The following is a 115,343-nucleotide window of genomic DNA, read 5'->3' on the forward strand; positions in this document are numbered from 1 at the left end:
GCACGTGCTGAACCACCGTAGGTTTTCGCCAATACCGTGGTGATCGCAGCGGTCAGAGTAGTTTTACCGTGGTCAACGTGGCCGATTGTACCTACGTTAACGTGCGGTTTGGAACGTTCAAATTTTTCTTTTGCCATGACAGCCTCTTTTTGGACAACGTACGGTGGTTAAACACCAACAATTGAAAATCATTAACCGACAATTATGCCGAATTTAGCGAGACAAGGGAAGAGTTGGACCGGATAAGTGGTGCTGATAGGCGGATTTGAACCGCCGACCTCACCCTTACCAAGGGTGCGCTCTACCAACTGAGCTATATCAGCACGAATACAGATTATTGGAGCGGGTAGTGGGAATCGAACCCACATCATCAGCTTGGAAGGCTGAGGTAATAGCCATTATACGATACCCGCATGCCTTGAATCGGGCCACCTCAAACCATTCTGGACTCACCGCATTCTACAGATAATGCAAAAATGGTGGAGGGGGCAGGATTCGAACCTGCGAAGGCTGAGCCGTCAGATTTACAGTCTGATCCCTTTGACCGCTCGGGAACCCCTCCATAACCATATTTTGAGTTGGTGCCGGCACCAAGAGTCGAACTCGGGACCTACTGATTACAAGTCAGTTGCTCTACCAACTGAGCTATGCCGGCACCCCGGTTAGGTGGAGCGCATTCTATTGTATCGATTTTGATGATGCAATAGTAAATACCAATTTTTTTAGGTTTCTTGGTCCGTTTGGTTAATTTGCGAACGGATGACGCAAAATAATGGTTTCGCCACGGTCCGGACCTGTCGAAATAATGTCCACAGGAACGCCAGTTAAAACTTCGATTCGCTTGATATAAGCCATCGCTGCAGTTGGCAAATCTTTATGCTCAGTGATACCCACTGTGCTGTCTTGCCAACCTGGCATTGACTCATAAATTGGCTCTACTGTGTCGTAGTCTTCGGCAGCCATTGGTGGGTAGTTGACCACGTCACCATTTGGCAGTTTGTAGCCCACGCAAATCTTAAGTTCATCTAAACCATCTAATACATCTAGTTTAGTCAAACAAAAGCCACTGACAGAGTTAATCTGCACTGCACGACGCGCAGCAACTGCATCAAACCAACCAGTACGGCGCTTACGCCCAGTAGTGGCTCCAAATTCATGCCCTTTAACACCCAGATGTTGGCCAACTTCGCATTCCAGTTCAGTTGGGAACGGGCCACTGCCAACGCGCGTGGTGTAAGCTTTGACGATACCCAGTACATAGTCAATATAACGTGGCCCGAAACCAGCGCCTGTGGACACGCCACCGGCAGTAGTATTCGACGAAGTCACATAAGGATAGGTACCGTGATCGATGTCTAATAAGGTGCCTTGTGCGCCCTCAAACATGATGTGTTGGCCAGCTTTACGGGCATCATCAAGTAAGGTTGGAATGTCGGCAATCATGTCTTTTAACTGGCCAGCAATTTCACGGCAGTAATTTAAAACGTCTTCAACATTTACCGCTTCAACTTTGTAATAATTAACCAAAGTAAAGTTGTGGAACTCAACCACTTCACGCAGTTTTTCTTCAAATCGCGCGAAGTTAAATAAGTCACCCACACGTAAGCCACGGCGTGCCACTTTGTCTTCATAAGCTGGGCCAATGCCACGCCCCGTAGTACCGATAGCTTTAGCACCTCGAGCAATCTCGCGTGCCTGGTCAAGTGCAATGTGGTAAGGCAAGATCAGTGGGCAGGCTTCGCTAATAAGCAAACGCTCGCGTACCGGAACGCCACGCTTTTCTAGCATAGCCATTTCTTCCATTAACGCTTCTGGAGACAGCACCACGCCATTACCGATAACGCATTTCACGTTGTCACGTAAAATACCTGATGGGATAAGGTGTAATACGGTTTTCTCACCGTCAATCACTAAGGTGTGACCTGCGTTGTGCCCGCCTTGATAGCGAACCACAAGTGACGCTTTATCTGTCAGCAAATCAACGATTTTGCCTTTACCTTCGTCACCCCATTGTGTGCCTAGAATTACTACATTTTTACCCATGATCTCGTTACCAGCGGTTACTGTTGAAAAAACAGGCGGCGATTTTAACAGGTATTTGGCACCGGCGGTAGCCCGATCAGTCGCCACTCAATGCATTTTTTAGGCGTTGGTAGTCCACCGTGTCGTGATAAATTGCAAATCCAAAACGCAATCGTTCACCTCGATAATCAGTCTCAACACCCACTGCACGCAACCGCCCTGCCAACTCCTCCACAATTTCAGCGTTTTTCAGTTTGAACGTAAGAAAGTGGCCATGATGATCAAGGTTGTCGACCAATAAATGCGTTCGATTAATCTGTGGGTGGCCAAGCTCATCCAACACCGTAAGAAATTCAGCTTGTAACTGTTGCACGTAGCTATGCATGCCAGCCACCGACAGCGCATCCCGCTGCCACCATAACAAAACACTCTCGAGCCGATACAGCGCTGAAAAATCCATTGTCGCGCCAGCAAAGCGCATTCCGTCATCCGCGTAACCAACAGTTCCAGTTTGTGGCTTTGCTAGGTTTGCAAAATCAGCAAACCATCCGGTGTATTCTGGGCGCAGTTGGCAGCCTTTAGGAACCGCCATAAAACAACAACCCTCCCCGGCCTGAAGGTATTTATAGGCGCCAGCTACATAAAAAATACGGTTGGCATAAGGGCTTAAATCGGTCGGTATTGCGCCGCACCCGTGGTAGCCATCAACAATGATTTGCGTGGCAACAGGTACTTGGTGAATCCAGGTGCTCAAGTCAGGCGCTACCACGCCAGAATTGTAGAAAACCTGGCTGGTAAATATTAGGTCAAATGTGCCCTGTTGAGTTGCTGCCAACCAACGTTGCTCAAACGTATCGTAAGGTTCAGTTGGCACCGTTGTTAACTCAACATTTTTGCGCTCTTGCAGCCGCTTTATCTGGCGCGCAAAACTATGAAACTCGCTGTCGGTGCTCAGCACGCGCAGCGGCTGCGTTGGGTCAAAGCTGGTAATCACCCGATATAGCAATTCATGTGTATTACTCGCAAATACAAATTGCTCTGGATGAGGGTGATTCAGTAATTTCGCTAACAGCTGCTGCACCGACGGCACACGTTCGCCGAAAATGATGTCCCATTTGTGATCCACGCCGCGGGCACTGTCGTCCCAATAGTGCAACTGAGCATCGCGCGTTACATCAGGCCAATAGTGGTGGCTGTGCGGCGCACAATGCAATGTGTTTGGGTGTTGAGCTAGATAGCGGCTGTAGTGTTTTTTGTAAGACATCTGTTCGTTACTCGTTGGACTTTTTTAGAAGACTATATACAAAAAACCCGCGGCACAACCGCGGGTTTTTATTCGCAATCAATAACGAGCTTGTTAGTTGGTTGCTGTTGAGTTCTTCAAGTATTTAAAGAAATCACTTTCCGGTTCAAGCACCAGCACATCGTTGCCAGTGGCAAAGCTTTTTTCATAAGCTTGTAAACTACGAATGAATGAGAAAAACTCAGGGTCTTTGCTATATGCGTCAGCATAAATTCCTGCTGCTGCTGCATCACCTTGACCGCGTAATTCACGTGACTCACGCTCGGCGTCCGCAAGCATAACCGTTACACGGGCATCAACATCAGCACGAATAAATTCAGCTTGCTCACGACCTTCAGAACGGTGCTCCATGGCAACCGCTTGACGCTCAGCACGCATCCGCTGGAATATCGATTGGCTGACTTCGGTTGGCAAGTTGATTTGCATCACCCGTACGTCAATCACTTCGATACCCAATTCTTGAGCACTATCGGCACCACGAATTAGCGCTTCACGCATTAAGTTGTCACGCTCACCAGAAACAATTTCTTTGATGGTACGGCTACCAAATTCGGCACGCAAACCACTGCTGACACGACGTGTTAACAAGGCTTCTGCTTGCGCTTGGTTACCGCCATTGGTCGACAAATAGTACGTTGCAAAATCAGAAATTCGCCACTTCACGTACGTATCAACGATCAAGTCTTTTTTCTCGCTGGTTACGAAACGGTCTGGATTACCATCAAGTGTTTTAAAACGTGCATCAAGGCGCTTAACGTCTTCAATGAACGGTAGCTTGAAGTGCAAGCCTGGCGTATAAACTGTCGCTTCACCGGTGTCGGCATCACGCAATACTTTACCAAACTGAACCACAATGGCGCGTTGGCCTTCCTTCACAACAAAAATTGAGGAGAAGCCGAGCACCACAGCGACGATAACTAATACTGCTATAAAGTTTTTCATCGTTTACCCCCGGCCATCATTAAAGCGATCGCTGGTGCGAACACTTGTGTCATTCGAATTACTGCGCGACGAATTGCCATTTGGAATGTTACCTGAGCTTTGGGTCGGACGTGAGTTAGTACTCGACGCTTCGCTACGCTCAGGCTCTACCGAACCACGCTGCTTCTCAAGAATTTTATCCAGCGGCAAATACATCATGTTGTTGCTACCCTCTACATCCACCATAATTTTGGCGGTGTTGCTGTAGAGTTTTTCCAATGTCTCAATGTATAAACGCTCACGCGTCACAACAGGTGCAGCTTGGTATTGTGGCAACAGCTCTTTAAAGCGAGCAACCTCACCTTGAGCTTTCAACACTACTTGCTCACGATACGCTTGGGCTTCCTGCAGAACACGGCGAACCTGACCACGAGCCAACGGTTCAACTTGTCGTGCATAGGCTTCTGCTTCGCGAATGAAGCGTTGCTCATCCTCTTGCGCCGAAATAGCGTCATCAAAAGCATCTTTTACAGCTTCAGGTGGGCGCGCTGGCAACAAGTTAATGTCCACCACTTGAATACCTAATTGGTAAGGTGCGATGACATTTTCCAATAATTCAAGCGTGTTTTGACGAACAGTTTCACGGCCTACGGTTAAAACTTCATCCATGGTCGTGTGGCCAACAACGTAACGCAATGCGCTATCGGTTGCCTGCGCTAAACTACGATCTGCATTTTCTACCGCGAACAAATAATCGCGCGGATTCACGATACGGTACTGAACGTCAAGCTCAACGTGCACTACGTTTTCGTCTTGGGTTAGCATGAAACCTTCAGACTGGAACTGTTGTACGTTGCTCACGTCGACTGTTTCGACAGAATCGACAAAAAATGGACGCCAATGCAGGCCAGACTCGACCAAATTGTGGTATTGACCGAAACGCAATACAACGCCGCGCTCGGCTTCTTTAACGGTATAGAAACCAGCAATAAACCAGATAACTACGATTAAAATAGCGATAACGCCAAAACCACGTGATGGGAACCCACCACTGCTTTTTTTACCGTCACCGCCTTTGCCTTTGTTTCCGCCAAGACCTAACTTGCCAAGCAAGTTACGAATCGCTTCATCGAGATCGGGCGGGCCTTGATCGCGGCCGCCTTGGTTTTTCCATGGATCACGGTCATTGTTATTGCCGTTTCCCGGTTGATTCCAGGCCATTGATTACTCCAACTCTGGGTGGTTTATAAATACATTATTGTTAATTTGTTACAGCTATTCTACAAATCCTTGCAAGGTATCGCCATACTCTTTGGCGACATGTTTGCTTAAGCGTTGCCAGTCAACAGCTGACATTCGTACTTTCAATGCAAGCTGCCCGTCTTCACGGGTTTCTTCTGCTGTAACACTCTTCATGGCGTAAAGCTTACCACGTAACTTACCCATTGAGGGTGGAATTCGTAAGGATACGTCAACCATCTGTGGGCGCAAGCGTTGCACTAACGCTTGTTGTAACAAATCTATTCCGGCTCCTGACTGCGCTGATAGCCACACACGAATCGGCATCCCTTGGTCATCAGTATCTATACGCGCAAGCCCGTCATCCAGTTTATCTATCTTATTACAAATAAGCAGTTGCGGTACTTCGTCGGCGCCAATTTCATGCAAAACCTCTTGCACTTGATGCATGTTTTCTGCTTGGCGCTCATCCGCCACATCAATAACATGCAACAGTAAATCTGCTTCTTGCGTTTCCTGCAACGTGGCTTTAAAAGCTGCAACAAGTTCATGCGGTAAGTGCCGAATAAAGCCAACGGTGTCAGCCAAAATAATTGACCCTACATCAGCTAGCTCCAGCTTCCGCAATGTTGGGTCAAGTGTCGCAAACAGCTGATCGGCAGCATACACATGGGATTCAGTGATCTTGTTGAACAAAGTTGATTTACCGGCGTTGGTATAGCCAACCAATGATACTGTTGGAATTTCAGCGCGCTGGCGCGCGCGGCGCCCTTGTTCGCGCTGCTTCTGCACCTTTTCCAAACGCCCAAGAATGTTTTTAATACGACCCCGAATAAGCCGTCGGTCAGTTTCAAGCTGGGTTTCACCCGGGCCTCGTAAACCAATACCACCTTTTTGGCGCTCTAAGTGGGTCCAACCACGCACTAAGCGTGTAGAAATATGCCGTAACTGGGCCAGTTCTACCTGCAACTTACCTTCGTGGGTACGTGCGCGCTGCGCAAAAATATCAAGAATCAAACCGGTACGGTCAAGCACACGGCATTGGCATAACTTTTCTAAGTTACGTTCCTGCGTTGGGCTTAAGCTGTGATTAAAAATAACAATATTGGCGTCTAGTAATTTAACGTGATCAGCAATTTCTTCTGCTTTGCCTGAGCCAACAAAATATCTGGAACTTGGGGTGCTACGCGATGCTGTCACCACACCGAGGGTTTCAACCCCGGCGGATGACACGAGAAGTTTTAACTCAGAGAGATCTTCACGATCGATTTCGGCTGGGAAATCAACGTGGACCAGGATAGCACGCTCACCACTTTCAAACCTATCAAACAAGCTATCACTGCTCCTTCATCATAATATTAGTCAATCGCCTCTTCGCTATTCTCTGCTATTGGCAGATAATTTTGCGGAATGCGCGCTGGAACAACAGTTGAGATGGCATGTTTATAGACCATCTGGCTTACTGTATTTTTAAGTAAAATAACAAACTGATCGAACGATTCGATCTGGCCTTGCAATTTAATTCCATTTACCAAATAAATCGACACCGGAACGCGCTCACGGCGCAGCGCATTCAAAAACGGGTCCTGTAATGTTTGCCCCTTTGCCATATTCTGTTTCCTTTTTTTGTTATTGTTCGTGTCTGGCGGCAACATACTCAACCGCTTTTACCAGTCACTTTAACTATAGTTTAAATGCCACCATTTCGCAGCTTTGTCTAATTTATTTCAGCTTATACTGAATATAAGGTGAATGTTTTAGTTTTCAAGGCTGCCCTGCGCAAATAACTGTGGCTGCTGCGCACATAGCTCGATGGCTTGCTCCAGTAAATTCGGTGACTCACTTTCTAACCACTGCACACCAGGCCACTTGCGCAACCAAGTGAGCTGACGCTTGGCTAACTGCCGCGTTGCAAAAATACCGCGGTCAATAAACTCCTCGTAATCATAGTCGCCATCCAGGTATTGCCATGCCTGACGGTAACCAACACAGCGTATAGCTGGTAAATCGACATGTAAATCAGACCGTTGTCGTAGTTGTTCGACCTCAATAAGAAGACCTTGTTCAACCATTTGACGAAATCTTAACTCAATACGTTGGTGTAAGGTGGCACGATCACGCGGTGCAACCGCAATTTGAATTAAGGGGTACGGCAAAGCACCATGGCGCGCAGCAGTTAAATCCGTTAATGTCTGGCCTGAAATACGATATACCTCAAGCGCACGCATTAACCGTTGGGGGTCATTCGGATGAATTCGCGCGGCACTTACGGGGTCAATTGCAGCGAGCTCGGAATGCAATTTGGCGCTACCGCCTTGCTCGAGCTCGCGGCCGAGTTGTTGACGAATACCTTCATCAGCTTCAGGCAGTTGCGACATCCCTTCTAACAAGGCTTTAAAGTACAACATGGTTCCGCCCACCAGCAGCGGAATACGACCTTGTGCAATGATGGCATCAATTTCACGGCGCGCATCGGCCGCAAACTGAGCAGCCGAGTAACTCTCGGCAGGGTCACAAATATCGATGAGCCGATGCGGAGCTTGCGCTAATTCTTCTGCAGTTGGCTTGGCTGTACCAATATCCATGCCCCGATATATCAGCGCCGAATCTACGGAAATAATGTCACAAGGAAGCTGCTGTGTAAGCGCGATAGCCAAGCCGGTTTTGCCCGCAGCAGTTGGTCCGTATAAACAGATAACGAAAGGTTCATTCATCGCAGCGGCTCCGGCATTTTTGGTAACGTAACCTCAGTTAACCATTGCGGATTCGACCGCAGTTGGTCTTGCCAGCAGCGCAGCCAATGCTCCGCTTGCGTCAGTGAATAGTCGGTTTGTACTTGATGAATTGCCAGCCAACTAAATACATCTTGATGGGTCTGAAGTCGTTTAACCAACGTCGCAATGCTCGTCGCGATATCTGTTTGGCGTAAAACTGACGGTACATCAAGTACCGTCACCGCACGCTTAGACTGTTCATAACGCACACCCAGTCGCGCCAGTTGTTTGGCATCAATGTCGCCCAGTGCGCGCAGCAGTGTTGCATCGGTCAATTTCACGGGTATCAGTAACGGCTGTCCTGCTAGCCCGACTTGCGCCTGTTGCTGCAGTTGCTGCTGCAAATAGGCATGTTGCACCCGTTGCAAATCAAGCAATGCCAATGGTTCTGAGGCAATAAGAGCGAAGCGCTGAGCCACCACCTGAAGCACAGAATGCGGTAACGATGGCTTTGGAGTCTGCAGTGTTGGCGCCGGCTCAGGAGCAGCCATTCGCGTTGGGAATATCTCCCGATGTTGTGGTTGCAGCTCACGAACTTGCTGGGTCAATGCTTCGCTGCTGGCTGTGTAGCCATGCTGCGTTTGTTCAGCTTCAGTTGCTGTGGCCGAAGGCGCCGAGCTAAGCGCTTGACGCGCGCAGTGCAACACGAAATCGTGAATTTGCCGGGCCTGATGAAAGCGCACTTCGTGTTTCGCCGGGTGCACATTCACGTCAACATCTTCGGCCGGTAATTCTAAGTACAAAACAAAGCTTGGCGTGCGTTCATCGTTTAATGTGTCGCCATAGGCTTGGCGTACCGCGTGCCCCAACAAACGGTCGCGCATCATCCGCCCGTTCACGTAAAAATACTGCACATCGGCTTGATGGCGGCAGGCGTGAGCAGGCGCTATCCATCCCCATAAGCGCACTGGACCTGTTTGTTCGTCGAAGCCTATTGCCGTGTCGGTAAAGCTACTACCGCACACCTGCGCAACACGTTTTATAGCGTGTTCAGGGTCTTGCACTGCATTGTATTGGCGTACAATTTTGTCATTGTGCGTTAAGTTAAAGCGCACCCCAAAGCGCGCCAGCGCAATACGCCGTAATACTTCATCTATATGCGCAAACTCGGTTTTGTCAGTGCGCAAAAATTTACGCCGCGCGGGCGTATTAAAGAACAAATCCTGCACATCAACGGTTGTGCCTTCAGGATGACTCGCCGGTGCTAATTCCGCCTGCATGTCACGCCCTTCAACCCACGCTTGCCATGCTTGGTCTTGGGTTGCAGTTTTCGAGGTTAGGGTTAAACGCGACACTGAGCTAATACTGGCTAAGGCTTCGCCCCGAAAACCGAGACTTTGAATTGCCTCCAAATCACTGAGCGAAGCAATTTTACTGGTGGCATGACGACTGAGCGCCAGTCCAAGTTCTTCTTTAACAATACCGCCACCGTTATCGCGCACACGAATACGACGCCGCCCACCTTGCTCAATGTCGACGCTAATTTGCGATGCACCGGCATCAAGGCAATTTTCAACCAGCTCTTTAACAACAGATGCGGGGCGTTCAATCACTTCCCCTGCTGCTATCTGGTTGGCCAGACTTATTGGCAGCAACTGAATCGGCATGTGTAAACCTAACTTAAGATGATGGAATTTCGAGCTTTTGCCCAACGTACAACACGTTGCTCGACAAATCATTGCGCTCTTTTAGCGCTTTTATCGATGTATTATAGCGTTGCGCAATCACTGACAGCGATTCCCCTGAGCGAACCACATGGGTGCTGCTACGGTTGGTCGCAAATAAGGTGCCATCAGGTGGACGGCGTTGGAAATAATTGCGAATACCCTGATAAATTGCACGCGCAAGTTGCTGTTGATGCTTGTTGCTAAGCAACTGCTTTTCTTCTTGGTGATTAGAGATAAAGCCGGTTTCAACCAACATGGATGGCACGTTGCCGGACGTTAATACAGCCAAACTGGCGTGCTGCGGTTCTGTTTGATGCATGTGCGCAACCCGTTTCATTTCGGCAATCACTTCGCGCGCCATTTCATAGCCGGTGCTCATGGCATGGCCCATTGTCATATCAATCAACGCTTTGTTGAGATAGCCATAAGTGTCATCTTCTTCAATGCGCATGTCGACACCACCGAGCACATCCGACAGGCGCTCTTTGTCCTCGAGCAAGCGACCCATTTCGTTATTCGCCCGCCGTGTCGATAGCACCCATACTGAGGCTCCGCGTGGCTGTGGACTGGTAAAGGCATCTGCGTGCACAGACACGAGTAAGTCAGCTTTGATTTCTTCAGCTTTGCGGGTGCGCGCTTTTAAGCCCACGTAGTAGTCATCGGAACGAATTAAGTACGCTTGCATAGCACTATCACGGTTAATGATATCTGCCAAAGCCTTGGAGATTTTCAGCACCACATGCTTTTCATAGGTACCGCTGGGCCCTATTGAGCCTGGGTCGTCACCACCATGTCCGGGATCGATAGCAATCGTGACTTTACGCTCCTCGAGCTGGTCAGCGCGCAGAGGTTCGTTTTTGCGCGCAATTGAACGCCCGGGCAAATCGATGACTAACCGCTCCCCGTAGCGATCATTAGCCGCTAATGGAAATACATTGGCATCAATTTTATCTGACAGCTCAATCACAATTCGAGTGGACTGTTTATTTTTGGGCGTACTGGTACGAATTTTTTTTATCAATAACGAATCGTTCTCCACCGTGTCTAGGTCAAGGCCCAATTGGGTACCATCAAAATCAATAACGAGTCGGTATGGCGTGGCTTGATAGAGGGTGAAGTAACTAAATTCCGGGCTGTCGCTAAGGTCAAATACTACACGTGTGTTGTCCGGTGCTGGCCACACCCGAACGTTCACAATCTCATTGGCATGAGCCGCGCCGCTGAAGAGCACGCACATGAACACCACTGCAGCATAGATATTTCGCATTACATTGTATCGAGCAATACTCGACCCCGTTCTGTTCGCGCATTTAAAGTGATTGATCGCGCAGTACCCGCATAATCAATCGTTATAATTATATCTGGCTGTGGAAGATACCCTTCACCGCGTTGGGGCCACTCCGCTAAAATAATTCTATGGGGTCCAAGGTAATCACGGATACCCATAAATTCAAGTTCTTCTGGGTCGGCCAAGCGATACAAATCAAAATGGTTGATTTGCCAAGGCGCCAGGTCGTAGCTTTCTACCAGTGTGTAGGTGGGGCTTTTAACATGCCCTTGGTGCCCTAGCGCTTGGATAAAACCACGGCTGAAGGTTGTTTTACCCGCCCCCAACTCACCTAATAAATACACGGTCAATGCACTATTGCATAGTTTTTTTTCTTGAGCTGACACTGCTTGAGCTAAGCGCGTTGATAACGCCAGTAATGCCGCTTCATTTTCCAAATAAAGAGTCTGACTTTGCATCAATGTTCCACTGTAAAAATCTTAGCTGCCAACGTTGGCTACCCAGGCTGCTGGGTCGGGTTTACCAGCGCACGCAACTGCATCAATAAATCGCTTGCTAGTGTACCACGTTCTCCGTTTTGCGCAGCATTCTCACCCGCAACAGCATGCAGCCACGCACTAACGGGCAATACGTATTCAGCATCAACGTGCTGCGCAATCATTGCCCCGACAACGCCGCTTAGCACATCGCCACTGCCCCCTGTAGCCAATGCCGGGCTGCCGCGGCGGCACACCCAGCGAGTGTCACTGCCGTAATTCTGTACTAATGTACCTGAACCTTTGAGTAACACATGTGCATGAAAGTTCTGACAAAGTTGCGTAAGGGCCTGCATACGGTCGGATTCAACCTGATCTACGCTACAATGCAGCAAGCGCCCAGCCTCGCCGGGATGCGGTGTAAAATACCAACTAGCACCGTCAGGTTTACGCATTGGCTGGGTGGCAACACTATTGAGCGCGTCGGCATCCCAAACTACTGGGCCCTCCCAACGTGCCACCTGCTCAACCAATTTTTGTGCCCAATCCGTTTGGCCAAGTCCAGGTCCAATGACGACCACCGATGCGAGCTTCAATAAACGACTTAGATCGTCATCAACATGATGCACCATGAGCTCGGGCTGGCTAACAGCCACCGCGAATTGGGATGACGCATGGGTCGCTACCGAAACTTTGCCTGCGCCACACCGCAGCGCTGCGCGTCCAGCGAGGGTTGCTGCGCCACTCATGCCAGGGGCACCACCTACAATCAGCACATGGCCGAACATGCCTTTGTGAGATGAAGGCTCTCGAGTTAGTAAGCACTCACGCACAATATCTTGGTTTATCGCTCTTAACGCCGGCTTCGCTGTATAAAATGCGGCAGCCACACCTAAATCCGCAAGCTCAATGGTTCCGCAGAAATTCGCAGCCTGACCGGTAACCAGCCCAACTTTAATTGCAACCATAGTTACTGTTTTGTTTGCTCGCACTGCTATCGGCTTGGGGCAACCAGTGTCACTGTCTAATCCAGTGGGCACATCAACGCTGAGCACCCAATAACTTCGGTTCTTGTCATTTAACAACGCAATCACGCGCTGATAGGCGGCGTCTAAATTACGGGAAAGGCCATTCCCAAGCAAGGCGTCGACAACGATGTTGACCCCCTCAAAATGCTTACTTTGCAAATCTGTGAGCGCAATCGACGAGCCACCATGATCGTGCCACGCTTGCGCGGCAGCCTTAGCCAGGTCAGAGCTTGGTTCCGCAGCAGCGACAGACACGCGATAGCCAGCTTGCTGGGCAAATCGCGCTAACACCCAACCATCACCGCCATTATTACCTGGCCCACAAAGTATCAGCAGCTGCGCGCCGATGGATTGCCGTTGCTTTATCGCTTGCAAGCATGCCTGCGCTGCGCGCTGCATTAACTGCGCCATGCTCACACCGTGCGCTGCAGCAGCCTTTGCCTCGCCGCTGCGAACTTGTTCGGTGGTATAAATCATCGCACTGAAATCTCTAAGCATCGGTGCATCCTCGTGTCTTTTTTGCTATGTTAGCGCTGCGCTCTATCCTAGAGGATAAATCGAATTGTATGGATTATCATCAACTCGCTGAAGATATTAAACGTTGGGGTACCGAACTTGGTTTTCAAAAAGTCGGTATCACTGATGTTGATTTAAGCACCGAACGCGAACATTTGCAGCGCTGGCTTGACCAAGGCATGCACGGCGACATGGAATGGATGGCGCGTCATGGTGACTTGCGTACGCGCCCCGATCAACTTCATTCAGGCGCTGTGCGCGCTATATCGGTGCGCATGAATTATTTACCGGCCGAAGCCGGTTTTGCTAAAACACTTAAAAACCCCCGCCTTGGCTACATCAGCCGCTACGCCTTAGGCCGCGACTACCATAAGCTTATGCGCAAACGCCTCAAACAGCTGGGCGATAAAATCCAGTCAGCTTGTGCCGACTTGGATTTTAGGCCCTTTGTTGACTCAGCGCCGATTATGGAAAAGCCGCTGGCGATAAAAGCCGGGCTCGGGTGGCGCGGTAAACACACATTGGTACTCGATGAAGGCAGTGGATCCTGGTTCTTTCTTGGCGAACTGCTGGTGAATCTGCCGCTACCTATGGATAGTGAAGTTGAGGAAAAGTGCGGCACGTGCAGCGCTTGTATTACCATCTGCCCCACGCAAGCCATTGTAGAACCGTATGTGCTTGATGCCAGACGCTGTATTTCCTATTTAACGATTGAATTGCGTGACAGCATTCCTGAACAATATCGACCGCTGATGGGTAATCGCATATACGGGTGTGATGACTGCCAGCTCATTTGCCCCTGGAATCGTTATGCCCAGCTGACCGGCGAGGACGACTTCGCGCCACGCAAAGATTTGCACGCGCCAGAATTACTGGAATTATGGCAATGGGATGAAGAACAGTTTCTGAAGCGCACCGAAGGCTCACCGATTCGGCGTATTGGCTATGAATGTTGGCAGCGTAATTTGGCTGTTGCTTTCGGAAATGCACCAACAGATACGGATATTATTGCGGCGCTAGAACAGCGATACCCGAACAGCACACCAATGGTTCAAGAGCACATCGACTGGGCCTTAGCTCGCCAGCGCTCAGGCGCGGTTAAAGTTGAAAAGCAGGTGATTCGACTTGTACGCGCGGTCGAGAAGGGGCTAACGCGTGATGCGTAGAGCCTTTATTTGATTGTTGAACGGTAGGAAGCTCCTTCACAAAGCTTTCTTGTTCCTGCGGGCTGCAGGCCACTAGAATCACCATGGTACTCATAATCAAACCCAGTAAAAACTTGTACATGATGCTGCTCCCCACAATCAACGTTACGGCCGCTATGGTAGCGAGCGGCACGATGCCGCTCAACAAGTTAAATGAAAGGATTTCGTAAAAGCTCTACATAGGGTGTGGAACGTTACAAGCGCCAGTTGAATAAACGGATACGCACTTGTTTTTCGGCTTCAACAGCCAGCAACAGCGCGACACCAATAGCAAGTATCAGTAGCCCATCGCGCCAACCAATTGCGGCTGTGCCCAACAACTTTTGTAGTGCGGGTACGTAAGTCACGGCCGCCTGTGCCAGCAAAATCAATATCACCGCAGTCCATAGTGGGCGGGTTCCGCGAAGTGAGCGCAGTGTCAGTGATGTACCATAGATATTGCGAATAAAAAACAGATGAAATATTTCTAATATTACCGCAGTGTTGAGCGTTAAACTGCGCGCCAGCTCGAGCGAGTAACCTTGCCCTAATGCGTATTGAAAGATGCCGAATATGCCCACCATAAATAGCACCGACACCAGCACAATGTGCCAAACCAAAGACGCACGTATTAAGGGTTCTGACCGTAGCCGCGGTGGCCGTTGCATGCTGTAAACTTCGGTAGGTTCGAATGCCAGCGTCAGCCCCAAAGTGATGGCGGTGACCAGGTTGACCCACAATAATTGAACGGGAGTTATGGGTAATGCCATGCTCATCAGTAAGGCAACAATGATGGTCATAGATTCCCCGACACTGGTGGGAATATCCCAGCTAATGACTTTCTTCAAATTATCGTACACCGTACGGCCCTGGCGAACTGCCGCCACAATGGATGCAAAGTTATCGTCCGTTAGCACCACGTCTGCCGCTTGTTTCGCCGCCTCACTGCCACGAATCCCCATTACAATACCCACATCGGCGCGCTTTAAAGCGGGCGCGTCATTTACGCCATCGCCTGTCATGGCAACAATATGCTGTTGCGCTTGCAAGGCTTTCACTAGCCGCAGTTTGTGCGCGGGGCTTGTTCGGGCAAACACATCGGTTGTCGCCAATGCTGCATTAAATTGCTCGTCAGTTAATTGATCCAAATCAGCCCCAGTGAGCACTTGATTCGTGTTGATCATGCCAACTTGCTGCGCAATTGCTCGGGCGGTACCTGGGTGATCACCGGTGATCATTTTCACGCCGATACCTGCTTGCTGGCATTCTTTTACGGCACGAACTGCTTCAGCGCGTGGCGGATCAACAATGCCGACCAGACCCAACAGCACTAAATTTTCAAGGCCATCTGAAGAACCCAGCAATTCAGTTTCTGGCTCTACACTTCGTTGGGCGAGGGCTAGCACTCGCAGGCCTTGTTGAGCCATACAGTCAGCTTGTTGTTGCCAATAATTTAGGTTTAAGGGGTGTATATCACTGAGAGTTTGCTGGTGCGTGCACATCGATAACACTTGTTCCGGCGCACCCTTTACGTGAATGAATCTCTGGTTATCTTGGCTATGGTTCAAGGTTGCCATGTAACGATACTCGGCATCAAACGGCCGCAAATCGTCACGTCGCCATTGCTGCCTTCCGTGTTCAGGCGGCGACCAGCCAATTTTTGCAGCCAATACCACCAAAGCGCCTTCCATTGGGTCGCCGCTTACGGCCCAGTCATGCTCTTTGTGCTGCAACTCGGCGTCATTACACAACAATGCAACCCGCCCTAGTTGCCATAGAACGGGATGATTTTCAGTTGCATTGCAGTTGCTGATTTCTCCGACGGGATTATAACCTTCACCACTAACGTCAAATTTTTCATCGGCAGTCACAACTGCCGTCACCATCATTTCGTTTCGGGTAAGCGTACCCGTTTTATCGGTACAAATAACCGAAACCGCGCCTAAAGTTTCAATGCTTGGCAAATGACGCACTATGGCGTTGCGCCGTGCCATGGCTTGCACCCCAACCGCCAGCGTAATCGTCATAACGGCCGGTAACCCCTCGGGAATAGCGGCTACCGCTAAACTTACCATTACCATGAACAGCTCGGCGAACGGCATAAGCTGCAACAGGCTCGCATAAGTGAGCAGTAATAAAGTCAACGCCAGTATGATCAGTGTTAACCATTTGGAAAATCGCGCTGTTTGCACCACCAACGGCGTAGTCAGCCGCGTCACTTCCGTTAGCATGACACCAATTTCGCCAAACTCAGTTGCTGTCCCTGTTGCAACCACAACGCCTTGCGCCTGTCCGGTGGTTACCCAGGTACCCAGATAAGCCATGCTGGCCCGGCTGCCCAACGGCGTATTCTTTGCAACAGGCTTCGTTTGTTTGCTGGCCGCCTCAGACTCGCCGGTAAGCACAGCCTCTTGTACTTGCAGGTTGTGGCAGCTCAGCAACCGCACATCCGCCGGAATTCTTGCGCCGGGTTCAAGTAAGACAATGTCGCCAACCACCAGGTTATCAGCAGGTACTTCAATTCGATTGCCGTCGCGTAAAACAACTGCTGTTGGTGCCAACATATGCCGCAAACTCGCAAGTGCTGACTCGGCTTTTCCTTCTTGGACGTAGCCGATAATGGCATTGATTAATACCACGGCGAAAATAACCACAGCGTCCACGTAGTGATGCAGCAACAAGGTAATGACAGTTGCGCCTAAAAGTACGTAGATGAGTACGTTATGGAACTGTCGCAAAAAGCGTTTTAGTGTGGAGGGTGGCGGTGGTTCAGGAAGTGCGTTTGGCCCATTTTTCGCAAGGCGAAGTGCTGCCTCAGCTTCGCTCAAGCCTATTTTTGACGAGTTAACAGCGCGCAAGGTTGCGGCTGGATCTTCGGCGTGCCAATTGGAAAGCATGAGGCCCCCAATAAACTTGGTTGTGCGCTAGCCGTTGCCGTTTAACGCCCTAATATTCGCTAAAATTTCTTCAAAAAAGGCTGCGCCCTTTTTGGTCGCAAACTCAATGTTTCGCTCAGGTATACGTTCTGGTTTAGCATAACTCGCTAAAGCTGCACTTAATCCGTCTTCACGCAACAAATGTAACATTGGGTACGGCGACCGATTGGTATAATTTGCTGCATCGTCGGCATCACTGCCAGCGAACTGATAGTTCGGATGAAAGGTCGCTAGTTGATAAACTCCCGTATAACCTTCCAGCTCGAGTAAACGCTCTGCGTAATCAACAAGTTCCAGATAGTCATGAAAATCGTCAACCCCCGAAGGTAATAGAAGCAGTGCGGTGGCGATGTCTTGGTTGGCATCAAGCTTTTTGCAAAGGTTTAATAAGCTTTGTAATTGATCTGCGGAAGCATCGCTTGGCTCAACCTGATAATCAATGGTTTGCCGCTCTACTTCTTGCCGTGCAAATGGGCACAGATTAAATCCAACGATGACTTGTTCTACCCACGCCGCAGTTTGCGCGATTAATTTTTCAGAGTTTTGATTCATAGTTTCGGGTTGTAAACCACTTCCCATAAATGTTGTTCGGGGTCCATAAAGTAACCGGCATAACCGCCCCAAGCGGTTGCTTTCGCCGGTTTAATCCACTGTGCACCTGCTGCCTGAGCTTCTTTCAGCACGGCATCAACTTCGGCTTCAGAAGCCACATTATGGGCTAGCAATACATGGGTTGGCGAGGCTGGAGTTACTGGTAGCCCAGCGTCGTTCGCTAAGCTATCACGCGGCCACAACGCGAACATTAGCCCACCGTCGAGTTTAAAAAAAGCCACGGCGCCATGTTCATATTCTTCACCAATGATTCCTTCTGTCGCCCAACCGAGCCCGTCGCGATAAAACGCGACGGCTCGCTCCAAATTACTTACTGTAAGTGTAATAAAGGAGATATGGGGACGCATGAGTTAGCCCTTAGGGTTCGGGCCAAAGCGGTTCTCGCCTGGTGTGCCGTCTAACACAAAGAATACTAGCAGTACGATGCCACCAATCAGCGGAATCAGGCTAATTAACAACCACCAACCTGACCGATCAGTATCATGCAACCGCCGAACACCAACTGCAATCGATGGAATTAAAACAGCTAAACCGTAGATAACACTCAGCAGACCAATTCCAGCTTCTGGATCACCGAGAGCCAAAAAGCCATCGATAAATCCTAAAACCAAAGAAATAATGACATTGAATAATACGAAGAACCAATATTCAGAGCGGCGCGCACGGCCAGTAAATACAGCATATTTCTTGAGTACGGCAATATACCAATTCATGTTATTTTCCTTTTTATAATGCCCTTGTTGTTATCGGCCTAGCGCATTGTTGGGCTCGATACGCTAGTACTGCATTCCGTTTGCAAAAATAACTTGTTTACTCTTCTACTTATGCTTACGCAGATAGTCTATAGCGCCTTTTACGGCGGCAACTTGTGCGTCAATACACTCTGCTGGCGAAGCGTTTTCGCTATCCGGATAAACTTCGGTTGTGCTGACATAGGGCGCATCGGTTAACCCCATGCATAACCCTAACTGCTTACCGGCGTAATGAATAACGCCTTCCTGCTCAATCGGTGCTCCAATCAATTTGCCATCTTCGTCTGCTGGCGCAATATGAGTAACTTTTCGCACAGAATCAATGATTGCTTTTTGGAAGTCAGGCGTCGGCTTTTCAGAGTTGCCTACGGTATAAAACCCATCAGGAATAGTCCAATTGGTGTTCACTGTACCGTCGCGCGCAGCTAAGGCAGGTCTAAATTCAGAGTTATCGGTGTCCGTTGTTTCATGCAAATCAATGTGCATTAAAAACTCGAAGTTGTGCCGCGCAAGGTAGTCCATAATGGCTGCGCACTCACCGGCGGGACTGTCTTGCTTAAACGAACGATTTGGATCGATAGCGAATGGATTCCAACGATTAATGGTTTCGTAGCCCCAAGGGCTGATGCACGGTGCAACGAGAATATTAAACCACTGGCTGTAATGTTCTGCCTGCTGTTTAATAAATGCCAATGCGCCATGAACACCTGAAGTTTCGTAACCGTGAACACCACCAGTGACCAAAATATTCGGTTTAGTGTTGTCCCATTGACGCGTTTTTACTAAAAACAACGGGAACGTGTTGTTGGAATAATCCAAGGCACCGTATTGCTCAACATCAAAACGGTCGTGCAATGTATTAATTTGGCTGACTACGTCTTCGAAGTAAGAACGTTTCACCTCTTGCGCGGCTAGCCACTGTTGCTTTTCTTCCGCTCCCCAAGGCTTTCCTGGAGTTCCAATTGGATACTGCTGGTCTGTCATGCATTTACCTTTTGCGTCACGCTGAATTTATTAAGCCACTAAATCAATGGCGATTTGCACCAATACAACAATGTTGGCTATTACACCAATAATAAAAAAATAACTGCGCGGGCTCGGGTTGCGCTCGGTCGCAATGCCGTAATACAACAACATGTGGACAATTCGTGCGAAGGCAAACGCCCATACCGATATGGCAAACCATTGTGAATCAACGCCAACGAAAACTGCTAAAAATGCTGCCGCAATAAAAAACGGAACGTTTTCCAGGCTGTTATGAAACGTGCGATGTGCACGAAAAACGAACGAACTGTGACCGAGAGTTTCATCAATTTTGCCGGGCACGGCGCCTGCTTGTTTTGCTTTTGCGCCACTGGCAATAATCCATTGCACCATTACCGTGGTTAAGATAACCCACAAACCACCATACACTAAATGACTCATAACTCGCCCTTACAGTGAATAAAGTTAACCTAACAGTAGCGGGTTAGCGAGTAAGGTGCAATATTAGCTACTCGGGTTTAAATATACCGATAAGCCCTTCTTGATTCACGGTGCTGGATGGCTTTTCTGCGTCGGCTTTAGGTGCCGCAGGAGGCTTGGCGCCACGCTCCGAAAACTCATGCCCACATTGCACACAACTCACCTGCTCTTGCTCACCTTGAATGGTTAACATGAGGGTGTCTTGCGCATGACACGCTGGGCATTCCGCGCCAGCGATAAAACGTTTACGAGCTTGAGTCATATTCACCTCTGTTGCTATCAGGTATAATTGTCGCAGAAACTTAGCAGAACACCAAGTCAGGGCTTTCTATGATAAACATTCGCGCGATGTCGTTAATGCGCGGCGGCAAGTTGTTGCTCGAAAATGCAGATATTACCATTTTCCCAGGCCATCATGTGGGCTTGGTTGGCCGTAATGGCACCGGTAAGTCGTCATTATTTGCATTACTTCGCCACGAATTGAGTGTTGAGCAGGGTGATTGTGACGTGCCCCGCGGTTGGCGTATTGCGAGCGTGAAACAAGAAACACCCGCGCTTGAGCGCTCGGCGCTTGAGTATGTGCTTGACGGTGACGAAGAGCTACGGAGTCTTGAAGCTCAACTGACACAAGCTGAGCAAAGCAACGACGGCCATGCCATTGGTGCGTTGCATGACAAACTTGCCACTATAGGTGGTTACGACGCACCGTCGCGCGCGGCAGCGCTACTGAATGGCCTTGGCTTTCAGCCCGAACAAATCTACCACCCTGTTAAAGCGTTTTCTGGGGGCTGGCGCATGCGCTTAAACCTTGCTCAGGCTTTGATCGCACGCGCTGATCTGTTGTTGTTGGATGAGCCCACCAACCATTTGGACGTAGATGCAATTTTCTGGTTAGAGGACTGGCTCCAGCGCTTTCCCGGAACGTTAATGGTCATTTCGCATGATCGGGATTTCCTCGACGCCGTTGCGCAGCAAATAATTCTCATTGAGCATCAAACCGCGACCACTTATAACGGTAATTACAGCAGCTTTGAGCGCCAGCAAGCGGAACACTTGGCCCAGCAAGAAGCACAGTTCGAAAAAGAACAGGCCCAGCGCAAGCATTTACAGACTTATATTGACCGGTTTCGTTACAAAGCCAGCAAAGCCAAACAAGCACAAAGCCGAATTAAAGCATTAGAACGGCTGCAGGCAAGTGCGCCATTGCGAGCAGCAAGTGGGTTCAATTTTAGTTTTCGTGCGCCCGAGCAGCTGCCAAATCCGCTGTTAACGCTCGAGAAAGTGCAAGCGGGTTATGGCGATACAGTTATTTTAAAAGGCATTAAGTTTAATTTAGTACCCGGCAGCCGTATCGGCTTGTTGGGCCGAAACGGCGCCGGTAAGTCCACCTTGGTTAAATTATTAGCGGGTGAATTGAAGGCGCAAGCTGGCGTGGTGGAACTCAACCCGGGCGTTAAGCTTGGCTACTTTGCCCAGCACCAGTTGGAAATGCTCGATATAAATGCCTCACCACTGATGCATGTTCAACGGCTTGATCCAACTGCAACGGAACAAACCTTGCGCGATTTTATTGGTGGTTTTGGCTTTTCGGGTGACGCCGCAACCGCGAAAGTTGCCCCCATGTCTGGCGGCGAAAAGGCACGCTTAGTATTGGCTTTAATTGTCTATCAAAAACCCAATCTATTGCTGTTGGATGAACCGACCAACCATTTGGACAGCACCATGCGCGAGGCGTTGGTTTATGCCCTGCAAGATTTCACCGGTGCAATGGTCATTGTGTCGCATGATCGCCACTTGCTGCGCACTACTGTCGACGAGTTTTATCTGGTGGCAAATCAGCATGTTGAACCCTTTGCCGGCGACCTAGACGCGTATCATGACTGGTTAAAGCAGCATACCCAAGCTGCCGCAATAGCTGACAACGCCAGCAGCGGGAAAGCCGATCGCAAAGCCGAAAAACGCCAAGCCGCCGAACAACGCCAGGCGTTGAAGCCGCTAAAAGACAAGGTTATCAAAGCAGAAAAGGCTATGGCTCAGCTCGAACAAAAATTGGCTGACTTGAACACGAAACTTGCGGACAACGGGCTTTACGACGACGCTCGCAAAAACGAACTGACCGATTTGCTCAAGCAACAGGCCACCACACAAAGCCTGTTAAATGCTGCAGAAGACGACTGGATGGCCGCTGAAGAAGCACTGCAAGAAGTACAGAACGAGGCAAGCAACTAATGGAAATTCCGTGGCAACAAGTAAATCCAGAAACATTAACCGGCATTATTGAAGCTTTTGTATTGCGCGAAGGCACCGATTACGGTGATCACGAAAAATCACTGCAGCAAAAAGTTGACGATGTTCGTGCACAATTAGAGCGTGGTGAGGCGGTATTAGTCTGGTCAGAACTTCATGAAACCGTGAATATACTTCCAGCTAATCATCGCTTCGATGATGAATGAAAACAGTCTGCCATGACACTGCAGGGTCACCTAAAATAATAAAATTTGGGTTGCCTAAATCAGCTTCTTGGTTGTAGGTAAGTGGCTTAAAGTTTTCATCAACAATGCGCCCCCCGGCTTCACCGACAATAACTTCTGCTGCGGCTGTATCCCATTCCCCTGTTGGCCCTACGCGCAAAAAACAGTCCGCCTTACCTTCAGCAATCATGCACGCTTTCAGTGAACAACTACCCGCAGGTAGCATGGCTAATTCGCGGTCCCCGGTCATGCGCTGCAGCACGCGTTCACGCGGCTGACGGCGGCTAATGGCCATATGAATCACATCTTGATCAGGGTCTGCCAGGCGCCGAATGTGAATTCGCTGCTTGCCGTGTACATCTTCGCGATACGCACCCTGCCCGCTTTGGGCCGTATAGAGCACATCGCCTGCTGGCCAATAAATCACACCCAGCACGGGCTGATTGTGCTCCACCAACGCAATAATCACGCCAAAATCCCCACTTCTGGCAATAAATTCCTGGGTACCGTCGATTGGGTCAATAATCCAGTAGCGCGGCCACTTCTTGCGTTCCTCAAACGTCAGGTGGGTGCCTTCTTCTGACAAAATGGGAATATCTGGCGTGAGCGCTGCAAGGCCATCAACAATCAATCGGTTGGCGGCAAAATCGGCACTGGTAACTGGTGAGTCATCTGCTTTTTCGTAGGTTTCGTAGGCTTGTTCTTCGTACAATTCAAGAATTAAATCGCCTGCCTTCAGTGCCACCTCCGCGGCTCCTGTTAACCATTGGTGCAACTGCTCAACGGAACTGTTGTCATTCATCGTTGCAATTCCCTTAAGGTCATCAGAAGCGCGGCGATACTGCGCGCTTCGGTAAAGTCTTCTTGCTCAAGCAGCGCATCCGCTTTACTAATCAACCATGGCACCGGCTCTAGCGGTTCAGGCTCATCACCGGGTAAGCTCTCTGGATACAAATCACGCGCTATAAAAATATGCATGGTGGCCGAAAAAAATTGCGGCGCCATCGTTACACTTTTCAGCGGTATCAATTGTTTCGCACCATAGCCAATCTCTTCTTTTAACTCGCGGTTTGCTGCTTCTTCAGGTGTTTCACCAGGGTCAATTAAGCCTTTGGGGAAGCCAAGTTGGTAGTTATGCAGGCCTGCCGCATATTCGCGGACCAACATTAATGTGTCGTTATCAACAAATGGAACAATCATCACAGCACCGCGGCCACTGCTGGCCATGCGCTCAAATTGCCGCTCAACGCCGTTACTAAAACGAAGATCGATCGCCTCAATACGCAACAGCCTGCTGGTTGCTACAATTTGTCGAGTCAAAATTTCTGGAATGGGTTTGTACGCCATGACGATTCCATTAAACTGGCTGAATACATCATCTTTCCGTTACTATAACGGCAAAGAAGCAAGCGGTACAACCAGAAGGAGCAGTTGATGAGCCCAACAGACCTGCAATTTGACGCAGTTGTTATTGGAAGTGGCCCCGGCGGCGAAGGTGCAGCAATGCAACTAGCTAAAAACGGGCGCAAAGTAGCAATGGTTGAAAAGCACAGTTCAATTGGTGGTGGTTGCACCCATTGGGGTACCATTCCTTCGAAAGCTTTACGCCACTCGGTCAGTCGCCTTATCGAATACAATGCCAACCCATTATTTGCAGCGGAGCGCATTCAGCGCGGGTTAACCTTTGCCGAAATACTCCGCCACGCGCAGGGTGTCATTCGTAAACAAGTGGGGTTACGCAGCAGTTTTTATGAACGTAACGGTGTTCACGTAATTCATGGTACTGCCGAGTTCGAAACACCGCACCGCTTGAAAATCACGCAAACTGACGGCACCACAGAATACATCACGACGAAACAGGTGGTCATCGCGACTGGCTCGCGCCCCTACCATCCACCTGATGTTGATTTCAGCCATGAACGCGTTTACGACTCGGATACCGTACTGAACTTAACCCACGAGCCGCGCAGTATTATTATTTACGGCGCTGGCGTAGTGGGTTGTGAGTACGCCAGTATATTTCGTGGTCTTGGCGTTAAAGTCGACTTAATTAACACACGCAGTCGCTTACTGAGTTTTTTGGATGCCGAGATTTCTGACGCTTTGAGTTATCACCTGCGTAATAGTGGTGTGGTGATTCGTCATAATGAAGAATACGAGCGCATCGAAGGCCACGAAGATGGCGTGACCTTATATACACAATCGGGTAAACGTATCGATGCCGATTGCTTGCTATTTGCTAACGGTCGCTCCGGCAATATTGAGCAGCTCAAGGTGGATAATGTGGGTTTGAAACCAAACCATCGCGGGCAACTTGAAGTGAATAAGCATTATCAAACCAAAGTCGACTCTATTTATGCCGTGGGCGATATTATTGGTTACCCTTCTTTGGCTAGCGCGGCCTACGATCAAGGCCGTATTTGTGCAACCGCGATGTTATTTGATGAATGTGATCAGCGGTTGATCAGTGATATTCCAACTGGGATTTATACCATTCCAGAAATCAGCTCCGTGGGTAAAACAGAAGAAGAACTGACAGAACAAAAAGTGCCGTATGAAGTGGGCCGTGCGCAGTTTAAACATTTAGCGCGCGCTCAAATTTCAAATATGGCCGTAGGTAACCTGAAAATTTTGTTTCATCGTGAAACCAAAGAAGTGTTGGGTATTCATTGTTTTGGTGAGCGCGCCTCTGAAATTATTCACATTGGCCAGGCCATCATGGAACAAAAAGGTGAAGGCAATACCATTGAGTATTTCATAAATACCACGTTTAACTACCCGACTATGGCTGAAGCCTACCGGGTAGCAGCATTGAATGGTCTGAATCGAGTGCGCGGTTAACGCGCACTTTCGGCTTTTATCTCTAGCGGCAATTCGACACGCACACACAAACCGCCAAGTCGCTGGCTGCTGCCAAACAGCACGCGACCGTGGTGCCGTTCCACAATGCGCTTCACAATCGCTAAACCAAGGCCAGAGCCCTTAGTGGATCGTGCCTTGTCACCTTGCGTAAAGGGTTGCAACACGTGCTCAATTTGATTTGCGGGAATGCCTGGCCCATCGTCACAAACTTTAAACCAAGCCATTTTCCGCTGGTTGTCATAGCCCGTTTCAACCAGCACTTTTTCGTGCCCATAGCGCTCGGCATTTTCCAACAAGTTAATCAAAACACGCTTGATTGAAATTTCTCGTACTGGAACGTCAGGCATCTCGTTATAGATAACTTCTATTTTGGAGTGCCACGAATCGGGAACATGAGCAACCACATCTTCAACCAAATAATTGAGGTTTTGTTGGTCGTTATCAGCCGAAGTGTCGCTGCGAATGTAATCAATAAACTGATCGATAATGGCGTTCATATCGTCAATATCGCTGATGATTCCTTCGGCCAAATAATCTTCATTCGGTGGCATCATCTCGGTCGCCAAGCGAATACGTGTCAGCGGAGTGCGTAGGTCATGCGAAACCCCAGCCATCAGCAGCGCCCGGTCTTGCTCAAGTTGCTTGACTCCCTGACTCATCTGATTAAACGCTCGCGTTACGGCAATTACCTCGCTGGAACCGCGTTCTGGCAACTGATCGGGATAGTCGCCTTGGCCAATCTGCTTGGCGGCGGCCTCGAGCGCTTTAAGTGGACGGTTTTGCCAATTCGTAAAAACCATGCCGCCGAAAACGCTCAGCGCACCAATCAGTACTAAATAAAACAGCAACGGCGAAAACCGTGCTTCATCGAAGCTATCGAGCTCAATGACCAACCAATAGCCAGGTAGGTTTTCGGTGCGCAGCCACACTTTATAGACCGCCCCTTGCGAAATTCGTACTTCGGTATTCGCTTGCAAAAGGTCAGATAATTGAGCAGAGAGGAAATTATAAGTCGTGGTGTCCGCCAACCCTTGCTGAACCGCATCATTAACACTGACACCCCGGATTCCCGTCGCCTCGGTGTAGCTTGTTACCAGTGTTTGTTGCTGTTCCGCGGTCAATTCGACCTGATCAATCCATTGGTCAAGCGCCAAAATACCCTGCACCTGTCGCGCAACCACGCTGCTAATTTGTTGCATGCTTGGTTTCACCACGTACAAACCGATCATAATGTACGACACAATTTGATTGATCAGTAATAACGCGGCAATTAACGCGACCGTACGGGCAAATGCCGAACGCGGAAATAAATGCATATTAGTTTGATTTACCTGCTGCCTGTTTACCGTCTGGAACAAACACGTAACCCAGCCCCCACACCGTTTGAATATAGCGTGGGTTGGCCGGATCAGTCTCAAGCATGCGGCGCAAGCGTGAAACTTGCACATCAATGCTACGTTCTAAAGCACTGTAGTCACGGCCGCGTGCTTGGTTCATCAGCTTGTCGCGTGACATTGGCTGACGCGGGTGTGTAACCAACGCCTTCAATACAGCAAACTCACCGCTGGTGAGTGGCATCGGTTGATCACCACGGAACATTTCCCGTGTGCCTAAATTAAGATGAAACTCACCAAAGGAAATTTCTTGGTCTTCTGCGCTTGGTGCGCCAGGAATTTCTTTGCCGCGACGGCGCAGCACCGCGCGGATGCGTGCCAGCAATTCGCGTGGGTTGAACGGCTTGGCCAAGTAATCGTCGGCACCAAGCTCAAGCCCAATAATACGGTCTACTTCATCTCCCTTCGCCGTTAGCATAACAATGGGAATGTCATTGTTTTGCTGACGCAAACGGCGACAAATCGACAAGCCATCTTCGCCCGGCAACATCAAGTCGAGAACCAGCAAATGAAAGTTTTCACGTTCCAGCAAACGATTCATCTGCTCGCCTTCGCCTGCGGAGCGCACGTAAAAGCCTTGTTCTTGCAAGTATCGATCAAGCAAACTGCGCAACCGCGCATCATCATCTACAACGAGAATTTTAAAGGTTTCTTGGCTCATAATTTTATGCTCAGTGAAGCTAACTTTTGCACTATATGCGATGCAAACTAGTTTGCCAACAAAGGCTTGTAACGAAAGGTTTCAGGCGTACTCAATCCGGTTACGACCATTGTGTTTGGCTTGATACAACGCTCGGTCTACCCGGCTTAAGATACGCTCTCGATCGTCGCCTTCCTTAAGCATGGTTACCCCGATACTCACGGTTACTTGGCCGTGTTTAAAGGTATGCGCTTGCACGCTATGACGAATTCTCTCTGCGGCGGTAAACGCGCCTTCACTACCAACATTTGGCATAATAACAGCAAACTCTTCGCCACCCACCCGTGCGGCTGTATCAATGTCACGTGTAAGGCCGCGCAATAATTTCCCGATACTTCTCAGCACCTCGTCGCCCTTGCTATGCCCATGACTATCATTAATTGCTTTAAAATGATCCACATCAAGCAGTAGTAAGCCCCCTGTGCTTGCGTTGCGTTTCACCAACGCCAAATGCTTTTCGAGTGAGGCTTCAAAACTTCGGCGGTTATCTAATTGGGTCATTTCATCTGTGGTGGCAAGTCGCTGTAGTTGTTCGTTCAGTGCAAGTAGCTGTTCTTGTTTCGCTTCTAAATCTGCTTGTGCTAATTCCAGAGCATCGGTGGCCTCGCGCTCCGCGGCGAACGCCTGCTCTGCTTCTTTACGGGCGCTGAGCAGTTGGTCTTCAAAAATGAATCGCCGCTGAATCGGCATCATCGCGAACATATAGACTAAGCTGCCATCCGTTTCAACCGCAGTGGCGTTCATTAGCACAGGAACTTCGTCGCCTTTTTTATCACGCAGCCGCAAATACATTTCTTCCACATTGCCATGGTGTTGCAATAAGGGAAAAACGTGTGTGAGAAAGAACAACTTACCCGAACGAGTAAATAGCGAATTAATGCTTTGCCCAATCAATTCGTTGCGTTGATACCCAAGCAAATTCAGCAGCATGTCGTTAATTTCAACAACATGATGATTATTGTGGATGGCCATTAGTCCAACCGGCGCGTGACCGATCCAATGCTCAGATTTGATCATAAATTTGCCAGTATCTCCTGACTAACGTTTTCCGGGGCGCTTAAATGCGGGTAATGCCCGATGGCATCGAGCCGAACTAGCTTTGCTTGTGGAATGTGTAGCGCCATGAAATGAATCACCTCAAGCGGCACAATAACATCAACGTCGCAGTACAGTAAGGTGATGGCCACAGGTATCTGGCTGAGTTTGTCACGGTTGTCCGACAAAAACACTGCCTCGGCAAACTTACGCGAAATAACCGGATCGGAATTCGCAAAGCTTTTTCTTAATTCGTCAGCAAATTCTGGTCGATGGCTGTTTTTCATTACTATTGGGGCCAAATAACCAGCCCACTCAAAATGATTGCGCTCCATCATGGATAACAACTCGAGAATATCTTCGCGCTCGAATCCGCCTTCGTAGTCACAATCATTGACGTATCGAGGCGAGGGCCCAATTGCGATAAGTTTTGAAAATAAATCAGGTCGCTTAATTGACGCCAGCATAGCCATCATACCGCCAACAGAATGCCCAACAAAGTCGATAGCACCGTAATTGAGGGCCTCAATGACTTCGATGAGATCATCAACATACCCGTCTAGATCACTGTATTTCTTGAGCGTATAAGCACTAAAATCCGAACGTCCGCACCCGACATGGTCGAACGTTATTGGCGCAATAGTAGCGGGCATGTAAGAGATGACCGGCTCCCAAATTAATTGGTCACACCCAAAGCCATGCCCAAATAGCACTGGGCGGCCCTGTTTGCGGTGCTCTATAATATGATTCCGTCGGCGTACATCGACTTTCGGCATGGTTTACTCCGCAGCTGCAATTGATTGAAAATAGGATCTTCGCACCTGTATTTCCAGTCTTTTCTTGCCACAATAGCGTTTGAACGTCACTCTAGTCTTCGATTTTTTTAGTAATAACGCTTAACTGAGCCAAAGAGCAACCAAATAACCGATGAAAACAAATCTAATTAGCCGTACGGGTTATCTTAAACTTCAACAAGAGTTGGACCACTTGTGGCGCGTAGAACGTCGTGAAACCACTGAAAAAGTAACTTGGGCAGCCAGCCTTGGCGATAGAAGTGAAAACGCGGATTACAAATACAATAAGCAGAAGTTGCGTCAAATTGATCGCCGCATTCGGTTCTTGCGCAAACGCCTTGAGCAACTAAAAATTGTCGACTACTCCCCGCAGCAAGAAGGCAAAGTGTTCTTCGGTGCCAGTGTTGTCGTTGAAGACGAGCATGGTGAACAACGTAGCTTTACGATAGCTGGCCCCGACGAAATTTATCAACGCGACGATGTTATTTCGATTGATGCCCCCATGGCACGTGCAGCACTTGGCAAGCAAGTTGACGATGAGTTTGTGGTGCAAACCCCCAACGGCCCCAAACTTTGGTTTGTGAACCAAATAACTTACCACTTTACGCGATAACAACACCTAAACGCACACAAGCCAGAATCAGCCTGATATACTTGGGCACATTTTTTGGTTCACAAGGACAACATGAGAGAAGCTATGAGCTCGATTACTCAGCAAATCGCGAACGAATTAGCGGTCAGTTCGCAGCAAGTACAGGCTGCTATCGCGCTACTTGACGACGGTGCTACGGTGCCTTTTATTGCCCGTTACAGAAAAGAAGCAACCGGCGGTTTAGATGACACGCAACTGCGTAATTTAGCCCAGCGATTAACGTACTTGCGTGAGCTGGATGACCGGCGCACCGTGATTTTAGCAAGCATACGTGAACAAGGTAAGCTGACGGCCGAACTCGAGCAGTCGATTTTATCAACTGAGTCAAAAACCGAGTTAGAAGATTTATATCTACCGTTTAAACCGAAACGTCGCACCAAAGGGCAAATTGCTATTGAAGCGGGTATCGAGCCACTTGCAGATGCTCTATTTGCTGACCCGAACTTAACGCCTGAAACGGAAGCGCAACAGTTCATTAATGCCGACGCTGGTTTTGCTGATGAAAAAGCCGTGCTTGATGGCGCCCGTTTTATACTGATGGAACGCTTTGCTGAAGACGCCGCGTTGCTGAAAAAAGTACGTGACTATTTATGGAATAATGCAGAAATCACCAGCACACTGGCCCCCGGCAAAGAAGCGGAAGGCGCAAAATACCGCGACTATTTCGAATTTCATGAAGCCGTTAAGAAAATACCTTCGCATCGCGCACTGGCGCTATTTCGCGGCCGTAACGAAAGCATCTTGCAACTCAAGTTAAACGCTGACCCACAACAAGAAGACCCGAAAGCACGTAGCCATGGCGAGCATATCATTGCTGCGCACATTGGCTGGCATGATCAAGGCCGCGCTGGCGATGCTTGGTTACAACAAACGGTTCAGTGGACATGGCGCATCAAAATTCTGCTGCACATGGAAACCGAATTATTCGGTTCGGTTCGTGAACGCGCCGAAGCCGATGCCATTCAAATTTTTGCCAACAACTTAAAAGACTTGTTGATGGCAGCACCGGCGGGCGACAAGGTGACCATGGGGTTAGACCCAGGTGTTCGCACCGGCATTAAAGTTGCGGTGGTGGACTCAACCGGTAAAGTGCTCGGCACCAATACGGTATTTCCATTCCAGCCGCAAAACCAGGTCGACAAGGCCATGCGTACCTTGGCCGGTATGTGTAAGCAACACAAAGTAAAACTCATTTCGATTGGCAATGGCACGCATTCCCGCGAGACAGACAAGCTGGTTGGCGAAATGCTAAAAGCCAACCCGGAAATAAAAGCAGCGAAAGTGATTGTTAACGAAGCGGGAGCGTCTGTTTATTCTGCGTCTGAACTTGCGGCCCAAGAATTTCCTGATTTGGATGTGTCGCTTCGTGGCGCGGTATCAATTGCTCGCCGGTTGCAAGACCCACTCGCTGAATTGGTGAAGATTGAGCCCAAATCAATTGGGGTCGGCCAGTATCAACACGATGTTAGCCAAGCGCAACTCGCACAAAGCCTCGATGCTGTCGTGGAAGATTGTGTGAATGCTGTCGGTGTGGATATCAACACCGCTTCAGTGGCTTTGCTGGCGCGCGTTGCGGGTTTAACCAAAACGCTTGCGCAGAACATTGTCGCGCATCGGGATAGTCATGGTCGCTTCACGGCGCGCAAACAACTGCTGAAAGTTGCCCGCATGGGACCTAAGTCGTTCGAGCAAGCGGCCGGCTTCTTGCGCATCATGAATGGTGAACAGCCATTGGACAGTTCAGCCGTTCACCCTGAGGCTTATCCTGTTGTTGAGCGCATTGCTGCTGCAAATGCACGCAAAGTGAACGACATCATTGGCGATTCAAGTTTCCTAAAAAGCTTAAACGCTGCCGATTATATCGATGACACATTCGGGCTTCCGACCATACAGGATATCTTGCGCGAGCTGGATAAACCGGGCCGCGATCCGCGCCCTGAGTTTAAAACAGCGAGCTTTAAAGAAGGTGTGGACGACATCAAAGATTTGAAACCTGGCATGACACTCGAGGGCGTTGTCAGTAATGTCGCTGCCTTTGGTGCTTTTGTGGACATTGGTGTTCATCAGGACGGTTTAGTACACGTATCGGCGTTGGCAGATAAGTTTGTCAGTGACCCACGCGAAATCGTTAAGGCGGGCGATATTGTGAAGGTCAAAGTGCTTGAAGTTGACGTACCACGCAAACGTATCAGCTTAACCATGCGCTTGCATGATGAGCCAATGGCTCAAGCACCCGCTGCGGCGAACACAAAAACCTCAGGAAAGCCTAAGCAGGCGGCCTCTGCCAAACCAAAGGGTAAACCTGCAGCGCCAGCTAACTCAGCTATGGGCTCAGCTTTTGCTGATGCCTTTGCCAAAGCAAAGAAATAGCACCCACAAAAAAGCCGACCGTAGCATTGTGACTGCGGTCGGCTTTCAATTCTTATTCATCAATTAAACGCTTTGTGTACCTTGCATATTGCCTTGAATTGTTCGTTGCAATAGTTGGTGGAACTCGCGTTTATGCGCGACGAATACCTCACGCATTGCATCCGCTTTAGCCTGCAGCTCTGCCAAGGTGGGCACATGCACGCTGTCTACCAATGCTTTCGTTTTAATGTCTAACAATTGCTTGCGTACCTGATAATATTCGCGCAACTTGGCAACCATAACGTCAAATTCATCATGCAGTTTGGCCATAGTCGTTTCACAAGATACCTCCGCTTGCGCGGTGGCCTTCTTAAACTGCATTTCTAAACGCGCTTTTTCAACTTGATAACCGTTAGTGCGTTTTAGGTTGCGCGTTAAGCCAACCCACGAGCACGCGCGAATCAACCACTTGGTTGGGTCAAAGTGCCACCAACGAATTCCATTCCGGTAATCGGCTGAAAAAATATGGTGGTAATTGTGATACCCCTCACCAAAGGTCAAAAATGCTAACACACCATTATCGCGGGCCGTGTTGCGGTCAGTGTAAGTTTGCTTACCCCAAATGTGCGCCAGCGAGTTAATAAAGAATGTTGTGTGGTGATTAATCACTAAGCGAGCAAACCCCACTAAAATTATTGCGCCCCATACATCACCAAGCATCAAACCTAGCGCGACAGGCCAACCGAAGGTGGTTAATAGCGTTAAGGTTAAATAATTGCGATGTTGCCACATTACAATTGGGTCTTTTTGAATGTCTTTCACGTTGTCGTAGTTGGTGTAACGTGACGCTTGATATTCACGCAGCATCCAACCGATGTGCGAATACCAAAACCCGCGTTTTGCCGAGTACGGGTCTTTGTCGTTGTCGTCAACATGCTTATGGTGTTCGCGGTGATCAGACGACCAATGCAATGCACTGTTCTGCACTGCAAGCGCGCCACCTAATGCGAATAGTATGCGCAATGACCAATGTGCATCATAAGTACGGTGCGCCCACAACCGATGGTAACCGGCAGTAATTGAAATACCAGCAAAGCCAATTGTCGCAATTAAGCCAACAATCAGGCCCGGAGAAAAACCATGGGTGAAGCCGTACCAAGGTACGCCGATAGCCGCGACTAAAAAAGTAATGGCAAAAACACTTAGGTTAAGCCAAAGAATTGGGGGTTTTTCAGCGGCTGCTGAATTTTGATGTGACGACATAAATATAAACCAACTTAACTACGTAAAAGAAATACACATTCATTTCAGTGAACACGTGTTCGCTCAATTTACCTATACCAGTCGCTCAACGCAAGCATTATCGCTCAAAAAACGATGAATTGCGTGAACACACGTTCACTGACATAATCACCTTTGACGACATTTAGAGCAGAGAGTTCCATCACTATGGCAGGCGTTCGAGCAGCCCAGAAAGAGAAAACCCGCCGCGCACTTATTCAAGCGGCCATGAACCAGTTAAGTGCGGAACATGGATATGCCAGCTTGAGTTTACGGGAAGTCACGCGTGAAGCCGGTATTGCACCAACTTCTTTTTACCGCCATTTTCAAAACATGGAAGAGCTCGGCTTAACGTTGGTCGACGAAGGTGGCCTAACCCTGCGCCAGCTATTACGCCAGTCACGCCAACAAATCGCCAAAGGTGGCTCAATCATACGTGCCTCAATAACCACCTTTATGGAATTCGTCACCAATAACACCGCTATTTTTCGTCTGCTTCTGCAAGAGAAATCTGGTAATTCACGGGAGTTCCGACTCGCGGTAACACGTGAAGTAGAACATTTCACCGCTGAGTTGGTCGATTATTTAGTGGATGAACAAAAATTTGAACGCTATCTTGCTGAGCTGCAAGCCGACGCGATTGTTCGAATTGTTTTTAGCGCAGGCGCCGACGCACTTGATGCCGACGCAAAAGAACGGCATCGGCTGGCTGAACAAACAATTGCGCAGTTACGCATTGTTGCACTTGGCGCAGAAGCTACCCGTACAGCGGCCAAAACCACAGAATAAGAGGCACGGTTGCAGCGGTTAAAACCACAGTCAGCGGTAACCCTAACTTCCAGTAATCGCCAAAAGCATACCCACCAGGGCCCATAACTAAGATATTCGACTGATGCCCAATGGGGGTAATAAATGGCAGCGCAGCACCAACCGCAACCGCCATTAGGAATGGATCTGGCGCAACACCCAAGCTTTCCGCCATGTTTAAACCGATTGGTGCCATCAGTACTGCGGCTGCGGCGTTATTTACAATATTCGACAAGCTAATGGTCACTACCAGTAGAATTGTCATGGCAACCGCCGCTGGTGCGTCACTACTCACAACCAACGCCCATTCCGCTAGCGTATGCGCCGCCCCACTTCGCTCTAAGGCTCCCCCCAACGGTATGGTCGCACCAAGTAACACAACGATTGGCCAATCGACATTTTCGTACAATTCGCGTAACGGAATAATGTTCGCTAACACCATAGCGCCTGCAGCGGCGGTAAAAGCTACCGGCACCGACAAATAGCCCAATGCGCTGGCTAGAATAGCAATCGCAAAAATGGCAAGCGGGGTAAACAGTTTTTTCACGCCACCAATACGCATACTGCGCTGCGCTAACGGGAAACATCCAAAACGACGAAACACATCCGTTAGAATTTCAGCGTCGCCCTGCAACAACAATACATCACCCGGCTTGAAGCGAATATTGGCTAAATTTGGTTTCACCGGCTGGCCTTGCCGCGCAACTGCAAGCACATTCACGCCAAAGCGGTGGCGCAAGCGCAAATCCGCAGCTGAACGCCCAATGAGTCTGGAGTCAGGGCCAACAACCCCTTCCACCACTTGTACTTCATCGGAAATCAAGAATCGATCGGCTAGTTCTTCATCGGCATTGAGCTCAAAACCGGTTGCATCAATTATTTGCTGTAACGTTTCGGTATCGGCTTCAATAATCAGCACATCTTCGGGTTTAATCCGGTAATAGCGTGGTGGTGCCGTTGTAACGGTTTTACCTTGCTTTACCGCAACAATGGCAAAGTTATCTTTAATTTTGCTTTCGAGCTCAAACAACGTTTGCCCAACAAAGTTGGCTTCTTCGGGAACCCATAATTCGGTTATATACGAACTCATGTCGTAAGGTGAGTTGGCTGCATCCCGGCTGGTGGTATTCGGCACCAGCCAGCGACTGGTAACCCACATAAATACCAAACCAATTGCAGCTAAACTCAAGCCGACGGGGGTAAAGTCAAAAATACCGAAGCTATTGCCCAGAGCGTCTCGACGAATGTCCGCAATGATAATGTTTGGCGGTGTACCTATCATGGTAATGGTACCGCCCAACAATGAACCAAAGGCCATTGGCATCAGTACTTTGGAAGCGTGACCCAGACCACTGCGCGATAACTGCAGTGCCACCGGAATCATAATGGCCATCGTACCTGTGTTACTTATAAAAGCAGAGCATATGGTGGTAATGGTGGTTAACGCGATCATTTGAATCCACGCCTTATCACCAACTCGCTTCATTAAGGATGCAAGCGCGTCAACTACGCCAGACCGCCACATGGCATGACTGATAACCAGTACCGCTGCAACCGTGATCACGGCTGCATTGCCAAACCCAGAGAATACATCTTGGGCAGGAACCAACCCCAATGCTGCTGCGATTAACAGCGCCAGCATGGCGACAATGTCATAGCGCCATTTATCCCAGACAAATAGCACCAGCGCTCCAATTAAAATCGCGCCTATCAATAGTTGGTCTAGCATGGGGTACCCAAAGCTTAAAATGTTGTTAACAGATTGGCGTTATTTCGTGGGAAGTCAATAATTTTACTGGTAGTATTAATAAAATAATACGAATAAATCTTGAACAACAAAGCAACGAGGAGTTCATTATGCTTCGCAGCATTGGCGCCATTTTAGTCGCTGCGGTATTAACCGTTCCCAGTTTCGCGCGTGATATCACGTTGCAAGAAACGGTTACCGTAAAATCAATTAATAGTGCGGCTCTTGCTGCCGACGGCCAGTTGGCAGCATTTACCCGCGTCGTTCCACGTACCCCGTATAAAGATGAAGACGGTGGTGCCTACATTGAGCTTCACACCGTGCATGGCGATGCAACCAGCGTGCCATTCATTACCGGTAAAGAGTCAGTGCGCTCGGTGAGCTTTAACGGCCAAACAATTTATTTTTTGGCTAAACGCGATGATGCGAAGCACACCAGCTTATACAAAATGGCAACCACCGGTGGCGAGGCGCAACTCGCCCTGAGCCATGACGCCGCCATTAACAGCTATGCGGTTAGCAATAACGGTCGCTACATTGCTTTTCGCGCTCGCTCTAAAGCCGATGAAACCAAGAGTAAACTTGCCGAAAAAGGCTTCAAAGCAGAAATTTATGAAGAACAAAACGAATTTACACACCTTTGGCTTTATGACACGCAAGCCGATGACGCGAAGCCTGTTCAGTTAACCACTGATACGCAAGTATTGTCCGTTGCCTTTCGCCCAGAGAACGATCAGCTGTTGGTTCGTGTCGCGCCTACAGCCCTGGTTGACGACAATTACATGAGCACACAATACCAACTGCTCGATTATGACGGCAAGCAAGTCAGTACGTTTGAATCAGTTGGTAAGCTCGGCAAAGCTGAGTTCTCGCCTGATGGCCGTTATTTGGCAGTGATTGGTGCTGCGGATTATAACGACCCAGCCTCTGGCCGGTTGTACGTGTATGACACCAGTAAAGAGAATGAAAGAACCAACGTGCTGCCCGATTATCAAGGCCATGTGCAAGATATCGCCTGGCGCCGCAATGATGAGCTTATTTGGTTAGGTCATCGTGGTACGCAAAGTGAAGTGCAAGCGTTGACCATGCAGTGGTTTGAAAGCCGCATACTCATGGAGCCAAGCAAACTGGTTGCGGTCGACATTGAAGTTGCACCCGGTAAAAGCGATGTTCTGGTTCGGGCACACAGCAGTGCACATCCAACAGAGTTATTTCGCATTAGTGGACAAACCATCACGCGCCTAACCAATTCCAACCCATGGTTAGAGGATGTCACCATGCCCCGCCAGGAAACCATCAGTTACAAGGCCAGTGACGGCCTAGAGCTTGAAGGTGTGGTGGTTTACCCAACGGATTATACCGAAGGCAAACGTTACCCACTTATCATGGTGGTGCACGGCGGACCAGAAGCCCATTACAGCAATGGTTGGCTTGATCGTTATGGCAGCCCGGTAAAATACGCTGCGCAACAAGGTTATGCGCTGTTTTTCCCAAATTATCGTGGCAGCACCGGTCGCGGCGTCGAGTTTTCCAAGCTCGGCCAAAATGACTATGCGGGTAAGGAATTTGACGACCTTGTTGATGGCAAAAACCACTTGGTAGAAATGGGCCTTGTCGACGAAACTAAAGTGGGTATCACCGGTGGCTCGTACGGCGGCTTTGCTTCAGCTTGGGGCGCAACTGCTCTGACGGAACATTTCGCAGCAAGTGTGATGTTCGTTGGTATCAGTGACAACATTTCAAAATTCGGTACCACCGATATTGCCAAAGAAATGCACGCGGTTCATGCACGCAGTTACCCGTGGGAAAAATGGCAATGGTACCTTGAGCGCAGCCCGATTTATCATGCTGAAAAAGCCCGTACACCTATTTTGATCATGCACGGCAAAGAAGACACGCGTGTGCACCCAAGCCAGTCCATGGAGCTATACCGTTATTTGAAAACCCACGGTAAGGTACCGGTGCGCTTGGTTTTATACCCAGGTGAAGGACATGGCAACCGCCGCGTTGCCGCACAGCTGGACTATTCCATGCGCCTGATGCGTTGGATGCAGCACTTCTTGGTTGAAGGCAACAAAGAAGCTCCAGCGCATGAGTTACCTCACGCTGAACAGCTATAGTTCAATCGGGTAATCACACATGAGCTGGCAAACTTTGCGTACGTTAGTTCAGAAAGGGTGGTGGGTTATCCACCACCCTTTTGAGCGTCAAGACCCACGCTACTGGCGTGTGCAATTAATGCAAAGCTTGCTGCTAATTTTGCAGGTCTACTCCGGCGCTTTTGTGGTGCTGAACCTGACGTTATTTGGCTATTTCGACATGGCGATAGCCAACTTGTGTGTGTTCACAGCTATTTTAGCCATACAAATCGACTTGCGTAAGAACCTAAACTTAGACCGCAGCGCCATGGCGCTTACCGGCACAATTGTGGTTTTTTTGGGCATCTATTTGGCCATTGCGCAAGGCCGCAACTATTCGTTTATTTGGTTAAGTTTAGTACCAACAATTTCGTTTTTCTTATTAGGCATTCGCCGCGGGCTATACGTAAGTGTGTTGTTTTTGACTGCAGCTATCGTTTTTATTGTCGTTTTTTCCCTAGACTGGCCCAGTTACGAACTGAATATTCCGAGTTACTTTAACATCGCGCTTTCGTTGTTCGCGTTACTGACTATTAGCCGTCATTACGAAAAATCCCGTACCGAAGCCTTCGCATTTTTGGCCAAACGTAATCAAGAACTGGAAATTTTAGCGGTTACCGACCCGCTCACTCAACTATTCAACCGTTCGCATCTTGACGCCATGCTCGAAATTGAACTGCAGCGCGCCAAGCGTGACAACGCCGATCTGTCTGTGCTGATTATTGACGCCGACCAATTCAAAACTCTCAATGACAGTTATGGACACCTGGTTGGTGATGAAGTGCTGGTTGAGCTGAGCAGCCTGCTGCAGAGTTGCACCCGCGCAACCGATGTCCTGGGTCGCTGGGGCGGTGAGGAGTTCCTGATTATTGCGCCGAATACCGATGAAGACGGAGCGGTGGAATTAGCAGAAAAAATTCGCGTGGCCGTTGGCCGACACCGTTTTACTAATGAAGATTTACATCTCACCTTAAGTATTGGTTCGGCAACACTTTCCCCAACCGACACACAAATATCCATTATACAACGCGCCGATGACGGCCTTTATCAAGCCAAGCATGATGGGCGCAACTGCACACGCCTTGGAAAATCTACGGCTTAACTCGCAGATACTTGTTGTTACATTACCTTTACATTAGTATATTCCAGTGTACGTAGTTCATGGAGTTCATCTATGAACTTTTTAGTCAGGTAATCGTCGTTTGCAGGCAGCCGCATGGATGTAGACAGAAATCGTTTCACGGAATCTCAGCCACTTGAGTACAGTCAGGGTTATTTACTTGAACGCGCTGTGCAGTCAAGCATCAACAGTATTGTCATTATTGATGCACTGGTTAGCGGGCGGCCTTTGGTTTATGCCAACGCCGCTTTTTACCGCACCACCGGCTATCACCCAACAGAAGTTCTTGGTAAGAGTCTTCATTTTCTGCAAGGGCCGAAATCTGACCCAGCAGCAGTCAATTCGGTAATTCATGCACTTGAGCACCATCAAGAGCTGAAAACGTCACTACTCAACTACCGAAAAGACGGCACCAGCTACTGGAACGAAGTGCATATTTCCCCCGTTCTCGATGCGACCAATAAAGTGACGCACTTTATTGGTGTGCTGTTAGACATTAGTGACAAACGCGCCATTGAAGAACAGCTCATTTACAATCAAACGCATGACCCCTTGACTGGCTGTTTGAATCGAAGTCACCTTGAAGAACGGGTTACGCATGATTTGGTGCTCGCAAAGCGGCAACGTCAAATGCTTGCGTTGTATTATATTGATCTGGATAAATTCAAAGCCATCAACGACGCTTTCGGCATCAACAGCGGCGACAACCTGCTCAAGCAAGTCGCTTCACGTATTCAGGAGCTGCTTGATCACGGTGACACCTTGGCACGGGTTAACGCCGACGAGTTTGTATTGCTGGTACCTGAGGTGGACGATGCCGATGAAGGGCATCGAATTGCGCAGCGGCTTCAGTCTGTATTCGCACAGCCATTTCAACTCGGCGAATACTCCATTACAGTTACCGCAAGTATTGGTATTGCGGCCTATGAGCCACAGCACAAAGTCAACGTGTTACCGGCGGCAGAGTCGCTGATTCAGCACGCGGACATGGCCATGTATCAGGCTAAGTTAGCCGGCCGTAATACGGTGCATTGGTTCTCTCAACAAATATCTTCGCAGCTCAGCGAAAAATTATTGCTGCGCCAGCAACTGCATGATGCGTTAACTCAAGAGCAGCTCGAACTTTACTATCAACCGATTCTTTGTTCCAACAAACAATCGGTGTGCGCACTTGAGTGTTTGTTGCGCTGGCACCACCCTGAACGCGGTATGGTTTCGCCCGCTGAATTCATTCCACTTGCTGAGGAATCAGGACAAATTGTGCCTATCGGCAATTGGGTTCTTGAGCAGGCCTGTCGTGACATCATGACGATAAACGAAGGCCGCGAGATACCGCTGTCGGTTGCGGTTAATATTTCGGCCGTGCAGTTTACTCAAATAACATTCCTGCAAACGGTTCGCGACATTATGACGCGCACGGGAATAAATCCGGAATGCCTTGAGTTAGAAATTACCGAAAGCGTATTAATGGCGGACGAAGAGCGCGCTATTGATACCATTCATACGCTCGATAGTATGGGAGTGCGGGTGTCGCTAGATGACTTTGGAACAGGGTATTCCAGCCTTGCGTACTTGCGTTTTCTACCCGTACATAAAATTAAAATCGACAGAAGTTTTGTGCGCGAAATTGCCCACAATAAGCGCGACAATGCGATTCTTTCAGGTATCGTTTCAATGGCGCACAAGTTGAATTTAATTGTGGTTGCCGAAGGTGTTGAAGACGAGTTGCAAGCGCAGCTGTTGCGCGAGTCAAACTGTGATTTACTGCAAGGGTTCTTGTATGCAAAGCCCCAGCCGCTCGCGCGGCTGGTTCTTAATTAACGTTCAGCGTTGGTTACAGCTGAGGGCCAGCAGCAACCAAAGATTTGCCTTCTTCGTTGTCCGTGAACTTTTCGAAGTTCGCAACGAAGCGATTAGCAAGATCTTGTGCTTTCACATCCCAATCACCCGCGTCTGCATAGGTGTTGCGTGGGTCCAAAATATGTTGTTCTTGAACGCCCGCAAGTGCCGTTGGCATGGCGAGATTAAAGTATGGCAACTGAACAAATTCAGCGTCTTCAATGCTGCCGTCCAGGATAGAGTCAATAATGGCGCGGGTTGCCTGAATAGAAATCCGCTTGCCCGTACCGTTCCAGCCAGTGTTGACCAAATAAGCTTCAGCGCCAGCAGCTTCCATACGCTTTACCAAAACTTCAGCGTACTGGGTTGGGTGCAAGGTCAAAAATGCCGCACCAAAACAGCTCGAGAAGGTTGGCGTTGGTTCAGTGATACCGCGCTCGGTGCCAGCTAGTTTTGCGGTAAAGCCTGACAGGAAATAGTACTCTGTTTGCTCTTTCGTCAACTTCGACACCGGCGGTAAAACACCAAATGCGTCAGCTGTTAAAAAGATAACCTTTTGTGCGTGACCCGCTTTAGAAACTGGCTTAACAATATTGTCGATATGATAAATCGGGTATGAAACACGGGTGTTTTCAGTTTTCGAGCCATCATCGAAGTCCACACTGCTATCTGCACGCACGGTGACGTTTTCAAGCAACGCATCGCGACGAATCGCATTGTAAATATCAGGTTCTGCTTCAGCGGATAGATTAATTGTTTTTGCGTAACAACCGCCTTCGAAGTTAAATACGCCGTCGTCGTCCCAACCGTGCTCGTCATCGCCAATGAGTTGGCGTTTTGGATCGGTTGAAAGTGTGGTTTTACCAGTACCTGATAAACCAAAGAAAATTGCCACGTCACCATCTTTACCAACGTTTGCAGAACAGTGCATGGATGCAATGCCTTGCAATGGCAGGTAGTAGTTCATGATGGAGAACATGCCCTTCTTCATCTCGCCGCCGTACCAGGTACCACCAATTAACTGAATGCGCTCAGTTAAGTTGAAAGCGACAAAGTTTTCAGAGTTTAGGCCGTGCTCTTGCCATTTATGGTTGATGCATTTTGCACCATTCATAACCACAAAATCTGGCGTGAAGTTTTCCAGCTCTTCTGCAGAAGGACGGATAAACATGTTTTTCACGAAATGCGCTTGCCATGCAACTTCGGTAATGAACCGAACGGCCAGGCGTGTATCTTCGTTTGCACCGCAATATGTATCCACAACAAATAAACGCTTGCCTGATAACTGGCCGGTAACTGTTTCTTTTAAATCAGCCCAGATTTCCGGGGTAATCGCTTTGTTATCATTTTTACCCTGATCAGCCCACCACAGCGTATCTTTTGTGGTGTCGTCACGCACAATGTATTTGTCCTTTGGCGAGCGACCGGTAAATATACCTGTATCCACTGCAACAGCACCTTGGTCAGTCACAACGCCTTTTTCATAGCCTTGCAAATCAGTGCGTGTTTCTTCTTCAAACAATTGTTCGTAAGAAGGATTATGGACAACTTCAGTGACGTCTGTGATGCCATAATGGCGTAGATCCAGATCAGTCATGTAACGGACTCCTGCGGGTCTGGTTTGAGCATAAAATTTGAAAAGTAAACTTGGGGCGCGATTCTAACTTGAAATCGTCAAAAATAATAGTCTTACGTACCCGTTAGAGGCTAGAATGGCGGCTTTTACCGCAAAAATAATGGCTTAATTATGCGCGATAGTTTTCATACACGACTCGGTTTTATCCTCGCTGCGGCAGGTTCTGCAATTGGGCTTGGCAATATTTGGGGCTTCCCAACTCAGGTTGCGAACCACGGCGGTGCGGCATTCTTGCTCGTGTATTTGGTGGTGATTGTGGTACTGGCTGTTCCCGCTCTGTACACCGAATTAAGTATCGGCCACGCCGCACAGGCAAACCCCGTTAAAGCCCTCACTATGCTGAGTCAAACCAGTCGGCCCATCACTGCCGCAAGCGGGAAAACCATTGGTTACCTCAATGTTATTGGCGCAGTGTTGATGCTTAGCTTCTATCACTTAGTGGCTGCCTGGATGGTGGCTGAAGGCTTAACTTCGCTGCTTACGGCGCTTAATTTAACAGCACTGACGCACTGGACCGATACGCCATCGACCCTACGAGACATAATCCTATTGTTGGTATTTGTCGCCTTTACCTTCGGAATTGTGATTAATGGCGTACAAAATGGTATCGAACGCTGGGCGCGCAGATTAATGCCGCTACTGGTTGTTTTGTTGCTTGGGTTAATTGCCTTTATTGGCACTTTACCGGGCGCAAGTGATGGCTTTCGCGCTTACCTGGTTCCAGATTTTAGCAGCATGTGGAGCGCTGATCTGATTGTATCAGCCATGGGGCAAGCATTTTTCTCGCTCTCTATCGGCTTGGGCGGCATGATGATTTATGGCAGCTATTTAAGCAAAGGTACGCGCTTAGGCCGACTCACGTGGAGTGTTGCGGCGCTTGATACCTTGGTCGCTTTTCTTGCCGGTCTACTTATCATTCCCGCCCTTTATGTTGCGATGGCGCAAGGTTTGTCAGTTACCGAAGGTGAACAACTGATTGGCGAGGGCCGCCTGATTTTCCAAGTACTACCCGACTTGTTCGAGCAACTCGGTGCAGCCGGCGCTTGGCTTGGCTTCGGTTTCTTTGCTCTGCTCAGTATCGCAGCATTAACATCAACCATTGCCACAGCAGAAGTGCCTATTGCCTATGCCATTGAAACGCACCAGATATCGCGCCGCAAGGCAGCAGGCATCATTGCCGGCTGTATCAGTTTGATTGGTTGTGCATTAGTGATTTGGTTTGAACCGCTGTTTAATTGGGTTGTGACCTATGTCACGCAATTCCAACTGCCGCTATCTGGGTTGTTCTACTTCATCGTTCTGGGTTGGTTTTGGCAGCGCAGCAATCGTGTGCGCGAACTGGCCAGCACGCAGTGGCGCTATCGCCTATTATTTTGGCACTTGCGCTTAGTGTGCCCGCTGCTGTTAGCTTGGGTTTTCGTTGACGTCGCGCTATGAGTTTTAGCTCATTCGCGCGACTTGATCTTGGCCTCTAACGCAGCGGCAACACGCGTGTCGGTAAATTGGCGTACGTCACCGTGGTGAATGGCAACCTCTTTAACCAGCGTGGATGAGATAAACGAATTTTCCTCGGCGGGCGTTAAAAACACGCTTTCCAGCACTGGGTATAAACGTCGATTCATATTGGCGAGCTGAAATTCGTACTCAAAATCCGATACCGCCCGTAAACCACGTATAAGCACCGTTGCACCTTGCTCCTTGGCAAAGTCCACCAGCAAGCCACTAAAACCAACCACCGTAACGTTGGGGAGGTTAGCTGTTACTTCGCGAACCAACTCAACGCGTTCATCCAAGGTAAACATTGGCTTTTTGCTTGGGCTATTGGCAACACCAACCACAACTTCACTAAATAAATTGGCAGCACGCTCAATTAAATCGGCATGTCCGTTCGTAATCGGGTCAAAAGTGCCCGGATAAATAGCGCGTTTATGCATGAAATTTCTCCAGCCGTAGAAATGAGGATGCGCAGCCCCCCGCTAATCAGGTAAACTATGCAGTATCTTAACGGCTTAAGTGCATGAGCTTAAGTCTACCCGTAGGGTCCGAAGCACGGAGAATTACATGAAGCAAGATTTTTATCAACAACTTGAAACGCAGCTAGACGAGCTTAAACACGAAGGTTTGTACAAAAATGAGCGCATCATTTTAGGCGACCAAGATGCCGAAATTGAAGTCGGTGACGGTGAGTCAGTACTTAACTTCTGTGCCAACAACTACCTCGGTTTGGCGAACAGTCCTGAACTTATCAAGGCAGCGAAGCAAGGGCTTGATGAGCATGGCTTCGGCACTGCATCAGTGCGCTTTATTTGTGGTACACAGAATATTCATAAAACGCTTGAAGCAAAACTGAGCGCGTTTTTAGGCACTGAAGATACTATTTTATATTCATCGTGTTTCGACGCAAACGGTGGCCTTTTTGAAACATTGATGGGCCCGGAAGACGCGATTATCAGCGATGAACTGAACCATGCGTCAATTATTGACGGCATTCGTTTAAGTAAAGCCAAGCGTTATCGTTACAAAAACAACGACATGGCTGACCTTGAAGCGCAACTCAAACAAGCCAAGCTTGACGGTGCCCGCAATATCCTGATTGCCACTGACGGTGTTTTCTCAATGGATGGCGTTATCGCAAACCTGAATGGCGTATGCGACTTAGCTGACGAATACGGTGCATTAGTCATGATGGATGATTGTCATGCCACCGGATTTTTAGGTGAACATGGGAAAGGTACCCACGAATACTGCAACGTACTGGGCCGCGTCGATATTATTACCGGCACATTAGGTAAAGCACTAGGTGGCGCGTCAGGTGGCTATACTTCAGGTAAAAAGCCGGTAATTGACTGGTTACGCCAGCGTTCACGTCCGTATTTATTCTCAAACTCGGTAGCGCCAGCAATCGTTCAGGCTTCTATTCGCGTATTAGAAATGCTGGAAAACGGTCACGAGTTACGCAAAAAGTTGTGGGACAACGCCAACCACTTCCGCACTGAAATGACCAAAGCGGGCTTTACCCTGAGTGGCGCAGACCATGCCATTATCCCGGTGATGATTGGTGATGCACGCTTGGCTTCAGAAATGGCTGAACGGATGCTCAAAGAAGGCATCTATGTGGTCGGCTTTTCATTCCCTGTGGTACCACGCGGTAAAGCGCGGATACGCACACAAATGTCAGCTGCGCACACACGCGAACAACTGGACCGGGCAATTGATGCGTTTATTCGCATTGGTAAAGACCTTGGAATTATTTAACGTCGTCTCTGAAGGTAACGAATCATGAAAGCACTCGCGAAATTACATGCAGAACCTGGTATTTGGATGACCGACGTTGAAAAACCTGAATACGGTTACAACGATCTGCTCATCCGCATTAAGAAAACCGCAATTTGCGGCACCGATGTGCACATCTATAAGTGGGATGAGTGGTCGCAAAAAACCATTCCGGTGCCTATGGTTGTTGGTCATGAATATGTGGGTGTTGTTGAAGCCATGGGCGAAGGCGTTCGCGGCTTTGAACAGGGTGATCGTGTTTCAGGTGAAGGCCACATTACCTGTGGCCATTGTCGTAACTGCCGCGCCGGCCGTCGACACTTGTGTCGCAACACGGTTGGTGTTGGTGTTAACCGCCCAGGTGCTTTTGCCGAATATTTGGTGATTCCTGCTGACAACGCATTCAAATTGCCAGACGACATCAGTGATGATTTAGCGGCTATTTTTGACCCGTTTGGCAATGCCGTGCACACCGCGTTAGCTTTTGATTTAGTGGGCGAAGACGTGCTTATTACAGGTGCTGGCCCTATCGGCATTATGGCCGCAGCGGTCGCTCGTCATGTTGGCGCACGCCATGTGGTGATCACCGATGTGAACCAATACCGTTTAGATCTAGCCAAGAAAATGGGCGCAACACGCGCTGTTGATGTTAGCAAAGAAAACTTGAAAGACGTGATGAATGAGCTTGGCATGAAAGAAGGCTTTGATGTGGGCCTCGAAATGTCTGGCGTACCTTCAGCTTTTGCACAAATGCTTGAGACCATGAATCATGGCGGCAAAATCGCAATGTTGGGTATTCCCCCGCAGAGTGTCGCAATTGACTGGAACCAAGTTATCTTTAAAGGGTTAGTAATTAAAGGCATATACGGTCGGGAAATGTTCGAAACCTGGTACAAAATGGCAAGCTTGTTGCAATCAGGGCTCGATTTAACCCCAATTTTGACGCACAGTATGCCTGTAGATGATTTTCAGAAAGGCTTTGATATTATGACTTCAGGCCAATCCGGCAAAGTGGTGTTGGACTGGAGCTAATACAGCTCGACAAGTAAGGACACAAAGAATGGCTGATTTTAAACGCATTAATGCAACGACCGCGCACACCGTGTGGCAACAAGGCAACGCGCGTTTTGTCGACATTCGTGACCAGCGTTCATTTGAAGCGGGCCATATCCCTGGCTCGCTGCGCTTAACCGATGCGAACGTGCAAGAGTTTTTAGCCAATCTAGAAGACAATGTTGAAGTGGTGGTGGTTTGTTACCATGGCAACAGCAGTCAAGGCGCTGCGGAGTATCTGGCCCATCAAGGGGTAGAGCCTGTAAGCAGTTTAGATGGCGGAATGACAGCGTGGGCACAGTCGTTCCCCGATGCGGTGGAGCGCGGCTAAATGCAAAAACTACTGACCACCCGTGATGCCGATATGATGGCAAGCCTTTATCGCTACTTACAGCAGAACGGGGTGCCTGTTACGGTCAGTGAACATGGTAATCAGTTGGAGTTATGGCTGACAGTTTCCAGCTACCATGCCCATGCAAAAGCACTTATTCAAACCTTCAAAGAAAACCCACACCTGGCTGAGTTAACGGTGCAGGAAAACGCACAGCACGAAGCCGAAACTGTAGCACCGCCAGTCAGTTTTATCCGCACGTTACTGCAGCAAGCAGGATGGTTTACTGCCGGTTATGCGGCAGCCGTAATTCTCGTATTTATTGGCTTAATGACGCCACTGGCTGAATCAATTCTGAGTATTCTGCTGTTTAATCCGAATAATTTCGAAGCCCTACCATGGACACAGCCGTGGCGATTTATCACACCTGCCCTGCTGCATTTTAGCGTTTTGCATATCGTGTTTAACGTTTTTTGGTGGTGGTATTTGGGCGGACGATTTGAACGTTACTATGGCAGCAAATGGCTTATTTTAGCCTTCCTGTTTTGCGCGGTTATGTCGAACACGTCGCAATTTATTGAAAGTGGCCCCTACTTTGGCGGCTTATCTGGCGTAGTGTACGGTTTGTTCGGTATCGCCACCGTGGTGGGCTGGAATAATCCACGGCACCCGTTGTTTTTGCCGATAGGGTTAATTATTTTTATGCTGGCATGGTTGGTGCTCGGCTACACCGGCCTGTTGTGGGTTAACATTGCCAATACCGCCCATACTGCGGGCTTAATTGCAGGCTTGCTGGTTGGTGCTGGCATTCGAACTTTAACTAAATACAGCCGATAGTACCGCCTTATGCGCTTTCCTGAATTAGCGAACTTCGAATTTCCAATCGTTAGCCAAGGTCAGCAAGCAGATTGGCGTCGCGCGAATGCTGATACCCTGCCCGATAATTCAATTATTCGGCACTGGTTGCTTGACCCGGATTCGCTCACAGCAAAACTCAAACGCCATTGCCAAACATTCAGTGTCGAAGTTCTGGGGCAACATCCCGGGGTTATTCGGCCTGATGAAGCACGTTGGTTAGGCAACGTCAGCGAGGCGACCATTCGTGAAGTTATCTTATGTTGTGATGGCCAACCGTGGGTATTTGCGCGCAGCGTATTTCCACAAAGCGCACTTGACGAACAGGCATTAAAATTGGGGCAATTAGGGAACCAGCCATTAGGGGCTCACCTTTTTTCTCAGCCCGACTTAGCCCGCAGCGACATTGAAGTTTCTGCCTTTACACCGCGGTCCCGCATTGGTCAGTTGCATCAGTGTTTGAATTATCCACCCCAAACGCTGTGGGGTCGTCGCAGTTGTTTTACTGCTGCTGGTCAGCGCGTACTGGTTGCTGAAGTCTTTATCGGTGAATCCGTACCGGCACAACTTACACGCCTTAAGGAACAACAGCTATGATACGAGCAGGTCAATTTATTAGCGCATGCTGGCGTTTAATGCGTGCTGATCGCCCCATCGGTAGCTTGCTTCTTGGCTGGCCGACTTTGGTTGCCTTATTGATTGCTGGTAACGGTAACCCACCGCTGCGCACTGTGGTGTTGTTTATGCTCGGGGTTTTTGTGATGCGTTCAGCCGGTTGCGTGATTAACGACTATGCCGATCGCAACATTGACGGGCATGTGGCACGTACTAAATTACGGCCATTGGCAACGGGCGAACTGAAGCCTTGGCATGCGCTAGCGCTATTTGCTGTGTTGTTGTTGCTGGCGTTTATAATTGTGCTGCAATTTAACCAAGCCACCATTTTATTGAGCTTCGCGGCAGCAGCTGTTGCTACCTTGTATCCGTTTAGTAAACGCTTTACGCAGTTACCGCAAGTAATACTCGGCATAGCGTTCAGTTTCGGTATTTTGATGCCCTTTACGGCGCTCGATCAAGGCTTGCCGCTGGTAGCTTGGGTGCTGTTTTTCGCCAATATTGCGTGGACTGTGGCTTATGACACTGAGTATGCAATGGCTGATCGCGCGGATGACTTGAAAATTGGGGTGAAGTCCACCGCCATTTTATTCGCAGGGCACGACACCTTCGCCATTGCGGTACTGCAATTGATTACGATTGCGCTGTTGGGTTGGCTTGGGTATTTGTTGCTATTTAGCTGGCCCTATTGGGCAGGATTGGGCGTTATTGTACTGTTATTCTTATGGCAGCATTACCTTATCTGGTATCGCGAACCACAGCGCTGCTTTCAAGCCTTTTTGCACAACAACAACGTAGGCTGGGTACTCACCCTTGCTGTTGCTGCGCATTATTGGTTTTAGCGCCCGGCTTGCCTTAACGCGCCGCACTCACTAATTGCTGAACCGACTGCCTAATGGTCTGCAGCACGGCTGGTTCCAGCAACAAATCAACCGCATCGCTGAGCTCACCAACGCGATGGTCTGCCACCATTTCACCCGAGTCAGACATGGTGAAGTACCCCTCGGATTTCAGCGTCCCTATGAGTGCGCTGAGCACTTTCTTATCAAAAAACTCAGGCGCATTCACGCCGTGAACCGCACTAAGGCGCTCTGCTAGCTGCACGGAATTTTGCTCAAGCTCACTACGAGAAATCGGTTGGGCTTTTTGCAGTAACTCTAAAACAATTGCATAACGCTGTGCCGTTTCACCCGCGCTTCGGGCTAATAAAACAAGCTGCGAGTATGCTTGCGAGTCTCGCTTAGCAACCATAAACTCGCCAGGTTCAGGCTCGCTAAGCAAGCCACATTGCACATACTGTTCCAACAATGCACTGACCCACAATTTCATATCCGCCTGAGAATGGCTGATGAATAACTCACTGCGCAACAGCGGGTGCAACTGGGCCAACAACTGGCTTGCCTGTTCACCGCTAAAACGCTTATGCCCCAACGCAAAGGCCGCCAAAAGCGCCGGCACAATAACCATGTGCATAATATTGTTACGGTAGTAGGTCATCGCAATCGCGTTGGTGCCATCAAGGCGAATCAGCTCACCGATACCGTCTGACTCGACGATGAATTTGTCATGTTTTTTAGCCAGCTGCCACAGTGCCTCGCCGTCTTCCTCGGGCACATATGCGTCTTTGCTATACGGCACTTCGCCTAAAATTTGAGTGTAAAGGTTTAGCTGACTGACCAGCTCTTCGCGTGTTAATGCATGCTGTTCAGAACTCAGAATAGCTAACGCAGTTAAGTTCACGCTGTTTAATGCCGCTGAATTATTGATTCGACACATAATTTCATCAGCCAATAAATTAACGGTTGGCGTTAACCATTTCGGGCGTTCTGGCTCTTCTGCGCCAGTAGTAATTGACTCACGCCAATTCGGCTGAAGTTTTTCCAGTGCTTCACCGAGGTTAATCGGCTCGCCAAAGCTCACATAGCCTTGGCCAAAGTTACGTAAGTGACGCAAGCTGCCTATCACCTTCCAGACCGACTCTTTTTCTTTTGATTTACCTTTTAGTTCTTTTAAGTAAGTACCCACTTCCATGACATGTTCGTAGCCAAGGTAAACCGGAACGAGCGACATCGGACGCTGCTGACCGCGCAACATTCCCTGAACGGTCATCGCAATCATACCGGTTTTGGGTGCCAACAAACGACCCGTTCGGCTACGCCCACCTTCAGTAAAGTATTCAACCGGGTAACCTTTTTGGAATAGCCGGTTAAGGTATTCGCGAAACACCGTGGAGTACAGTTTGTTGCCGCGAAAGCTGCGGCGAATGAAGAATGCGCCACCGCGTCGGAATAGGGGGCCGGCCGGGAAAAAGTCCAGATTCACACCCGCAGCAATATGCGGTGGAACCAGACCTTCTTTGTAAATTACATAACTTAATAGCAAGTAGTCCATGTGCGAACGGTGGCAGGGGACATAAACAATTTCGTGGCCCGTTTCAGCCAGCTCGCGGATACGTTCGCCACCTTCAACATGAATACCGTTATAAATGCGACTCCAGCACCATGACATGAACCGGTCCAGCAAACGAACCAAGGTATCGCTGTAACTCGCTGCAATCTCGTGCAGATACTTTTCCGCTACTTTGCGCGCCTGCTGCTCAGTTATTTTTTTACTGCGTGCTTCATCTGCAATGGCTTGCTGTAACGCGGGCGTGTCGAGCAGGTCTTGAATAACCACCGCACGTTCCGTCATTTTAGGCCCGGCAATTGCGTGCCTTAAGCGGACGAAATGCACCCGCGCAACGCGCGCTAACTTATGCGCAAGATCTTGCGTGGAGCCGCGTTGTTCAGCCATTTCTCGCAATTGCACAGGTAAACTGGCGCGCAGCAAAATATGCCGCCCGGAAAACATCACCAGCCAGAACTTGCGCCAATGGCCGGGGTTATCAATATCGGACACCATGGTATGCCCCTGGCGTGGCTCTTGTCCGGGCTTGCGCCCCCAAAATAACCCGATAGGTACAACCTTAATGTTCAACTGGCTGTCTTTTTGATGCGCTGCAATCAGCTTTTCAAAGTCTGCGATGGCCTTTCGGGCGGAACCGTGATCAGTCTGATCAAGAAACATGACGCGGGCTAACTGCTGACCATTAATAATTAGTTCATCAGTCGGGTCCGGTAATCCAGCTTGTTTCAACGCCCGCTGTGCCACCAACATGTCGGTGGTTGACGTGGAACGCATTACATACACAACATTGTTGTCACCGACCACTTGCTGGGCAGTGTCATCCAAAATAATTTCGAAACGCGTTAACCAACGCACTGGCCAGTACATAATCGCGCGCCAAAAGCCTCTTAGACTCATCGAATATCCCCACTAATTACAGACGTATAAAGCATACCACTAATGATAAAAATTGTCTGACTGAAAAATTTTTGAACAAAAAAGTTGCGAAACCAAAACACCTGTATATACTCACAGTATCACTGTATAGATAAACAGGTATTCAGATGCGTCCATTAACACCGAGACAGCAAGAAATTTTGACCCTTATCAAAGACAATATCGATGCGACTGGCATGCCGCCTACCCGCGCTGAAATTGCGCAGCGATTAGGCTTTAAGTCGGCTAATTCTGCCGAAGAGCATCTCAAAGCGCTCGCTAAAAAGGGTGTAATCGAAATGATGCCGGGCATGTCGCGCGGTCTCCGCTTAATTGGAGTAGACGTTGAAGAGCTACCAGAAGGGCTTCCTTTAATCGGCCGCGTTGCCGCCGGTGAGCCTATTTTGGCGCAGGAGCATATCGAAAGTCACTACCAAGTTGACCAAAATTTATTTAAGCCACATGCAGACTTTTTACTTCGCGTAAACGGCATGAGTATGAAAGATATCGGGATTCTTGACGGCGACCTGCTCGCAGTTCATAAAACTCAAGAAGCACGTAATGGCCAAATCATTGTAGCGCGCGTTGAAGATGACGTAACAGTTAAACGTTTTGAGCGACGCGGCAACATCATTTTATTGCACCCGGAGAACGAAGAGTTTTCCCCCATTCAAGTCGACCTTACCCATCAGTACTTCACCATCGAAGGTTTGGCTGTTGGCGTCATTCGAAATGGAGCATGGTTATGAGAAACGAATTCACGAAACAATTTAACGACATCGGTTTTGATGTATGGTCAGCCGTTCCTGCACTGGAAACAACCACCAATAATCTAGATGATATTTTGCCGCGGTTGCACGCCCTGTCATTGCGTACAAATCAGTGGATTACCGTGATTGGCGCGCGTCGTGACCTTATTGAACAATTGGTCAGTGCGGGTATTAGCCGTTCACGGATTCGCTGGGTTCACGGGCGCAGTCAAGATGAACGTGAATGGGCAACTGAACAAGCCCTTTTGGCCGGAACCAGTAGCCTTGTATTAAGTTGGCTCGGTGAATTATCACCGCGTATGCAACAACGATTAAAAATGGCTAGCAAGGTTAGCCAAACGCACAGTTTCGTGTTTAATGATTTACCTTCACTCACCCCTCTCCACTAAACCTGCTTGTGAAGGTTGTCAGTTAGGGCTGCAGTTGCAGCCCTTTTTTTATACTTAGATGTAAAAATTCTTCGAATAGGCGGTTTCTTTTTCACCAGAAAATGGTATTTTGAATGCGCATTAACTGCTAACACAATAAATAAAAATAAAATTTGATACATAACAACAAAGGGTTAGTGGGAAAAAGATTTTCATTTGAAAAGCTGTTCCTTTTTCTGCTCCCCTCGTTGTTCTTCAGGCTCGCACTTCGGTGTATTCGCGGCAGACCCGCGTCGGAAGAATGAGAGGAGATTTCGCGTGAGCATTAGACTCATCACTGCGCTAATAGCAAGTATTCCATTTGCTGCTAGTGCGCAATCGCAGTTGAACCTGACTCAAGGTGTTACCGAGATCAGTCAACGCGTTTACGACCTTCACATGACGATTTTTTATATTTGCTGTGTGATAGGTATTATCGTTTTCGGAGTCATGTTTGTTTCCATGATTGTCCACCGCAAGTCCAAAGGCCATAAGCCTGCGACGTTTCATGAAAGCGTTAAGGTAGAGATACTTTGGACCATTATCCCATTCCTGATTCTAGTCGGTATGGCGATTCCAGCGACCAAGACGCTATTTGCCATGGAGGACGCGTCCGAAGCTGAAGTCACTGTGCTGGTTACCGGGTCACAATGGAAATGGCACTACAAGTACTTCGAACATGACGTTGAGTTCTTTAGTCTACTGGCCACACGCCAAGACCAAATTAACAACCGTCTCGAAAAAGGTGAAAACTACCTGCTTGAAGTTGACCGTCCATTGGTTATTCCAACAGATACCAAAGTTCGTTTCTTGGTTACGTCAGATGATGTTATCCACTCATGGTGGGTTCCAGATTTCGCCGTGAAAAAAGATGCGAACCCAGGCTTCATCAACGAAGCTTGGACCAAGGTTGATGAGCCAGGAATTTATCGCGGCCAATGTGCTGAACTTTGCGGTAAAGACCACGGCTTCATGCCGGTTGTTGTTATCGCCAAAGAGCCAGCGGAATATCAAGCATGGATAAGCGAACAAGAAGCCATTGCAAAACAAGCAGCTGAAGAAGAACAACGCTTGCTGTCTATGTCGATGAGCAAAGACGAACTCATGGAGTTAGGCGAGCGCGTGTATTTGGGTAGCTGTGCTGCATGTCACCAACCTAGCGGTGAAGGTATTCCTGGCGTATTCCCAAGCTTGAAAGGCACCGAAATGGTCTTGAACGACCAGGCGGGCCACATTAATATCGTTGTCAACGGTAAAGCAGGTACAGCCATGCAAGCATTTAGCAATCAGCTAAGTTTGCGCGAGCTGGCGGCTGTTATTACCTATGAGCGTAATGCTTGGGGCAATGACACTGGCGACCTGATTCAGGCCGCTGATGTAAACGAATTTTTGAATCAGTAAGGGAGACCCGATATGAGCACAGTTGCTGGCGAGATGGATCATAACGACCATCACCACCACGCGCCATCGGGTATTACCCGTTGGTTATTCACGACAAACCACAAGGACATCGGTTCGATGTACCTTTGGTTTAGTTTTATTATGTTTTTGGTTGGCGGTTCAATGGCGATGGTTATTCGGGCCGAACTATTCCAACCAGGTTTGCAATTGGTTGAACCGCATTTCTTCAACCAAATGACCACTGTTCACGGCCTCATTATGGTATTCGGTGCAGTTATGCCAGCTTTCACCGGCTTGGCGAACTGGATGGTACCGATGATGATTGGTGCGCCAGATATGGCACTACCGCGGATGAATAACTGGAGCTTCTGGATTCTACCGTTTGCGTTTGCAATCCTACTGGCGTCGTTGTTCATGGAAGGTGGCGGCCCAGCGTTTGGCTGGACGTTCTATGCGCCACTTTCAACCACCTACAGTAGTGACTCCACGGCACTGTTCGTGTTCTCGGTTCACATCATGGGTATTTCGTCGATTATGGGCGCAATTAACGTGATTGTGACCATTATGAACATGCGTGCACCTGGCATGACCTACATGAAAATGCCGCTGTTTGTGTGGACATGGTTTATCACAGCCTTCCTGCTCATCGCTGTAATGCCTGTATTGGCCGGCGCCGTAACCATGGTGCTAACGGATAAATACTTCGGCACCAGCTTCTTTGACGCAGCAGGTGGTGGTGACCCCGTATTGTTCCAGCATATTTTCTGGTTCTTCGGGCACCCCGAAGTTTACATTATGATTTTGCCGTCCTTCGGTATCATCTCGGCGATTATTCCGGCGTTTTCCCGTAAACGGCTGTTTGGTTATTCGTCGATGGTTTACGCCACGGCGGCCATTGCTGGTTTAAGCTTTATCGTTTGGGCACACCACATGTTTACCACCGGTATGCCAGTGGCAGCAGAGATATTCTTTATGTATGCCACCATGCTGATCTCGGTGCCAACAGGGGTGAAAGTATTTAACTGGGTAGCCACCATGTGGCGCGGTTCAATTAGTTTTGAAACCCCTATGTTGTTTGCCTTGGCGTTCGTGATTTTGTTCACAATTGGCGGTTTTTCTGGGTTGATGCTTGCAATTACCCCAGTTGACTTCCAGTATCACGACACCTACTTCGTGGTCGCGCACTTCCATTATGTGCTCGTTACGGGTGCCATTTTCTCGATTATGGCAGCTGCGTACTATTGGCTACCGAAATGGACTGGCCACATGTACAACGAAACCTTAGCGAAATGGCACTTCTGGACCTCGCTGATCTCGGTCAACGTGTTGTTCTTCCCAATGCATTTTGCAGGCTTGGCCGGTATGCCACGTCGTATTCCGGACTACTCGCTGCAGTTCGCTGACATTAACCAAGTTGTTAGTATCGGTGGCTTTGCGTTCGGCTTATCACAGCTCATCTTCTTGGCGGTTGTGATCAAGTGTGTACGCGGTGGCGAAAAAGCATCTGCGAAACCATGGGAAGGTGCCGAAGGTTTAGAATGGACAGTACCGTCACCGGCACCGTACCACACCTTCGAAACACCGCCTGAGGTGAAATAGAAATGACTGGTAATAATCCGACACCTAACCCGCGCCCAAACAATGCGCGGGTCATTCGTCGCCTACTGTTTGTTGTTGTAGGCATGTTTGGTTTCGGGTTCGCATTGGTGCCATTGTACGAAGTGTTTTGCGACATTACTGGCTTTAACGGCCGCACAAAAAACGAACAGGCGGCCGTTAATACACGCCAAGTCGACACTTCGCGCACCATCAATGTACAGTTTATTACCCGGGTGAATACGGGGATGCCGTGGGGGTTCAAGCCGGAAGTAACATCCGTGCGCGTGCATCCCGGCGAAACCAAAGTAGTGAACTTTTTGGCGAATAATCCAACTGGTCAAAACATGGTGGCGCAAACTGTGCCTTCAGTTGCGCCAGGTGAAGCCGGTTTGTATTTGAATAAAACCGAATGTTTTTGCTTTAACCAGCAGCCCTTGGCGGCCGGTGCCAAAACAAAAATGCCAATGCAGTTCTACTTAGACCCGGATATTCCTAAACATATACATACGTTGACTTTGTCATACACGATGTACGATATGACAGCCAATGCTCAACCTGATGTTCTCGCAACCTTTGAAGCAACATCAGCAGACTGAGGATTAGTTTTATGGCACAACAACACGAAAAATATTACGTACCTGCTTCAAGTCCGTGGCCGATAATTGGCGCTATCGCGTTAGGCTTAATCGCTTTTGGTGCAGGCCACACGGTTATCGACATGAAGAACGAAGCCACTGACGGCTGGGGTGTCAATGTACTCCTGGGCGGCATTGCAGTGCTTCTGGTTATGTTATTTGGTTGGTTCCGCGACCAAATAAACGAGTCGATGGCCGGCATGTATAGCAATCAGTTGGGACATTCGTACCGTCAAGGTATGAGCTGGTTCATCTTTTCCGAGATCATGTTCTTTGCGGCGTTCTTTGGCGCATTGTTCTACGCCCGTGTGATTGCGGTTGAATGGCTCGGTGGTGGTGGCAACAACGCTATGACCAACGAGGTGTTATGGCCGGGTTTTGAGGCCCATTGGCCGCTCACGCAAACCCCAGGTGGCACGGAGTCTGGTGCAATGGGCTGGATGGGGCTACCGCTTTACAACACAATTATCCTGATTGTTTCAAGCGTTACCTGCCATTTTGCACATGTTGGGTTAGAAAAAAATAACCGTAAGCAGCTGACTGGTTGGCTGGCTGTTACCATTATTTTAGGCTGTACCTTTTTATACCTGCAGGTTGCGGAGTATATTCACGCCTATGAAGAGCTGGGGCTAACACTCGACTCGGGTATTTACGGAAATACGTTCTACCTGCTTACCGGCTTTCACGGTATGCACGTAACACTCGGTACCCTGATGTTAATCATCATGTTCCTGCGAGTTATCAAAGGTCACTTTACTCCAGAAAAGCATTTTGCTTTCCAGGCAACCAGCTGGTATTGGCACTTTGTTGATGTGGTTTGGGTGTGCTTGTTTATCTTCGTTTATATTCTTTAAAGCAGTTGCGGCCAGTTGCGGCCGTATTGAGGCTCCTTGTTAAGGGAACATCAATACGGTCGTGGATTTGGTGTCAACACCCCAGATGCCAGTAGTATCACGATCACCACAATGGCTATAGCGGAAAACAACACCCGTTGTCCCAGGTATTTGGTCATTGAAGGTTTGGTCGGGTCGTCTCGGAGCATGGCAAATAATGCTCGGAACAGGTTTACGACCATAAATAACATGAGTAGTACCAATATGATTTTTGCAGTAATAACCATCACAGATTCCTATCGAAAAGTTTCGTTCGGAGCTCGACATGCGTAAAGGCAAACTCCTTGCTACGCTGCTCACTGTGCTGGCAATTGCGATTTTGGTCAAGCTTGGATTGTGGCAACTTGATCGTGCCAATGAAAAAGAACAACTTTTTGCAGATTACGCAAACCGGTCTACCCCAACAATTTCGTTAAACACCCATCGCGCGCCCGCAACGGATATACCGCGTTTTGCAGACGTTTCGGTGCAAGGCGAACTGCTTCAAAATTATCTCTTACTCGATAATCAAATCATGGATGGCCAAGCGGGCTATCACGTTATTGGCTTACTCGAAGCGAACTTCGCCGATGCCACGCAGCATATTGTGATGATTAATATGGGCTGGGTACCCTGGGGCGAAACAAGGCAGCAACTGCCAAAACTTCAGTTACCCACAGGAAAAGTAACCATAAACGGTTACTTTTATGCGCCCAACATCAGTAAAATTTGGGGCATGGGTGATACCTTAGTTGAAAGCGACCAATGGCCTGTGCGCGTGCAGCAACTTGATGCCGATGCAATTCGCGCGGCAACTCAACTTCCCATTCAACCCTATGTGGTGCTACTCTCAGAATCTGCTGAACTGGGTTGGCCGCGCCAATGGCAACCGCAAGTTATGAAACCAACCAAGCACCGTGCTTATGCATTCCAATGGTTTTCTCTCGCCATCGCATGCTTGCTAGTTTTCTGGTTTGCCAGCCGTTCCAAAAAAATAAAAACAGAGGAATGACCATGTCCACTATCAAAAAATCGCGCGTTACTCTTGTTGGTGTTGTGCTCGCGTTTTTAATTCCAGTTATTGGCGCTAAATTAGTGCTGGACCAAAACTGGTATCAAGGTGCAGCAACCAACAAGGGCACCATGATGGTACCCCCAGTTGAGCTGCGCCAGCTTAGTGACAGCTTACCTGAAGGGTGGCGTGTAGCCTTGCGTGACGACGGCAATTGCGATCAAGCATGTGTGCAAGGCTTGTATGCGATTAATCAACTTGATGTTGCCCTTGGCAAAGAAACAGACCGCGTCAGCCCTATCCTGATTAGTGCCAGCGGTACTCAACTCGACTTGAATCAAGTGCCGCGGGTTAAGCATGTGCAAAACCTCGCGCTGGCTCAAGCCGTTGCAGACATTCCGGCACATCACTTATTTATTATTGATCCACTCGGTAACATCGTTCTTTATTATCCAACGTATGAAAATGAAGAAGCGATGCGCGCAGAAGCGAAGAATCTACTCTCTGACCTGCGCACTTTGTTAAAGCTTTCTAAGATAGGTTAGTCGCATGCGCACATTCGTTAAATTAACTGTTGTTTTAGCTTTTGTGGTGATTGTTCTCGGTGCATATACGCGCCTGACTGACGCTGGTTTAGGCTGCCCCGACTGGCCAGGTTGTTACGGCGAGTTAACCGTTCCGAAAGATTCTAACAAGGCCGCTGAGTTATTTCCTGATGCCCCATTGGAATCGCAAAAAGCCTGGAACGAAATGATTCATCGCTATGCGGCGGGCACACTTGGCCTGTTCATTTTAGCCCTTACTGTATGGGCATTTATTCGCAAGCGTAAACACCCCGAACAACCGGTATTATTGCCGGTTGCGTTGCTGTGCCTGGTGACCTTCCAGGCGGCCCTGGGTATGTGGACCGTAACCATGAACCTGCAGCCCCTAATTGTTATGGGGCATTTGCTGGGTGGTTTTACCACGATATCGTTGCTGTATTTATTATCACTTCGCCTTAAGCGCGTGCACATGCCGCTTGGCGATGCCAAAATGAGAACGCTGTCGGGCTTTGCCCTGTTTGCTTTACTTGTCGTGATAGGACAGATTGCCTTAGGTGGTTGGGTTGCTGCCAATTACGCGGCAATGGCATGTACCGACCTGCCATTTTGCGAGGGCAATTGGAGCGAACGCCTGGACATAGCAGGCGCGTTCTCTGTACCAGACGCAAACACGTATCAATATGGCGCCCACGACTACGCGGAACGCATGACCATGCACGTCGCGCACCGATTTGGCGCATATTTCACCGCTATTGTGGTGGGTTTGTTACTCTGGTTTGGATTTAGACGCACACAAACCAGCATAATTCGCAGCAGTTTGAACTGGGTTGCATTATTTTTAGTTATTCAACTGGCGCTAGGGTTCAGCAATGTTATTTTCATGCTGCCACTTGGCGTTGCAGTAGCGCACAATGCTGTGGGTGCGCTTTTGTTACTTAGTTTAGTTGGGTTAAATTACAAGATCGCCCGCAACGCGTAATGACGTATCACCGCGTGAAGTACATAATGACAACGGCGAGGTAAATTCGAATGTCAGAACAAGCTCAAATGTCAGGCGCCGATAAGGCGCTTGCTGAAACCTATAAAAAACATGCCAGCTGGCGTGACTACTTAACCCTGACCAAACCCAATGTGGTGCTGCTGTTGTTACTGACTGCATTGGTTGGAATGTGCCTCGCGACGCCTACTTGGGTGCCGTGGCAAATCATGGTTCCTGGTCTGATTGGGATTGGCTTAATGTCCGGCTCAGCGGCCGCTGTAAATCATCTGGTTGATCGCCACATTGACGCCCGCATGGCTCGTACGCTGCGTCGCCCGTTGCCGTCGGGGGCCTTGTCGCCTAAGCGGGTACTCACCTTTGCCGCGATTATCGGCGCGTTAGGGTTCGCGGTTCTGGCTCTTTGGGTCAATATGCTGACCGCTTGGCTGACGTTCGCCAGCTTGATCGGGTACGCCATGGTTTACACCATGTACTTAAAACGTGCCACGCCACAAAACATTGTTATTGGCGGCTTAGCCGGTGCTGCACCACCGCTGCTTGGGTGGACCGCTGTAACCAACGAAATTCATCCGTTTGCAATTTTATTGGTCATGATTGTGTTCACCTGGACACCACCTCATTTCTGGGCGCTTGCCGTTCACCGCGCCAAAGATTACGCCAAAGCTGAGATTCCAATGTTGCCGGTAACACATGGCATTGAGTTCACTAAAACCTGTATTTTGCTGTATACCGTGTTGCTCGGTATTATTTGTTTGCTGCCATACATTGTTGGCATGTCGGGCGTTATCTATTTAGTCGGCTCGAGTATTTTGAGTATTTGGTTTTTGGTTTATGCTTGGAAACTGAAGTTCGCCCCAACCAAACACACTGCGTTTAACATGTTCAAATTTTCAATCTGGCAGTTATTCGCGCTGTTTATTTTGTTGCTTGCAGATCACTACTTAGTCTCACCCGCATTTGTCGGGTTATAGCCACAGAAGGGAGTTCTACAATGCAAAAGCTGCTCGTTAGCATCGTCGCACTAGTTGCTTTGGTATTTGGTGTTGTAATCTACAACAACTTACCAAAGCCGGAACCGCAAGCACTGATATACGACCCGCCACGTACGTTGGAGTCGTTCACGCTGCAAAGCTCACTTGGCAACGACGTGACCAATAACAATTTGCAAGGTCAATGGACGCTATTGTTTACCGGCTACACCTTTTGCCCGGATATTTGCCCCACCACCATGGCGAACCTACGCAAAGCCATGCCTGACTTGCAGAAGCATGCTGAGCATCCGATAAACGTTTGGATGATTTCGGTAGACCCGCAACGCGACACCGTTCAACGAGTGACCGATTACGCAGGTTTTTTCGGCCCTGAATTTGTCGGCGTGCGTGCCGAGCATCCGCAGCTGTACCCGTTCGTAAATGGTTTAGGGTTGATGTACTCAATACCCGACGAAGGCGCTACTGATTATCTCGTGAACCATAGTGCAGCAATTGTTTTGGTGAACCCTGATGGGCAGCGCCAAGCTATTTTCAAAGCTGAGCACGTGATGGGTGAAATACCGTCGGTAAACATGACGCAATTGATCACCGACTTCGCGATCATTGCGTCACAGTTTGATTAAGGGCTAGTCTGGCCAACGTCCGCGTTCATCAGCGCGGACAAACGGGTGCGAATACCAATAAAACCGGCCTGCTTGCGATTTACTCGGCACCGTACAATTTACCCGCGACCGGCCAATCGGCACTGGCTGCTCAAGTTGCACCGTAAAGGTATTCCCGTCCCACTCAGGTCGCAGCACTTTACCCCCTGCAAAACAGGTCATTTGGCTCGGGTTAAAGTCGTCAGTTGTTGCAACGCTAACGCTGAAGCTTGGGGTCGTTTGCCCTTCGGGAACTAACATTTCTTCAGGCTCATAGTCAGTTATCGGTAAACCCAAACTCTTCATTTTTGTGCTAAGCGTTTCTAAATTCGCATACTGGGCCGATGCTGGAAATCGCGGAATTGCGGTGGCCGGGCTGTGCGAAGTCCACGGTCCCGAGTGCTGGCCAAATGCTATAAAATCACGCTGTTGCAGCAGTTCCTGCAGTGCCACATCGTATTCACCGTACGGATAAGCAAGATGACGGGGCTGCTCGCCGAGGTTTTCGTCAATCTCGCGCTGGGCATCAAGCACATCGGCGACCACCCGCTCACGCCACTGCTGTTCGGTTTCGTCTTCATAACGCCACGTCATGTGCCAGTGACTATTGGTATGGTTCGCAATCTGCGCACCATGTTTCTGCAGTTCGCGCAATTGTTCCCAACCCATATATTGGCTCGAGGCTTCCCGCATGAGTTTTGGGTTCACAAAAATGGTGAAGGGATAATTGTATTCTTTGAAAATCGCCAACCCTTCGCGGTAAACATTGCGCCAGCCATCATCGAACGTTATTGCCGCGGTGTATTCCGGCAACGATTCGCCAGCGGCAAATCGGCGTTGAATTTCAGCAATGGACAATACCGTAAAATCGTTCTCTTTTAACCACGCGAAGTGCGCCTCGAGCTCTTCGGCTGTCACTGAAGTCACACGCGGTGTATCATCCCCAATGTGGTGGTATTGCAACACAGCAACACTGCCGGGTGCAGCCCACGACACACAGCTCATTAACCCAAGAACAATAAGCATGAAACGCATAAACAAACTCCCGTTCAATTTTGGTAAGCGCGCTGATCACCGCACGATTTTTGCAATTGCTTTGCCCATGATCATATCAAATATTGCCGCACCTTTATTGGGTTTAGTGGATACCGCTATTATTGGGCACTTGCCCCAGTCGATTTATCTCAGTGCTGTTGCGCTTGGCGCCATGGTTGTCAGTTTTATTTATCTTTTAGCCATTTTTTTACGCATGACAACCACAGCCGAGATCGCGCATGCCTTTGGCGCTAAAAATCATGCCGCCGCGCAGCAAGTGGTGGTGCATGGCATGGTACTGGCAGTAAGTATCGGGCTGTTGCTGCTACTGGTGACACCGTGGATTATTGATTTTTCGTGGTGGGTCATCAATCCCAGCCCTGACTTGCAGCGCTACGCGTCACAATATATTGGTATCCGACTTTGGGCAGCGCCTGCTGCACTGATAAACTTGCTGGTACTGGGTACCTTACTCGGCCGCCAGCAAAGCCGCGCGGCAATGGCCTTGGTGATATTTACCAATGCCGTGAATGTTATTGCTGACGTTGTTTTAATTTTAGGCTTAGGAATGAATGTTGCCGGTGCTGCATGGGCATCGGTGCTGGCCGAAGTGTCCACCGCATTGCTAGGGCTTTGGCTGATTCGTGATGTGTTACCCGCACCGCACTTATGGCGCATTACACCCAGCTATCTAAAACGCTTTGCGGCAATGAACCGCGACGTGTTTATTCGCTCACTGTTGTTACAACTTTGTATGGCCACAATGACCGGTTATGCCGCGCGCTTTGGCACCGTGGTGGTGGCTGCCAATGCGGTGCTGATGCAGTTTTTACTGCTTATTTCACTGGGCTTAGACGGCATTGCCTATGCAGTAGAGGCACTGCTGGGGGCCGCGCGCGGACGTCAAGACACCGCTAAAATTCGTTACTGGATGCGTCTCACGCTGTTCTGGTCGATGCTGTTCGCACTAATGTATAGCCTGATATTTTTTGTGCTCGGCGATTGGATAATTCGCACACTGACCGATTTACCCGACGTAATTTCAGTTGCGCAGCGTTACTTGCCCTGGTTAATCGTACTACCTCTGCTGGGGCATTGGAGTTACTATTACGACGGCGTTTTTATTGGTTTGGGCCTCACGCATGCCATGCGCAATACCATGGCGGTAAGTGCCATTGGCGTGTTTGTGCCGGTTTGGTTACTCTCCCAGTGGTGGCTTCCAAATGAAAACGCCAACCACGGCTTGTGGTTGGCGTTAAGCTTATTTCTACTGGCCCGTGGTTGCAGCCAGTGGGTTTACTTACGTCAGCGCGGCCTTACATCGCTGGTGACAGCGCGAGACCAAGCTTAATTTTTAAACCATTTTAATAGTACGAATGTTCGCCAGCTTGGTGCTCTGTAACGTCTCGAACGCCATTAAGCTCACCTGGGAAACGTTGTACAAGTTCCTTTTCGATGCCCTCTTTCAGAGTCACATCGACCATACTGCACCCATTACAACCGCCACCGAACTGCAACACGGCAATACCGTCGTCGGTAATGTGGTTCACAGAAACCTTACCACCGTGGTTGGCCAACTGCGGATTGATGTCAGCTTGAATAACGTATTCAACACGCTCAATTAATGGCGCATCGTCAGCCACTTTTCGAGCTTTTGCGTTGGGTGCCTTCAGCGTGAGCTGCGAACCAAGATCTTGCTCTTCAAAATCAATCGCAGCGTCTATCAAGAATGGCGCGCTGCCAGAATCGACCACCGCATCAAACCCGCTAAATGGCAATACTTCATCGTCCGGCTCAATCGCGTCGGGCGGACAATATGAAACACCACATTCGGCCGACGGCGTACCCGGGTTCACCACGAACACGCGAATATTTGTGTTATCCGGTTGTTCGGCAAGCAACTTGCGAAAATGTGCTTGCGCACTTTCTGTAATACGAATCATGGGTTAACCACCTCACTGCTATACCTGAGTAATTTAGTAAGGTATATCTTATCGCAAATTTCACGCATTGCATAGTAATCAGCTTGGGCATTGTAGCTAAGTTTGCTAGCGTGGCAGCACTTAGTTTGGCTATGCAACACAGGATACCGTCATGGTTCGTATTATATCGATTGCCCTATTTTGGCTAATCACTTCAGCAGCGGCGCAAGCCTCCACGCTAGAAGACTATTTACCAAAAGATGTGACTTATAACCCAGATATTCCAACACCGAAAGAAGTACTTGGCTACGAAGTCGGTGAATGGCATGTGCGCCCGGAGCAGTTAGCCCAGTACATGGAAATTTTGGCGGAAAAATCTGACCGCTTCACGCTAGAGCGCACCGGTTACACGCATGAGCGTCGTCCGCTGTTGCTGGCAACGGTTACCACGCCAGAGAATCATAAAAATATAGATAGCCTGCGTGACCAACACCTTGCGCTTGCTGATCCAAACCGTGAAGGTGACCCTGAAAACGCACCTTTAGTGCTTTATATGGGCTACAGTATTCACGGCGATGAGCCGAGTGGCAGTAACTCTGCGCTGTTGTATGCCTATTACTTAGCAGCTGCAGAAGGTGACAAAATTGAACAGGTATTACGTGATTCAATCATCTTACTTGATCCAAGTTATAACCCTGACGGTTTAGCCCGGTTTGCCCAGTGGGCCAATCAGCATAAGAGCCAAAACCTCGTTGCCGATACCCAGCATCGCGAACATGTGCAGCCGATGCCACGCGGTCGTGTTAACCATTACTGGTTCGACTTAAACCGTGACTGGTTGTTATTGCAACACCCTGAGTCACGCGCGCGCATCGCGAATTTCCAAAAATGGAAGCCGAACGTTTTAACTGACTTCCACGAAATGGGTACTGACAGCACGTTTTTCTTTCAGCCGGGTATTCCGTCACGGAAAAACCCAAATACGCCTGACGAAAACGTTAAGCTAACCGAAACATTGGCTGAAGGCCATGCTGCGGCATTGGATGAACAAGGCCGTTTGTATTTTACCGAAGAAGCCTTTGATGACTTTTACGTCGGTAAAGGTTCAACCTATCCAGATGTGCAAGGTGCTATCGGCATTTTGTTTGAGCAAGCGTCTAGCCGCGGGCACGCGCAAGACTCAATTAACGGCTTGGTTGAATTCCCGTTCACCATTCAAAACCAGTTCACCACATCACTGACCAGTATGTACGGTGCACATGCGAACAAAAGCTGGTTCCTGGACTACCAGCAGCGGTTTTATGACAACGCATTGGCTGCCGCGAAAAAGGCCGGCTTTAAAGGCTATGTGATCAGTGACCCAACTGACCCTGGGCGTGTTCAGGAGATGCTAAACATTCTTGCCCAACACGGCATCAAGAGTTACGCATTGGAAGACTCTGTAAAGCTTGACGGCGTTACCTACCCTGCCAACGAAAGCTATTACGTACCGCTTGAACAAGAACAGTATGTTTTGATTCGCGCTATCTTTATGGACCAACAGAGCTTTAAAGATAACACCTTCTATGATGTCTCCGCGTGGACATTCCCGCATGCCTTCAACGTTAACTTTGCTAAGTTCGACGGTTGGAGTATCGACACCGCGAACGAAGCTTGGCAGGCGCCACAACCGAAGCAAATCAGCTTCGCTAAAGACGCCTATGCCTATGCGTTTGAATGGCACAATTACTTTTCGCCACGTACATTAAACCGCTTACTACAAGCTGGCATTCATGTGCGCCAAGCGAACCAAGAATTCACCGCGAAAACAACCAATGGCGAATACAAATTTAGCCCTGGCACCGTGGTTGTCACGCGCGCCTATCAAGATCATGACTGGGCAGACGTACAGGCGAAATTGTCTGAAATTGCCAACGTAAACCAGGTTGACGTGCACGCGATTACCTCAGGTCTTACCCCAAGCGGTATGGACTTAGGCAGCCGAAACTTGTCACCCGTTGAGCCAGTCAATGTCATGATGGTGGTTGGTACCGACGCCAATATGTACGAAGCGGGCGAAGCATGGTATTACCTTGACCGCCATGTCGGTATTCCCGTGTCGATGGTTGATACCGACCGTTTGAACTCAGCCGATTTGTCACGATATACGCACATTATTATGGTTGACGGCCGTTATTCGAAACTGAATAAACGCAGTGCCGAACGCCTGCGCAATTGGGTTAACCAGGGCGGCGTAATTATTGGTCAACAAGGCGGGTCAAAGTGGCTGAGCAACAACGACATTTTGGCAGCTAAATTCGTTGAAGACAAAACCTTCCGCGAAGCCTTCGAAAAAGAAGAGTTAACGTATGCCGACATGGATGATTTCTATGGTCAACGTCGTTTAGCCGGCGCAATTTTCGAGTTACAGCTGGATACCTCGCACCCGCTAACCTTCGGCTATCCGCGTGCCACACTGCCAGTATTTAAAGACAGCGTGAATGCGATGGTGGTACCCGAGCAGCCGTTCGTAACTGTTGCGACTTACAGCGAAAAAGAACCGCTGCTTGCCGGCTTTACCGCCGCCGCAAACCGCGAAGTATTGGCTGACAAAGCGGCAATTGTTGCGCATCGCCAAGGTCGTGGCCGGGTTATCGCGTTTACTGACGACATGAACTTCCGTGCGTTTTTCTGGGGCAGTGCCAAGCTCCTCAGTAATGCGATTTTCTTAGCGCAAGAAGTTCGTCCAACAATGAGCGATGAAGAAAACGTTGAAGCTGCAGCTGCCGAAGCAGCTGAAGCCGCTCACGCGCATTAATCGCTAACCACCGGTTGGTGCGGCTCGGCATACGCCAGCGTCCACGCATCAACCGCTCGTGCCCCACGGCGCAGCAACGCATCTGCAGCAGCAGATATTGATGCGCCCGTGGTCAGCACATCATCAATAATCGCTAACTTCAAACCGCTAACATCACGACTGCAATGCATGCTGCGGTACATATTTTGCCAGCGCTGCCCTGCTGCCGCATGGTGTTGCGCGCCGTCATCATCCCGAATACGACGCAACAAGCCGGTAGCCACTGGCAGTTGTACCAACTCAGCCACCTGATGGGTTAACAAACCAGCTTGGTTATAGCCACGCTGACACCAGCGCTTATACGTCATCGGCATTGCTACCAACATATCTGGCCAAGCGTCATCACGTTCACGGTAGCAATGGTGCACTTGTGCCGCCAAAAATGGCGCCAATATGCCCGCCAGTTCTGGGCAACGTTGAAACTTAAAGCGGTGAATAAGGTGTTGAATATCGGCCTGCCAGCGGAACGCCGCAAACCAATAGCGCCCTTGAGCCCGATCAGGGCGTTGGCAGCGCCAGCGCAAACACGAAGGTGGTAACCGCGGTAAATCATGTAAACACACGTGGCAGAGCCCACTTGATTCAGCGATTCGTAATGATTGATCACATAGCCAGCAATACCCTAACATAGACGCATCCTTTCGCAGTGATAGAGAATCTAAAATGGTAGCTTCGGTTTGGCGTGCCGTCAGGGGCACAGGGACGGATATTGTTGTACTCCATGGCTGGGGCTTGAATGCCAATATCTGGACCCCAGTCATTACGCCATTAGCGCAGCTTGGCACCTTGCACCGACTGGATTTGCCGGGTTATGGCGAGTCGCCGTGGCCGGATAATCAACCGGTCGACTTCAATACCCTGTGTGAGCTCACTCTGGCCGCCTTGCCTGAGCGCTGCCACTTAGTTGGCTGGTCGCTGGGCGGGTTGGTCGCAACTGAGTTGGCACTGCGCCAGCCCGAGCGCTTTCATAGCCTGACAACGGTCGCGTCATCGCCATTTTTTCCAGCGCAAGCAGACTGGCCCGGTATAGAACCCCATGTACTCAACACCTTTGCGAAGCAGCTCAGCAAAGACTTTAAGCGCACGGTTGAACGTTTTTTGGCGTTGCAGTCGCTGGGCTCACCGCACGCGCGCGACGACATAAAACAGATTAAAGAATGGTTATTTGCCAAACCGATGGCTTCCGTTGAGGTGTTGGATGCAGGGTTGGATATGCTCGCTACGGTTGATTTGCGCGAACGTTTAGCAGGGCTTGAAGTGCCGCTGTTACGCATTTACGGGAAGTTGGATGCGCTCGTGCCAACAACGGTCGCCGAGAAAGTCAGCGCGATTTTGCCGTCAAGCATCGCGCACATCGCACCCAAATGCAGTCATGCCCCCTTTATCAGCGACCCACAGGGCTTTATCGCAGCCATCACACCGTTTTTACGCCAGCACACGCCTTAGCGTTGGCAACTGGGGCAATAAACCGTGCTGCGTTGCCCCAGCCGTATTTCTTTCAAACGCCCTGAGCACTGCATGCACAACTTGCCGCCACGGCCGTAAACCATCAACTCTTGTTTAAAGTAACCCGGCTGACCGTCCGCTTGGGTGAAGTCTTGTAAGGTGGTGCCGCCTTGCTCAATCGCTTTGGCGAGCGTGGCTTTAATAATGGGCACCAATTGCTCATAACGGCGCTGACTTATCTTTCCGGCCGCACGTTTTGGATGAATACCGGCCTTAAACAGCGCTTCGTTGGCATAGATGTTACCCACCCCAACCACCACATGGTTATCCATAATAAAGGTCTTAATGGCTTGCTGACGGCCCCGTGACGCTTTGAACAAATAGGCCTCGTTAAACGCATCGGTTAACGGTTCAGGCCCCAACGCGCGCAATAGCGGATGGTTCTCGCTTGGGTGCTCTTTAGAATACAACCAGCAGCCAAACCGGCGCGGATCGTTAAAACGCAAGCACTTACCTGATTCCAGCACCAAATCGATGTGATCATGCTTTACCGCAGGTGTGTTGGCTGGCACCACGCGCAGCGCGCCTGACATACCAAGGTGAATAATCAAATGCCCCGCCGAAGTGTGCACAATTAAATATTTGGCGCGCCGCTCCACCTTGGTAATTAACGCGCCAACAACGCTATCAATCTCTTCAGGCACAGGCCAACGCAAGCGCCGATCGCGCACAATAATTTGGGTTATTTTTTGCTGCTGCAGGTGCGGTGCTATACCACGGCAACTGACTTCTACTTCTGGCAACTCAGGCATAAAATTTCACTCATTGGTTAAGGCTTGCGTGAACGAATAATTGTATGAAAATTAGTGCACGCGCACTACTTGTGTTTCACTGTAGCGTCATCTATATTCGCGCCACTTCGTACGAATTTGGCTTTTGGGGTTAAATACAGGCAATGCAGGCAGCTCCATCGACGCTTGATCATACAGTTTTTAAAACCTCAGCGATCGACTTTGAACAACTCGCTGAACGCGGCTATGTGGTCGTTTCTAACTTCCTCGCACCGCACTACTGCCAACGGCTCTTCGACTATGCCCAAAACTTAGCTGCCACCGACTGGCAACAGGCGGGAATTGGGCGTGCTGATCAATACACCACGAATACGGCGGTGCGCCAAGATAAGATCCGTTGGTTGCAGCGTGATTATGCGCCTGAGCGTGCCTACCTTGATATGATGGATGGCTTGCGGGTGCAAGTGAATCGCGAATTGTTTATGGGGCTATTCGATTATGAATGCCATCTTGCCCACTATCCGCCCGGCGCTTTTTATCGTAAGCACCTCGATGCCTTTAAAGGGCGCAGCAATCGCATTCTCACCACGGTATTTTATTTAAACCCACACTGGCAGGAAGCCGACGGCGGTCAACTGGTCATGTACGACGAGCGCGGGCGGGTGTTAGAAACCATTTTACCGCAAGCCGGCAAGTTGGTTATTTTTCTTAGCGATGTGTTTATGCATGAAGTGCTGGCAGGTAATCGCGATCGGTTTAGCATTACCGGTTGGTACCGTCATAACACCAGTATCAACGGCGTGATTGATCCCACGCGTTAACGATTTCAAATGATTCGGTACTACAGATACAAAAAAACCCAGCCAGGCTGGGTTTTTTGTGCTCAGAAGAAGCTTACTTAATTTTAGCTTCTTTGAAAACCACGTGCTTACGAACCACTGGATCGTATTTTTTGATTTCCATTTTTTCTGGCATGTTGCGCTTGTTCTTATCGGTAGTGTAGAAGTAACCAGTACCGGCAGAAGAAACTAGACGAATCTTATCACGCATGGTTCAGCTCCTTACACTTTTTCGCCACGAGCGCGCAAATCTGCGAGCACCGCGTCGATACCATTTTTATCAACAATACGCATACCTTTAGTAGAGATACGCAACTTAACCCAACGCTTTTCTGATTCTACCCAGAAGCGGTGAGATTGCAGGTTCGGCAGGAAACGACGCTTGGTCGCATTGCGCGCGTGTGAACGGTTGTTTCCGCTAACCGGACGCTTTCCTGTAACTTGACATACTTGTGACATCGTTTATTTACTCCAAAATTGCTTCAAGCTCGCCTGTCGCCCATCGCGGCCTTGCCTTGAATCCGAGGGCGCATTTTATACAGCAAATTGGCCCGGCAATCAAGTGATCGCTGATATTTTTTGATCATTATGATCCTGTAAACGGCGGCGCTACTTTACTACAAGAGCCCCCGTTCGGCAAATGAAACTGGTGTTCCCGAGCCAATAACGAAATGATCCAGTAGGGCAACGTCGATCATACCTAGGGCCCGTTTTAAGCGCTCTGTTACACGCTGATCTGCCTGACTGGGTTCAGCCACGCCAGAGGGGTGATTATGCGCTAAAATCACCGCCGCTGCATTATGTTGCATCACTAATTTTATTATTTCTCGCGGATATACCGGGGCGGCGTTGATTGTTCCTTGAAATAACTCAACATATTTTAATAGTCGGTGTTGGCTATCAAGCAACAACACCACAAAAATTTCGCGTTGCTGATGCCGTAACTGAGCCGTCAGATAGTCGCGCACCATGGCCGGCTGCGTAAAACCATCATCACGACGTAATTGCCATGCCAAATAACGGCGCGAAATTTCCATCACCACTTGCAACTGCATCACCCGCGCTGGCCCAAGCCCAGGTTGCTCCAATAAAGTTTCCGCGTTGGCGGCCAGCATGCCACCTAAACCATCAAATGCACTCAGTAAGTCACGTGCATAGGCCACCACGTCTTTGCCGCGAATGCCGGTACCGAGTAAAATAGCGAGCAGTTCAGCATCGGTTAACGTTGCCACTCCAAGCTCTGCCATTTTTTCGCGGGGCCGTTCGGTTACGGGCCAGTCTTTTACACTTGTCATGATCGCTCCTTGATCCTTGCTGTTACTCATTAAGAATGAAAATTTAGCATACGGCGGCGCGGCATGATCTAAATTGCGCTGTCGCCTCGGCTTAAGCGCGGCAATAACGCACCCCTGTATAAAATTTCTATATCGCGAAAATCGGGTCTTCGTGGTATTGTAAAAATAGTTAAAAGGTAAGGACTTACTATGAGTACAAGCCCCAAGAAGCCATTAAGCGGCCGACGCATCGTGCTCGGCATAACCGGTGGTATTGCCGCCTATAAAATGCCCGATTTGGTGCGCCGGTTGAAAGACTACGGTGCCGATGTTCGCTGCGTAATAACACAAGGCGGTCAGGCGTTTATTACCCCGCTAACACTGCAGGCGGTTTCTGGCAATCCGGTTCATCATGATTTGCTTGACCCAGCAGCAGAAGCGGCGATGGGCCACATTGAGTTGGCTAAATGGGCTGACTTTGTGCTCATTGCACCCGCCTCTGCCAATACCATTGCGCAACTTGCCCATGGGCACGCCCCTGATTTGTTAACAACCCTTTGTCTTGCAACGGCCGCCCCGGTAGCCGTTGCACCGGCAATGAATCAACAAATGTGGGCACACCCAGCGGTACAGGCGAACTGCGCATTACTGCAAAGTCGTGGCGTAACCGTTATAACCCCAGCGAGTGGCGCACAAGCGTGCGGCGATGTTGGCGCGGGCCGCTTACCGGAACCGCTTGAATTGCGTGAAGCTGTCACCGACTTATTATCGGCAAATTCGATCGAGCTAGCAGTTAAGCACGTGGTTATTACCGCTGGCCCCACGCGGGAGGCCATTGATCCTGTCCGTTATTTAAGTAACCACAGCTCCGGTCGAATGGGATTTGCCCTGGCCGCAGCCGCACAACGTATGGGCGCGCACGTCACCTTAGTGGCCGGCCCCTGCCAATTACCAACACCCGCGGGCGTAACTCGTATAGACGTGGTGAGCGCGGAACAAATGAATGCTGCAGTGATGGGCGTTATTGCCGAAGCCGATATTTTTATTGGCTGTGCCGCCGTGGCCGATTATCGCCCCGCACATGTTGCCGATAATAAAATCAAAAAAGATAATGACGCCATGCATATCGCGTTGGTTAAAAACCCCGACATACTCGCCAACGTTGCAGCGCTTGCCAAAGCGCCCTTTACGATTGGCTTTGCCGCCGAAACCAACGATGTTGCACACTATGCGCAAGGCAAATTACAGCGCAAAAAGCTCAACATGATTGCAGCCAACGACGTCAGCGATACCAGCATTGGCTTTAATAGCGAAGATAATGCCATGCTCTTATTTTGGCGCGACCAAGACAACACCGTGCAGCAAAAAGCACTGGCGCGCGCCAGCAAATCAGCCATCGCCCAGCAAATCCTAGAGCAAGCAGCGAAGCTTCTATCGAATAACCAATAACCAATAACCAATAACGATTAACGATCAACGATCAACGACAAACAGAAGGAGTTTTGCGTGGCCGCGAAACAAGACCGCAAACAAGAAATTTTAGCTGCCTTAGCAACCATGCTGGAAACCAGCCCTGGACAACGCATTACCACGGCGCGTTTAGCCACTGAAGTTGGGGTGTCAGAAGCAGCGCTTTATCGTCACTTCGCATCGAAAGCGAAGATGTTTGAAGGGCTCATCGACTTTACCGAAGATGCCATACTGTCGCGCATCAACCAAATTTTAGACAACGAAAAAGACACCGTAATCCGCTGTGAAATGATTGTACGTTTAATACTGACATTCGTTGAACGCAATCCGGGCATTACCCGTATTTTAACGGGCGACGCGCTGCTGGGCGAACACGAACGTCTGCGTGCACGCGTGCAGGGGATTTTTGAGAAAGTTGAAGCGAACTTAAAACAGGTATTACGCGAGCGTCGCTTGCGTGAACAGGTTCGTGGCGCCCTTGACGAAGGCATGCTCGCTAACCTCTTGATGGCCTATGCCGATGGCAAGGTCACCCAGTTCGTACGTTCTGAGTTTAAACGGGCACCCACTGAACATTTTGATGAGCAATGGCAAACCATCGCTCAGCAGTTATTAAGTTAACAGTTATTCCGATGTGCGGGCGCGGCTCAACAAGTTAATCGCAGCTTGTTGAGGCGTGGTGTCACCGTAGAGTACGTCGTAGAGTTGTTCGCAGATGGGCATTTCTACGCCGTGCCGTTTTGCTAACGCAACCACTTCACGGGTATTTCGGTAGCCCTCAACCGCTTGACCAATTTCTTTCATGGCTTGCTCAACGCTTTTACCCTGCCCCAATGCCAATCCAAACCGTCGATTACGGGATTGATTATCGGTACAGGTTAGTATCAAATCACCTAAACCTGCCATGCCGGTGAAGGTTTCAGGTTTTGCACCAAGCTTTAAGCCAAGCCGCGTGAGTTCCGCTAAGCCACGTGTAATCAAGGCAGTTCTGGCATTCGCACCGAAGCCGATGCCATCGGCCATTCCTGCACCAATTGCGATCACGTTTTTAACTGCACCACCAAGTTGCACACCAATGAAGTCGTCGTTGGTATACACCCGGAAACTGCGGTCGCAGTGCAACAGCTCAGACAGTTCGTCAACAAACTGTGGGTCTGTTGATGACATGGATATGGCAGTGGGTAGGCCTTTGGCCATTTCCATAGCGAAGGTTGGCCCTGACAACACAGCCAATGCGTGTGAGTCACCTAAAATTTCTTGAGCAACTTCAAACAGGAGCCGCCCCGTTTCAGGTTCTAACCCTTTGGTTGCCCATGCAACCCGCGCGTCTTCGCGCAAATGCGCCCGCATGTCTTTTAGCACTTGAGCAAACGCACTGCTGGGTACCACCACCACAATATTATGACTATCAGCTACAGCTTCAGCCAAATCAGCAGTGACATGTAAGGTATCAGGAAGTTGAATACCGGGTAGGTAGCGTGCATTTTCGCGTGAGGTAGCCATTGCTTCGACTTGCTCAGCATCGCGGCCCCACAAACAGGTATGCGTACCCTTACGGGCAAAACAAAGCGCTAGGGCGGTTCCATAAGAACCGGCACCCAGCACTGTTACTTGCGAATTACGCATTGATGGCGCTTAGATTATGCGTCAGCTTGCTCAGCAGCTTGTTGTTGCTGATGCTGCTGTACGTGTTGCGCGAACACCGCGTCAAAGTTAACTGGCGCTAAGTTCAATTGCGGGAATGTTGCGCGGCTTACTAAGCTAGACAAGCACTCGCGAGCATATGGGAACAAAATGTTCGGGCAGAATGCGCCAAGTAATTGGGCACGTTGACCTTCTTCAATTGCGTCAGTAATTGTGAAAATACCTGCTTGATGAACTTCACCAATAAAGGCTACCGTTTCGCCAACTTTATTTGTTGCAGTTACTTTCAGAACCACTTCGTAAACACCGTCTTCAATCTTGGTGTTTTTAACGTTTAGGTCAAGGCTAAGCTCTGGTTTCCACTCTTGGCGGAAAATATCTGGAGCATTTGGCGCTTCAAACGAAACGTCTTTGGTATAAATGCGTTGAATCTGGAAAGCTTGCTGTTGTTGCGCATCGTTTTGAGCGGCGCCGTTTACTTGCTGTTCGTCAGCCATTTTTTACGTCCTATTGCTAAAAGTTATACTTATTTTTTAACCAGTGGGAAACTGGCGCCCTGCCAGGCTGAGATTCCACCTCGAAGTACGGCAACGTTCTCAAAACCAGCTTTACTGAGCGCAGCTGCTGCTGAACGCGCAGTCATGCCTGTTGCACATACAACAACGATGGGGGCAGATTTGTATTTCTCAAGAGCCTGCACCTCATTTTTTCGAATCTTATCGGCAGTTACATGAATAGCATCTTGAATGTGGCCTTTACGGTACTCGTCCGTTGAACGAATATCAACAAACACACCGTCGTTACGGTTAGTCAGTAGGGTCGCTTGTTGCGGCTCTAATAGCTTAACCTTAGAAGTTACGCCTTTCAGGTAGCTTACGATAATCGCAATCAAAAGGATGACCCACAACAGGCTCATAAAGTAATGGTCCATCGCGAAAGCGAGAAGTTGATCCATGGGGTTGCCTACTCCAGTTGAAAAAAACAAGCCACAGAGTATACCGACTGAAACCTGTGTTGCCAGTAAAATTTTGCCAAAAGCACCAAGTTAGAAAGGATGCGTTGCGCGTCAAAATCGCATAAAATAAGGTCAATTTTCTGAATTTACTGAAAAACCACTGAGGATGTTATGGCAAAGCCACATACACCATTGGCTCTTTTAATTTTAGATGGCTGGGGCCACCGTGAGGCCACCGCTGATAATGCAATTGCTGCGGCGAACACACCAACCATGGACAAACTATGGGCAACCTACCCACACACCTTGGTGGACGGCTCAGGTATGGCCGTTGGCTTACCTGACGGGCAAATGGGGAACTCTGAAGTGGGCCACGTGAACTTAGGCGCTGGCCGCGTCGTTTATCAAGACTTTACCCGTATCAGTAAAGCCATTGCCGATGGTGACTTTTTCGAAAACGCCGAGCTTACAGCTGGCGTTGATGCCGCTGTGGCCAAGCAAAAAGCCATTCATATTATGGGGTTGTTATCACCAGGCGGCGTACACAGCCATGAAGATCACCTCATTGCAATGATTAAGTTAGCGGCACAGCGCGGCGCCAAGAAAATATATTTGCATGGGTTTCTGGATGGTCGCGACACTCCGCCGCGCTCGGCAGCGCCTACTATTGAACGGTTTGAAAAGCTCTTTAGCCAACTTGGTGTTGGTCGCTTTGCCACTGTTTGTGGGCGTTACTTTGCAATGGACCGTGATAAACGCTGGGACCGCGTAGCGCAAACATGGAATGCCATGATTCATAGCAAAGCAAGCTATCACGCTGATAACGCAGCTCTCGCCCTGACCGCCGCGTACGAACGTGATGAAAGCGATGAATTTGTGAAGCCAACACTGATTGCTGATGCCGCGCCCATTCAGGACGGCGATAGTGTGTTTTTCATGAACTTCCGCGCCGACCGCGCTCGCGAGCTAAGCCACGCATTCTTAGACCGTGACTTTGATGGATTCGAACGCGGCAAGGTACCGCAGTTATCGGCTTTCGTGATGCTCACAGAATACGCAGCTGACCTAAAGGGCCCTATCGCGTTTCCACCGGAAAGCCTGACCAACGTGTTGGGTGAGTGGTTGGCGAAAAACAACTATACGCAACTGCGCATCTCAGAGACCGAAAAATATGCCCATGTAACCTTCTTTTTTAGTGGCGGGCGTGAACAGGAATTTGACGGCGAAAAACGCGTTCTGATTCCATCACCGAACGTGGCCACTTACGATCTGCAACCGGAAATGAGCTCTGAGCAACTCACTGACGCGCTCGTTGAAGCAATTCATAACCGCGAGTTTGACGTTATTGTGTGTAATTACCCAAATGGGGACATGGTTGGCCACACCGGTAATTTTGCTGCCGCGGTGAAAGCCGTTGAGGCGGTTGATAGCTCAATTGCTCGCGTTATTGAAGCCTTGCAAGAGGTCGGCGGCGAATGTTTGATTACGGCCGACCACGGCAATGCTGAACAAATGCAGGACCACAGCACCGGCCAGTCACACACAGCACACACCAGTGAATTGGTACCTTTCATCTATGTAGGGCGTGACGCAAATGCCCGTGACGGAGGCACGCTGTCAGATGTCGCACCAACCATGCTGCATTTGCTCGGCCTTGAGCAACCCGCTGAAATGACCGGCAAACCCATTGTGACGCTTAAGTCGTGAAGCACTGGCTGCTTGTTCTCATCTGTTTGATGTTGGCTCCAGTTGCCTGGGGCCAGCAACCGAGTGCTGATGAACAGGCAGCAACCGAAGCACAGTTGGAGCAAATCGCAGCCGAGTTAAAACGTCGCGAAGCCGCTATTGGCCAACGCGCTGAACAGCTAAGCTTGACTGAACGGGAACTAAAGCAGCTTGAACAGCAGATGGCTACGGTTGCCAGTGAATTGAACACAACAACCAATCAACTTGCCGATATCCGCGCACGCATTACTGATTTACAAAGCCAAGAACAACAACTTGAAAGCGATTTACAACAGCAACTGCATTTACTGGAACAGCAGTTGGATATGGCCTACCGCATGGGCAAACACGATTACCTTAAGCTTATATTAAAGCAACAAGACCCCGCCAAATTTGAGCGTCTACTGGGCTACTATGGGTATTTTAATCGTGCGCGTATTTCAGAGCTTGCAACCATTCGCGCAACCCAACAGCAACTTGAGCAGGTGCGTGCGGACGTGCTTGACCAACAACAGCAACTTGAACAGCGGCTGCAACAACAACGCCAACAACAGGGTGTGTTGAAAGCGCAACAAACCGAACAACAACAGCTGGTGAAACGCTTACTTCGGGAGCAATCTGCTGATCAACAACGCATCAGTGAGCTGAAGCGCGACCAAGAATCGCTTGAGCAAGTTCTTTCCGCCATTCAAGCGGCGATGCGCGACGAGCCTCGGCTTGAAGGCCTGGCCGCACTGAAGGGCAAAATGAACTGGCCTGCCGCAGGCCGCGTACAACGGGTATTTGGACAACAACGCAGCGGTGGTGTTATTTGGAAAGGCGTTGTTATTAAAGCGGAGTCTGGCGAACCGGTAAAAGCAATCGCCGATGGCCGTGTACTTTTTGCCAACTGGCTGCGGGGTTACGGCCTCATCATTGTGCTTGACCATGGTGACGGCTACATGAGTCTTTACGGGCACAACCAAACAGTTTTACCTGCAGTTGGTGACACAGTGCGCGCCAATGAGACCATCGCATTGGTTGGTCAGAGTGGTGGTCGTGAAGATCCTGCTGTATATTTTGAGGTTCGTGTCAAAGGTGATGCGGTGAACCCTGTCAATTGGTGTCGTTAATGCGTGTCTGGTTAAAGGTAGTTGCTAGTCTCATACTCGGCCTCATGGCTTTTTCTGCACAGTCAGAAGAAGGCCCTTTGCCGCGCATTGCAATTGTTATCGATGACCTTGGTAATAGCCGTTTCCAGCAAGAGTTTGCCAAATTACCAGGCGCACTGACGTTAGCCATGTTGCCACACACGCCTTATGCCGAGCGCATTGCCCGTAATGCGCAAGAAACCGGGAAAGAAGTCATTATTCACATGCCCATGCAACCGGGAAGCAATGCCGACGCCGGTATTGGTATGCTCACTACGGATGACGACAAAGCACAGTTTATAATGCTGATGGAACAAGCCTTTGTGCAGTTGCCGCAGGCCGTGGGCATGAACAATCATATGGGTAGCCAGTTAACCGCCCTTATTGAGCCCATGCAATGGGTTATGGAACAACTTGCGCTGCGTAACTTTTATTTTCTGGATAGCCGTACAACGGCCGCCACCCAAGCTGAAAATGTTGCCCGCGAATTTGGTATTCCCGTTGCAAGGCGTCATGTGTTTTTAGACAACGACCCGCAGGCCGATGAAATAGCGCTGCGCTGGCGTGACCTTGTTCGCCACGCGCACAAACATGGCGAAGCCATCGCTATTGCGCACCCGCACCGCTCTACCCTGGAGTTTTTGAAAAACGTGTTACCTGACTTGGCAAATCAATACGGTGTTGAACTTGTCGTTGCTTCCGCACTTGCAGAACCGCGCACCGCCCAACCAATTCAACTTACTGAGCATAAAAAAACGCCGGCGAATTAGGCCGGCGTTTTTTTATTCGAACTTATTCGAAGTCGGTGTTTAAGACATCGCCATACGAAGTTTCTTCATGGCATTGGCTTCAAGTTGACGCACACGCTCAGCAGATACCTGATATTTATCGGCAAGTTCTTGCAGCGTGGTTTTGTTGTCATCGTCTAACCACCGCGCGCGCACGATATCTTGGCTACGCTCATCAAGGGTGTTAATCGCCGACAACAAACGTTTTTGGGTATGCGATTCCCACTGCTCGTTTTCAACTTCTTCAGCTAAGTCTGAACGTTTATCTTCTAAATACTGAGCTGGAGAATAGGTGCCACCATCTTTGGCGTCATCGTCATCTGAACTGAGTTCAAATGCTTGGTCGTGGGCACTCATACGAGCTTCCATTTCCATCACTTCTTTTGTGCTTACGCCCAAAGTTTCAGCAACAGTGCTCACTTCTTCATGCGTAAACCAACCCAAGCGCTTTTTCATTTTGCGCAAGTTAAAGAACAACTTACGTTGCGCCTTGGTTGTCGCAATTTTGACCATGCGCCAGTTTTTCAGCACATACTCGTGAATTTCAGCTTTGATCCAATGCACCGCGAATGAAACCAATCGTACACCCACGGATGGGTCGAAACGACGGACCGCTTTCATCAGACCAATATTTCCTTCTTGAATCAAATCAGCTTGAGGCAGGCCATAACCTGAGTAGCCGCGGGCAACATGCACAACAAAACGCAGGTGCGACATAATGAGCTGACGAGCAGACTCTAGGTCGTCCTGTTCTTGTAAACGCGTAGCCAGTTCGCGCTCTTCCTCAGCCGACAGCATAGGAATGCGATTTACTGTTGAAATATACGCTTCTAGGCTGCCACCCGACTGCGGGACAGCTAACGCCATACTGGTAATCTCAGAGCTCATGCAACAACATCCTCTCTTACTGGTGTCTACACAACATTATCCAGACACTCATCAGACCTTTTTTCGGTCTGGAAGTTCCCTCATTCTAGCAAAACTGGCGCTGCTGACAATGACTGCTTTGGGATGATTTTTTTGTCTCACTATTACCCATATGGGGATAGTTTATTGTGGTTCAATAGTACGTACATGTTTTCTTACTGCAATGTACGAACCCAATAACCCCAAACCAATCGCCAGCAACCATAACACCAGCATTTCATTAAAAGTCAGCCCTACCAAGGAAAATTGACTCTCATACAGTTCACTAATATCGGTCACTGCGCCAGAAATCCATAAAATCATTACGGCTGTCGCCAACCAAGCGATCAACCCACCGACAAAACCATACCACACTCCGGTGTATAAAAACGGCCGTTGAATGTAACCATCCGTTGCGCCGACTAATTTCATCACCATTATTTCGTCGCGCTTACTGTTAATATTGAGCCGAATGGTGTTGCCAACAATTAAAACCACCGCAATACACAACAATGCAGCTAACGCTAACAACCCGTCACGTACCAAATTTAAGAGCGCTTCAAGCCGTTGCAACCAGTCTAAGTCAAGCCGAACTTGCTCAACTTCGCGCTCATTGCGCATTTGCTGCGCCAGTTGCTGGGCTTGCGCTGTACCGCGTTTATTGGCTACCGGAGTAACTAATAAAACATCGGGTAGCGGGTTATTGCTCAGCGCATCTAAGGCCTCGCCAAAACCTGATTCCTCACGAAATTCTTGCAAAGCCTCGTTTTTGTCTATCCAGCGAACACGTTCAATGTCATTCGACAAACTAAGTCGTTTATGAAACGTCGATACTTCTTGCTGACTTAAATTTTTACGCAAAAATAAGGTTATTTCTGAAGCGTGCTGCCAATCGGCACCAATGGCTTCGGTATTTTTAACCACAACATACAAGGTTGCCGGTAAGGTCAGACTCAAACCAAGCACTGCCATCGTCATCAAACTTGCCATTGGATAACGGGCCAGCTCGCCTAAGCTTGCCACAGCTTGTTGCACATTATGCACCCAGAACATGACAAAACGGCGAAAACCCGAAATTTTTACCTGTTTGGCGCCTTGCTGGCGTGAGCGGAACAGTAAACTCATGGTTTAACTCTCCTGCAAGCCATCGTTGATCATCCGTCCGTCACGCAGAGTTAGCGTGCGATAACGCAGCCGCGCAATCAAACCCAAGTCGTGGGTCGCAATCAGTACCGACACGCCCACCCGGTTAAATTCTTCAAACAAGCGAATGATTTCCATCGACAACTTCGGATCTAAATTACCGGTTGGTTCGTCGGCCAACAATAACGGCGGTTTATTCACCACGGCGCGGGCAATGCCAACGCGTTGTTGTTCGCCCCCAGAAAGCATCATCGGGTAATGGCGCAACTTGTCGCCTAACCCTACTTTTTCGAGCGAAGCTTGCACACGCTTGCGCGCTTCTTGCATGCTATACCCTTCAATTAGCAGGGGCAGCGCTACATTATCGAGAACGGTTTTATCCATTAACAGGCGGTGATCTTGAAAAATCATGCCAATGTCACGGCGGGCATAAGGAATCTGGCGTGCGTTGATGCGCTTCAAGTCGTGGCCATTAATTAACACGCGCCCAGCCGTTGGCCGTTCCATCATGCTTATTAGTTTAAGCAGGGTACTTTTACCCGCGCCGGAGTGGCCCGTTAGAAAAGCCATTTCGCCACGCTCAAGGTGAAAACTCACGTTGTTGAGTGCTTGAAATCCGCCTGGGTACGTTTTACTAACCTGCTCAAATTTAATCATGACGATTGCGTCTCGTTAAGTTCGCGTTGGAACAAGGCGTCAACAAACTCACGTGCCGCAAACGGCCTTAAGTCATCAATGCCTTCACCCACACCAATATAGCGGATTGGAATGTTAAATTGATCAGCAATGGCAAAAATAACACCGCCTTTTGCAGTGCCATCCAGTTTGGTCAGGGTAATGCCACTTACACCAACGGCTTCAGTGAATAGTTTCGCCTGACTAATCGCATTCTGTCCGGTGCCAGCATCCAAGGTCAGCATTACCTCGTGGGGTGCGGACTCATCAAGTTTGCGCATAACGCGCACAACTTTTTTCAACTCGTCCATTAAATGCGCTTTGTTTTGCAAGCGCCCGGCCGTATCCGCAATCAATACATCAACACCCCGCGCACGCGCTGCTTCAACGGCGTCATAAATAACCGACGCGCTGTCGGCACCTGTATGCTGCGCAACCACTGGAATATCATTGCGCTGCCCCCACACTTGCAACTGTTCCACCGCTGCGGCACGAAAGGTATCGCCTGCGGCCAGCATTACTGACTTTCCTTCACGTTTAAATTGCTGAGCCAGTTTACCGATGGTGGTGGTTTTACCCACGCCATTCACACCCACCATAAGAATAACGAATGGGCCTTTCTGGTCACGCGGAATTGCAAGCGGTTGCGCAACGGGCGCTAAAATTTCGGTCATGTTTTCTTGCAATAGCTGATACAGCGCGCTGGCGTCGTGCAGTTGCTTACGGCTGGCTTGTTCGGTCAAGCGTTCAACTATTTTTAATGTGGTCGGTACACCAATGTCTGCTGTTAGTAACTGCGTTTCCAGCTCTTCAAACAGTTCATCATCAATTTTTTTATCTTTGAATATACCCCACAGGCCATCGCCTATTGCAGAAGAGGTTTTGCGTAGGCCCGAGGTAAGACGGTTCCATAAATTTGCTTTCGGCTTAACTTCCGCAGCCTTAGACTCAGCAGTTACCTGTGCACAAATTTCTGCAGCATCCGGCGCGGCAACTTCCGCCATAGAGGGTTCTTCTGGCAATGGGTGGGCGGAGTCAGTTTCAGCCTGCTGTTCGGTGTCATTGGACTTGTTTTTACGAAATAGAGAAAAGAAAGATCCTTTGGCCATGCCTGCTTTACCTTTGGAAGTTCGCTGCTGCTCGGTTTACAATGCGCACAGTTTAACACGTCAAATAAAAGAAGGCTTACTTTAGCATGCCGCGAAGCTCGTACAAGCAGAAAAGCAAAGCTGCCAGTTCACGCACCCCTAGCGTTAATAAAGGGCGCGGAGAATTGCGAATTATTGGTGGCCAATTGCGCGGCCGCAAGCTGGCTATCGCCGATGTACCTGGGCTGCGACCCACAACTGACCGAGTGCGAGAAACCGTGTTTAATTGGTTGCAGTTTGAGCTCGCTCAGCAGCGTTGCCTTGATTTGTTTGCCGGTAGTGGTGCACTTGCCTTTGAAGCACTTTCTCGTGGCGCCAGTGAAGTGATTTTGATAGAACAAGATAGCCAGGCCGCACGGTTATTGGCGCATCATGCACAAATACTATCTGCTGCGGTTGCCGGACAGGCGCTGGTGCAATGCGCTGACACCTTAGCTTTTTTGCAACAGCTCCCAAGCTCACCCTTTCAGGTGGTATTTATTGACCCGCCCTTCGGAATAGGCCTCGTCGACCGCAGTATAGAGCTACTTGAGCAAAACAATTGGTTGGCTGCTGGTAGCTGGGTATACATTGAAAGCGAACGGGATTTAACACCCACCGTGCCCAGTCATTGGCACTTGCACCGCGAAAAACACGCGGGGCAAGTTACCTTCCGATTATATACGGTTTCATAGTTTAACAATTTGAGGTAATGCACATGGGAACAGCCGTTTGGCTTGGCCGATTCGTTTTCGCAATTATTTGGGGCGTTATGCTGGCCAATTTAGTGGCGCCATTTCCAGATAAGCTATTCGCTTTTTTTCTATTCTTAATGGTGCTGTTGATTGCGCTGCATTTGATTCAGCTGCTGATGTTCGCAACCGTTTATAAAGACCACATGCAGTGGCGTCGTGGCGACTATTGGCAGATTGTGCTGTTCGGTGTAATTGGTTGGCTTGCTATAGTGCGCGCGCAACCGGCACGCACACAACAGCAGACACCAAAAACTTAGTCTTCTACGACGTTTTCGTCTGACATATTCACGCCGATGTTGGACACGCCTTCATCGGTAACCATTGCGCGCACTTGGCTCACCAATTCTTTGGTGGGTTTGTCGGTGGCTGCGGCAACGGTTTCAAGATAATTAAGTATCGCTTGCTGCACTTCTATTTCGTATTGCACCAGCTCATGCTTGCGCAATAGTTTACGGCGTTCTTGAGCATCAAGCTCAGCACCTTCAGTGAGCTCGAGAAACTTAGCAACTCCGGCTTGAGAAACCTTAGCAACACTCACCAAGTCGGCACTATTTTGGTCCAGCAAGCCCTGCAGTAAGGTACTTATTGCCGTGCAGGCATCCATAGCGGGATACACGCCCAGCATATCGTGTCCGTGTTCGCTTGGGGTTACGTCATCTACCTTTTCTTGCCAGCGCGCAAAGTTAACTTTCACGCTTTTTTCCTGCCATAACCAGTCCCAGCACGCATTGAGTGCCCCGTGCAGTGGCTTTGGATCACCGAAACCAGTAACATGGTGAAATAGCTCATAATTAGGCACCATGCGCTGGCACAGGTACAACGCCATCACGGTTTGGTAGGCCATGGGCAGAGCACGAATGCGATCGAACGTGTTTAAAACCATAATAACCCCAAGTTCGTTAGTCTTTTTTTGTCTTTGAGGTAGTATACGCTTTATGACTTCGCAACTCGACTATTCTCACATTGTGACAGCCGCTGAGCGCCTTGCGCCTATGGTGCGGCGCACAACGGTGCTCGTCAGCTTAAAGCTCAACGAGGCATTGAACGCGCAAGTGTGGCTCAAATGTGAGCATTTGCAGCACACCGGTGCATTTAAGTTTCGTGGCGCATGCAATGCCCTGTTGCAGCTCACTGATGAAGAACGCGCGCGCGGCGTGTATACGGTGTCTTCCGGCAATCACGGCGCCGCGCTTGCTGCTGCCGGTAAACAGCTAGGTATTAAAGTTCGGGTTGGTGTGGCGGCAAATGCCTCTCCCGTAAAGCGTGCCAATATGGCCAAGTATGATGCTGAACTGATCACCATCGAACCCGGCATGGCAGCCCGCGAAGCCTTTGTTGCTGCGCAACAGTCAACCGGCAAAAGCTTCGTGCCGCCATACAACCACCCGCACATTTGGCAGGGGCAAGGCACGGCGGCGCACGAACTCTTAAACGAACAACCTGATCTTGATTGTATTATTGCGCCATTAGGTGGTGGTGGGCTGCTTAGTGGCACTGCTATTGCGGCGCAAGCTAACGGCGTTAAACGGGTTTATGGCGTAGAACCGGAGCTGGCAGCCGATGGCCAGGCGTCGTTCCAAACCGGTGTGCTGCAACCTGCTATGCCACCGATGAGTATTTGCGATGGCTTACTGACCAGTGTTGGTGACAAAACATTTCCGATTATTCGCGCGTTAGTGAATGATGTGTTGGTGGTTTCTGACAGCGAAGCTTTGGCGGCACAAAAGTTGGTTTTTGAATTGACTGAGCAGTGGATTGAGCCTTCATCAGCAACCGTAATTGCCGCGATAAAACGCTATCCAGAATTATTTGCGAAGCAACGTATTGGGGTAATCATTAGCGGCGGCAACATTGCGCCACCAGCCGCTTAAAGCTATTTTGCGAACAACTGGCCAAGATCATGAAAGGCTTTGAATTCAAGCGCATTGCCGCTGAAGTCATAAAAGAACATGGTGGCTTGTTCGCCGGGTTGGCCTTTAAAACGAATATGCGGCTCAATCACAAACTCTATACCTGCGGCCTGAACGCGTTCCGCTAGCTGGTGCCAGTCATTCATGCTTAATACCACGCCGAAATGCGGTACCGGCACGTCGTGACCATCCACCGGATTGCGATGCGCAACCCCTGCCCGTTCAGGTGCTAAATGCGTCACAAACTGGTGACCGAAGAAATTCCAGTCTACCCATTGTGCGCTGCTGCGCCCTTCTGATAAACCGAGAATATCACCATAAAACTGACGGGCCTTGCCAATGTCATGCACTGGCACGGCCAAATGAAAGGGTTGTAATGTGGTTTGCATAAACGGCTTCGCAAATTCCTAATCAGATAATGTTTATTTAACGGCTACCATGGGTGCTGACTTGCGCCACATGCGCATTCCAACCGTAACCATTAATATCATCCAGTTCAGCGGTGGTACCAGACCACACGCCAATACGGCAAGCATATTCCACAATGGTTGGCGCTGATACTGCCCGACCAACACATAGAACAACAACGCCGCCAATAACCCTTGTAATAGAAAAAGGCTTATAGGCATATTATGTTCCCTGTACTTTTGTTTTTGTTGTGGGAATTAGCCTACCGTATCTTCATGAAATTGTAAAAGAGTGTTAATGCGCCTGAAATATCAGGCGCTTAGAGCACGATCTAAGTCCGCGATCAGGTCATCAATGTCTTCGATACCTACCGAAATACGCACAAAGTTATCCAAAATACCCAACTTTTCGCGATTTTCTTTAGGAATGGACGCGTGTGTCATAATCGCTGGATGTTCAATCAAGCTTTCCACCCCACCCAGACTTTCTGCCAACGCAAAAATTTCAACGGCTTCTAAGAAACGGCGCGCTTTTTCAAGATCACCCTTCAACAAAATTGAAATCATGCCACCAAATCCGCTCATCTGCTTTTTGGCAAGTTCGTGCTGCGGATGGCTTGGTAAGCCTGGGTAGATAACTTTTTCTACTTGCGGATGTTGTTCCAGCCACTGGGCTAACTGCAACGCCGCTTCGTTGTGGTGCTTCATACGTAACGCCAGCGTTTTAACGCCCCGCAAAGCCAAATAACTGTCAAATGGCCCTGCTACTGCGCCCACCGAGTTTTGCAGAAAGAGCATTTTTTCGACCAGCTCATCATTATCACCAACAACCGCGATGCCGCCGACCATATCGGAATGGCCGTTCAAGTATTTGGTGGCCGAGTGCATGACAATGTCAGCACCAAGCTCTAACGGACGCTGGTTAAATGGCGTGGCAAAGGTGTTATCCACCACCACAATAATATTATGTTTCTTCGCAATTGCCGCAACTGCTGCGATATCAACCAACTTCAACATTGGGTTGCTTGGCGTTTCAATCCATACCATACGGGTTTTCGGTGTGATGGCGGCTTCAACAGCAGCGAGATCAGTTAAATCCACGTACGAAAACTCAAGCCCTGCGGAGCGGCCACGAACCTTGTCGAATAACCGGAACGTGCCGCCATAAAGGTCATCCATGGCAACCACATGATCACCACTGTCGAGTAATTCCATGATTGTCGACGTTGCAGCCATGCCCGAAGCAAACGCCAAGCCTTGCTGGCCACCTTCTAAATTTGCTACCGCACGTTCCCAAGCAAATCGCGTGGGATTGTGTGAGCGCGAATATTCAAAGCCTTTATGTACGCCTGGGCTTTCCTGAATATAGGTTGAACTGGTGAAAATTGGCGGCATAACAGCGCCAGTTGCCGGTTCAGGTGACTGGCCGCCATGAATGGCGCGTGTTGCGAATTTCATATTTTTTGCATCTGCCATGTTACTTCTCCAGCAAGTTTTGAGCGGCCATCCACTCGTCGTTATATAATTTAGAAAGGTAGCGATTGCCGGTGTCGCACGCGAGTGTTACAACGCGCTTCGGCTCCGTTTGCTCGCGGCAATAACGCAATGCAGCGGCAATCAGGGTGCCACTTGATGAACCGACCATAACGCCCTCGTTCACCAATAATTCACGGGCGGTGTTGAAGGCTTCTTTGTCGCTTATTGCATAGGCTTTGTTGGCAAGTTTGATTTCACAAATATCTGGAACAAAGTCTTCACCGATGCCTTCAACCAACCAACTGCCCGCTTCCACTGTTTCGTTGCGGTTAATCATGGGCTCGAGTATTGAGCCGTCAGGGTCCGCCAGCACCAAATCAATGTTGGCATTGTGTTCGCGCAAATAACGACCGATACCGGTGAGCGTGCCCCCCGAACCTACACCGCAAACAAAGGCATCTAAGTTGCCTTCCATTTGCTGCCAAATCTCTGGCCCTGTACTAGTGTAATGCGCTTCAACGTTGGCTGGGTTGGTAAACTGATTGACATAAAAGTAACCATTTTCTTCCGCCAAACGCGCGGCCATATCCTGATAGTATTCCGGATGCCCCTTTTGCACGTCAGAGCGCGTGCGCACCACGTCTGCACCCATTGCTTTAAGGTTATTCACTTTTTCGGCGGACATTTTATCCGGCATGACAATTTTCAACGGGTAGCCCTTGCTGCCCGCCACTAAAGCAAGGCCCAAACCGGTGTTGCCAGCCGTTGCTTCAATAATGGTCATGCCCGGCTTTAAGGCACCTGACTTTTCGGCCGCTTCAATCATACTCACTGCAATGCGGTCTTTAATGGAGCCACCTGGATTCATCAGCTCAAGCTTCAAGTACAGCTCGCAGGGGCCGGTGTCGGTGTTGGTAACTTTAACCATCGGTGTGTTGCCGATCATTTCCAGAACATTTTGGTAAACATGCATGATTATCGCGTCCGTTTCTTTAAATTCGTTAAAATTTGCGCTCAATGGTCGCCATTATCGCACGATGCCCTGTTTTATAGCAAAGAGACCTGTGGCAAAGTAACTACACATTTTCGAATATCAAATAACAGGAAAGCATGATGATACGCACTCCTTTTGCAATTGGTTCAACGGGTATGGCCACACTAGCAATGAGCGCATTGTTACTGGCGGCCTGTGCACCAGCAGAGCAAACACCTGCAGCGCAAGACTATGTTGCCGAGCAAACGGCGTTCATGGATGCTTTTCGCCCTTATTGCGGGCAAGCTTTCGCTGCTACGATTGTCGAAGATAACCAACCCAGCGCGGCTTGGGATTATCCATTAGTTGTGCACGTGCGTGATTGCGAAGACAACGTGGTGCGTATGCCATTGCATGTGGGTGATGACCGTTCACGCACTTGGGTGTTGACGCAGCATGGCGGTTATATCGATTTTCAACACATTTATTTGCATGAAGACGGCAGCGCAGACGCCGTTTCGCCGTATGGCGGACAAACACTTGCCGCTGGCAGCGCAACCATGCAGGCATTCCCTGTTGACGAAGCAAGCAAAAAGCTATTCGTTGAAAATGGCCTTGATGTGTCCATCACCAACACCTGGACCATAAGCTTTGTTGACGATCAAACCATGAGCTATAAACTCTCGCGCCCGGGCCGTATATTTGAAGTGCATGTGGACTTGAGTCAGCCCATTGATGTTCCGCCACCAGCCTGGGGCTATCAGCAATAGCTTGGTATACGTTTAAGCATGAATTTGAACCTAGGAACCCTTTTGTATGATCGATTTACGCAGTGACACGGTAACCCGGCCAACGGCCGCAATGCGAGCCGCAATGGCTGCTGCACCGGTTGGCGATGATGTTTTTGGTGACGACCCCACAATTAATGCGTTGCAACAGCGCATGGCTACATTGGCCGGAAAGGAAGCGGCGCTTATTGCCAGCAGTGGCACGCAAACCAATTTATTAGCGCTACTCAGTCACTGTCAGCGGGGCGAGGAATATCTGGTTGGTCAGGAGTACCACACCTACCGCTACGAAGCAGGCGGGGCAGCAGTGCTTGGCGGTATTGTGCCGCAACCGTTTGAGGCAGAAGCTGACGGTACTTTAAATTTGGCGGCCGTAGAAAAGCGGATTAAACCGGATGACCCACACTTTCCAATCACCCGCTTGCTGTCGCTTGAAAATACGCATACAGGCCGAGTCATTCCGCAAGACTATATGCTTAAAGCGCGTCGCTTATGTGACAAGCACGGGCTAAAATTACACCTTGATGGCGCGCGTGTATTTAACGCCTGTGTTGCAACGCAACAGCCTTTAGCTGAACTGGCGGCGCCCTTTGATAGCGTGTCTATTTGCTTTTCAAAAGGTTTGGGCACACCCATAGGGTCGGTTCTGGTTGGCTCAAAGAAATTTATTGAGCGCGCGCACCGCTGGCGCAAAATGCTTGGGGGCGGCATGCGTCAAGCGGGCATTATCGCAGCGGCAATGGACTATGCCTTGGACCATCATATTGAGCGTTTAGCTGATGACCACAAGCATGCCCAGTTACTGCATGACGGTTTGAGCCAACTTGACGGTATTCGCGTTGAACCTGCGCAAACCAATATGGTTTACGTGAACTTCGACTCGCTAGAACAAGCACTAAAAGTGAGTGATTACTTACTTGAGCATAACGTAATAACTGCACGCTCAGCGCGGATGCGCCTTGTTACCCATCTTGATGTGCAGTCGGACGACATTGACCACATTATTACGCTGTTTAAACAAGCCCTACAACGTATTTAGTTGATGCAGCAACCGGTCCAGCGCTCGAAAACTGAGCGCTTCGGCCAAATGTTGACGTGAAATCGTATCCACTTTCGCCAAATCTGCAATGGTTCGTGCCAAACGTAACAACCGGTGATAAGCGCGGTGTGAAAGTTTAAACTGCTCAATGGCTGCGACCAAAAAACTGTGGTCGGCGTCTTCTAATTTGCAGAACTCTGCCAATTGAGAGGGCTTTAATTCGCTGTTCAAGCAGCCCTGCCGCTCGAGTTGTGTTGCCCGTGCTTCATCAACCCACCCCCGCCAGGTTGGTGTTAAGGGCTCTTGCTGCTGGTGTTGTTGCCTCAGTACATCCGGTTGGCGCGGCACCTCCACTTGCATGTCGATACGATCTAATAACGGCCCAGAAAGCTTGCCAAGGTACTTGGTAATTTGGTCGGGCGTTGCCCGTGCGCTGGCTAAGTTGCCATCAAAATGTCCGCATGGCGACGGATTCAAAGCGCATACCAGTTGAAACTGCGCTGGATACGTTACTTGATGACCAGCGCGGCTAATGGTCACTACGCCTGATTCCAGCGGCTCGCGCAAGGAGTCCAGCACATGACGGGCAAATTCGGGCAGCTCATCAAGGAATAACAGCGATCGGTGCGCAAGTGATATCTCGCCCGGTTGCGGCGGCGAGCCACCACCAACCAGTGCTGCCGCTGAACAGGAATGGTGCGGCGCTCGCAACACCCGTTGTTGCCAATGGGTGCTGCGCAAGGTGCCACTAACCGAACGAATTGCTGCTACCGCAAGCCCATCGCGCTCATCCAATTGCGGTAACAGCCCGAGCAAGCGCTGCGCGAGCATCGTTTTCCCGGTACCCGGCGGCCCCACAAATAATAAATGATGCCCACCGGTTGCAGCCAAAAGCAAGGCGCGTTTGGCCTGCTCTTGCCCGATAACGTCAGCGACATCACCACAAGAAAGGTTGGGCTCTTGTTTCGGTTGTGCTTGAATGTACGGTAATTTAGAGGGGCTGGTTAGGTGCTCGAAAACATCGCGCAAACTAATGGCTGCAACACATTGCTGCACGCTGAGAACCGCAGCTTCTTCAGCATTGTCGAGCGGAATAACCGCTTCACGCCCTTCGTCGCGACAGCTCAGCACGGCCGGAAGTATCCCCATCACTTCCCGCAAGTCGCCGTTGAGTGTCAGTTCACCATAGAATTCACGCCCAGCCACTGAGCGCTCTGAAATTTGACCATCAGCAACTAAGATTCCTATCGCGATAGCTAAGTCATACCGAGCTCCGTATTTGGGTAAATCCGCCGGTGCTAAGTTCACCGTGATTTTTGTCGCTTTAGGAAAACTATACCCGCTAGCCAGAATTGCAGAACGCACCCGGTCACGTGCTTCACGCACCCCTGCTTGCGGCAACCCAACCACAGCAAACCCCGGCAATCCGCCTGCCAAACAAACTTCTACCGTCACTAACGGCGCATCAATGCCTTGCGTGGCGCGTGTAAACACACGCGCTATTGAAACAGCTTTACCTGCCATCACTGCCCTCCTTGGCTCTACTAGCCAAACTATAGCAGTGAACGAGAAACGGGTTGTATTGGTGATGTCACAATGTGGTGTACGATGTTGGATGATTCATCGCTATAACCTAGGGCATCGGCAAGATAGTGAGTTTTACGAAGTTATACGTTATAAAACCAAAGCCCCGACGAGCGAGGCTTTGGATTCAATAAACAAAGTGAATGTCATGACCTACAAATTTTAAAACGATAATCTACTTTCTTTGATCAAAGCCAATCAGCTCAATAATAATATTTTTATTGATAATAATTATTACTGGCTGAAGAAATAATAGGCAGTATGCGAAAGCTTTTATTGCTGCATCGAGTCCATTATTAACACTAACCAAAAGAGAGATGATAAAACATACACTTACATAAAAAAGCTCTTGCTTTAATAAATAGTAAAATAGTTTCTTCTTCATTTTTAACCTCTAACAAGAACCATCACTTTTACAAGAAGCCGACTTTCCGCTCAAATTGCTGACCGTATCCGCTGCTATCTTGCCTACTTCCGCTCCTGCCGACGTTTTACCTGAGGCGTTTCCAGCACTACGAGTAGTACTTGCTATGTTTGCGGAGATACCACCTGCCTTTTCCATCTTTTCCAGATTGGCTACTGTCTTATTAGCTATTTTTGCTCCGGTTCCAGCTCCTGCTGCACCAGCAACTGTTGCAATAGCAATATCAGTAGCACTAGCATCTGGGTTAGTTACTGCTGTAGCTGTGCCGTTCGATATACCGCCTGTAGCCGCTGTTCCTGCGACAGCTCTACCTGACGAAATTACCCCATTTGCGGCCTGCTTAGCGAGTATACCACCAACACCACCAGTTACAGCTCCAACAGCAGCCGCAGCTATCACGGAGTCTCGGTCAATTTTTCCTGTAGTTGCCAACTGAACCCCAGCTTCAATTGCTGCACCAATTGCAGCACCGACTATGAAATTCAAAACTTTACCTGTCGGATCGGTGTGATTTATTGGATCATTTGCAACATAAGCATACCAGTTCATGCCATCTTCATAACCCACGGGGTCAGTCTGAAGGAACCGGCCTAACTTCGGATGGTACACTCGCGCTTTATAATGGTATAACTGGGTGCTAGGAATGAGTGTTTGACCCGTATAACGAAAGCGTGACCTGCTGCCGTTGTGCGCGGTGCTATTGAGTTTCCCGCTGCTGAGTGGCCGCAAGATTTAGTGGTTTATAAGATCGCACCTAACCGTTGAAATGAATTTGTTCGCAAATTTTGCATCAGAAAAATAAACTTCAAAATACGTTGTATCGAAGAGCCTTACTTCGAACAGAGCACCTTCATTTTCCGAATATGGCATGTCCTCGGTAAAATGCTTAGCTTTGAAACTTTTGGGCAAATTCCCCTTTTCAAAGCCTAATAATATTCCAGAGAAAAATTGATCGATGCCACTCAATACTTCTACTGTTTTAACATCGTCCCCCAAATACATTGGGGTTCCAGGTTCTCCAACAACGCCGGTACTCCAAACTAAGTCCGAGGCGTACCATACTGTACCAGTATGAAGTTCGTTCAACTTCTGCAAAAGTAAAGCTGTTTGTCTTCCAGTACAGCAGACTTCACTTCCGTCCAGCTCGTGTCCCACCACCCGAAAGCCCAACTGCGGTCTTTTATCAATATTCATCTTTTAATTCCTAACAACTAGATTTTTGTTCGACTGAGAGCCAGATGGCAAGAAATCTCTCCGCAATTGGAGAAATGGTGAACTCGAACAAGTGAATCACCTGCGGTAAAAACAAAGCCACGCTCGAGCGAGGCTTTGTATTCAAGATAATACTGAAATTCAATATAAATAATATCCCATTCGCCTACTCAGACATTTTCTTTTTGTATGAAAAATAAGAATATAATGTCAGAAAAGCCATACATACAATAGAAAACCCAACGCCTCTTATTAATCCGTCACCAATTGCGATTAGTCCACCTACAATCAATGACATGACAAAATAAATTATTAGTTGCGGTCTATATAGCTTCAAAAACATCGCCTCTCTCCTTTTAACTATTATTTTTCTTTATGCCGCGTTCATTATTCAACCATTTAAATGGACTGTAATCCCTCCATTTTAAGAAGCTGTTATTCGTAGAATTAATGAACCGCGGGCGTTAATTATTATGGCCGGAATATCAAAGTTATACCTAAGCTAGTGTAAAGCTGAAAGTTCGAACTCAGCATCAATCCAATGGTTTTTACATTAATTGCATTAATAATATTGTAAATAACATTGAAATAACAAACGGTTGGCTATACGGTTCCAGATGCTATTGTTATCTGCCAAGGACGATGAGGTTGCTTCAACGTTAGGCGGCCACGAAACACATAAAGGATTATTCATGCTAAGAATTTTTTTATTTATTTTTTCAATAGCTCTCATCTCTGGATGCGGTGCTGGCGATGAAGATAAGCCTGACGAGCGCCCGCCAACGATCGAGGTCGTCGATCGCGATGTCCAATATCTTGATTCCTACTGGCTGCCGGGCGGTCGAAACTATGCAGTTCACGAGAACTCCCTAGCTATCAGCCACAATGCAGGTGTCAGCCTATTAGATATCAACGAATCCGGATTGGTGGAAAGCGAAATCCAGGTATCCTCAACTGGATCCATTAATATTGCCACGTTAGAAAATGGCGATATTGCAACCTTGATGGTCAACCATGTGCGTGTTAACCGCATAAAAAGCGATATGTTTGATGTCATCTACATGACTGAAGACTCCCCTGATTTAAGCGCTGTGATATTCGAGTCATTTGGCAATTGCGCTTACTGGGTGGACAAGAGCTCTCCAGACGAAGTGCAGCGTTATACAATCAAGGAAGTATGTGTTGACAGTCAAGGGCTCATCACTCAGGACATTAGGTATCAGACGGAAAACTGGATTAATAATGTTTATGCTTTAGAAGATGGTTCCATAGTGGTTTTTGAAAGCCTTGGAGGCCCTCAAAAAATAAGCTTACTCAGTAGCGAGTTTGAGCTCCTCGATGAATATACTACGACAGATAAGCTCTATGGATTTGATATCGAGTTGCGTGATGACACGCTATTTTTTACAGGTTTTGCTGCTGTCTGGGAAATGGACATTTCTTTCAACGGACTTTCCGAGCCAAAACTTTTTCATGAAACAGTCAACCCAACAAGTTCGAACGGAACAAACAGAGTTGCGGTTCACGATAAAGGCGTACTCCTCGCCAACAATAACTTCATTTATGCATACCAGCTCGACGGCGACGACGTTACAGCGATATATCGAATCGACGTTGAGAAAAATATTGAAGCTCTCGTTGTGTATAAGAACTTTTTGATTGTTTCCTATTGGGATAACGTCGACTTCGAAATATACAGGATAAGTGACCTTATTTAGTTAAGTGAGCTAGTCACAGCCTTTAATTACTGAACAAATTAACTGCCAACGAACTTAAAATACAACCGGCCTCATAGAGAAAAAATATGAAATTAATAAATTCAATCAACATAACCTCAGTCCTTTTCGCCACAATTTTTTTGGCTAGTTGCGGCGGCTCTGATGAAGAATCTGACCCAAACACTTATCGTGCCAATGTCTCTTCCACACCTCAATATTATGGCGTTGATTCGACTATTCATATTGACGCATTTGCCGAAGTGCAGAACGGTGTTGATACGGTTGCGTCTGATATTTTCAACTTTGAATACGAGTTTGGAACTTCATACGAGCTTCGTGTCGGTCAATTCCCTGCCGCCCCAAGCGGTGATGGGGCAACGATAATTTTGACAAGCTTAATTGAGGTGGTTTCAGCAACTCCCGATGCAATTGGCACAAGTTATCGATACGACAACGTTGAACTGAGGGGAAACCCGTTTACTGAGGAAACAACCGGCATATATGGGTTTTATCAATATGACTTTTTATGCGCTGACAATGTAGACTGCGACGCGCTTGTTGCCATTGCCGATAGCGGCGGTCTGGTGAGTGTTGAGTTTGAATACACCGGTGGTGATGTACCCATTACGCTAGTGTGGTGGAATTAATCACGGAGCTTACAAGCGCGCTCTTCTTTAAATTAATGCAGTTTAAGGCGCGGGCGTAAACGTCGGTTAATGCCCTGCGCCAGCATATACAAAAAGGTTTTGAAATAACCGTGTAAGGCCACTTGGTGCATACGGTACAAGGATTTGTACATAAACCGCGCCATCATGCCTTCAATCATCATAGAGCCGCGGGTTAAATTTCCCATCAGGCTGCCCACGGCAGTGTAGTTTGACAAGGACACAAGCGAGCCGTGATCTTTGTACGAAAAGCGTTTCAACGTCTGACCTTTCAAGCTGCGCACAATATTTTCATAAACACAGTCGGCCATTTGATGTGCTGCCTGCGCGCGAGGCGGAACCCTGCTGCCGTTTGCTTGCGTAAATGCTGCGCAATCGCCTATCGCAAAAACATTTGCGGCGCGGGTGGTTTGCAAAACATCCGTCACAACAAGTTGGTTACCACGGTTGGTCTCCAGGCCCGCAAAATTTGCAAGAAAGTCAGGTGCACGCACTCCGGCGGCCCAAACTTTGATGGATGCCTCAATAAAATCACCCGAGCGCGTGACAAAACCTTCTTGGCTGACACTCTCGACTGCAGTATTAACGCAAATTTTAACACCGAGTTTAGCCAGCTCGCGACTTGCGGCAGCGGCGATTCGCTCGCTTAACGCTGGCAAGATACGTTCGCCAGCTTCTATTAGTACTATTTCAAGCTGCGTTAATTCGAAGTCGTCAAAGCCATAACTACGTATTAATTCCGCCGACTTATGAAGCTCTGCTGCCAGCTCAACACCGGTTGCGCCCGCGCCAACAATGCCAACACGAAGTGGCCGTGGGTAACGTTGTGCCTGCAACGCCAAAAAGGTGTTCATGAGGGTGTGGTGAAATTTCTTGGCTTGCTTCACGCTATCCAAAAAATAGCAGTGTTCTGCTGCACCGGCAGTACCAAAGTCATTCGTCACCGAGCCGATGGCAAGCACCAGTTGATTGTAGTTTAACGTTCTTGCCGCCACGACTTCATGGTCAGCATCATCACGAATGGGGGCTAAGGTGAGCGTTTGTGAATCGCGGTCAACCTGAGTCAGTTCGCCGGGTTGAAACCGAAAACCGGCCGCGGCAGCCTGCACACGATAGTCAACACCATCCATATCTGCATCGAGCGCACCCGCAGCAACTTCATGAAGAAGTGGCTTCCAAATATGGGTTAAATTTCTGTCAACGAGTGTGACTTTTACGGTTCTGCTTGAGCCGTATTTGCGCCCTAGTTTGCTGGCTAGTTCCAAGCCACCGGCACCGCCACCAACTACAATAATATGGTGTTCTGACATGCGTTCATCCTTTCATAGTATTACCAATAATGTTCCACGGTGACATTGCCGGGTTTGCGGCGTAGGTTTTTCGGTAAGCCCATGTCATTCAGCAATACTTTGGCATCACGAATCATTTCTGGATTGCCGCACAACATAACCTGTGCCCGTTCGTCGAGCACATCCCCAACGGCGCGCTGTAGGTCGCCAGACTTAATCAGGGCAGGAATACGACCACGCAATGCACCCGCATGATCTTCGCGGCTGACAACCGGTTGGTAAGTCAGTTGACCAGGGTGCGCTTTAACCCACTCGAGAATTTTAGCGCTGTAGGCAAGGTCTGCAGCGAATCGTACGGCATGAATTAGGTGTATCCGTTTAAAGCGCTGCCAGGGAATATCTGTACTTAACATCGACAGGTAAGGGCCAATGCCGGTACCCGTTGAAATAAGCCACAGGCTGTCGCCGTCGGGCACTTCGTTGAGGGTGAAAAAGCCACTGGGTGGTTGCGACACTTCTATCGATTGCCCGGCGCGTAAGTCGTGCAACATAGGCGAAAACAAGCCACCGTGAACCCGATTCACGAGGAAGTCTAACACCCCGTCATCGGGCCCATTCACCAACGAATAAGCGCGTTGTATGCGCCCGCCGTCATGCTGAAGACCAAGCCGAACAAATTGCCCCGCAATGAATTCAAACGGTTGGGTGCGCACGCGCAAACTGAATAGCTCCTGATTCCAAGCATAATTTTCGACAACTTCACCCGTTATCCATTGCGCCATCTACATTCTCCTTGCACCATCAGTGATGCGTTCATAGTACGGGCTGTGTGCGATTATTTCTAGTTATGCCGCTGCATTTACCGCAAAGCAAGTGTTACACTCGGTGTACATTTTGAGGAGCTTGTTTGTGTCAAAAAATTTTAGCCCACGCCGACCAATTCTAACTGTGCTTATGGGATTTGTTCTGCTGTTTACGTTAACTGGCTGCGACAAAACGACACCGCAAGGTATTGAGACGGTCTCTGAAAGCGTGGCCGCACCGCTGAGCGATGCGCGCGTCTGCAATTTTGCCCAACGCTTAGCCGCATTGCCACAGCAGCCGATTGATACGGCAGAATTGCGCTATTTGAATGAGCAGTGGCGTGAGTTAAACCGAACCGACGATGCATTTAGTGTTGCCGAGGCTGCAGCCAGCCGCGCTATTTTGTCGGCTCTGAATATTGAGCTTGCCCATGAGTCTGCACAACTAATTAAGCAAGCTATTGAAATTACTGCTGAAACTTATGAGCAAATTGAGGGACTGCGGCGTTACGCAAGTGACCCCGACAATATGAAGGTGCCCGATTCAATTACGCGCACTTTGGTGAACCGCTTAAATGACTGCTGCCTCAATCAACTGAACGGCAATGCCACCGCGTTGGTCCGTGAAGAAAAGTACTCACCGTTGTATAACATTGGCAGTATCGCTTATTTTATTAATCGCGATGTGAATCAGATTCTGCGTAATGAACTTGAGCTCGACAGGTATCGGGCCCGCGTGGCTGCGGCGAAAGCGGCATTGCCAGCGCCACAAAACGTTTCAACAGCAGCAACTTGGGCGCAGTGTAAACCCAATACTTAGTGCTTAACTGTCTTGATCACGCTTCATTGCTGCGAGTTCTTGCTCGAGTTGATCGACACGCTGACGTAAGCGCAACAAGAGCTGATGTTGCACATCGAGTTCTTCGCGGCTTACTACATCGAGCTTACCAAGCTGTTGCTGCAAAACGGTTTTGATGCGCTGCTCAAGATTGCCAGCGAAGTCTTTGACACCCGCTGGAATGCTGTCATTAATCTGGCGGGCGATGTCTTCAATTTTTTTGGCGTCCATTTTTACATCCATCACTGATTTTAAGATAAGTTTTAATTACCTTTTAGCTTAGCAGGACTTTACGGTAAAATCTGCGGCCAAGTTTAAGGGCTCCATTTTATTTAAACGCTTCATTGCGAAAGGTCATTCAATTTCATGTTACTCAATCCGCGCCAACAAGAAGCTGTGAAAGCAATTGAAGGGCCAGTGCTTGTGCTGGCCGGCGCAGGCAGTGGTAAAACACGCGTAATTACCGAAAAAATTGCCCACCTGATTCAGCGCTGCGGTTACCCAGCGCGACATATCGCTGCGGTAACCTTTACCAATAAAGCAGCGCGCGAAATGAAGGAACGGGTTGGGCAAACGCTTGGCCGTCAATATACGCGCGGCCTCACGGTATCAACCTTCCACACACTTGGGTTGACGATTATTCGTAAAGAAGTCACGAAATTGAACATGAAGCCGGGCTTTTCGCTATTTGACGACCAAGATTCGTTTGCGTTGCTAAAGGCGCTGACCGAACCCGAACTTGATGGCGACAAAACCCTATTAAAGCTACTGCAAAGCCAAATCAGTAACTGGAAGAATGCCATGCTCAGCCCTGAGCAAGCACTTGCCCAAGCGCAACAGCCAGACGACCAAATGTTTGCTGAGTTTTATCGGCGCTATCAGCAAAATATGAAAGCCTGCAATGCGATAGATTTTGATGATTTGATTCTATTGCCAACCTTGTTGCTGAAAACGGATGAGCAGTCGCGAACGCGCTGGCAAAACAAGTTTCATTATCTGCTGGTTGACGAATACCAAGACACCAACACCAGCCAATATGAGTTAGTTCGGTTGCTGGTGGGTGAGCGGGCTAATTTCACTGTGGTGGGTGACGACGACCAGTCGATTTATTCTTGGCGGGGCGCCCAGCCACAGAATTTGGCGTTGCTGCAAAAAGACTTTCCGAAGCTGAAAGTGATCAAGCTTGAACAAAATTACCGCTCGCACGGCCGTATTCTGAAGGCGGCCAATATTTTGATTGAGAACAATCCGCACGTATTCGATAAAAAGCTATTTTCTGAAATGGAATACGGTGTACCACTGCGCGTCATCTATGGCCGCAATGAAGAACACGAGGCTGAACGTGTGATTGCGGAAATTGTACGTCGCCGCTTTTTAGAGCGTACTCCGTACCATCAATTTGCGCTGCTGTATCGTGGCAACCACCAAGCCCGTGTGTTCGAAAAGGCATTGATCAGCAACCGTATTCCATACCGCATGACCGGCGGACAAAGCTTTTTTGCGCGCGCTGAAATTAAAGACATCATGGCGTATTTACGGTTATTGGTGAATCCAAGCGACGACACGGCTTTTATTCGTATCATCAACACCCCCAAACGCGGCATCGGCCCGCACACGGTAGAGCGCATTGGTGATCTTGCCCATGAGTTGCACGTTGGCTTGTATGAAGCGGCTGACCACCAAGCCTTAAAAACACGCTTGGGCGCACGCGAATACCAATCGGTGCAGTACTTTGTCGACTTTATGAAGCGCGCGGCACGCCGGTGCGACCATGGCGCCGATGCGGCTTCAGCTTTATTCGACTTACTCAAGTTGATTGGCTACGAAGAATGGCTGTATGAAAGCAGCCCCAGTGTGAGTGCGGCCGAAATGCGTTGGAAAAACGTCAATGAGTTGATGCGCTGGATAACTGAAATGCTCAAAGGTGACGACGACGCTGAGCCACTGACGCTTGAACAAGCCGTTGCCAAGCTGTGTTTGCGTGACATGCTGTCGCGCAATGAAGAAGAAGAACAAGGCGACCAAGTGCAGCTAATGACCTTGCACGCCTCTAAAGGACTGGAATTTCCCCACGTGTTTATGGTGGGCATGGAAGAAGGTTTACTGCCGCACCAATCGAGCATTGATGAAGGTATGGTTGAAGAAGAACGCCGCTTGGCATACGTCGGTATTACCCGCGCGCAACAGTCGTTAATATTCACGATGGCACGAGAACGGCGCCAATATGGTGACGTTATACGGCCCGAACCCAGCCGTTTTCTGTATGAGTTACCGCAAGATGATCTCGAGTGGGAAGAGCAAGCTGCGGCCAATGAAGCTGCACGTGAAAGCGCCCGTGCCAGTGGCCTTGAACTGCTACGTAAAGCAATGGAAGATTAAGAAGAGGTTACGCTGTTCCGGCCGACTGCATGTGCGCCGGTTGTGCCTGCAATAGTGACTTTACCTGTTCGGGTTCTCCAAACAGAATACCCTGCCCGACATTGACCCCGTTATGTACCAACGCTTTTTGTTGATCCAGCGTATCGATACCGGCCGCTGATATTTCGATGCCAAGATCGCGGCACAAATGCACCACATTTCGCACCATGGTTTGCGCGCGCTGGCTGGTGGCAATATCGGCCACAAAGCGCGGGTCTAATTTCACATGCGTGAATGGGTAGTTGAGTATATATTGCAGCGCCCCGGCACTGCGGCCAAACTCATTCAGTGCTAGGCCTACACCAAAATCAGCAAACTGCCGCAAGCAGCTCAGTTGGCGCTTGGAGTTGTCGTTGAGCTCGGTTTCGCTGAATTCAAGAATCAGGCGCTCTGGTGCAACGCCTGATTTGGTAATAATTTCCTGCAAGGCTTTCACCGCAGCCAACTTAAACAAATGCTTGGCGGAAACGGCCACATACACCGGCAATGCATTTTCGTCGTTGGCGAGCAACTCGCAGCAACGAGTCAGCATCCATTGATCAAGTGCCATGGTCATGCCGGTTTTTTCAGCAATGGCCAAGAACCGATCTGCGGGCAATAAAGCATCGTCACGTTGCCAACGCAATAACAGTTCTTGCGCGATGGGTTTGTTTTTGCCCAGTTCATGCACATCGAACTTCTGCAGAATAAAATCCTGGTCAAACTGTGCATGTCGCAGTTCGGTCTCGCGGTTTAATGACGCGACCAAGTCTTTGTGAATACTTTCATCGAACACCACATAGCGGCCACGGCCCATGCTCTTTGCCTGATACATGGCGGCATCAGCATCACGCAACAGGCGTTCAGCTGAGTCATTACGTGATTTGCACTCTGCGATACCGACACTGGCGCCAGAGTAATGTTCACTTTCACCGAACACAAACGGCTGCTTCATTTGTTCAATAATGCGTGATGCAATATCGCAGGCGTCATCAACATGACGAATCATGTCGAGTAAAATAACAAATTCGTCACCGCCCAACCGCGCTATGGTGTCGTTATCGCGAATGCATTCGCCAATACGACGGCTGGCTTCTAGCAAAAACTCATCGCCAGCTGAATGCCCAAGGGTGTCGTTGATGTCTTTGAAACGGTCGAGATCAACAAACAACACCGCAAAGTTATGGTGCGGATAACGGCGTTTATGTTTTAGGGTTTGCTGCAGGCGCTCAGTAAACATTGAGCGGTTCGGTAATCCGGTCAGCGCGTCATGGTGCGCGTCATAGAATAATTTTTCTTCAACCTTTTTACGACGTTCAATCTCACTAACCAATTCTTCCGTGCGCTCGGCAACTTTGCGCTCGAGATATGCGTTGACGCGTCGCACTTCATCCGCGTTGCGGCGGCGTTCAATTGCAACGGCCACGTGCTGGGAAACGAAGTTGAGTAGTTCCAGGTCATCTTGTTTGTAGGTGGTTTCTTGGCTGTACGTTTGTACGGACAACACACCGATGACTTCATCGTCAACCAATAGTGGTGAGCCGAGCCATTGCGTTGGCTGAGTACCATAATAACTGGTAGCACCTTCCACTTCGCCAGATTCAATCAGCCCACCATAGGTGTAGCGATCAATGAATACAGGCTTTTTATGACGAATAACGTATTCCGTCATGCCACGTGCAATTGGCCTTTTCTTCTGCAAATTGTTGTCGAAGGCATCAACGTAATAAGGAAATTCCAAAAACTCTTTGTCGTCATCTAATAATGCGACAAAGAAGTTATCATTATTAATGAGCTGACCAATGTGACGATGCAATTGTTGATAGAAACTCTGCATTGAGTCTGAAGTGTTGGTAACCTCAGAAATTGCGAATAACACCGAGCTCAGTTGTTGCGCCCGCTCCCGCTCAGCAATTTCTACCTTTAGGTCATCATTAATAAGCCGCAACTTTGCGGTTTGATGTTCAATTTCGGCCTGCATGAGCTCGCGCTGACGCACACGTTCCAAAGCGTTAACAATATGCTGTGAAACGAACATGAACAGTTCTTTATCGGCTTCGCTGTAGCGTACGTCTTCGGTATAACTCTGAACAACCATGGCCCCGATAACGCGGCTATCGGAATGCAGTGGCACCCCTAGCCAATCAACTGGTGCTGCACCTAAGTCACGAATTTCCCCCCTTTTTTTCAGCCGTTCAAATACTTGGGCGTCATAAAGAAAGGGTTGTCCGGTACGCATTACGTACCCAGTTAAGCCTTTACCCAATAACTCTGCTGGTATTGCTTCAAGTGAAGGAATGTCGTCATATTCATCAACAAAGTAGACAAACTTCACCATATCTTCTGCTTGGTCGTACAAACAAATGAAGAAGTTTTTCGCCACCATTAAATCGCCAATGATGTTATGCACCGATTGATAAAATTGCTGCATATCGGTTACAGACGACGCCAGTTCGGAGATTTTGAACAACGCTTTTTGGATTACTTCAGACTGGCGGTATTTAAGAGCAAGTTTTTGCAGACGTGCAACTGCCTTGCGCAGTCGCGCAATTTCTTTTTGCTTTTTAACGAGCTCAGTAGGCTGATGCATTATTGTGAATGTGTTCGCGCTTTTATTATTTAAAAAAATATGTTCGCGTACTTTTAGAACAGCTTGTTTAGTACAAGACAATGTAAACTTTTAGTAAACTCAACGCCCGAGTATATCTTTCATAAAAGATTTAGAAAAGCATTTTGCTTAAATTACGCGCACAAAAAAACCGCCGAAGCGGTTTTTTCAATATAAAGCTTATGAATAGTAACGAAAAATTCGTTATATTTCAGCGACCATATAGTCAATTGCAGCTTGAATTTCTTCTTCGCTACAGTCATTACATGTGCCTTTAGGTGGCATTGCGTTATAACCTTCTACAGCATGCTTCAATACAGTATCCATGCCCTGTGCTAAACGCTCTTCCCAATCGGCCGCATCATTGATTTTTGGTGCACCTAACACACCCGACGTGTGGCACGCAGCACAAAACTTGTTGTACACCTCATCACCCGCTCGGGCGCTTGCACTGTCACCGCCACTTTGCGAGGCATTTGCGCCAGCAACACGTACTTGTGCAACCGGTGCAATACGTTCTTTTATGTCGTCGTTGCTTTGTTGTGGCAGCATTGCGGCGCTTGCGCTACCAATAGACAATGCTAATGCAGCAACCCATATACGGCTAGATTTTACTACTTTCAGTACGTTCACAGTGGACTCCTGTATAAGCTGTTGAGCTTGCTTGCTCAGTTAGTTGTTGCGATTATAGCCAGATTCCGTCCAAGGTTAAACACTTCTGTGCTATGTCTGATACTACGCGAAAAATAGCCCTTTTAGATCTCGATGCTTTTTTTGCCAGCGCCGAGGTTTTACGCGACCCCGCCCTGCGCGAGCGTCCCTTTGCTGTGGGTGGTGGCGGTGAACGCGGGGTTGTCGCAACCGCAAATTACCTTGCCCGCCAATACGGTGTGCGCAGTGCAATGAGCGGTGCACATGCACGCCGACTGTGTCCGGAACTTCATTTTGTCACGCCTGATCACGGCTATTATCGTGACATTTCAAAAAAAGTGCTCAGCATCCTGCAAGAAACCACGCCTTTGGTTGAACCGGCTTCCATTGATGAATTTTATTTGGATTTAACCGAGAACACGAAGTACCACGGCAGTGCCAGCGTAACCATGGAAAGTATTCGGCATGCGCTTCGGGCATTTGGTTTAACCGCTTCCGCAGGCATTTCGAATCAAAAAATGGTGGCTAAAATCGCCAGCGAAGAAAACAAACCTGACGGCCAATTTGTGGTGCCGCCAGAGCGCGTCTTAGATTATTTGGCCCAGTTAAAGCTTAAGCGCATTCCGGGCGTTGGCCCGAAAAGTTTAGAACGTCTCAATTATGCAGGGTTCTTTTTAGGCCGCGACATTCAGCAGGCTTCAATTGAACGCTTGCAAGAGTTGCTGGGCGACAAATCAGGTTGGTTACTCTATCAACGCTGCCAAGGTATCGACCCTCGCCCAATCGTGACCGAACGGGTGCGAAAAAGTGTTGGCGTGGAAGAAACATTGCCCAGTGACTTCAGTCAACTGCGCCAAGTTGAGCAATTTGTTGATGAAGTATTACTACCGCAGCTACTACGCCGAATGCGCGTTGCACGCTGGCAACAAACTCATATTAAAAGCCAAACTGTTAAATTGAAGTTCAGCGATTTTCAGCAAACCACTGTATCGCGAACCACGCAAACGGCATCACCAAGTTTGTTTTATCACTTAGTTCGTGAGGCCTGGGACCGCAGGAATCATCGCGGCATTCGGCTTATCGGTATTAGCGTGGCGCTACCTGACCCCGATGATCAATTGCAGCTTGAATTAGAGCTGGAATAGGCATAACTGCCAAGCTCAATCACAACCTACAGCGTTTTTTATAATGACGCCAGCACCAGAAATAAATACCACTTACTGGCAAAATAATTAATGCTAAACCACCTAACAACACCGCCATAAGCCACGGCAATCCGCCCACAGCAGCCACGTGAACGGGAAAAATCATTTGGCTTATTTGGTACCCTTTGCTGTCGTAGCGCAAGTCGTAAACACTGCGTACCCTGCCGGTTTCGGCATTAAATTGCACATAGCTACGGCCATTTGGGTGCCATTCGTCCGGAAATGTCATTCTTAAGCTTAAGTTGGATAGCGAAATAAGCTGGGGTTGATGGTCAGGCAATAGTTGCTTAGCCCGCGCGAAGCGCTGCTGCCAGTTTTGTGCAGGCGCCACTTCAAGCCATTGTTGCTCCGTGACAGGTTGCGGTTGTTGCTGCGGCGCCAGCGCTGTTAATGCGGAACCGACCGCAGCGGAATACATAATGGCTACCCCTGTAATCATGCCAATCAGTACCGGCACAAACAGTACGCTGCCAACAACCTTATGTAACTGAAATAATGTAGCCGCAAAGCCGCGTTGCCATGGCCACGACCAACGAATGGTGAGTAAGCGCCGCGACCAATGCCGTGGCCACCAACGCAGAATGCCGGTTATAAGCAGGATTAAACCGGCGATACCGATGTAGCCAAGTAACTCTTTACCTAAATCTTTGAGCAGCAGGTGGTGATGAAACTCCACCATAATGCCAACCAAATCGCTCAAATAGGGCCGCTCTAGTATTCGCTCGCCGGTAGCATTGTAATAATGCCGAGTGCCATCGGGGCGCACCACTTCAAGCCACGGATTCGCCTCACGCGGCATATACGCATAGCCGTCATGGTAACGGTCAAATACGTGTGCCGCAGTTTGCTCAGTCGGTAACTGTTGCAACCGCAATTGTGGGTAGCTTAACTGCAACAGCTCAACTTTGTATAACAGCAGCGAGCCCGTCAAAGCGACGAGCACGAGCCAGATACCAAAAAATAAACCGAACCAGCGGTGCAGCTTGGTTAGAATTGATAGAACCAATTGATGCTCACTGTGCGGCCACGACCAGCAAAGTTGGTGCGATCAGCACCAGCAGTTTGCGCATAATAGGTCAGGTAATATTCATCAAGCAGATTCTCGATGCCTAGGGTAAACAACCCGTAGTCTGGTGAATCGTAGTTCATTTGCAAATCAACCGTTTGGTAGCCTTCAAAGTTATTGATGGCTTGTTCACCGGTATAAATATCTCGGTCGAATAAATGGTTGAGTTGCAAGCGTGTATTGACCATGTCAGTCCATTGCTGCTGCCAGCTAAAGTTCATGCGGCGCGGCGCAATGTTGCGACCACCAAGCTGGGTATCAACCACATTATCGGCATTGCTGTCGTATTCGCCGTCAGTATCGGCGTAGTTCAGATCAAAGCTGGTGTTATTTGACAGCGCATAGCTCGCAGAAAACTCGATACCATCAATTTCGGTGCGTTCACGGGCAACCGAGAAAATACCTTCATCGTTTGGCTGCAAACGTGCGCCCAAGTCTGACTCAGAGCTGAAGTAACTGAGACTTGCACGCAGCGCTTTGCCACGATACTCAATACCCACTTCACGGTTGTCTGCAATTACTGGCTGCAAATCTAAGAAGCTATCAACACGCAAGTCAGGTGTATTGATACCACGCAACACACGGCCGACATCGGGCATGCTGAAACCTTCAGAATAACTCGCAAATGCACGCATGGAATCAGTAAAGGCATAAACCACACCTAAGTTTGGCAGAAGCTCATTGAACGATGGCTCACCACCTTCAACAAAGGTGCTGTTATAAGCATAAAGGGTGGTGAAGTCGTCAACTTTAAGTTTGCCGTATTCATAACGCAGCCCACCACTGACAGTTAACCCGTCTTGTTGGTAACGCAATTGCGCAAACGGCGCCCAGTTATTAAACGTGGTTTCTGGTACCCAATTGCGATTGGTCTGAGCCAACTCCTGGAACGTGGTGTCACGCAAATAATCCACACCAGCGCTCAAATCAACGGGCAGGTCAGCTAGTGCACTCCAGTTCATGGTTAAACGCGAACCAAATTTATTGGAGTCATTACGCGACTGGTCGAAAATGTCGTCGCCATATGCTGGATCTTGGAACGTGGCATAGCGGCCGCCACCATACAATGCTGAGAAGTCCTGCAGGAACACCTGCCAGTTCATGTCAGCACCCAATACCGATTTATTCTTGTAGGTTAACGTGGCCGTAGTTACCTTGTTTTCTGCAGGATCACCTTCGCTTGGCTGCTTCACAGAAATTGCGGCAATGCCTTCTGCACGATTACCGGTAACCGGAGAGAAATCGCCGTTACCTTGCAAATTGAAGTGATTCACCATCAATTCAACGTGCTGCTCGCTATTGATGGTGTAACCAACTTTGGTGAACAAGTCGAAACTTTCAGAGTCTTGCGTATCGCCTTGGGTCACATCAGTACCGATAAAGTCACCGTTACCGTCAACGTACATGCCCGTGCTACGTAATTGGGCGCCAGCAACAACTTGCCAATCACCCGATACATGACGGGTTAAATAGCCGGCCCGGTAACTAAAGCCATCGCTAGTTTCTTCGGGCGATGTGGTTAACCCAGCAACAAATTCTTGTTCAGAACCGCTGGCCGCTGATTTCGTGACAATATTGATAATACCGCCGCTGGCACCCATACCCTGAATAGCGCTGGCACCGTGGATAATTTCAACGCGTTCAATCATCAGTGGGTCAATGGTATAGCTTGCGCGCGAACCGTTTCGTAAAGGATTGGATTGCGGTACGCCGTCAATCAAATACAAAGGTTCGCGACCACGTAAAGTTTCACCTGCGCTGGTGAGTTTTTGGCGTGATGGCGAAAATGCAGGCACTAAATTACCAAGCACGTCTGATAACGAGTCTGCAACTGCTAACTGCTCACGAATGTCTTCACCATCAATCACGGTTACGGTGGCAGCTATGCTGCTTGCAGGCTGTGATGTGCGTGTAGCTGATATTTGAATTACTTCATCGACTGCAGTCGATGTGTCTTGCGCAAAGGCACTCTGTGATGCGGTTATCAGAGCGGCGGTGACAGCAATAGTTAATGGCTTAAGGCGCATTTGTTCTCCCCAAAGTAAGCTAGCCTAATTGATATCGCTAATGATAACGATTCGCATTTGGATTGCAATAGGGTTAGGGAATTTTCTTGCTTAATGTCATAATTAATCTCAAACAATAACAACAAAAGGCCATTCTTATGGGTTGGATGTCTGTGTTACCGCCACTCGTTGCCATTTTGGTGGTTTTCTGGCGTAAAGAAGTCATTGTTGCATTGCTGCTTGCCATTGTTACCTCCGAGTTGTTGCATACATGGCAAGGTGGCGAGCCCCTTATTTATACCTTCGTGGCGACAATAGAGCGTATCATTGCGGTGTTTGGCTCGGCGAGCAACACGCGCATTTTGGTGTTCAGTTTAATGGTTGGCGCACTGCTGGCTTATATCCGTGAGTCTGGCGGCGTTGCAGCTACTGTTGAAGCATTGTTGTCGCGTGGGCTTGGTAAAACCAAACGCAGCGCCAGCTTAATGACGGTGTTCACCGGCATTTTCGTATTTATCGAATCGAATTTAAGTGTGCTCACCGCCGGTATCTTGTCGCGCGGACTGTTTGAGAAGCTCGGCATGAGCCGTGCTCGATTGGCTTACCTTATTGATAGCACCAGCGCCCCCATTTGCATTTTGATTTTGCTCAATGGTTGGGGTGCCTACGTACTCGGGATGATTGAGCAACAAGGCCTACCGGGCTCATCTGTGAGTACGCTGTGGGCGACCATACCTTTTAATTTTTACGCGCTTGTTACATTAAGTATCGTGTTTTATACGGCCTTTTCGGGCAAAGTATTTGGGCCCATGCGCGCCGTTGAAGAAAAACCACAACCGCATCAAGACATTCCAGAACACGTGCCCAGCAACAGCAAAGCCCGCTACATGCTGGTGCCCTTAAGTGTCATGGTGTTTGGTATGGTGGCCTTTATGTTTGGCACTGGCGGCGGTGATATCACCCAAGGTGATGGTTCAAAATCGGTGCTGTATGCCACGGCTTTAGCCTGTGTTGTGGCCTACATTATGCTGTTAATCAGTCGGCGCAAAAGCCACCAGCAATTGGTTGATATTGGCTTTAAGGGCATGAGCGAGTTGCTACCGTTGGTGAGTATCGTATTATTGTCATTAGCACTTGGCAGCAGCTTACGTGAACTTGGCACTGGGGTGTTCTTGGCAAACTTAGTTGGTGACTTTTTGCCGCTATTTATGATTGCCCCCATGTTATTCTTAGCGGGCGCGCTCATTTCGTTTACAACCGGTACCTCTTGGGGCACATTTGCAATATTGATCCCTATTGCGGCGCCAATGATTATCGCGCTGGATTTACCGGCGCCGTTACTGCTTGCAGCGGTGCTTGGCGGGGGCGTATTTGGGGACCATTGCTCACCAATATCAGACACCACAGCGGTATCCGCGCTGGCGTCAGGTTGTGACTTGCTGGAACACGTGCGCACGCAGTTGCCGTACGCCTTAACGGCCGGTGGAATTACCTTGGTGCTCTATATAGTCACCAGCCTCATTATGATTTAAGGAACGGATTTTATGGCTAATGGTGTGCACTTTCGCCCTACTCGCGCTGAAATTAATCGCGACGCTTTAAGCCACAATGCAAAAGTAGCACGTCAGCTGGCCGGCAAGTCGCATCTGCTCGGCGTGATAAAAGCAGACGGCTACGGGCATGGTGTATTGACTGTTGCCGAGGCTATCAGTGCACATGTTGATGCCTTTGCTGTCGCATTTATTGATGAAGCCATAACCATTCGAAATGCTGGTTTTCAGCATCCTATTGTGTTGCTTGAAGGTTGCTTCAGTGAAGCTGAATTGCCTGTTTGTGCTCACTACAATTTTCAACCGGTAGTGCACCAACAGCAACAGCTGGATGCTATTTTAACAGCGCGCATGGTACGCCCATTATCGGTTTGGTTGAAAGTCGATACGGGTATGCACCGCCTTGGTTGGCCAAAAGCCCAAGTGCAGTCGGTTTATAATGAACTCAAAGCATCCGCGCAAGTTGGCAGTGTCACCATGATGTCGCACTTCGCGAATGCCGAAAACCAGACTCACCCGTTAAATAACCACCAATTGGCACTCTTTGAAGAAGTTTGTGCGCAAACAGAGTCCAATCTGGATACAAGCCTTGCTACCTCGGCGGCTTTGGTCAGCTCTGCAATCGACATGACGCAGAATAACGGCCACTGGATACGTACAGGTATTTTGCTCTACGGTGACAACCCGGTTGGTAACCCAAAACCTTTGCCGGAGCCGTTAATTGCTGCAATGCGCTTGGTTGCGCCCATTATTGCGCTGCGTGAGGTTAAAGCAGGTGAATCCGTCGGCTACGGTGGTACATGGACCGCAGAGCGGCCAAGCCTTATTGCAACAGTTGCTATCGGCTACGCTGACGGCTATCCGCGCCACGCGCGCAATGGCACACCGGTGATGATCAATGACCAAGAGGCGCCTTTAGCTGGCACCGTTTCGATGGACATGATCACCGTGGATGTGACGGACCTGAACACGGTTGCTATTGGCGATGACGTTGAGCTTTGGGGGCCTAACCTAAGTGTTGCGCGGGTTGCCGAGCACGCGGGAACCATTAGCTATGACCTGCTAGCCAGTATTACGGCGCGCGTACCACGGGTTACCACTTAGTCGTCTTTGGCTTTGCGCGTCACTTTATCGAGATAACCCATCGCGAACGCTGACCCAACAAAAGTTAGATGCATAATCACGTACCACTTAATTCGCGTTTCATCCAAATTTTCGGCATTCATGAACACTTTCAGTAGATGAATTGAGGATATTGCTACGATTGAAGCGGCAACTTTATTCTTTAAACCACCCGAATCAATTTTACCTAACCAAGCAAGTTTCTCGGTGTCGTTATTAATGTTTAATGTGGACACGAAGTTTTCATAACCGCTCAACATGACCATAACCAACAGGCCACCCACTAACGCAATGTCGATGAGCGTTAAGGTTAAGAGAATTAAGTCGACTTCTTTAATCGATAAAATTTCAGGAAAGACATGGTAAATTTCTTGGAAAAACTTAATCCCCAGCAACAACACAGCCAAACTCAAGCCCAGATAAATAGGCGCGAGCAACCAGCGCAAGCTGTACATCAAATTTTCTAGAATTCTTTCCATGGTTAAAACCTACCGTTAGAAACACACTAAAGTTGCGGCATGATATCAATAATTATCTTGCCGCAACCAGTGTTTCTTAGTTCTTAATTGCTATTGGCCTCTTTGTGGTAAAGCTTGAACCACGCCAAGGTGTGCTCAATTTTTGCAATCATATTCGACGGCCGTGCCGTTACACCATGCGATGCATCCGGTACGCGCACCATGGCGGTATCCACTTTTTGCAGTTGCAGTGCTTGATAGAATTGCTCAATTTCAGACATTGGCACGCGGCGGTCGTTTTCACCACTAAATAACATCACCGGAGTTTTCACGTTACCCGCCATCGATAGTGGCGAACGCTTCCAGTAGTGCTCGTAGTCTTCCCACGGCTTCGCTGGAAACTGGTTATGAATTTGCCCTAAGTAGCTATCGGCGGTGAGTGTTTTGCTAATCCAGTTAATCACCGGATTGGTTGCAGCTGCCGCGTTGAAGCGATCCGTTAAACCTACGGCATAAGCTGTGGCGATGCCGCCCGCTGAACCACCTGCAATAAACAAGTTGTTTTCATCAACCATGCCTTTATCAATCAACACATCAATACCCGCCATGTGGTCAGCATGATCACGCTCTGATGAATAGAAACCATCAAGCTTTAAGGCATGCTCAGCACCGTACGAGGTACTGCCACGGTAGTTGTTGTAAAACACGATATAGCCTTCGGCTGCATAGCGCTGTTGCTCTGCGGCAAACATTGGGCCATACGCTAAATGTGGGCCACCGTGGATTTCTAATAACAGCGGGTATTTTTTGTTCGGATCATAATTAGGTGGCGTGATGTACCAACCGTGAATTTCGGTGTCATCAAAGCTCGATGTGTAGGTGAATTCATGCACTTCACCCAATTGACGATGACCCAGCACGTCGTCATTTAATGCGGTTAAGGTACTTACTTTGGCATTACCACGTTTCGGTACGTCAAACACCGCGACATCGGCCGGCCGGTAGCTGCTGCCTTGAGTGTAGGCCACTTTGCCACCCTGACGGGCAACCGAGTACATGCCACTCATATACGGGCGACTGACCGATACGCCACCCACATCATTTATCCAGTCGGTTTTTTTGCCGTTTAACGTCACTTCCGCCAACTTGTAGCGACCGCGATCAGCATATTGAATGCTCAAGCTGTCGTTACTTAACCACATTGGGCTGCCGACAGAACGGTCGAAGTCGCTCAGCAGTTCGCGTTGCTTTTGGTTACCCAACTGCATAATACGAAGCTTAGAGTTGTGATAAGGAATGGCTGCATTGCCACGATGCAAGAATGCCAATTGTTTGCCGTCAGGCGATGTTACCGGTGCATATTCACGGCCCGGTAAATCTGTCACTTGTTTCAGTTCGCTGGTTTGCACAGCAACTTTCCACAAGTCAGATTCATTTACCTGGTATTCCCAATCGGTGTTTCGATTAGCGCTAAATACCAATGCACTGTCGTTTTCAACCCAAGCCAGTGGTCCGCTGTGGCTAAACGCGCCTTCGGTAAGTTGACGGGCGTAGCCGCCGTCACTCGGCACAACAAAAATCTGACTGTAGCTGTCTGGCAATACGCCAGCGCCATCACGCTGATAGTAAGTGCGCTCTACCACGATAGCAGGCTTGGCCCATTTCGCATCTTTCGGTTTTTTAGGCTTTTTGACGGCTTTTGCGTACGCAGTTTTCTCGGCCGCAACATTCATTAAAAATGCCAGTTGCTTGCCATCATTTGACCACGAGAACTGACGTGGGCTTTCCGTCACCTCAGTGATTGCACTCGAGGTTTTAGTCGCTAAATGGTACACGTGAATTTGATTGCGCCCATCACGGTTTGAGCTAAAAGCTAAACGCGAACCATCTGGTGACCAGGTTGGATTGCCATAACTGTGTTGGTCATCAAACAACGGGGTATGGCTGCCAGTTTTAGTGTCCACCAACCATAAGCTGCGGTGCGTATTGTCCTTCATGATGTCAAAACCATGACGCACATAAACCACGTACCGGCCGTCTGGAGAAATCTGTACGTCGTTCGCCCACTCAAGCGCGAAAATATCTTCGGCCTGTAGGGTCGTTTTTTCAACAGCCACCGCAGGCGCTGAGGCAAATTGCAAGGCTACTGCCGACACACCAATAAGTGCGGGAATAAGCAAATGTCGCATGTTTTATACCTTTTATCGTTTTTCTGCTGTTCTGAATTTGTTACTACCTAGCCTAAATCATTTTTACGGTCGTGCGTGAGTTAATCCGACTAGGACGTCAGTTTGCGCGATAAACAACCCGACGCCTGGCTCAAAATTAAACTACAATTGGGAAATATTCGTTCATAGGGTTTCG

At 49.0% G+C, this 115,343-nt stretch carries 111 protein-coding genes and 4 tRNA genes; 49 read left to right on the plus strand and 66 right to left on the minus strand.

All coding sequences use genetic code 11. The features are described from left to right. The 16 genes from ACN0UN_RS07200 to ACN0UN_RS07275 form a co-directional block, all read right to left on the minus strand. Positions 1–137 (minus strand): GTP-binding protein (locus tag ACN0UN_RS07200; protein ID WP_417659485.1); only part of this gene is annotated, 137 nt, incomplete at its 3' end. Between the two features lie 110 nt (positions 138–247). Continuing rightward, positions 248–323: transfer RNA gene (locus tag ACN0UN_RS07205), tRNA-Thr, on the minus strand. A 15-nt stretch (positions 324–338) separates the two neighbouring features. Then, a tRNA-Gly gene (locus ACN0UN_RS07210) sits at positions 339–413 on the minus strand. 64 nt (positions 414–477) lie between these two features. Continuing rightward, positions 478–562, minus strand: a tRNA-Tyr gene (locus tag ACN0UN_RS07215). A gap of 17 nt (positions 563–579) precedes the next feature. Continuing rightward, positions 580–655 (minus strand) — tRNA-Thr (locus tag ACN0UN_RS07220). A gap of 89 nt (positions 656–744) precedes the next feature. Continuing rightward, positions 745–2,043 carry an adenylosuccinate synthase gene (locus ACN0UN_RS07225; protein WP_128352227.1) on the minus strand — a complete coding sequence of 433 codons (1,299 nt, stop codon included), beginning with the start codon at positions 2,041–2,043 and terminating at the stop codon, positions 745–747. Positions 2,044–2,119: 76 nt separating this feature from the next. After that, positions 2,120–3,286: an aminotransferase class V-fold PLP-dependent enzyme gene (locus ACN0UN_RS07230; protein WP_417659397.1), complete on the minus strand. Its 1,167-nt coding sequence runs from the start codon at positions 3,284–3,286 to the stop codon at positions 2,120–2,122. 93 nt (positions 3,287–3,379) lie between these two features. Next, positions 3,380–4,267 carry a protease modulator HflC gene (gene hflC / locus ACN0UN_RS07235; RefSeq protein ID WP_128352229.1) on the minus strand — a complete coding sequence of 296 codons (888 nt, stop codon included), beginning with the start codon at positions 4,265–4,267 and terminating at the stop codon, positions 3,380–3,382. Positions 4,268–4,270: 3 nt separating this feature from the next. Next, positions 4,271–5,467: an FtsH protease activity modulator HflK gene (hflK, locus tag ACN0UN_RS07240; protein ID WP_417659398.1), complete on the minus strand. Its 1,197-nt coding sequence runs from the start codon at positions 5,465–5,467 to the stop codon at positions 4,271–4,273. A 54-nt stretch (positions 5,468–5,521) separates the two neighbouring features. Next, positions 5,522–6,817, minus strand: coding sequence for a ribosome rescue GTPase HflX (gene hflX / locus ACN0UN_RS07245; protein ID WP_128352231.1), 1,296 nt, complete (start codon positions 6,815–6,817; stop codon positions 5,522–5,524). Between the two features lie 26 nt (positions 6,818–6,843). Beyond that, positions 6,844–7,095, minus strand: a complete 252-nt coding sequence (gene hfq, locus ACN0UN_RS07250) for an RNA chaperone Hfq (protein ID WP_417659486.1) — start codon at positions 7,093–7,095, stop codon at positions 6,844–6,846. A gap of 147 nt (positions 7,096–7,242) precedes the next feature. Then, the gene (miaA, locus tag ACN0UN_RS07255) at positions 7,243–8,199 is read right to left on the minus strand and encodes a tRNA (adenosine(37)-N6)-dimethylallyltransferase MiaA (protein ID WP_417659399.1); all 957 of its coding nucleotides are present in this window, start codon (positions 8,197–8,199) and stop codon (positions 7,243–7,245) included. After that, positions 8,196–9,866, minus strand: a complete 1,671-nt coding sequence (mutL, locus tag ACN0UN_RS07260) for a DNA mismatch repair endonuclease MutL (RefSeq protein ID WP_417659400.1) — start codon at positions 9,864–9,866, stop codon at positions 8,196–8,198. Before mutL ends, miaA begins: the two co-directional genes overlap by 4 nt. A gap of 13 nt (positions 9,867–9,879) precedes the next feature. After that, complete coding sequence (locus ACN0UN_RS07265; protein ID WP_417659401.1) at positions 9,880–11,193, minus strand: N-acetylmuramoyl-L-alanine amidase; 1,314 nt, start codon at positions 11,191–11,193, stop codon at positions 9,880–9,882. Continuing rightward, entirely contained in the window at positions 11,193–11,672 is a 480-nt protein-coding gene (gene tsaE / locus ACN0UN_RS07270) for a tRNA (adenosine(37)-N6)-threonylcarbamoyltransferase complex ATPase subunit type 1 TsaE (RefSeq protein ID WP_417659402.1), read from the minus strand. The genes ACN0UN_RS07265 and tsaE overlap by 1 nt, the downstream gene beginning before the upstream one ends. Positions 11,673–11,710: 38 nt before the next feature. Beyond that, on the minus strand, positions 11,711–13,216 hold the full coding sequence (locus tag ACN0UN_RS07275) for an NAD(P)H-hydrate dehydratase (protein WP_417659403.1): 1,506 nt from the start codon (positions 13,214–13,216) through the stop codon (positions 11,711–11,713). A gap of 68 nt (positions 13,217–13,284) precedes the next feature. On the opposite strand from ACN0UN_RS07275, the gene queG reads away from it, so the two are divergent. Beyond that, positions 13,285–14,400, plus strand: a complete 1,116-nt coding sequence (queG, locus tag ACN0UN_RS07280) for a tRNA epoxyqueuosine(34) reductase QueG (RefSeq protein ID WP_417659404.1) — start codon at positions 13,285–13,287, stop codon at positions 14,398–14,400. A 233-nt stretch (positions 14,401–14,633) separates the two neighbouring features. Here queG and ACN0UN_RS07285 read toward each other — a convergent pair whose 3' ends face one another. The 7 genes from ACN0UN_RS07285 to ACN0UN_RS07315 form a co-directional block, all read right to left on the minus strand. Further along, a complete protein-coding gene (locus ACN0UN_RS07285; RefSeq protein WP_417659405.1) occupies positions 14,634–17,315 on the minus strand; it encodes a cation-transporting P-type ATPase in 2,682 nt (893 codons plus the stop codon). 27 nt (positions 17,316–17,342) lie between these two features. Continuing rightward, positions 17,343–17,906, minus strand: coding sequence for a DUF1415 domain-containing protein (locus ACN0UN_RS07290; RefSeq protein ID WP_417659406.1), 564 nt, complete (start codon positions 17,904–17,906; stop codon positions 17,343–17,345). Further along, the gene (locus ACN0UN_RS07295) at positions 17,903–18,313 is read right to left on the minus strand and encodes a VOC family protein (protein WP_417659407.1); all 411 of its coding nucleotides are present in this window, start codon (positions 18,311–18,313) and stop codon (positions 17,903–17,905) included. The genes ACN0UN_RS07290 and ACN0UN_RS07295 overlap by 4 nt, the downstream gene beginning before the upstream one ends. Positions 18,314–18,316: 3 nt before the next feature. After that, entirely contained in the window at positions 18,317–18,679 is a 363-nt protein-coding gene (locus tag ACN0UN_RS07300) for a DUF805 domain-containing protein (RefSeq protein WP_417659408.1), read from the minus strand. A gap of 105 nt (positions 18,680–18,784) precedes the next feature. After that, positions 18,785–19,702 (minus strand): M14 family metallocarboxypeptidase, encoded by a 918-nt coding sequence (locus ACN0UN_RS07305; protein WP_417659409.1) that lies wholly within the window; start codon positions 19,700–19,702, stop codon positions 18,785–18,787. A gap of 30 nt (positions 19,703–19,732) precedes the next feature. After that, the gene (locus ACN0UN_RS07310) at positions 19,733–20,143 is read right to left on the minus strand and encodes an MAPEG family protein (protein WP_417659410.1); all 411 of its coding nucleotides are present in this window, start codon (positions 20,141–20,143) and stop codon (positions 19,733–19,735) included. Between the two features lie 67 nt (positions 20,144–20,210). Continuing rightward, positions 20,211–20,444: a YheV family putative zinc ribbon protein gene (locus ACN0UN_RS07315; protein WP_417659411.1), complete on the minus strand. Its 234-nt coding sequence runs from the start codon at positions 20,442–20,444 to the stop codon at positions 20,211–20,213. A 68-nt stretch (positions 20,445–20,512) separates the two neighbouring features. Between ACN0UN_RS07315 and ACN0UN_RS07320 the strand changes: the two genes are divergently transcribed. Both ACN0UN_RS07320 and ACN0UN_RS07325 read left to right on the plus strand, forming a co-directional pair. Further along, on the plus strand, positions 20,513–22,411 hold the full coding sequence (locus tag ACN0UN_RS07320; RefSeq protein WP_417659412.1) for an ATP-binding cassette domain-containing protein: 1,899 nt from the start codon (positions 20,513–20,515) through the stop codon (positions 22,409–22,411). Continuing rightward, a complete protein-coding gene (locus tag ACN0UN_RS07325) occupies positions 22,411–22,635 on the plus strand; it encodes a YheU family protein (RefSeq protein WP_128352247.1) in 225 nt (74 codons plus the stop codon). The genes ACN0UN_RS07320 and ACN0UN_RS07325 overlap by 1 nt, the downstream gene beginning before the upstream one ends. On the opposite strand, the gene cysQ is transcribed toward ACN0UN_RS07325, so the two are convergent. Together cysQ and nudE are read right to left on the minus strand one after the other, a co-directional pair. Beyond that, positions 22,610–23,455, minus strand: a complete 846-nt coding sequence (gene cysQ / locus ACN0UN_RS07330) for a 3'(2'),5'-bisphosphate nucleotidase CysQ (RefSeq protein WP_417659413.1) — start codon at positions 23,453–23,455, stop codon at positions 22,610–22,612. The two genes, ACN0UN_RS07325 and cysQ, sit on opposite strands and share 26 nt — an antisense overlap. After that, positions 23,452–24,000, minus strand: coding sequence for an ADP compounds hydrolase NudE (gene nudE / locus ACN0UN_RS07335; protein ID WP_128352249.1), 549 nt, complete (start codon positions 23,998–24,000; stop codon positions 23,452–23,454). The genes cysQ and nudE overlap by 4 nt, the downstream gene beginning before the upstream one ends. Before the next feature lie 87 nt (positions 24,001–24,087). Here nudE and sthA point away from each other — a divergent pair, with 87 nt between their 5' ends. Beyond that, positions 24,088–25,494, plus strand: a complete 1,407-nt coding sequence (sthA, locus tag ACN0UN_RS07340; RefSeq protein WP_417659414.1) for a Si-specific NAD(P)(+) transhydrogenase — start codon at positions 24,088–24,090, stop codon at positions 25,492–25,494. On the opposite strand, the gene envZ is transcribed toward sthA, so the two are convergent. From envZ to ACN0UN_RS07360, 4 genes are all read right to left on the minus strand, one after another. After that, positions 25,491–26,831: a two-component system sensor histidine kinase EnvZ gene (gene envZ, locus ACN0UN_RS07345; protein ID WP_417659415.1), complete on the minus strand. Its 1,341-nt coding sequence runs from the start codon at positions 26,829–26,831 to the stop codon at positions 25,491–25,493. The two genes, sthA and envZ, sit on opposite strands and share 4 nt — an antisense overlap. 1 nt (position 26,832) lies before the next feature. After that, positions 26,833–27,570 (minus strand): two-component system response regulator OmpR, encoded by a 738-nt coding sequence (gene ompR / locus ACN0UN_RS07350; RefSeq protein WP_128352252.1) that lies wholly within the window; start codon positions 27,568–27,570, stop codon positions 26,833–26,835. Positions 27,571–27,651: 81 nt separating this feature from the next. After that, positions 27,652–28,626, minus strand: coding sequence for a GGDEF domain-containing protein (locus tag ACN0UN_RS07355; protein ID WP_128352253.1), 975 nt, complete (start codon positions 28,624–28,626; stop codon positions 27,652–27,654). Then, a complete protein-coding gene (locus ACN0UN_RS07360) occupies positions 28,623–29,420 on the minus strand; it encodes an alpha/beta fold hydrolase (RefSeq protein WP_417659416.1) in 798 nt (265 codons plus the stop codon). The genes ACN0UN_RS07355 and ACN0UN_RS07360 overlap by 4 nt, the downstream gene beginning before the upstream one ends. A gap of 151 nt (positions 29,421–29,571) precedes the next feature. On the opposite strand from ACN0UN_RS07360, the gene greB reads away from it, so the two are divergent. Together greB and ACN0UN_RS07370 are read left to right on the plus strand one after the other, a co-directional pair. Then, positions 29,572–30,051, plus strand: coding sequence for a transcription elongation factor GreB (gene greB, locus ACN0UN_RS07365; RefSeq protein ID WP_128352255.1), 480 nt, complete (start codon positions 29,572–29,574; stop codon positions 30,049–30,051). Positions 30,052–30,135: 84 nt separating this feature from the next. Further along, a complete protein-coding gene (locus tag ACN0UN_RS07370) occupies positions 30,136–32,460 on the plus strand; it encodes a Tex family protein (protein ID WP_417659417.1) in 2,325 nt (774 codons plus the stop codon). A 63-nt stretch (positions 32,461–32,523) separates the two neighbouring features. Here ACN0UN_RS07370 and ACN0UN_RS07375 read toward each other — a convergent pair whose 3' ends face one another. Beyond that, positions 32,524–33,702 (minus strand): acyl-CoA desaturase, encoded by a 1,179-nt coding sequence (locus ACN0UN_RS07375; protein ID WP_417659418.1) that lies wholly within the window; start codon positions 33,700–33,702, stop codon positions 32,524–32,526. 186 nt (positions 33,703–33,888) lie between these two features. Here ACN0UN_RS07375 and fabR point away from each other — a divergent pair, with 186 nt between their 5' ends. Next, positions 33,889–34,509, plus strand: coding sequence for an HTH-type transcriptional repressor FabR (gene fabR, locus ACN0UN_RS07380; protein ID WP_417659419.1), 621 nt, complete (start codon positions 33,889–33,891; stop codon positions 34,507–34,509). Here fabR and ACN0UN_RS07385 read toward each other — a convergent pair. Continuing rightward, on the minus strand, positions 34,478–36,256 hold the full coding sequence (locus ACN0UN_RS07385) for an SLC13 family permease (protein WP_417659420.1): 1,779 nt from the start codon (positions 36,254–36,256) through the stop codon (positions 34,478–34,480). The genes fabR and ACN0UN_RS07385 overlap by 32 nt on opposite strands. A gap of 128 nt (positions 36,257–36,384) precedes the next feature. Between ACN0UN_RS07385 and ACN0UN_RS07390 the strand changes: the two genes are divergently transcribed. The 3 genes from ACN0UN_RS07390 (at position 36,385) to ACN0UN_RS07400 (ending at position 41,353) form a co-directional block, all read left to right on the plus strand. Beyond that, entirely contained in the window at positions 36,385–38,394 is a 2,010-nt protein-coding gene (locus ACN0UN_RS07390; RefSeq protein WP_417659421.1) for a prolyl oligopeptidase family serine peptidase, read from the plus strand. A 19-nt stretch (positions 38,395–38,413) separates the two neighbouring features. Beyond that, a complete protein-coding gene (locus ACN0UN_RS07395) occupies positions 38,414–39,514 on the plus strand; it encodes a GGDEF domain-containing protein (protein WP_417659422.1) in 1,101 nt (366 codons plus the stop codon). Positions 39,515–39,628: 114 nt separating this feature from the next. After that, on the plus strand, positions 39,629–41,353 hold the full coding sequence (locus tag ACN0UN_RS07400; RefSeq protein WP_417659423.1) for a putative bifunctional diguanylate cyclase/phosphodiesterase: 1,725 nt from the start codon (positions 39,629–39,631) through the stop codon (positions 41,351–41,353). 13 nt (positions 41,354–41,366) lie between these two features. Here the strand turns inward: ACN0UN_RS07400 and pckA are convergent, their stop codons facing one another. After that, the gene (gene pckA, locus ACN0UN_RS07405) at positions 41,367–42,968 is read right to left on the minus strand and encodes a phosphoenolpyruvate carboxykinase (ATP) (protein ID WP_417659424.1); all 1,602 of its coding nucleotides are present in this window, start codon (positions 42,966–42,968) and stop codon (positions 41,367–41,369) included. 150 nt (positions 42,969–43,118) lie between these two features. Here pckA and ACN0UN_RS07410 point away from each other — a divergent pair, with 150 nt between their 5' ends. After that, positions 43,119–44,444, plus strand: a complete 1,326-nt coding sequence (locus ACN0UN_RS07410; RefSeq protein ID WP_417659425.1) for a sodium-dependent transporter — start codon at positions 43,119–43,121, stop codon at positions 44,442–44,444. Positions 44,445–44,452: 8 nt separating this feature from the next. Here the strand turns inward: ACN0UN_RS07410 and coaD are convergent, their stop codons facing one another. Then, positions 44,453–44,941 carry a pantetheine-phosphate adenylyltransferase gene (coaD, locus tag ACN0UN_RS07415; protein ID WP_417659426.1) on the minus strand — a complete coding sequence of 163 codons (489 nt, stop codon included), beginning with the start codon at positions 44,939–44,941 and terminating at the stop codon, positions 44,453–44,455. A gap of 127 nt (positions 44,942–45,068) precedes the next feature. On the opposite strand from coaD, the gene ACN0UN_RS07420 reads away from it, so the two are divergent. Genes ACN0UN_RS07420 through ubiA form a run of 6 tightly spaced genes read left to right on the plus strand, consistent with a single transcriptional unit; the run spans position 45,069 to position 49,976 of the window. Next, positions 45,069–46,262: a glycine C-acetyltransferase gene (locus tag ACN0UN_RS07420; protein WP_417659427.1), complete on the plus strand. Its 1,194-nt coding sequence runs from the start codon at positions 45,069–45,071 to the stop codon at positions 46,260–46,262. Positions 46,263–46,286: 24 nt separating this feature from the next. After that, positions 46,287–47,312, plus strand: a complete 1,026-nt coding sequence (gene tdh / locus ACN0UN_RS07425) for an L-threonine 3-dehydrogenase (protein ID WP_128352267.1) — start codon at positions 46,287–46,289, stop codon at positions 47,310–47,312. Positions 47,313–47,340: 28 nt separating this feature from the next. Next, complete coding sequence (glpE, locus tag ACN0UN_RS07430) at positions 47,341–47,664, plus strand: thiosulfate sulfurtransferase GlpE (RefSeq protein ID WP_417659428.1); 324 nt, start codon at positions 47,341–47,343, stop codon at positions 47,662–47,664. After that, a complete protein-coding gene (locus tag ACN0UN_RS07435) occupies positions 47,665–48,501 on the plus strand; it encodes a rhomboid family intramembrane serine protease (RefSeq protein ID WP_417659429.1) in 837 nt (278 codons plus the stop codon). A gap of 9 nt (positions 48,502–48,510) precedes the next feature. Beyond that, positions 48,511–49,116, plus strand: a complete 606-nt coding sequence (locus tag ACN0UN_RS07440; RefSeq protein WP_417659430.1) for a chorismate--pyruvate lyase family protein — start codon at positions 48,511–48,513, stop codon at positions 49,114–49,116. After that, complete coding sequence (ubiA, locus tag ACN0UN_RS07445; protein WP_417659431.1) at positions 49,113–49,976, plus strand: 4-hydroxybenzoate octaprenyltransferase; 864 nt, start codon at positions 49,113–49,115, stop codon at positions 49,974–49,976. The genes ACN0UN_RS07440 and ubiA overlap by 4 nt, the downstream gene beginning before the upstream one ends. A 13-nt stretch (positions 49,977–49,989) precedes the next feature. Here the strand turns inward: ubiA and plsB are convergent, their stop codons facing one another. Next, on the minus strand, positions 49,990–52,437 hold the full coding sequence (gene plsB, locus ACN0UN_RS07450; RefSeq protein ID WP_417659432.1) for a glycerol-3-phosphate 1-O-acyltransferase PlsB: 2,448 nt from the start codon (positions 52,435–52,437) through the stop codon (positions 49,990–49,992). Between the two features lie 146 nt (positions 52,438–52,583). Here plsB and lexA point away from each other — a divergent pair, with 146 nt between their 5' ends. The 6 genes from lexA to ACN0UN_RS07480 all read left to right on the plus strand — a co-directional run bounded on the left by lexA (position 52,584) and on the right by ACN0UN_RS07480 (position 58,121). Next, positions 52,584–53,204, plus strand: a complete 621-nt coding sequence (gene lexA / locus ACN0UN_RS07455; RefSeq protein WP_128352273.1) for a transcriptional repressor LexA — start codon at positions 52,584–52,586, stop codon at positions 53,202–53,204. Beyond that, on the plus strand, positions 53,201–53,614 hold the full coding sequence (locus ACN0UN_RS07460; protein WP_417659433.1) for an SOS-response cell division inhibitor: 414 nt from the start codon (positions 53,201–53,203) through the stop codon (positions 53,612–53,614). The genes lexA and ACN0UN_RS07460 overlap by 4 nt, the downstream gene beginning before the upstream one ends. Positions 53,615–53,917: 303 nt before the next feature. Beyond that, entirely contained in the window at positions 53,918–55,033 is a 1,116-nt protein-coding gene (coxB, locus tag ACN0UN_RS07465; RefSeq protein ID WP_417659487.1) for a cytochrome c oxidase subunit II, read from the plus strand. 12 nt (positions 55,034–55,045) lie between these two features. Further along, positions 55,046–56,632 (plus strand): cytochrome c oxidase subunit I, encoded by a 1,587-nt coding sequence (ctaD, locus tag ACN0UN_RS07470; RefSeq protein WP_417659434.1) that lies wholly within the window; start codon positions 55,046–55,048, stop codon positions 56,630–56,632. Between the two features lie 2 nt (positions 56,633–56,634). Next, positions 56,635–57,228, plus strand: coding sequence for a cytochrome c oxidase assembly protein (locus ACN0UN_RS07475; protein WP_417659435.1), 594 nt, complete (start codon positions 56,635–56,637; stop codon positions 57,226–57,228). A gap of 11 nt (positions 57,229–57,239) precedes the next feature. Beyond that, positions 57,240–58,121: a cytochrome c oxidase subunit 3 gene (locus ACN0UN_RS07480; protein ID WP_417659436.1), complete on the plus strand. Its 882-nt coding sequence runs from the start codon at positions 57,240–57,242 to the stop codon at positions 58,119–58,121. 50 nt (positions 58,122–58,171) lie between these two features. On the opposite strand, the gene ACN0UN_RS07485 is transcribed toward ACN0UN_RS07480, so the two are convergent. Beyond that, a complete protein-coding gene (locus tag ACN0UN_RS07485; RefSeq protein ID WP_417659437.1) occupies positions 58,172–58,387 on the minus strand; it encodes a DUF2909 domain-containing protein in 216 nt (71 codons plus the stop codon). Positions 58,388–58,425: 38 nt separating this feature from the next. On the opposite strand from ACN0UN_RS07485, the gene ACN0UN_RS07490 reads away from it, so the two are divergent. From ACN0UN_RS07490 to ACN0UN_RS07510, 5 genes are all read left to right on the plus strand, one after another. Next, positions 58,426–59,151 carry an SURF1 family protein gene (locus ACN0UN_RS07490; RefSeq protein ID WP_417659438.1) on the plus strand — a complete coding sequence of 242 codons (726 nt, stop codon included), beginning with the start codon at positions 58,426–58,428 and terminating at the stop codon, positions 59,149–59,151. Positions 59,152–59,153: 2 nt separating this feature from the next. Further along, positions 59,154–59,696 carry a hypothetical protein gene (locus ACN0UN_RS07495; protein WP_417659439.1) on the plus strand — a complete coding sequence of 181 codons (543 nt, stop codon included), beginning with the start codon at positions 59,154–59,156 and terminating at the stop codon, positions 59,694–59,696. Positions 59,697–59,700: 4 nt separating this feature from the next. Next, positions 59,701–60,675 (plus strand): COX15/CtaA family protein, encoded by a 975-nt coding sequence (locus ACN0UN_RS07500; RefSeq protein WP_417659440.1) that lies wholly within the window; start codon positions 59,701–59,703, stop codon positions 60,673–60,675. A gap of 68 nt (positions 60,676–60,743) precedes the next feature. Then, positions 60,744–61,667 (plus strand): heme o synthase, encoded by a 924-nt coding sequence (cyoE, locus tag ACN0UN_RS07505; protein ID WP_417659488.1) that lies wholly within the window; start codon positions 60,744–60,746, stop codon positions 61,665–61,667. 20 nt (positions 61,668–61,687) lie between these two features. After that, positions 61,688–62,311 carry an SCO family protein gene (locus tag ACN0UN_RS07510; RefSeq protein WP_417659441.1) on the plus strand — a complete coding sequence of 208 codons (624 nt, stop codon included), beginning with the start codon at positions 61,688–61,690 and terminating at the stop codon, positions 62,309–62,311. Between the two features lie 3 nt (positions 62,312–62,314). On the opposite strand, the gene ACN0UN_RS07515 is transcribed toward ACN0UN_RS07510, so the two are convergent. Continuing rightward, a complete protein-coding gene (locus ACN0UN_RS07515) occupies positions 62,315–63,364 on the minus strand; it encodes a polysaccharide deacetylase family protein (RefSeq protein ID WP_417659442.1) in 1,050 nt (349 codons plus the stop codon). Here ACN0UN_RS07515 and ACN0UN_RS07520 point away from each other — a divergent pair. After that, positions 63,354–64,715 (plus strand): MATE family efflux transporter, encoded by a 1,362-nt coding sequence (locus tag ACN0UN_RS07520; RefSeq protein ID WP_417659443.1) that lies wholly within the window; start codon positions 63,354–63,356, stop codon positions 64,713–64,715. The genes ACN0UN_RS07515 and ACN0UN_RS07520 overlap by 11 nt on opposite strands. A 13-nt stretch (positions 64,716–64,728) precedes the next feature. On the opposite strand, the gene nfuA is transcribed toward ACN0UN_RS07520, so the two are convergent. After that, complete coding sequence (gene nfuA, locus ACN0UN_RS07525; RefSeq protein ID WP_128352287.1) at positions 64,729–65,307, minus strand: Fe-S biogenesis protein NfuA; 579 nt, start codon at positions 65,305–65,307, stop codon at positions 64,729–64,731. A gap of 151 nt (positions 65,308–65,458) precedes the next feature. Between nfuA and ACN0UN_RS07530 the strand changes: the two genes are divergently transcribed. Continuing rightward, the gene (locus ACN0UN_RS07530) at positions 65,459–68,083 is read left to right on the plus strand and encodes a M14 family zinc carboxypeptidase (RefSeq protein WP_417659444.1); all 2,625 of its coding nucleotides are present in this window, start codon (positions 65,459–65,461) and stop codon (positions 68,081–68,083) included. Here ACN0UN_RS07530 and ACN0UN_RS07535 read toward each other — a convergent pair. Next, the gene (locus tag ACN0UN_RS07535) at positions 68,080–68,751 is read right to left on the minus strand and encodes a ComF family protein (protein ID WP_417659445.1); all 672 of its coding nucleotides are present in this window, start codon (positions 68,749–68,751) and stop codon (positions 68,080–68,082) included. The two genes, ACN0UN_RS07530 and ACN0UN_RS07535, sit on opposite strands and share 4 nt — an antisense overlap. 34 nt (positions 68,752–68,785) lie before the next feature. Here ACN0UN_RS07535 and bioH point away from each other — a divergent pair, with 34 nt between their 5' ends. Continuing rightward, on the plus strand, positions 68,786–69,568 hold the full coding sequence (gene bioH, locus ACN0UN_RS07540) for a pimeloyl-ACP methyl ester esterase BioH (RefSeq protein WP_417659446.1): 783 nt from the start codon (positions 68,786–68,788) through the stop codon (positions 69,566–69,568). Here the strand turns inward: bioH and mutM are convergent. Next, a complete protein-coding gene (gene mutM, locus ACN0UN_RS07545; RefSeq protein WP_339878157.1) occupies positions 69,565–70,380 on the minus strand; it encodes a bifunctional DNA-formamidopyrimidine glycosylase/DNA-(apurinic or apyrimidinic site) lyase in 816 nt (271 codons plus the stop codon). The genes bioH and mutM overlap by 4 nt on opposite strands. Positions 70,381–70,523: 143 nt before the next feature. Between mutM and ACN0UN_RS07550 the strand changes: the two genes are divergently transcribed. Further along, positions 70,524–71,180, plus strand: a complete 657-nt coding sequence (locus ACN0UN_RS07550; RefSeq protein WP_417659447.1) for a 2OG-Fe(II) oxygenase — start codon at positions 70,524–70,526, stop codon at positions 71,178–71,180. Positions 71,181–71,253: 73 nt separating this feature from the next. Here ACN0UN_RS07550 and rpmG read toward each other — a convergent pair whose 3' ends face one another. The 3 genes from rpmG to radC form a co-directional block, all read right to left on the minus strand. Then, complete coding sequence (rpmG, locus tag ACN0UN_RS07555; RefSeq protein WP_092857736.1) at positions 71,254–71,409, minus strand: 50S ribosomal protein L33; 156 nt, start codon at positions 71,407–71,409, stop codon at positions 71,254–71,256. An 11-nt stretch (positions 71,410–71,420) separates the two neighbouring features. Next, a complete protein-coding gene (gene rpmB / locus ACN0UN_RS07560; RefSeq protein ID WP_128352293.1) occupies positions 71,421–71,657 on the minus strand; it encodes a 50S ribosomal protein L28 in 237 nt (78 codons plus the stop codon). 158 nt (positions 71,658–71,815) lie between these two features. Further along, positions 71,816–72,493 carry a RadC family protein gene (radC, locus tag ACN0UN_RS07565; RefSeq protein WP_339878163.1) on the minus strand — a complete coding sequence of 226 codons (678 nt, stop codon included), beginning with the start codon at positions 72,491–72,493 and terminating at the stop codon, positions 71,816–71,818. Positions 72,494–72,682: 189 nt separating this feature from the next. Between radC and coaBC the strand changes: the two genes are divergently transcribed. Both coaBC and slmA read left to right on the plus strand, forming a co-directional pair. After that, the gene (gene coaBC, locus ACN0UN_RS07570) at positions 72,683–73,921 is read left to right on the plus strand and encodes a bifunctional phosphopantothenoylcysteine decarboxylase/phosphopantothenate--cysteine ligase CoaBC (RefSeq protein ID WP_417659448.1); all 1,239 of its coding nucleotides are present in this window, start codon (positions 72,683–72,685) and stop codon (positions 73,919–73,921) included. A gap of 57 nt (positions 73,922–73,978) precedes the next feature. Continuing rightward, positions 73,979–74,563, plus strand: a complete 585-nt coding sequence (gene slmA / locus ACN0UN_RS07575) for a nucleoid occlusion factor SlmA (protein ID WP_417659449.1) — start codon at positions 73,979–73,981, stop codon at positions 74,561–74,563. Between the two features lie 3 nt (positions 74,564–74,566). Here slmA and gpsA read toward each other — a convergent pair whose 3' ends face one another. The 3 genes from gpsA to ACN0UN_RS07590 are packed head-to-tail and all read right to left on the minus strand — an operon-like array spanning position 74,567 to position 76,541. Beyond that, positions 74,567–75,568: an NAD(P)H-dependent glycerol-3-phosphate dehydrogenase gene (gene gpsA / locus ACN0UN_RS07580; protein ID WP_417659450.1), complete on the minus strand. Its 1,002-nt coding sequence runs from the start codon at positions 75,566–75,568 to the stop codon at positions 74,567–74,569. Between the two features lie 14 nt (positions 75,569–75,582). After that, a complete protein-coding gene (secB, locus tag ACN0UN_RS07585; protein ID WP_417659451.1) occupies positions 75,583–76,083 on the minus strand; it encodes a protein-export chaperone SecB in 501 nt (166 codons plus the stop codon). A gap of 29 nt (positions 76,084–76,112) precedes the next feature. Continuing rightward, positions 76,113–76,541, minus strand: a complete 429-nt coding sequence (locus ACN0UN_RS07590) for a rhodanese-like domain-containing protein (RefSeq protein WP_128352299.1) — start codon at positions 76,539–76,541, stop codon at positions 76,113–76,115. Positions 76,542–76,712: 171 nt separating this feature from the next. Here ACN0UN_RS07590 and gpmI point away from each other — a divergent pair, with 171 nt between their 5' ends. The 3 genes from gpmI to ACN0UN_RS07605 are packed head-to-tail and all read left to right on the plus strand — an operon-like array spanning position 76,713 to position 80,166. Continuing rightward, positions 76,713–78,248 carry a 2,3-bisphosphoglycerate-independent phosphoglycerate mutase gene (gpmI, locus tag ACN0UN_RS07595; protein WP_417659452.1) on the plus strand — a complete coding sequence of 512 codons (1,536 nt, stop codon included), beginning with the start codon at positions 76,713–76,715 and terminating at the stop codon, positions 78,246–78,248. Next, positions 78,245–79,378, plus strand: coding sequence for a murein hydrolase activator EnvC family protein (locus tag ACN0UN_RS07600; protein WP_417659453.1), 1,134 nt, complete (start codon positions 78,245–78,247; stop codon positions 79,376–79,378). The genes gpmI and ACN0UN_RS07600 overlap by 4 nt, the downstream gene beginning before the upstream one ends. After that, entirely contained in the window at positions 79,378–80,166 is a 789-nt protein-coding gene (locus ACN0UN_RS07605) for a divergent polysaccharide deacetylase family protein (protein WP_417659454.1), read from the plus strand. The genes ACN0UN_RS07600 and ACN0UN_RS07605 overlap by 1 nt, the downstream gene beginning before the upstream one ends. A 39-nt stretch (positions 80,167–80,205) precedes the next feature. On the opposite strand, the gene rpoH is transcribed toward ACN0UN_RS07605, so the two are convergent. The 4 genes from rpoH to ftsY form a co-directional block, all read right to left on the minus strand. Further along, on the minus strand, positions 80,206–81,072 hold the full coding sequence (gene rpoH, locus ACN0UN_RS07610) for an RNA polymerase sigma factor RpoH (RefSeq protein ID WP_128352303.1): 867 nt from the start codon (positions 81,070–81,072) through the stop codon (positions 80,206–80,208). 162 nt (positions 81,073–81,234) lie between these two features. Then, positions 81,235–82,215, minus strand: a complete 981-nt coding sequence (ftsX, locus tag ACN0UN_RS07615) for a permease-like cell division protein FtsX (protein ID WP_128352304.1) — start codon at positions 82,213–82,215, stop codon at positions 81,235–81,237. Positions 82,216–82,218: 3 nt separating this feature from the next. Then, entirely contained in the window at positions 82,219–82,890 is a 672-nt protein-coding gene (gene ftsE, locus ACN0UN_RS07620; RefSeq protein ID WP_128352305.1) for a cell division ATP-binding protein FtsE, read from the minus strand. Next, a complete protein-coding gene (gene ftsY, locus ACN0UN_RS07625) occupies positions 82,887–84,017 on the minus strand; it encodes a signal recognition particle-docking protein FtsY (protein ID WP_417659455.1) in 1,131 nt (376 codons plus the stop codon). Before ftsY ends, ftsE begins: the two co-directional genes overlap by 4 nt. 86 nt (positions 84,018–84,103) lie before the next feature. On the opposite strand from ftsY, the gene rsmD reads away from it, so the two are divergent. Both rsmD and ACN0UN_RS07635 read left to right on the plus strand, forming a co-directional pair. After that, positions 84,104–84,730, plus strand: a complete 627-nt coding sequence (rsmD, locus tag ACN0UN_RS07630) for a 16S rRNA (guanine(966)-N(2))-methyltransferase RsmD (RefSeq protein ID WP_417659456.1) — start codon at positions 84,104–84,106, stop codon at positions 84,728–84,730. Positions 84,731–84,753: 23 nt separating this feature from the next. Beyond that, positions 84,754–85,047, plus strand: coding sequence for a DUF1145 domain-containing protein (locus ACN0UN_RS07635; RefSeq protein ID WP_417659457.1), 294 nt, complete (start codon positions 84,754–84,756; stop codon positions 85,045–85,047). On the opposite strand, the gene ACN0UN_RS07640 is transcribed toward ACN0UN_RS07635, so the two are convergent. Next, on the minus strand, positions 85,044–85,673 hold the full coding sequence (locus ACN0UN_RS07640; RefSeq protein WP_417659458.1) for a YjaG family protein: 630 nt from the start codon (positions 85,671–85,673) through the stop codon (positions 85,044–85,046). The two genes, ACN0UN_RS07635 and ACN0UN_RS07640, sit on opposite strands and share 4 nt — an antisense overlap. Before the next feature lie 52 nt (positions 85,674–85,725). Here ACN0UN_RS07640 and ACN0UN_RS07645 point away from each other — a divergent pair, with 52 nt between their 5' ends. Next, positions 85,726–86,661: a threonine ammonia-lyase gene (locus ACN0UN_RS07645; protein ID WP_128352310.1), complete on the plus strand. Its 936-nt coding sequence runs from the start codon at positions 85,726–85,728 to the stop codon at positions 86,659–86,661. A 2-nt stretch (positions 86,662–86,663) separates the two neighbouring features. Here the strand turns inward: ACN0UN_RS07645 and ACN0UN_RS07650 are convergent, their stop codons facing one another. The 4 genes from ACN0UN_RS07650 to ACN0UN_RS07665 all read right to left on the minus strand — a co-directional run bounded on the left by ACN0UN_RS07650 (position 86,664) and on the right by ACN0UN_RS07665 (position 89,556). Next, the gene (locus tag ACN0UN_RS07650) at positions 86,664–87,089 is read right to left on the minus strand and encodes a VOC family protein (RefSeq protein ID WP_417659459.1); all 426 of its coding nucleotides are present in this window, start codon (positions 87,087–87,089) and stop codon (positions 86,664–86,666) included. Positions 87,090–87,122: 33 nt separating this feature from the next. Next, positions 87,123–87,329: a hypothetical protein gene (locus ACN0UN_RS07655; protein WP_128352312.1), complete on the minus strand. Its 207-nt coding sequence runs from the start codon at positions 87,327–87,329 to the stop codon at positions 87,123–87,125. A 90-nt stretch (positions 87,330–87,419) separates the two neighbouring features. Continuing rightward, on the minus strand, positions 87,420–88,583 hold the full coding sequence (locus ACN0UN_RS07660; protein ID WP_417659460.1) for a cystathionine gamma-synthase: 1,164 nt from the start codon (positions 88,581–88,583) through the stop codon (positions 87,420–87,422). Between the two features lies 1 nt (position 88,584). After that, positions 88,585–89,556, minus strand: a complete 972-nt coding sequence (locus ACN0UN_RS07665) for a PLP-dependent cysteine synthase family protein (protein ID WP_128352363.1) — start codon at positions 89,554–89,556, stop codon at positions 88,585–88,587. Between the two features lie 137 nt (positions 89,557–89,693). On the opposite strand from ACN0UN_RS07665, the gene ACN0UN_RS07670 reads away from it, so the two are divergent. After that, positions 89,694–90,326 (plus strand): hypothetical protein, encoded by a 633-nt coding sequence (locus tag ACN0UN_RS07670; RefSeq protein ID WP_417659461.1) that lies wholly within the window; start codon positions 89,694–89,696, stop codon positions 90,324–90,326. A gap of 46 nt (positions 90,327–90,372) precedes the next feature. Further along, a complete protein-coding gene (ltaE, locus tag ACN0UN_RS07675) occupies positions 90,373–91,383 on the plus strand; it encodes a low-specificity L-threonine aldolase (RefSeq protein ID WP_417659462.1) in 1,011 nt (336 codons plus the stop codon). On the opposite strand, the gene ACN0UN_RS07680 is transcribed toward ltaE, so the two are convergent. The 3 genes from ACN0UN_RS07680 to ACN0UN_RS07690 form a co-directional block, all read right to left on the minus strand. Further along, positions 91,369–92,907: a YifB family Mg chelatase-like AAA ATPase gene (locus ACN0UN_RS07680; protein ID WP_417659463.1), complete on the minus strand. Its 1,539-nt coding sequence runs from the start codon at positions 92,905–92,907 to the stop codon at positions 91,369–91,371. The two genes, ltaE and ACN0UN_RS07680, sit on opposite strands and share 15 nt — an antisense overlap. A gap of 454 nt (positions 92,908–93,361) precedes the next feature. Further along, positions 93,362–94,120 (minus strand): RHS repeat-associated core domain-containing protein, encoded by a 759-nt coding sequence (locus ACN0UN_RS07685; protein ID WP_417659464.1) that lies wholly within the window; start codon positions 94,118–94,120, stop codon positions 93,362–93,364. Between the two features lie 3 nt (positions 94,121–94,123). Continuing rightward, positions 94,124–94,585, minus strand: coding sequence for a hypothetical protein (locus ACN0UN_RS07690; RefSeq protein ID WP_417659465.1), 462 nt, complete (start codon positions 94,583–94,585; stop codon positions 94,124–94,126). A 710-nt stretch (positions 94,586–95,295) separates the two neighbouring features. Here ACN0UN_RS07690 and ACN0UN_RS07695 point away from each other — a divergent pair. Together ACN0UN_RS07695 and ACN0UN_RS07700 are read left to right on the plus strand one after the other, a co-directional pair. Next, a complete protein-coding gene (locus ACN0UN_RS07695) occupies positions 95,296–96,321 on the plus strand; it encodes a hypothetical protein (protein ID WP_417659466.1) in 1,026 nt (341 codons plus the stop codon). 86 nt (positions 96,322–96,407) lie between these two features. Next, positions 96,408–96,968, plus strand: a complete 561-nt coding sequence (locus tag ACN0UN_RS07700) for a hypothetical protein (protein ID WP_417659467.1) — start codon at positions 96,408–96,410, stop codon at positions 96,966–96,968. Between the two features lie 32 nt (positions 96,969–97,000). Here ACN0UN_RS07700 and ACN0UN_RS07705 read toward each other — a convergent pair whose 3' ends face one another. Both ACN0UN_RS07705 and ACN0UN_RS07710 read right to left on the minus strand, forming a co-directional pair. Continuing rightward, positions 97,001–98,296 (minus strand): NAD(P)/FAD-dependent oxidoreductase, encoded by a 1,296-nt coding sequence (locus tag ACN0UN_RS07705; RefSeq protein ID WP_417659468.1) that lies wholly within the window; start codon positions 98,294–98,296, stop codon positions 97,001–97,003. A gap of 20 nt (positions 98,297–98,316) precedes the next feature. Beyond that, positions 98,317–99,057 (minus strand): ferredoxin--NADP reductase, encoded by a 741-nt coding sequence (locus ACN0UN_RS07710; RefSeq protein ID WP_417659469.1) that lies wholly within the window; start codon positions 99,055–99,057, stop codon positions 98,317–98,319. Positions 99,058–99,184: 127 nt separating this feature from the next. On the opposite strand from ACN0UN_RS07710, the gene ACN0UN_RS07715 reads away from it, so the two are divergent. Next, on the plus strand, positions 99,185–99,898 hold the full coding sequence (locus tag ACN0UN_RS07715; RefSeq protein WP_417659470.1) for a hypothetical protein: 714 nt from the start codon (positions 99,185–99,187) through the stop codon (positions 99,896–99,898). A gap of 3 nt (positions 99,899–99,901) precedes the next feature. Here the strand turns inward: ACN0UN_RS07715 and ACN0UN_RS07720 are convergent, their stop codons facing one another. Continuing rightward, positions 99,902–100,147: an accessory factor UbiK family protein gene (locus ACN0UN_RS07720; RefSeq protein WP_128352325.1), complete on the minus strand. Its 246-nt coding sequence runs from the start codon at positions 100,145–100,147 to the stop codon at positions 99,902–99,904. Positions 100,148–100,282: 135 nt separating this feature from the next. On the opposite strand from ACN0UN_RS07720, the gene rep reads away from it, so the two are divergent. Next, entirely contained in the window at positions 100,283–102,295 is a 2,013-nt protein-coding gene (gene rep, locus ACN0UN_RS07725) for a DNA helicase Rep (RefSeq protein WP_417659471.1), read from the plus strand. 7 nt (positions 102,296–102,302) lie between these two features. Here the strand turns inward: rep and ACN0UN_RS07730 are convergent, their stop codons facing one another. Both ACN0UN_RS07730 and ACN0UN_RS07735 read right to left on the minus strand, forming a co-directional pair. Continuing rightward, positions 102,303–104,903, minus strand: coding sequence for a diguanylate cyclase domain-containing protein (locus tag ACN0UN_RS07730; RefSeq protein ID WP_417659472.1), 2,601 nt, complete (start codon positions 104,901–104,903; stop codon positions 102,303–102,305). 222 nt (positions 104,904–105,125) lie between these two features. After that, a complete protein-coding gene (locus tag ACN0UN_RS07735; RefSeq protein ID WP_128352365.1) occupies positions 105,126–105,473 on the minus strand; it encodes a c-type cytochrome in 348 nt (115 codons plus the stop codon). Positions 105,474–105,646: 173 nt separating this feature from the next. On the opposite strand from ACN0UN_RS07735, the gene dinB reads away from it, so the two are divergent. Beyond that, complete coding sequence (dinB, locus tag ACN0UN_RS07740) at positions 105,647–106,717, plus strand: DNA polymerase IV (protein WP_417659473.1); 1,071 nt, start codon at positions 105,647–105,649, stop codon at positions 106,715–106,717. Positions 106,718–106,736: 19 nt separating this feature from the next. On the opposite strand, the gene ACN0UN_RS07745 is transcribed toward dinB, so the two are convergent. Continuing rightward, entirely contained in the window at positions 106,737–107,783 is a 1,047-nt protein-coding gene (locus tag ACN0UN_RS07745; RefSeq protein WP_417659474.1) for a PepSY-associated TM helix domain-containing protein, read from the minus strand. Further along, a complete protein-coding gene (locus ACN0UN_RS07750) occupies positions 107,765–109,870 on the minus strand; it encodes a TonB-dependent receptor (RefSeq protein WP_417659475.1) in 2,106 nt (701 codons plus the stop codon). The genes ACN0UN_RS07745 and ACN0UN_RS07750 overlap by 19 nt, the downstream gene beginning before the upstream one ends. 137 nt (positions 109,871–110,007) lie before the next feature. Here ACN0UN_RS07750 and ACN0UN_RS07755 point away from each other — a divergent pair, with 137 nt between their 5' ends. Together ACN0UN_RS07755 and alr are read left to right on the plus strand one after the other, a co-directional pair. Beyond that, positions 110,008–111,381: a Na+/H+ antiporter NhaC family protein gene (locus tag ACN0UN_RS07755; protein WP_128352332.1), complete on the plus strand. Its 1,374-nt coding sequence runs from the start codon at positions 110,008–110,010 to the stop codon at positions 111,379–111,381. Positions 111,382–111,393: 12 nt separating this feature from the next. Beyond that, positions 111,394–112,503 (plus strand): alanine racemase, encoded by a 1,110-nt coding sequence (alr, locus tag ACN0UN_RS07760; protein ID WP_417659476.1) that lies wholly within the window; start codon positions 111,394–111,396, stop codon positions 112,501–112,503. Here alr and ACN0UN_RS07765 read toward each other — a convergent pair. Then, the gene (locus ACN0UN_RS07765; protein WP_417659477.1) at positions 112,500–113,000 is read right to left on the minus strand and encodes a TIGR00645 family protein; all 501 of its coding nucleotides are present in this window, start codon (positions 112,998–113,000) and stop codon (positions 112,500–112,502) included. The two genes, alr and ACN0UN_RS07765, sit on opposite strands and share 4 nt — an antisense overlap. An 83-nt stretch (positions 113,001–113,083) precedes the next feature. Further along, the gene (locus ACN0UN_RS07770) at positions 113,084–115,168 is read right to left on the minus strand and encodes a prolyl oligopeptidase family serine peptidase (protein ID WP_417659478.1); all 2,085 of its coding nucleotides are present in this window, start codon (positions 115,166–115,168) and stop codon (positions 113,084–113,086) included. Positions 115,169–115,343: the final 175 nt, after the last annotated feature.

Origin of the sequence: Pseudidiomarina sp., assembly GCF_048267825.1 — a bacterium.
Lineage (GTDB): Bacteria > Pseudomonadota > Gammaproteobacteria > Enterobacterales > Alteromonadaceae > Pseudidiomarina.

Bases quoted from the DNA above. Each gene is read 5' to 3' on its own strand.
- bioH (WP_417659446.1), top strand. From the start codon at position 68,786: ATGGTAGCTTCGGTTTGGCGTGCCGTCAGGGGCACAGGGACGGATATT.
- ACN0UN_RS07265 (WP_417659401.1), bottom strand. From the start codon at position 11,193: ATGCGAAATATCTATGCTGCAGTGGTGTTCATGTGCGTGCTCTTCAGC.
- ACN0UN_RS07285 (WP_417659405.1), bottom strand. From the start codon at position 17,315: ATGCTTTCCAATTGGCACGCCGAAGATCCAGCCGCAACCTTGCGCGCT.
- ACN0UN_RS07325 (WP_128352247.1), top strand. From the start codon at position 22,411: ATGGAAATTCCGTGGCAACAAGTAAATCCAGAAACATTAACCGGCATT.
- ACN0UN_RS07355 (WP_128352253.1), bottom strand. From the start codon at position 28,626: ATGATCAAATCTGAGCATTGGATCGGTCACGCGCCGGTTGGACTAATG.
- plsB (WP_417659432.1), bottom strand. From the start codon at position 52,437: ATGAGTCTAAGAGGCTTTTGGCGCGCGATTATGTACTGGCCAGTGCGT.
- cyoE (WP_417659488.1), top strand. From the start codon at position 60,744: ATGTCAGGCGCCGATAAGGCGCTTGCTGAAACCTATAAAAAACATGCC.
- ACN0UN_RS07370 (WP_417659417.1), top strand. From the start codon at position 30,136: ATGAGCTCGATTACTCAGCAAATCGCGAACGAATTAGCGGTCAGTTCG.
- hflC (WP_128352229.1), bottom strand. From the start codon at position 4,267: ATGAAAAACTTTATAGCAGTATTAGTTATCGTCGCTGTGGTGCTCGGC.
- greB (WP_128352255.1), top strand. From the start codon at position 29,572: ATGAAAACAAATCTAATTAGCCGTACGGGTTATCTTAAACTTCAACAA.
- ACN0UN_RS07710 (WP_417659469.1), bottom strand. From the start codon at position 99,057: ATGGCGCAATGGATAACGGGTGAAGTTGTCGAAAATTATGCTTGGAAT.
- miaA (WP_417659399.1), bottom strand. From the start codon at position 8,199: ATGAATGAACCTTTCGTTATCTGTTTATACGGACCAACTGCTGCGGGC.
- ACN0UN_RS07495 (WP_417659439.1), top strand. From the start codon at position 59,154: ATGTCCACTATCAAAAAATCGCGCGTTACTCTTGTTGGTGTTGTGCTC.
- ACN0UN_RS07410 (WP_417659425.1), top strand. From the start codon at position 43,119: ATGCGCGATAGTTTTCATACACGACTCGGTTTTATCCTCGCTGCGGCA.
- rpmG (WP_092857736.1), bottom strand. From the start codon at position 71,409: ATGCGTGATAAGATTCGTCTAGTTTCTTCTGCCGGTACTGGTTACTTC.
- ACN0UN_RS07695 (WP_417659466.1), top strand. From the start codon at position 95,296: ATGCTAAGAATTTTTTTATTTATTTTTTCAATAGCTCTCATCTCTGGA.
- ACN0UN_RS07720 (WP_128352325.1), bottom strand. From the start codon at position 100,147: ATGGACGCCAAAAAAATTGAAGACATCGCCCGCCAGATTAATGACAGC.
- gpmI (WP_417659452.1), top strand. From the start codon at position 76,713: ATGGCAAAGCCACATACACCATTGGCTCTTTTAATTTTAGATGGCTGG.
- ACN0UN_RS07705 (WP_417659468.1), bottom strand. From the start codon at position 98,296: ATGTCAGAACACCATATTATTGTAGTTGGTGGCGGTGCCGGTGGCTTG.
- ftsE (WP_128352305.1), bottom strand. From the start codon at position 82,890: ATGATTAAATTTGAGCAGGTTAGTAAAACGTACCCAGGCGGATTTCAA.
- ACN0UN_RS07400 (WP_417659423.1), top strand. From the start codon at position 39,629: ATGGATGTAGACAGAAATCGTTTCACGGAATCTCAGCCACTTGAGTAC.
- rpoH (WP_128352303.1), bottom strand. From the start codon at position 81,072: ATGAGCTCTGAGATTACCAGTATGGCGTTAGCTGTCCCGCAGTCGGGT.
- ACN0UN_RS07490 (WP_417659438.1), top strand. From the start codon at position 58,426: ATGCGTAAAGGCAAACTCCTTGCTACGCTGCTCACTGTGCTGGCAATT.
- ACN0UN_RS07375 (WP_417659418.1), bottom strand. From the start codon at position 33,702: ATGTCGTCACATCAAAATTCAGCAGCCGCTGAAAAACCCCCAATTCTT.
- ACN0UN_RS07290 (WP_417659406.1), bottom strand. From the start codon at position 17,906: ATGAATCAAAACTCTGAAAAATTAATCGCGCAAACTGCGGCGTGGGTA.
- ACN0UN_RS07690 (WP_417659465.1), bottom strand. From the start codon at position 94,585: ATGAATATTGATAAAAGACCGCAGTTGGGCTTTCGGGTGGTGGGACAC.
- tdh (WP_128352267.1), top strand. From the start codon at position 46,287: ATGAAAGCACTCGCGAAATTACATGCAGAACCTGGTATTTGGATGACC.
- ACN0UN_RS07645 (WP_128352310.1), top strand. From the start codon at position 85,726: ATGACTTCGCAACTCGACTATTCTCACATTGTGACAGCCGCTGAGCGC.
- lexA (WP_128352273.1), top strand. From the start codon at position 52,584: ATGCGTCCATTAACACCGAGACAGCAAGAAATTTTGACCCTTATCAAA.
- radC (WP_339878163.1), bottom strand. From the start codon at position 72,493: ATGACAAGTGTAAAAGACTGGCCCGTAACCGAACGGCCCCGCGAAAAA.
- ACN0UN_RS07475 (WP_417659435.1), top strand. From the start codon at position 56,635: ATGACTGGTAATAATCCGACACCTAACCCGCGCCCAAACAATGCGCGG.
- pckA (WP_417659424.1), bottom strand. From the start codon at position 42,968: ATGACTGATCTGGATCTACGCCATTATGGCATCACAGACGTCACTGAA.
- ACN0UN_RS07510 (WP_417659441.1), top strand. From the start codon at position 61,688: ATGCAAAAGCTGCTCGTTAGCATCGTCGCACTAGTTGCTTTGGTATTT.
- coaBC (WP_417659448.1), top strand. From the start codon at position 72,683: ATGAGTACAAGCCCCAAGAAGCCATTAAGCGGCCGACGCATCGTGCTC.
- ACN0UN_RS07520 (WP_417659443.1), top strand. From the start codon at position 63,354: ATGAAACGCATAAACAAACTCCCGTTCAATTTTGGTAAGCGCGCTGAT.
- ACN0UN_RS07535 (WP_417659445.1), bottom strand. From the start codon at position 68,751: ATGTTAGGGTATTGCTGGCTATGTGATCAATCATTACGAATCGCTGAA.
- nfuA (WP_128352287.1), bottom strand. From the start codon at position 65,307: ATGATTCGTATTACAGAAAGTGCGCAAGCACATTTTCGCAAGTTGCTT.
- rpmB (WP_128352293.1), bottom strand. From the start codon at position 71,657: ATGTCACAAGTATGTCAAGTTACAGGAAAGCGTCCGGTTAGCGGAAAC.
- ACN0UN_RS07480 (WP_417659436.1), top strand. From the start codon at position 57,240: ATGGCACAACAACACGAAAAATATTACGTACCTGCTTCAAGTCCGTGG.
- ctaD (WP_417659434.1), top strand. From the start codon at position 55,046: ATGAGCACAGTTGCTGGCGAGATGGATCATAACGACCATCACCACCAC.
- alr (WP_417659476.1), top strand. From the start codon at position 111,394: ATGGCTAATGGTGTGCACTTTCGCCCTACTCGCGCTGAAATTAATCGC.
- ACN0UN_RS07225 (WP_128352227.1), bottom strand. From the start codon at position 2,043: ATGGGTAAAAATGTAGTAATTCTAGGCACACAATGGGGTGACGAAGGT.
- sthA (WP_417659414.1), top strand. From the start codon at position 24,088: ATGAGCCCAACAGACCTGCAATTTGACGCAGTTGTTATTGGAAGTGGC.
- ACN0UN_RS07755 (WP_128352332.1), top strand. From the start codon at position 110,008: ATGGGTTGGATGTCTGTGTTACCGCCACTCGTTGCCATTTTGGTGGTT.
- ACN0UN_RS07730 (WP_417659472.1), bottom strand. From the start codon at position 104,903: ATGCATCAGCCTACTGAGCTCGTTAAAAAGCAAAAAGAAATTGCGCGA.
- ACN0UN_RS07460 (WP_417659433.1), top strand. From the start codon at position 53,201: ATGAGAAACGAATTCACGAAACAATTTAACGACATCGGTTTTGATGTA.
- ltaE (WP_417659462.1), top strand. From the start codon at position 90,373: ATGATCGATTTACGCAGTGACACGGTAACCCGGCCAACGGCCGCAATG.
- secB (WP_417659451.1), bottom strand. From the start codon at position 76,083: ATGGCTGACGAACAGCAAGTAAACGGCGCCGCTCAAAACGATGCGCAA.
- ACN0UN_RS07605 (WP_417659454.1), top strand. From the start codon at position 79,378: ATGCGTGTCTGGTTAAAGGTAGTTGCTAGTCTCATACTCGGCCTCATG.
- ACN0UN_RS07295 (WP_417659407.1), bottom strand. From the start codon at position 18,313: ATGCGTCCCCATATCTCCTTTATTACACTTACAGTAAGTAATTTGGAG.
- ACN0UN_RS07385 (WP_417659420.1), bottom strand. From the start codon at position 36,256: ATGCTAGACCAACTATTGATAGGCGCGATTTTAATTGGAGCGCTGGTG.
- ACN0UN_RS07735 (WP_128352365.1), bottom strand. From the start codon at position 105,473: ATGCTGCCACAACAAAGCAACGACGACATAAAAGAACGTATTGCACCG.
- ompR (WP_128352252.1), bottom strand. From the start codon at position 27,570: ATGAGCCAAGAAACCTTTAAAATTCTCGTTGTAGATGATGATGCGCGG.
- ACN0UN_RS07360 (WP_417659416.1), bottom strand. From the start codon at position 29,420: ATGCCGAAAGTCGATGTACGCCGACGGAATCATATTATAGAGCACCGC.
- ACN0UN_RS07305 (WP_417659409.1), bottom strand. From the start codon at position 19,702: ATGACAGACCAGCAGTATCCAATTGGAACTCCAGGAAAGCCTTGGGGA.
- envZ (WP_417659415.1), bottom strand. From the start codon at position 26,831: ATGCATTTATTTCCGCGTTCGGCATTTGCCCGTACGGTCGCGTTAATT.
- ubiA (WP_417659431.1), top strand. From the start codon at position 49,113: ATGATACGAGCAGGTCAATTTATTAGCGCATGCTGGCGTTTAATGCGT.
- ACN0UN_RS07275 (WP_417659403.1), bottom strand. From the start codon at position 13,216: ATGCTTAGAGATTTCAGTGCGATGATTTATACCACCGAACAAGTTCGC.
- dinB (WP_417659473.1), top strand. From the start codon at position 105,647: ATGTCTGATACTACGCGAAAAATAGCCCTTTTAGATCTCGATGCTTTT.
- gpsA (WP_417659450.1), bottom strand. From the start codon at position 75,568: ATGCGTAATTCGCAAGTAACAGTGCTGGGTGCCGGTTCTTATGGAACC.
- ACN0UN_RS07765 (WP_417659477.1), bottom strand. From the start codon at position 113,000: ATGGAAAGAATTCTAGAAAATTTGATGTACAGCTTGCGCTGGTTGCTC.
- ftsY (WP_417659455.1), bottom strand. From the start codon at position 84,017: ATGGCCAAAGGATCTTTCTTTTCTCTATTTCGTAAAAACAAGTCCAAT.
- ACN0UN_RS07770 (WP_417659478.1), bottom strand. From the start codon at position 115,168: ATGCGACATTTGCTTATTCCCGCACTTATTGGTGTGTCGGCAGTAGCC.
- ACN0UN_RS07530 (WP_417659444.1), top strand. From the start codon at position 65,459: ATGGTTCGTATTATATCGATTGCCCTATTTTGGCTAATCACTTCAGCA.
- mutL (WP_417659400.1), bottom strand. From the start codon at position 9,866: ATGCCGATTCAGTTGCTGCCAATAAGTCTGGCCAACCAGATAGCAGCA.
- ACN0UN_RS07665 (WP_128352363.1), bottom strand. From the start codon at position 89,556: ATGCATGTTTACCAAAATGTTCTGGAAATGATCGGCAACACACCGATG.
- hfq (WP_417659486.1), bottom strand. From the start codon at position 7,095: ATGGCAAAGGGGCAAACATTACAGGACCCGTTTTTGAATGCGCTGCGC.
- ACN0UN_RS07750 (WP_417659475.1), bottom strand. From the start codon at position 109,870: ATGCGCCTTAAGCCATTAACTATTGCTGTCACCGCCGCTCTGATAACC.
- ACN0UN_RS07485 (WP_417659437.1), bottom strand. From the start codon at position 58,387: ATGGTTATTACTGCAAAAATCATATTGGTACTACTCATGTTATTTATG.
- ACN0UN_RS07550 (WP_417659447.1), top strand. From the start codon at position 70,524: ATGCAGGCAGCTCCATCGACGCTTGATCATACAGTTTTTAAAACCTCA.
- ACN0UN_RS07315 (WP_417659411.1), bottom strand. From the start codon at position 20,444: ATGACTCAAGCTCGTAAACGTTTTATCGCTGGCGCGGAATGCCCAGCG.
- hflK (WP_417659398.1), bottom strand. From the start codon at position 5,467: ATGGCCTGGAATCAACCGGGAAACGGCAATAACAATGACCGTGATCCA.
- rep (WP_417659471.1), top strand. From the start codon at position 100,283: ATGTTACTCAATCCGCGCCAACAAGAAGCTGTGAAAGCAATTGAAGGG.
- ACN0UN_RS07635 (WP_417659457.1), top strand. From the start codon at position 84,754: ATGGGAACAGCCGTTTGGCTTGGCCGATTCGTTTTCGCAATTATTTGG.
- ACN0UN_RS07700 (WP_417659467.1), top strand. From the start codon at position 96,408: ATGAAATTAATAAATTCAATCAACATAACCTCAGTCCTTTTCGCCACA.
- ACN0UN_RS07395 (WP_417659422.1), top strand. From the start codon at position 38,414: ATGAGCTGGCAAACTTTGCGTACGTTAGTTCAGAAAGGGTGGTGGGTT.
- coaD (WP_417659426.1), bottom strand. From the start codon at position 44,941: ATGCATAAACGCGCTATTTATCCGGGCACTTTTGACCCGATTACGAAC.
- cysQ (WP_417659413.1), bottom strand. From the start codon at position 23,455: ATGAATGACAACAGTTCCGTTGAGCAGTTGCACCAATGGTTAACAGGA.
- tsaE (WP_417659402.1), bottom strand. From the start codon at position 11,672: ATGCAAAGTCAGACTCTTTATTTGGAAAATGAAGCGGCATTACTGGCG.
- glpE (WP_417659428.1), top strand. From the start codon at position 47,341: ATGGCTGATTTTAAACGCATTAATGCAACGACCGCGCACACCGTGTGG.
- queG (WP_417659404.1), top strand. From the start codon at position 13,285: ATGGATTATCATCAACTCGCTGAAGATATTAAACGTTGGGGTACCGAA.
- ACN0UN_RS07500 (WP_417659440.1), top strand. From the start codon at position 59,701: ATGCGCACATTCGTTAAATTAACTGTTGTTTTAGCTTTTGTGGTGATT.
- ACN0UN_RS07670 (WP_417659461.1), top strand. From the start codon at position 89,694: ATGATGATACGCACTCCTTTTGCAATTGGTTCAACGGGTATGGCCACA.
- ACN0UN_RS07390 (WP_417659421.1), top strand. From the start codon at position 36,385: ATGCTTCGCAGCATTGGCGCCATTTTAGTCGCTGCGGTATTAACCGTT.
- ACN0UN_RS07440 (WP_417659430.1), top strand. From the start codon at position 48,511: ATGCGCTTTCCTGAATTAGCGAACTTCGAATTTCCAATCGTTAGCCAA.
- ACN0UN_RS07515 (WP_417659442.1), bottom strand. From the start codon at position 63,364: ATGCGTTTCATGCTTATTGTTCTTGGGTTAATGAGCTGTGTGTCGTGG.
- ACN0UN_RS07655 (WP_128352312.1), bottom strand. From the start codon at position 87,329: ATGCCTATAAGCCTTTTTCTATTACAAGGGTTATTGGCGGCGTTGTTG.
- ACN0UN_RS07680 (WP_417659463.1), bottom strand. From the start codon at position 92,907: ATGGCAGGTAAAGCTGTTTCAATAGCGCGTGTGTTTACACGCGCCACG.
- ACN0UN_RS07660 (WP_417659460.1), bottom strand. From the start codon at position 88,583: ATGGCAGATGCAAAAAATATGAAATTCGCAACACGCGCCATTCATGGC.
- ACN0UN_RS07590 (WP_128352299.1), bottom strand. From the start codon at position 76,541: ATGGATCAACTTCTCGCTTTCGCGATGGACCATTACTTTATGAGCCTG.
- ACN0UN_RS07310 (WP_417659410.1), bottom strand. From the start codon at position 20,143: ATGAGTCATTTAGTGTATGGTGGTTTGTGGGTTATCTTAACCACGGTA.
- ACN0UN_RS07230 (WP_417659397.1), bottom strand. From the start codon at position 3,286: ATGTCTTACAAAAAACACTACAGCCGCTATCTAGCTCAACACCCAAAC.
- ACN0UN_RS07640 (WP_417659458.1), bottom strand. From the start codon at position 85,673: ATGGTTTTAAACACGTTCGATCGCATTCGTGCTCTGCCCATGGCCTAC.
- ftsX (WP_128352304.1), bottom strand. From the start codon at position 82,215: ATGAGTTTACTGTTCCGCTCACGCCAGCAAGGCGCCAAACAGGTAAAA.
- ACN0UN_RS07435 (WP_417659429.1), top strand. From the start codon at position 47,665: ATGCAAAAACTACTGACCACCCGTGATGCCGATATGATGGCAAGCCTT.
- ACN0UN_RS07300 (WP_417659408.1), bottom strand. From the start codon at position 18,679: ATGAATTGGTATATTGCCGTACTCAAGAAATATGCTGTATTTACTGGC.
- fabR (WP_417659419.1), top strand. From the start codon at position 33,889: ATGGCAGGCGTTCGAGCAGCCCAGAAAGAGAAAACCCGCCGCGCACTT.
- ACN0UN_RS07320 (WP_417659412.1), top strand. From the start codon at position 20,513: ATGATAAACATTCGCGCGATGTCGTTAATGCGCGGCGGCAAGTTGTTG.
- ACN0UN_RS07650 (WP_417659459.1), bottom strand. From the start codon at position 87,089: ATGCAAACCACATTACAACCCTTTCATTTGGCCGTGCCAGTGCATGAC.
- nudE (WP_128352249.1), bottom strand. From the start codon at position 24,000: ATGGCGTACAAACCCATTCCAGAAATTTTGACTCGACAAATTGTAGCA.
- rsmD (WP_417659456.1), top strand. From the start codon at position 84,104: ATGCCGCGAAGCTCGTACAAGCAGAAAAGCAAAGCTGCCAGTTCACGC.
- ACN0UN_RS07420 (WP_417659427.1), top strand. From the start codon at position 45,069: ATGAAGCAAGATTTTTATCAACAACTTGAAACGCAGCTAGACGAGCTT.
- mutM (WP_339878157.1), bottom strand. From the start codon at position 70,380: ATGCCTGAGTTGCCAGAAGTAGAAGTCAGTTGCCGTGGTATAGCACCG.